Origin of the sequence: Kaistella yonginensis, from assembly GCF_030409525.1 — a bacterium.
Taxonomy (GTDB): domain Bacteria; phylum Bacteroidota; class Bacteroidia; order Flavobacteriales; family Weeksellaceae; genus Kaistella; species Kaistella yonginensis.
Window position 1 is genome coordinate 1 of record NZ_JAUFQB010000017.1, and the last position, 115,343, is coordinate 115,343.

A 115,343-nucleotide genomic window follows, 5' to 3' on the forward strand; every position below is an offset into this window, starting at 1 on the left:
CTAAAATCACTTCCTTTACAATGATACAGTATCTGAATTTTTTCGTTTTTAAAAGAAGTATAAATAAAACAAAAATTAATTTATGCTAAATGCACAACAGGTTAAAGCAACATATTTCGCAATAATCTGCTGTTTCTCTAATTTTTTGATCCGTTCAAAAACTGCGGTCACCGATAAATCCAATTCATTTGCTAATTGTTTGGTGGTTTTCTTGGCATCGTTTTGCAGGAGAATCAATAGTTTTTTATCTTTTGGATCCAACATATAATGAAATATTTTCGGTTAATTGTTTTATTATTCATCAAATATAAAATTAAAATCTAGCACTTAATCAAATAATAGATTTATTTACTGAATCTATAGCATAATCTTGTTATTTCGTTTGAAAACACTGACTTTTATCAAAACAAAATTACGATTATGGAAAACTTTGATGCAGCAAACAATATTCAAGATTTGCAATACTTTGGAGAATTCGGTGGTGTAAACCCATCAATTTCTGACAGTTCCACCTATACGTTCCTTTCAGCAAAAACCATGTTCGATACTTTCGAAGGAAACACAGAAGGATGCTATTTGTATTCCCGCCATTCTACCCCAAGCAATCTTTATTTAAGCGAAGCTTTGGCGCAGATGGAAGGAACTGAAAGTGCCAATGTAACGGCATCCGGAATGGGTGCAATTACTTCTACCCTGCTTCAGCTATGCAAAAGTGGTGATCATATTATTTCTAGCAGAACTATTTATGGTGGCACCTATGCCTTCATGAAAAACTTTCTGCCAGGCTATCAAATTAAAACTTCATTTATTGACATCACCGATCTAACCGCTGTTGAAAATGCCATTAATGAAAACACAAAAGTTTTATTCTGTGAGACCGTGAGTAATCCTCTTTTAGAAATTGCTAATTTAAACGAACTATCAAAAATCGCTAAAAAATACAATCTAAAACTCATTGTTGATAATACTTTTTCACCCTTGTCGGTAACGCCGCAAATGTTTGGCGCAGACATCACCATTCACAGTTTGACAAAATTTATTAACGGTAGCAGTGATGCGGTTGCGGGGGTTGTTTGTGCTTCATCTCAATTTATTAATGATTTAAAAGATGTAAATTCTGGGGCGTGTATGTTGCTCGGCCCCACTTTAGACAGTTTCCGTGCGGCAAATATTCTTAAAAACTTAAGAACGCTGCACATCAGAATGAAGAAACACAGCGAAAATGCCCAATATTTGGCTGAACAATTTGAAAAAGATGGCTTGACCGTAAAATATCCTGGCTTAAAAAGTCATAAGCAACACGACCTTTACAAAAGCATGATGAATCTGGACTACGGATTTGGTGGTTTGCTAACTCTGGATGTAAAAACGATGGAAAAAGCAAATGAATTAATGGAGTTGATGCAGAAAGAAAACTTGGGTTATTTAGCTGTAAGTTTAGGGTTCTACAAAACATTATTCTCCTGTTCTGGAAGTTCAACCTCTTCAGAAATCCCCGAAGAAGAGCAAAAAGAAATGGGCCTTTCGCAAGGCTTAATACGAATGTCGATTGGTTTAGACCATGATATTAAAAGAACCTATAACAAAATGAAATGGTGCATGCAACAGGTTCACATTTTATAAAAAATTCATCATAATAATTTGATTTAAAGACTTCATTGCGAAGTCTTTTTTTAATTTTACACTATGAAAAAATTAATCTCTCTTTTTGTTTTGTTTAGTTTCCAGATGAACTTCACACAGGAAAAACATTCTACTGCAGCGGACAATGTCCAAATAATTTCAGAAAAATTTGCCCTACCTCAATTAAATACCACACGAAGAGTTTGGATTTATCTGCCACCGGATTATGAACGTACTCAGAAAAAATACCCGGTTATCTATCTGCAAGATGGGCAAAATCTTTTTGATGACCGAACATCATATGCGGGAGAATGGCAAATTGATGAAACTTTAAACAGCCTCTTCAGCAAAGGAGATTCGGGATCAATTGTTGTTGGAATTGATAATGGTGGCGAAAAAAGAATAGCGGAATTAAGCCCCTTTAAAAATGATAAATATGGCGGTGGAAACGGTGATCTTTATTTAGATTTTATTGTAAACAATTTAAAACCGTATATCGACCATCACTATCGTACAAAATCTTGCAGGAAACACACTACCCTTGGCGGCAGCTCACTTGGCGCATTAATCTCTGTATACGGTGGGGTGAAATATCCGAAAATATTTGGTAAAATTTTGGCGTTTAGTCCCGCATTTTGGTTCAATTCAAAGGAGCTGAACAATTATATTGTTCATTCAAACACTCCACTTTCTAAGCAGAAATACTACTTTATTCAAGGACAAAAAGAAGACGAGGGAATGGATTTAGAAACCTTAAAAGTCATTGAAAATTTGAAATCAAAAAATGTGAAAGCCCAAAATATCTATTTTAAAGAAGATCAACAGGGAAAACACAACGAATTATTCTGGCAACGTGTTTTCCCGGTAGCTTATGAATGGCTACATCAATAATGTTTAGTGGTCATACTGATTCGGATGGCTTTTTTTAAGCTCCGTAACCGTTCCTAAAACTTTATCTTTCAACATGTTTTGATAGATTTCTAATTTTTTAGAAACTTCTGAATCTACTGTTCCAATAATTTTCGCTGCTAAAATCCCAGCATTCATTGCGCCATTAAGCGCAACCGTTGCAACGGGAATTCCGGAGGGCATCTGTAAAATAGAGAGTACAGAGTCCCAACCATCAATTGAATTGGAAGATAAAATAGGAACACCGATGACGGGCAGCGTGGTACAGCTTGCCACCATTCCCGGCAGATGAGCAGCACCGCCAGCACCGGCAATAATTACTTTTAGACCCCGATCTTTTGCCGACTTTGCGTATTCAAACATTCTTTCCGGCGTGCGGTGCGCAGAAACTACGGTGAGCTCGTATGGTATTTTCAACGATTTTAGAAAATCTGCTGCTTGTTCCATAATTGCCAAATCGCTCTGGCTTCCCATTATTATTCCGATCATTTTTAAAGTAAATTTTAAGGTTTAAAGGTATGAAAATTTTGATTTTAATGATGGTTTTCCGAACCTAAAGAACACGCAATTTGATCACCTACCCAGAAGCCCGTACTAAAACACGCCTGCAAAAGATAACCTCCCGTGGGAGCTTCCCAATCGATCATTTCACCAATACAATAAACGTTTGGAAACTTTTCTAATTCCAAATTCCTAGTTAATGCGGAAAAAGAAACACCTCCCGCGGTAGAAATCACCTCATCTATGGGTCGAAAGCTTAAAACTTTTATTGGAAAACTCTTAATCAATTTCGCCAAAACAGCAATGTTTGTGTAGGTTTCTTTATCTAATGTTTTTAGCAAATTAATGGCGGTGGTAGATAATTTTAAATTCTTTTTTAAGATTGGACTAATTTTTTCAGAACTTTTTAACTGTTCTAAAATTTCAATTTCAGAAAGATTTGGCTTAAGGTCAATATCGATGGTTAATGGGAAATCAAACTTTCTGGTAAATCGGTTCATAAAATAAACCGGGCTTCCTTCAATACCATATTTCGTAAAAACAACCTCGCCAATTTTACAATTTCCTAGAAAAGATACTTGAATGTTTTTTAAATATTGACCTTGCAAATGATGAAATTTCACATCCGAATTGTAACCAGAATTCGCTGCTTGCAAAGCACTGATTTCGATCTTTTTCTTTGTTAAAATCTCCACCCATTTCGCATCAGAACCCGTTTTTTTCCAGGAACCACCACCCAGCGCCAAAATTAATTTTGAATATTTTAAAGCAATCGTTTCGCCGGTCGTATTAAGCGTAACCAAAGAATCATCAAAATTAACAAAAGTATGGTCGAAGTGAATGGTTACCCCAAGGTTTTGTAAATGCTCCAACCAGACTTTTAATACCTGAATCGGTTTGAAATTTTTGGTGGGGAAAATCTTACCCGAACTTCCAACATAGGTGCTAATTCCCAAATCAGAAAGCCATTGAATCACTTTTTTATTATCGTAATTTCTTACAATTTCTTGGATCTCAACCGCATCATATTTTTCTAAAAAAGAATTGATAGTTTCATTGTGTGTCAGATTAAAACCGCCATTTCCAGCGACCAAAAATTTTCTTGCCGCGGCTTTATTCTGGTCATAAACGTGAACCTTAAAACCTTTTTCGGCTAAAGTCTGGGCAGCCATTAATCCAGCAGGACCTGCGCCAATGATGATCACTTGTTTTTCATTCATGCCTTGCAAAAGTACGGATTTTGGCACCGATTAAAAACTGCACTTTTTAATTAAGATTTCCAATATTTGTAGGGAAGAATCACCAGGTTTGAATTATAATATTTCTCATCAGCTGTTACTTCAACATCAATCCAATCAGGAATTGTGAAATATTCCTGCTCGCGGGAGAGTTCAATTTCCGCCACGATAAGTCCGCTGTTTGCACCCGAAAACTCATCCACTTCCCAAACATGTTGGTCAACAGGTATTTTGTATCTCTTTTTCGAAAGTTCGGCCACTGAAAAATGATCCAATAATTCTTTGGCTTCCTCGAACGGAATTTCATATTCAAATTCAGCTCGGGTGGCACCAACCGAAAGTCCTTTGATGGTTAAAAAACCTTGGGTAGAAGTTTGTCGTACCCGGATTGTTTTATTTGGATCGGTTAGCAGATAACCTTGTCTGAAAACCTCACCAATAGGCTTGCTGAGCTCTTTCCATTTGGGTATATTGACTAAAAATTTTCGTTCTATTTCGATTGGCATATCAATATTAATATAATTCTGAACATGGCTCTAATGAAAATCGAATGTACAAAAAATGGATGATTAAATCTTAAATTCAACCAAACATTCTCACCTGAAATAATTCTAAATTCCCATGAAAAATACTCCTATAAAATCTACCTTTGCACCATCGTAAAAATAATTTTTTCAACAATATTTTCATCCTCTAATTTTTCGATTTTTAAAATGTTCAAAGATCCCAAACTAGCATTAGCGATTCTCACCGTAGCCTTGGTTTGGGGTACCACATTTTTGGGAATCCGAATTGCCGTCGAAAGCATACCACCTTGGTTTGTAGCCGGAATTCGGCAGTTTATTGCGGGTCTCATTTTATTGATCTTACTTCTATTTTCAAAAAATTTAAAGTGGATTGGTTGGAAAAATTTCGCAAACCAAATCGTACTCGCTTCGCTGATGTTGATTATTGCAAACGGAATGACTACCTCTGCTCAAAAGCACTTAACCAGCAGTTTGGCCTCGCTCATCAGCGCTACTTCGCCGCTGGCGGTTTTTATTTTAAGCATCGCATTCAACTTACAAAAATTCACAATTCGTGGTGCAGTAGGGGTTTTACTAGGGTTTTTAGGAATTGTTTTAATCTTTAAAGATGGACTTCAAGATTTACTCAATCCAGAATACCGAATGGGCGTTTTATTTATTTTCATAGCGATTTTCGGATGGGCTTTCGGCACTATTTTTACAAAAAAAATCAACAATCTGCCGCAGAATATTTCTTTAAACCTCTTTTATCAGTTTAGTTTTGCGGGAATAATCCAGATTATTTTCGGCTTTATTTCTAGCGACCAATCCCCAATTTCTTCATGGAGTTTAAAGAGTATTTTAGCCACGGTTTATCTGGCGATTTTCGGTTCGGTGATCACGTTTTTTGCTTTCCATTATGCCCTGAAAAAAGTTACTCCCACACAGATTTCCCTTCTTTCATACATCAATACCGTTATTGCGATTTTCTTGGGATGGATGGTGTTAAACGAACCCATTTCGATCACTTTTCTTACCGCAACCGTGTTGATTATTTGCGGAGTTTTCATCACCAATTACAAACCGGGAATGTTTAGACGATCTTAATTTTTTTTATTTGGGCGCCTATTTCCATCTTCCACTCCCGCTTTTTTTACTCCACTGCGTTTCGCAAAAAAGAGCTCCGTTCAAGCTGGGGCGCATATTATGCAGCATTAAAAAGTGAATTTAAGATTGCAGAGACAGTGCTTTTAAATAGTGCTCAACCTTCATTAAATGGGATCCAAACCAAGAAAACGCTTCTCCATCAACCAGTCTGATCTCTTTCGCAGGAAATTCTTTTAGAACTTCATCGATATGTTTTTGCTGAAAAGGAAAAGGCTCCGTTGACAGAAAAATCACGTCGGCCATCTGAAGCTCGTCCATCGATATTTCTGGATAGCGTTTTCGATTTTTAAAAATATTCTCAAAACCCAGTTTCGTTAAAATTTCATTAATAAAAGTATCACCACCTATGGTCATATAAGGATTTTTCCAAATTAAATAAGCTGCTTTTTTTGGATTCAATATTTCAATCTCTGTAAAAATAGAATTAATTTTCTGATTAAAATCTAGGGCTAATTTTTCTTTATTTAAAAGCCTTCCGAGGGCAGAAATAAAATGTTGATTGTCTTCTAAAGTTTCAATATCAGTTACCCAAACTTTAAAATCTTTCATCAAGTCTTCCACTTGAAGTTTTTCATTTTCTTCTTTATTGGCGATAATCAGATCAGGTTTTAAACTTCTAATTTTTTCGATATTAAGATTTTTCGTACCACCAATCACTGCCACATTTTTTACCAAATCGGCCGGATGAATGCAGAATTTTGTTCGCGCAATAACCGTCGCACTCGTCAAGCCAAAATCAAATAATGTTTCGGTAATACTGGGAACGAGCGAAATAATTTTCATGAATATTAAAGAATCTTGCCGGCCAAGAACATTCCGGCGATTGTGAAATAAATGATCAAACCAGTAACATCTACGAGCGTTGCAACGAAAGGCGCAGAAGACGTTGCCGGGTCTAATTTAAATTTTTTCAAAACAAATGGAATCATGGAGCCAGAAAGTGTTCCCCAAAGAATGATTAACAAGAGAGAAACGGCGATACTTAAACCAATATAAACCCAATGTTCGCCATAATCGTATAGACCCATTTCTTGCCACATCATAATTCTGATGAACCCAATAATTCCCAAAATTCCACCCAGGAAAACTCCGGACACAATTTCTTTTCGCATGACGTACCACCAGTCTTTCAACCCTATTTCCTGTAGCGCCATGGCGCGAATAATTAAGGTTGCCGCTTGCGAACCCGAGTTACCACCACTAGAAATAATGAGTGGTACAAACAGCGCCAGCACGACAGCTTTTTCGATTTCATGCTCAAAAAATCCCATCGCCGAAGCCGTTAACATTTCTGAAAAGAAAAGAATCACCAACCAGGTTCCTCTTTTCTTAATCATTTCTGTCCACGAGGTTTGGGTATACGGCATATCGAGTGCATCAACACCACCGAATTTCTGAATATCTTCGGTATTTTGTGCCTCGATTTGATCCAAAATATCATCGATGGTTACGATGCCTACTAAAACACCAGCTTCTGTTACGATAGGCAAGGCAGAACGGTCGTATTTCTCAAAATAGGTTACCGCATCTTCTTTTGAAGTCGTAGTTGTAATGGCCACGAAATGATTATCGGTAATTTCTGAAATTAAGGTATCTTCTTCTGCCAGCAATAAAGATCCAATGGCGATATCATCTACAAGGCGGTTTTTTTCATCAACCACATAGAGGTGATTCATGGTTTCTACTTTCTTGCCAACTTTTTTAATTTGTTGAAAACACCTTTTGACCGTCCATTCTTTACGAATTTGAATATAATACGGGGTCATTAAACGGGCAATTGAATCGACGTGATAACCCAAAAGTTTCAGTGCAATTCTTCTTTCCTGCGGATTAAGATGATTGATAGAATAGCGAATCAGTTCATCTGGGAAATCCTCAAACAAGGCCGTTCTATCATCCGGACTCATGGCATTCAGAATTTCTGCAGCATCTTCACTGGCAATGCTGCGAATGGTTTCTTCCTGAAAATCGGGATCTAAATGCGAGAAAACATCTGCTTTATATTGCTTAGGAACCTTTAGAAATGCCAAAAGTCGCGCATCAGCTTTAAGTTGGCTGAGCGTTTCGGCAATATCCTGAGGATTAAAGATGAGTTCCTGAGTTTCCAAATAGCGTATTTTTAGAGAATTGCAAAAGTAACGAAAATAAAAAAGATGGAAAATTAAAAAAGTTGTAGTTTTGAGATTCAATGGGTGATTAAAACCTATTAACCACAAATTATGAAAAAATAAAATACAGTGTAATAATGAAAAATGCGTAATTTTTTTCTTTTAAGTGTATTCTCTTTATTTTTAATTCAACACTTATAAAATTTAAAATTGCAAATTTCTTTCATAAAAAAGTAAATGAGGAAAGACTTTAAAGCTACACTTTATTAAAGTTCAAGCCAGTAATTACAATCGTTATTAAAAAAGCACGACCATGAAAAAACTATTTTTGTTTCTTTTCGCAATGTTATTTCTTCTTTCCTGTACAAAAAGTAATGATGCAAATCAACTAAACGAACTAAAGGAAATCCCAATCGACTCCTTGAGTCAAAACGAAACTGTCTCTAAAGGACATGAAAAAAATGCATCAAAAGATCCGGCAAAAGACTGGTTGCAAAGTCTATTTCAATGTAAAAGTGGTAATAAATTTTGCTTCTATTTGGAAACTGAAGAACGGGCAACTTCTAAAAGGTTCTATGAATTTATGATTGATTCTGAGCAGATTTATGGCGCAACAAACTTAACCGATGAAGAAATGCCGCTCGCCAAAAGAAAGTATAAAGAAAAATGGTCAAAGATATATCCGTTGAGAAATGAAATGGAACCATGGCTTTTCGGGCGTGGGCAAGATGATACGGAACATATCAAAGCGGTGAAAATTGAGAAAATCGCAGCGTTGAAATACCGAGTTTTTGTAGATTATGGTGATTCTTATCAGACTATAAATCAGGCTACTTTAATTAAAAACAACAATTCCTATCTTATTGATTATTGCGAAACCGAATTTATTGAAGCTGCGGAAGCGTACTAAACCAGCTAAAATTTAACTTTCCTTTAAAACAGTTTCAGCGGTAATTTTCTTAAATTTACGTCATGAAAACCTTTGGCAGAGATTTACTCACAAAAATACAACAAGCAATACTCGAGGGCGAAGCCGCCCATGAAATTTACTCACCACCACATCGAACTTTATATTGTTATGATGAAATTTTAACAAAAAATCCGAAATTTGCCGCCGTTAATATTTTGCTTTATCTAAAAAACAATGAATGGTATTTGCCACTCATTGTTCGAAGCGAGAATGAACGCGACCGACATAGCGGGCAAATCTCTTTGCCAGGCGGTAAGAAAGAAGATTTCGATCCCAATTTTGCAGCAACTGCCAAACGCGAAACCTCAGAAGAAGTAGGAATTGATGAGCATTATATTAGAATTATCCGGGAGCTTTCGCCAATTTATATTCCACCGAGCAACTTTTATGTAAAAGCTTTTGTGTCTTACACCAAGAAAAACCCAACCTTCTTCTTGCAAGAAAGCGAAGCGGTAGAGTTGATCGAGTTTCCGATTTCATCTATCTTAAGTTTGGCTAATGAACCAGAAATGAGAATCTTACCAAGCTCTCGAGGGATCAGCGTTCCCGTCATTGATTTTAACGGCTACATCATTTGGGGTGCGACTTCTATGATTTTAAGCGAGTTTAGTCAATTACTGAAAAATTTGTAAATTCGCGGATTATGTAAATGTGATAATGGCCAAGAAAAATATTTTCACAGATGCCTTTGGTAATCTGTATTTCTTAAAAAGATTGATCATCTTCATCCTAGGAATTGTGTCTTATCGAAGATTCAACGGTTTCAATAAATTGAAGATTTCTGGCGCTGAAAACCTAGTCGATCTTCCCGATTGCAATGTGCTTTTCGTTTCCAATCATCAGACTTATTTTGCTGATGTAGCAGCGATGTATCAAGCTTTTTGCGCAGTGAATAATGGTTATTTGAATTCCATTAAAAATCCCATCTATCTTTTAAATCCAAAAGTAGACATTTACTATGTTGCAGCTGAAGAAACCATGAATAAAGGTTTTATGACCAAAATTTTTAAATTAGCGGGCGCCGTTACGGTGAAAAGAACCTGGCGAGCCGAAGGTCAAAATGTAAATAGAATCGTGGATTTATCAGAAGTTGAAAATATTATGAAAGCCCTGGACAATGGTTGGGTAATCACCTTTCCACAAGGGACCACCTCTGCATTCGCTCAAGGCAGAAAAGGAACTGCCAAATTGGTCAAAAACCAAAAACCAATCGTCATTCCCATAAAAATTAATGGCTTCCGGCGCGCTTTTGACAAAAAAGGTTTGCGGGTAAAAGTGACGGGCGTAAAACCGACGATGGAATTTAAACCTCCACTAGACATTGATTATGACAATGATAACGCGCAAACCATAATGCATAAAATTATGGTTGCGATAGAACAAACCGAAGATTTTAACGTTCTACATGATTATGATGAAGAACGTAAAGCACAAAAAACCGACCTTAAAAATTAAATATTGCGTTATGAAAAAACTGATTTTAGTATTTCTAATGATCATTTTAGCTGGATGCAACAGTCAAAAAAAATACGTCAATTTCGATTATAGTTTCGCTAGAAGCGGTGGCATTTCGCCCATTTATGAAAACTTACTCATCAAAGGAAATAAAGCGTACTACTCCTATGAAGGACAAGGGAAAATTATTAAAAAAGACTTTACCCTTTCCAATGAAGATTTGCTTCTTATCGAACAAACCCTCACCGAAAATAATTTTAGAAAAATCCAGGAAGATTATAAAAAGTTGTACGACAACAGTACGATTGAAATCACTGTTAAACGTGGAAATAACAGTGGCAACAAGAGCAATGCTTCTTTAATCATGAAGAAAAACCAGCAACAGTGGGATAATATTGTTACTGTTTTTCAGCAGATGATCGATCGAAATATTAATCCTGATTCTTAATTACAATTTGCGCGGTCTGATGGAAAATATGATGGAGCAATCAAAAAATAAAACCAGAGTTTTGGTGTTTAGCTCGCAACCTTCGGTAGCGAAACTTTTACTAGAAGTCTTGGGTTTTCATGGGAAAGCGTACGATTCTTATTTAGAAAACGGTAGCACAACGCATTCAAATAGTGATTTCGCGATTTTCGAAAGTTCTGATTTTGAAAAAGCAAGTGCTTTCGCCCCGAATATTGCCTTAATATCTTCAGAAATACTACCTGGGCAAATAGAAACTGTCTTAGAGTCAATCGTCGCTGGCGGAGTTTTAATTTATCATTCAAATGGAAGTGAAGTGGTAGAAAATTCAAAAAACTTCTTTAGAAAGTTAGAATATTCTGGAACCGATTTTGTGAAATCCGCTTCTACTTTTATTTTACAAACCAATATTGGAGAAATCCCTATTTCTTCTTCAGATGAAAATTTAATTAAGAATATCGACGGCATAAAATTATTAGCCCAGCAATTTGGCGTAATGGAAGAAGATTTCTACGAACCGGTCATGTACTTTGCGTAAAAGCACCGTATAAAATACAATTGACCTCTGCAAGAATGAGTGCAATAGCTAAATTAAAAAAGTCTAAAGAATCTGTGATCCTCTCAGCAAAAATAAATTCATTAAATTTATCGAACTAAAGTTGTAAAAAAATGAGTTACCAGCATTTCGGGAAAATTCCACAGAAAAGACATACCGTTTTCAAATCACCAGTAGATCAATTTTACTACGAACAATTATTTGGTACCGAGGGATTTCATGGTATTTCTTCACTCTTATACCACATTCACCGACCTACCCAAATAAAATCAATTAGCGAACCGAAAGATGTAAGTCCGAAAGTTGCTGTGGCCAAAAATGTGACGCCAAGAATGTTCAAAGGAATGAACATCTCGCCGGAAAACGATTTTTTGGACAGTCGCAAAGTTTTATTGTTTAATAACGACCTAAAATTAGGACTTGCAAAACCTAAAAAATCAACCGATTATTTTTATAAAAATGCAGAATGCGACGAACTTCTTTTTATTCATGAAGGAAGTGGAACCTTGAAAACTTTTCTGGGAAACCTCGATTTTTCTTATGGTGACTATCTTATTATTCCTAGAGGAACCATTTACTCCATCGAGTTTAAAAATGAAAACAATATTCTTTTATTCATCGAAAGCCATTCGCCAATCAACACCCCAAAACGGTATAGAAATGAATTTGGCCAAATGCTAGAACATGCTCCATTTTGCGAAAGAGATATGATTGCGCCAACTTTTGTAGCACCCATTGATGAAAAAGGAGATTTTTTAATTAAAGTAAAGAAAGAAGACCAAATCTGGGACTTCATTTACGCCACGCACCCTTTTGATGTTGTCGGCTGGGATGGTTATTTTTATCCTTATAAATTCAATATCAAAAACTTTGAGCCGATTACAGGTCGTGTACATTTGCCACCACCAATTCATCAAAATTTCGAAGCGCATAATTTTGTAGTGTGTTCGTTTGTTGCCAGAATGTACGACTACCATCCGCTAGCGATTCCGGCACCGTATAACCACTCTAACATCGATTCAGACGAAGTTCTGTTCTATACCGAAGGTGATTTTATGAGCCGCAATCATATTGACTTAATGGATTTCACCCTTCATCCGGGCGGGATTGTTCATGGTCCTCATCCAGGTGCGATGGAACGCAGCATCGGTAAAAAATCAACCGAAGAATTTGCGGTAATGGTCGATCCGTTCAAACCATTTAAAATTACCGACGAAGCAATGAAAGTGGAGGATCCTTCTTATAAGACTTCTTGGTTAGAAAATGAGGATAATTATTTGGAAGACCGCAGCCAGGAATAATTGTACATATGATTTTTATCAAAACTGATTTTGCTCATTTCAAATTTGGAATGAAAGAATTACTTTTGATACATCAACAATAGTAATAAAAAAAACAAATATATGATTCAGTATGTCAGTGCCGAAGAAGCAGTATCACTCATTAAAAGTGGCGACCGGATTTTTTCTCATGGAAGTGCTTGTACGCCTAATTTTTTGATCGATGAATTAGCGCGACAATCATCTCGATTAAGAGAGGTAGAATTCGTTTCAATCACCCAACAAGGAAATGTAGAAGTTGCAAAACCACAATACAAAGACAGTTTTTATATCAATTCACTGTTCGTCTCCACCCCCGTTCGCGAGGCTGTAAATTCTGACCGAGGTGATTTTGTGCCTGTTTTTTTAAGTGAAATTCCTATTCTCTTCAAGAGAGGAATGTTGCCGCTGGATGTGGCCCTCATTACCGTTTCCCCACCAGATGCTCATGGTTATTGTACTTTGGGAACCTCGGTGGATGTTGCAAGAAGTGCCGTAGATACTGCAAAAATTATTATTGCACAGGTGAATCCAAGAATGCCCAGAACCCATGGCGATGGAATGATTCATCACAGTAAAATCGATAAAATGGTTTGGCATGAAGAAGAATTATTAACCATCGACTATGGTGCAAAAGTAGGGGCCGATGAGTTGCTCATTGGAAGAAATGTTGCTGAACTAATTGATGACCGATCCACGTTGCAAATGGGTATCGGAACTATTCCAGACGCCGTTTTACAATGTCTTCATAATCATAAAGACTTAGGCATTCATACCGAAATGATCAGTGATGGTATTGTAGATTTAGTTGCAAAAGATGTAATCACCAATAAATTTAAAGGAACCCACCTCAACAGAACCATTACCAGTTTCGCTTTTGGAACCCGGAAATTATATGACTATATCGATGATAATCCGGCCTTTTCTTTCATGGATGTGGAACATGTGAATTATCCGATCAATATCATGAAAAATAAAAAAATGGTCGCGATTAATTCTGCCATAGAAATTGATTTAACCGGACAGGTCTGTGCAGATTCAATCGGAACTTACCAATTCAGCGGAATAGGAGGTCAGATGGATTTTATGCGAGGTGCCGCACTTTCAGACGATGGAAAACCCATCATCGCTATTTCTTCTCGTACCAAAAAAGGAATCCCAAGAATTGCACCTTTCCTTAAACAAGGAGCGGGCGTGGTCACCACCAGAGGGCATATTCACTACGTAGTGACCGAATATGGTGTAGCTTATTTGTATGGTAAAAACCTTCGCCAGCGTGCCAAATCTTTAATTGAAATTGCCCATCCAGACGATCGAGAAATGCTTGATGCAGCAGCGTTTGAACGATTCAAAGTACTGGTCTAAAAAATTAAACTCCTACAAATCCTCAATTTTCAGTGAGGATTTTTTTGTTCAAAGTACATTTTGACAATGCTAATAAAATTGTTTTACCCGAGGTTTAGACTTTAATTATTTACAAAAAATGCAACAAAAAAGACAGCAGTTCTAAAAGTAAATTTTAACACTCCTAAAATTTTTGTAATTTGCAATATCTAAAAAAAGAATAAAATGTCAACACTTACTTTTGCTGAAAAGATCGCGCAGGCGGAAAATTTCTTACCAATCAATGGAACTGATTATATCGAATTTTATGTCGGAAATGCGAAGCAGGCTGCCCATTTTTACAAAACAGCTTTCGGCTTCCAGTCTTTAGCATATGCCGGCCCAGAAACCGGAATACGCGACCGAGCTTCTTATGTCTTGCAACAGGGAAAAATTCGCCTCGTTCTAACCTCTGGTCTTAATTCTGATTCTCCCATTTGTGAACATCAAAAAAAACACGGCGACGGGGTGAAGGTTCTGGCGCTTTGGGTAGATGATGCTTATTCCGCGTTTGAAGAAACTATAAAACGTGGTGCAAAACCTTATCTAGAGCCAACCACCTTAACCGATGAAAGCGGCGAAGTAAGAATGTCGGGAATTTATACGTATGGTGAAACCGTGCATATGTTTGTAGAACGTAAAAATTACACTGGTGCATTTATGCCAGGCTTCCAAAAATGGGAAAGTGATTATAATCCATCTGAGGTAGGTCTTTTGTATGTGGATCATTGCGTAGGAAATGTCGGTTGGGATCGTATGATTCCCGTGGTAAAATGGTATGAAGAAGTAATGGGATTTGTAAATATCCTCAGTTTTGATGACAAGCAGATCAATACCGAATATTCTGCGCTGATGTCTAAAGTGATGAGCAACGGAAATGGTTTTGCAAAATTCCCTATTAATGAGCCAGCGGAAGGAAAGAAAAAATCTCAGGTCGAAGAATATCTGGATTTTTATGAGGAAGAAGGGGTACAACATATTGCAGTAGCAACCAAAGACATTATCAATACGGTGGTCGAATTAAAAGCAAGAGGCATTGAATTTCTTTCCGCGCCACCCGAAGCCTATTACGAAATGGTGCCCGAACGTGTGGGACATATCGATGAGGATTTGAAAAAACTTCAGGATTTAGGTATTTTGATTGACCATGACGAAGAAGGTTATCTTCTTCAAATTTTTACCAAACCGGTGGAAGACCGCCCTACTCTTTTCTTCGAAATTATTGAAAGACATGGCGCACAGAGTTTTGGTGCTGGAAATTTCAAAGCCTTATTTGAAGCCTTAGAAAGAGAGCAAGCCAAACGAGGAAATCTATAAAACACAATCCCATTCGATTCTAATCGAAGCAAAAAAAAACATTGATGAAAAAAATAATTGCGCTTCTACTTTTTATTTCAGCGCTCGGCTTGAAGGGTCAGTACGGATCAATTAATGCCATCCTGGACCGCCTGGAAGAAAAAAAAGGCTTGAATAAAAATTTAAAGAACGTCAGTATCGACGACGTAAAATTTGTATTAATTAAAGATTTCGGCGATCATACGGAAAGATATTTTTTTATTATTAAAGGAAATAAATCGACCTACGTCGAAGTTTTTGATGACAAACAAACCGGAGGAACATCTTCCAACGTATTTTCTGGTGATATTGTTCGCTCAAAGCATCAGATTATATCTTTAAGAGCCGATCAGCTGGAAGGAAAGAAAATCCCCATCCCGATTACCAAAACCTTTCTACTGACGGAACAAAAAAATATTCTTTACCTTATCGATATCAACTCCAGAGAACGATGGATCGAAGAGAGCGCCATTAACAAAAAATAAACATTCCACAGATCAAGGTTCAAAGTAGCAATGCAAATTCATTCTTTGAACCTTTTCTTTAATTACAATTATTATGAAATCATTTATCAAATATCCAGAAAATTCAGATTTTTCAATTCACAATATTCCCTTTGGTGTAGGAGTTTTTAATAAAGAGTATTTCGCCTGTTGTTCCCGAATCGGTGATATGGTGATTGACCTTGCTACTTTGTATGATTATGGTTTTTTTGACGAAATCGAAGGAATTGATGAAAATGTTTTTGAGGCATTTACTTTAAATGAATTTATCGCCTTAGAAAAACACGTTACCAAAGCTGTACGATTAAAAATTCAGGAAATTTTGGGTGAACATTCTAAACTTGCAGGAGATCAAAAAACCATTGACGAATGTTTTTATCATTTTGAGGAAGTTGAAATGATGATGCCTGTGCACGTCCCAAATTATACCGACTTTTATAGCAGTATTGAGCACGCCACGAACGTCGGCAAAATGTTCAGAGGTGCAGACAACGCCCTGCTTCCCAACTGGAAGCATCTTCCGGTCGGTTATCACGGTCGGGCTTCCTCAATTGTGATCTCTGGCACCGAATTTCACCGCCCAAAAGGGCAAATGAAACCTGTGGCAGATGAAAATCCTATTTTCGGAGCTTGCAAGCAACTGGATTTTGAATTAGAAATGGCATTTATAGTGAATAAAAACACAGAAATGGGCGATCGTATTACAACGGCTGAGGCTGAGGAGGCTATTTTCGGTATGGTCTTGTTCAATGATTGGTCGGCCAGAGATATTCAAAGCTGGGAATATGTTCCGTTGGGACCATTTTTAGGAAAAAATTTCTGCTCCACGATTTCACCTTGGATAGTTACTTTGGAAGCTTTAAAACCTTTCCGAACAGACTCGCCAAAGCAGGAACCCGAAGTGTTGGACTATCTAAAATTCCAGGGTCAACAAAATTTTGATATTAAGCTGCAGGTTTATATTCAACCTGAAAACGGGCAAGAAAATTTAATTTCAGAGAGCAATTATAAATTTATGTACTGGAACATGTTGCAGCAGTTGGCGCATCACACGGTGAACGGTTGTAATATAGAAGTTGGTGATCTGTACGCTTCTGGAACCATTTCTGGACGTGAAAAAAGTTCTTTTGGTTCGATGCTTGAACTCACTTGGCGTGGGACACAACCTCTACATTTATCCGACGGAACAGAGCGTAAATTCATTAATGATCATGATACGGTAATCATGAGAGGACACGCGGAAAAAGAAGGAATGCGGGTCGGTTTCGGTGAGGTAAGAGGGAAAGTGTTGGCTGCGAAAGAATAAGCCTTTGAAAATATAAACCACAACGAATCACAAAGTAGATTGGCTATTGTGTTATAATCCTAAAGTTCTAAAAAATATGAAAACAATCTCCCCAACAGCATTAAATAATTTTCAGTTACAAACTCTTTTACAGACAGCGATTGCACCACGTCCGATTGCATTGGCTTCTACGGTTGATAAAGATGGAAACGGTAATTTAAGCCCTTTTAGTTTTTTTAACATGTTCAGTTCTAATCCTCCGATTGTGATTTTTTCACCAGCGAGAAGAGTTCGGGATAATACCACCAAACATACTTTAGAAAATGTTTTAGCAGTTTCGGAAGTGGTCATCGGAATCGTTAACTACAATATTGTGCAGCAGATTTCGCTCTCTTCTACGGAATACGGGAAAGAAGTGAATGAGTTTATAAAATCAGGTTTAACAATGAAAGATGCAGAATTGGTAAAACCAAAACTGATTGAAGAATGTCCCGTTAATCTCGAATGCAAAGTATTGGAAGTTAAGCCTTTAGGAACAGAAGGTGGTGCTGGAAATTTGGTAATCTGTGAAGTCATTAAAATTCATATACGTGAAGAGTATTTGAATGAAGAAGGGAATTTGGATCAGAAAAAGCTTGATTTGGTCGCTAGATTAGGTGGGAATTGGTATTCTAGAAATAATGAAAATAATATGTTTGAAGTTCCGAAACCTTTAGCAACAAAGGGAATCGGCTTCGATAATTTGCCCGAGGAAATTAAAATGAGTAAAATCTTTACCGGAAATGATTTGGGAATGCTCGCAAATACTGAAGATTTGCCAGAAGGTAATTTTATTTCAGACGAGAAAATTCATCGTGAGGCACAGCAGCTTCTTGAATTACATCACATTGCGGAGGCTTGGGAGATTTTGAGGAAATAAGAGGGAAAATAATCATTCTATTTTTCATTCCTCAACACTATTAATTTTATTGATAGTTTTCTTAAAAAATATGGTATAATAATTATAAATAAAGCAATGCAATGCATTTAAAAGTTTTATCTTTATCACCTAATTTAAAAATACCATTCTATGAAATTTCTTAAAATTTTACTCCTTTTATTTTCTGCCATATTATATGGTCAAGAATTTACGTACATCGACTTCGGAAACGCGTCAACAGCAACTCCTGGGAACTGGAACAACGTAATAGCAACCTCCTTAAACCAAGAAGGTATCAGTGTAAATTTAATTACCAATTCTGGTGCGGCAACTGGGATAAATTTACTTATTGACGATTCTTTCGATTTGGTAAATACCGCCGGAACAACTTCCCCAAATGCGGCTTTGCCTTTCCCTGCATCTTCTACGAGAGATAGCTTTTTTGGCGAAGCTGTAGCTTTCAACGGAAATATCAACGCGACGGGTGGTTTCACCTTGTCTGGTCTTGATGTTAACAAATTTTACACGTTCAATATTTTCAGTTCAAGAACAGGGGTATCGGATAATCGCGAAACTCAATTTACGGTAACTGGTGTTAGTACTGAAGTAACGGCTTTAAATGCGTCAAACAATACTTCACTTACGACCTATGTAATGAATATGAAACCTGATGCTGCTGGGAAAATTACTTTCAAAGCAGAAAAAGGCCCCAATAATAACAACAGCAATGGCTTTTATTACCTAAATGCTTTAGAACTGATTAGCACGACTACTCCTTACGTTATCGGGGGAGGAACACCGGAGTTAAACTTGGTTTATCCTAATGGGGGTCATATTTGGGAAGTAGGTAAAACAGTGAAAGTTCAATGGGCAAGTGCCAACATCACCAATTTAGATGTCGCTCTTTCGACCGATGGTGGATCAACTTGGACTTCTGTTGCAACCGCACCGGCCAATCAACAAAGTTATAATTTGGTGGTCCCAAATTCAGTTACTTCAACTGCAAAAATTAAAATAACTGGAGAAACGCTGACTGATCAAAGTGATGCTAATTTCTCGATCATTCCGAATGATAATAAAATCTTTAAAATAGTCGTTTTAGGTTCTTCTACCGCCGCAGGAACTGGCCCTTCTTCACCTGAAAATGCTTGGGTAAATAAATACACCAAATATTTAACCGAGATGGATACACGATACAGCATTACCAATTTGGCTTTAGGCGGGTTTGCAACCTACAATATTTTACCAACGGGAACACCAATTCCTTCTGGAGTAACCAGAACGATTGATACCGAACGTAATATTACAAAAGCAATGGGTTTAAATCCTGGGGGAATTATCATTAATATGCCTTCCAACGATGCTGCTAGTGGCTACCCTGTCGCAGATCAACTACAAAATTACGATTTGATTACCGCTTCACCTGCCGCTCAAAATATTCCTGTTTGGGTTACAACGCCACAACCTAGAGGATTTGGAACGAATACGACCAATCTTACAATTCAATTAGATATGGTTACGGCGACAAATACTAAATTCGGTACAAAAGCGGTAGACTTCTGGACTGGTTTCGGAGTTGCAGATGGAAATGGAATCTTGCCACAATATAATGCCGGTGACAATATCCATATGAATGATGCGGCACATCAAATCTTATTTGACCGAATTATAGGAAAAGGAATTCACCTTATCGTTAAAGACAACGCGCTTTTGGCGACCAATGAAAGTGTGGTAAAAGAATCTAACGATTTTAGTGTTTATCCAAATCCCATTAACAACCAAGCCACGATTCAATTTAATTTAAAGAACAACAGCAATGTTTCAGTGGAATTGTACAATATGGAAGGTCAAAACCTTAAAACGATTTTTAGCAAATCAAACATATCTGGTAAACATCAAATTGATTGGAACGCGACTTCCTCAAAAGGACAAAAATTGCAACCTGGTGTGTATTTAATTGTTCTGAAAACGGACCAAAAATTGCAAACTAAAAAAGTGATTATCAAATAAAATCATCATTAGCCCAGCTATGATGGGTAAAAAAAATCAAAATCCCGACGGTGCGTCGGGATTTTGTTATTAAAGAAAGCTAAATTTTATTTTTTAATGAATTTAAAAGACTGTGACTTTCCGTTAGAATTCGTTTTCAGAATATACATTCCTGTTTTTAATTTGGAAATGTTAAGATCGGTCTTTTTTACGTTCAAATCTTGTGAGAGTACGTTCTTACCAGAAATATCATAAATTTCAATCACTGAGATTTCCGATGTATCAGAAATCGTCAATAGATCAGTTGCCGGATTTGGATAAAATGTTAAAACTTGAAGTTTTAACATTTTCTGTGGATAGGGCGGTTTCAAAAACTTTTACATTATCTAAGGTTAAATAAAACTGATCTGGATCAGAAAACACTCGGAAAGACAAATAGTAAACCCCATCTGCTGGGACTGTAAAATTCACGGTCGCTGTTTCATATGGATAATTTCCAATAGCCTCATCAATCCACAATTGTTGCGTTTGACCCGCAACCGTTGCAGCGGTTCCGATTTTAACTTCCAATTTTTCTGGGAATATCGCATCAATTCTTTGATAATCAAATTTTAAAGTCAAATTTTTTCCAGCCTGTAAATTTAGACCTTTGGAATAGAGATAAGAATTTGCCATATTAAAATCATGATATTCATACATCATATAATAAGTTCCTTCCGAAGGATCTGGCGTAGCACCAGAAGCTTGCGTTTTTTCCCATATATTTCCTGTTCCTTCATTGGTTACGAACCATTCATCGAGGTCTGCAGTTTCAAAACCATACGAATACGGTAAATCCACGCTCGCTGCATTTTGCGTTTTTTGTGTGGTTGAACCCGTATTTTGCTCCATCATTATCGAAGCGCAAAATACGGAAAGACCCAAAAATAGAGTGTTTTTCATAATTTTAATTTAAGATTAACTCAAATAGACCAAAACATATCAAATAAAGGTCTTTGAAGCAAGAATTAAAACAGCCATTTAATTTATTATCCTTATTATTGGGCAAAAATTTATTGATATGAAGAAACTTTATTTTATGGCATTGGGAGTTGCCTCCCTTTTATGTTCAGCGCAGCAGACGATTTCTTTCGAAGCATCGGAAGGTTTTAATTTAGGCAGCATTCACAACCAGAACGGCTGGGAAGTCACTTTAAACAGTGACAATCAACCCATTACGAATCAAACGATTTCTTCGGAATTCGCTTCAAACGGCAGTAATTCTATGAAGATTGCGGTAGATGAAGCAGAGGATTTTGGCTGGTTTCCCATTTTCGGAGCAGCAAAAGAATTAAGTCCTGCTTTTAACTACAAAAACTTAAATGTAGAATTTGATGTTTACATCGACGAAATTGATGGGTCGACCTTTGAATTTGGAACCTATGGAATTGTGGATGATGAATTTGTACCCGTTTTCGTGTATTCCTTTAATTACACCGGAAATTTAGAGCTAATCAGCAGTATAGATTACGATTATGAAGATGCAAGTTTTACCTGGCAAGCGAATAAATGGTATAAAATAAAAACGGAAATTACCGAAGATGCCATTAAATATTATATCGATGGAAACCTTGTTTTTACAGGCCTAAATTTTACGAAAGCCCATATCGAAGGATTAACTTTTCTACATGATAATTTTAGTGGTGCCGCTTATATCGACCAAATTAAAATTAATAATACCGCACTTGCAGTAGAATCATTCAAAAGTAAAAAATGGAGAACTTACCCTAATCCCGTTCAAGATATTTTGAAAATTGAATTACCACAAGGGGAAAAAACCAGAACGGTAGAAGTATACAACACCATCGGACAAAAAGTTGCGCAGGTTGCCGAAAAGAAAGAAATTTCTTTCAACTCCTTAAAACCTGGAATCTATATTGTAAAAGTAATCACTGAAAATGAAGCGGTGTACACCACCAAAATTATTAAAGAATAGTATCAACAACCATTCAACAAAAAATAAAATCCTGTCTCCAATGAAACAGGATTTTATTTTTAATAAGCTATACCGAAAATAAAGGTACCGGTTTAATCTTTGAGACTTAGATCGGGATTCAAGTCGGGATTTAATTTAAGCGCTTTTTTGTTTTGATTATTTCGCAATTTAATATTGAGAACTTCTACCATTAAACTAAACGCCAAACAAGAATAAATAATGTTTTTACTCACATGCTGATGAATTCCTTCGGCGACCAACATCACCCCAATTACCACTAAAAAGGAAAGTGCCAACATTTGTAAACTTGGATATTTGTTGATAATGGCAGAAATTGGTCCCGCAAATGCCATCATAATTCCGATTGAGATCACCACTGCGATAATCATCAACACGACATTATCGACCAAACCAATAGCGGTAAGAATTGAGTCTAGCGAGAAAACCATATCCACCAAAATAATTTGAACAATTACGATTGTCATTAAACTGGAGGCTGCCTTTTTTGGTCGGTGGGTATCATCAAAAACCTGCATTTTTCCGTGGATTTCAAAAGTGCTCTTCCCAATTAAAAATATACCTCCAAACAATAAGATGAGATCTTTCCAACTTAATGCTAATGGTAATTCTGTTCCTGGTTCATCGATAAAAGGTAAGGTCAGAATCGGTTCTTTCAGTCCGATAATCCAGTTAATCATCAACAATAAAATAACGCGGAAAATCATGGCAAACGCCAAACCCAAATTCCGAGCAAATTTCTGTCTTTCTTTCGGTAATTTATCCGAAATAATAGAGATGAAAATTATATTATCCACCCCGAGAATAATCTCTAAAAAAGTAAGGGTTAATAGACTGATCCAAATTTGCGGTTGGGCAAAATCAGGAAATTCGAATACCGACAAGAATATCATATATTTAATTTTGGTCGGTAAAAATAAAAAAACATTCGGTTAATTTAATATTAATTTTTATTTACATTGAAATCTAAAAGTGTCCTTTAATAAACTTAATCATTAATAATGTTGCTTTTTCTAAATCCTGTGGAAGTTCATTTTCAGTCCAAGGTTCTTTGGCTCCAAAAATATGGTTCGCGTTTTCTAAAAGAACCAACTCAGAAGTTTTACACCATTCATTCAAAAGCGTCGCTTCTTTGTCTCTTACTGCTTCATCATTTGTTCCCTGAACAATCAAAAAAGGTTTTTCTAAATGTTGTGCAGCATATTGAATATCGAAGCGGTTTTCATTTTTTTCAAAATCTTCATAGAATTGAAAGTAATGTGGCATTTGTTGATGTGTTCTTTTGTTTTCAGAATACATCACGCCTTGGTTTTTCCAGCTTTCAAACCGATCTTGGGTGGGGAAACGATATTTAAAATTACTCACGCCCGCTAAACTGATTAGTATTTTTACGCGTGCATCTTCGAAAGCTTTTATAACGGTAATTCCACCACCACGGCTGTGGCCAATAAGCGTTATTTTTTCTTCGTCAACTTTAGGATGATGATAAAAATGATTCAACACCTCATCATAATCAGACATTTCTTTTGAAAAATTATTGTTTCCAAACGCTTCCAAATCCGCAAAATCTTTTGGTTGCTCGACGGTTGTTCCATTGTGCGAAAAATTAAATTTAACAAAGAAAAATCCTGCTTCGGCAAATTTTTCCGCCATCAAATCCCAAGCGCCCCAATCTTTATAGCCTTTGTAACCATGGGCAAAAATAACGAGTGGTAATTGATGTTTCGTTTCCGGATAAAAAGCATCAGCTAAGAAATCACGGGTTTCAGCGCTTTTAATGATGATGTTTTTTTCGATATGGAGTTTCATGATTTTTTCTATTTATTGAAATGAGATCGGAATAATCTCAAATTTAAGAATTTCTATTTTGGCGAATAATTCTAAATTAAAAAAATAAAGCCCTACGATTATTAAATAAAAAACCCTTTCGGCCACTAAAAGGCTGAAAGGGTTTTTACGTTCACTATTTTAGTTTTACCAAATTTTTATTCTCTCACTTGGCGCTTTGTACAATTTATCAGTTGGTTTAAGGTCGAATGCTTTATAGAAGGAATCCTGATTTACCAAGGGACCAAAAGCTCGGAAATAACCTGGCGAGTGCGGATCTGTTTTCACTTGATTCACCATATATTTCTCGGTAGATTTGGTTCTCCATACGGTTGCCCAACTCATAAAGAATCTTTGATCCTGTGTAAAACCACTGATTAATCCTGGATTACCATGATCTTTCAAATACATTTGAAGTGCGGTGTACGCCACAGCAACACCACCCAAATCACCAATATTTTCTCCGCTCGTAAATTTTCCATTAACGAAACTTCCTTTTACTGGTTCATATTTATCGTATTGCGCTGCAAGTTGACCCACTTTTGCATCGAAGTTTTTACGGTCAACATCTGTCCACCAATTGTTTAGGTTTCCATCACCGTCAAATCGGGAACCAGAATCATCAAAACCGTGACCGATTTCGTGACCGATTACCGCTCCAATGCCACCAAAATTTACGGCAGGATCAGCTTTGAAGTTAAAAAATGGCGGTTGAAGAATTGCGGCTGGAAAAACGATTTCGTTGTTAGAACCACTATAATAGGCATTTACGGTTTGTGGTGACATGCCCCATTCTGTTTTATCAACGGGCTGTCCAACTTTTGCTAAATTTTTAGCATAAGACCATTCGGTGATATTCTGTAAGTTTTTGTAATACGTTCCACCATCGGCAGTACCCATTAGCTGCAGCTTAGAATAGTCTTTCCAAGTATCTGGGTATGCTATTTTCACAGAGAATTTCGATAATTTTTCTTGCGCTTTCACTTTTGTTTCTGGCGACATCCAATCGTTGTCAGCAATATGTTGTTTGAAAGACTTTTTCAAATAACCAATATAAATTTCCATTTGCTTTTTCGCTTCTGCCGGGAAATACTGATCGACATACAATTTACCAAAAGCTTCACCTAAAACGCTATTAATTACGCCTAAACCTCTTTTGTTCATGGGTCTTTGCTCCTGTTGCCCCTGTAAATATTTAGAATAGAAATTGAAATTTAAATCATCTAATTTTTTATCAAGATTACCTGCGTTCCCAGAAACCATTCTCGCTTTCATGTATTCTTTGATCAGCGGAAGTGTTCTTTCGTTCATCCAAGAATCCATATTCTGATAATATTTAATTTCGCTAACAATTACTTTATCCGTTTTTACGGTGGCATCACGAAGATATTTCGGCAAATCAATATGCGTAACCAATTTTGAAAGTTCGGGTAAGGTCTTTGGATTGTAGCGTAGATTTGCATCGCGGTTCTGCTCGTTGGTCAACATATCATTGGCGAGCTGTCTTTCAAACGCAACAACACGCTGCGCGGTTTGATCTGCATTTGCATAGCCGATAACCTCAAAAAGTTGGGCTAAATAATTTTTATATTCCCCTAAAGTTTTGGTGTTGGCTTCGTTTTCTTTTTGATAGTAGTCCCGTCCTAATCCTAACGAAGCTCCGCCCAAATACACTGCATTCATTACAGAGTTTTTCATATCCGGACCCACACGCCACGCGTAGAAAGGATTGTCGCCCGTTTTTGTTGCTTCTGTTAAATACGTTTGTAATTGCGCAACTGTTTTAATATTGTCAATTTTTTGTAAATCTCCTTTAATAGGATTAATTCCGTCGGCATTTCTTTTGTCCCAATCCATAAAAGTTCCGTACAAATTTTGGATTTTCTGACCTTCAGAACCTGGCGCAAACTTATCGGCCAAGATTATATCTAAAATTCCTAAAGAGGCATTATCAACATCTTCTCTCAAAGCGTTGAAACTTCCCCAGCTTGATTTGTCAGATGGGATCTCGGCAGTTTTCATCCAGTTTCCGTTGACATAGCTAAAGAAATCATCTTGTGGACGAACCGAAGTATCCATAAATGAAAGATTAAGTCCTTCATCTTTGGTCGATGCTGGATTAACCGCAGGTGTTTCCTCTGTTGGTGCAGTTGCAGCAGTGGTGGTGGAACACGAATTGAGTAAAACAACGCCCGCAAAAGCAAGTGCTGCGATGGTAATTCTTTTCATAAGACTTTATTGATTTTTATTAAGATTATTGTAAAGATAATGATTATTTATTATTAACAAACCACCAAATCGCGCAATTCTCTATTGCGTAAGGGATTGAAGTGGCATCCTTTTTTATTGGGGTAGCTTTTCGTGGTGGGATAAAAAAGATACAGCGGAAAGCCCGACCTGAACGAGGGAATGGAGCCTCGTTCGGAGACGAGGCGGAATTCCCGAGTGAAGGTTACGCCAAAAAAAACAGCGCAAATGCGTGATTTTTCCAGGGCAATTTCAAAATATGCTACCAGATCACGACTCTGTTTTCGGGTTTTACGTAGTGCTGATCTCCTTCTTTTACATCGAAAGCTTTGTAGAAGGCATCGGTGTTTAGAAGGGGTCCGAAGGCGCGGTACAAACCAGGTGAATGTTCATCGGTTTTGATTTGATTGATTAAGGCGGCCTCCTTCTGAAGGGTTCGCCACACGGTGGCCCAACTCATAAAAAAGCGCTGATCTTGCGTATATCCACTAATTTTTCCTGGATTTCCGTGGTCTTTCAGGTACATTTGTAAAGCATCATACGCAATATTTACGCCGCCTAAATCGGCAATATTTTCACCATTGGTAAAGGTTCCATTGACAAAAGTTCCTTTCACAGGCTCGTATTTATCATACTGTGCTGCCAGGGATTTGGTTGCTTTTTCGAAATTGGCTTTATCAGCAGGAGTCCACCAATCAACTAAGTTTCCATCGGCATCAAACTGGGCACCGGAGTCATCAAAACCATGCGTCATTTCGTGACCGATCACGGCACCGATTCCACCAAAATTAATAGCGGCATCTGCTTTTGGATTAAAGAATGGCGGTTGTAAAATTGCAGCTGGGAATACGATTTCGTTGTTCACCGGATTGTAGTAAGCGTTCACCGTTTGTGGCGTCATTCCCCACTCTGTGCGATCTACAGGCTTACCAACTTTCTCTAATTCACGGTCATATTGCCAAGCGGTAACGTTTTGAAGGTTTCCGTATAGAGTGCCACCGTTTTCTTTTGATTGTACTTTTAAAGTGGAATAATCCTTCCACTTGTCGGGATAAGCCACTTTTACGGTAAATTTATTCAGTTTATTTAAGGCTTTTTCTTTGGTTACGGATGACATCCAGGTCAAATTGTTGATGTGAGATTCAAAACTTTTTTTCAAATATCCGATCAGCTCAACCATTTGTGCTTTCGCTTCAGCGGGAAAGTATTTATCCACATATAATTTTCCGAACGCTTCACCCAAGCTGCCGTTAATTAATTCGAAACCTCTTTTATCTTGGGCTCGCTGAACATCCTGGCCTCTTAAATATTTACCATAAAACGCAAATTTTATATCATCTAAATCTTGGGAAAGATAGCTTGCGCTACCAGAAAGTAGATGAAATTTCATATAATCTTTAAGCAATGGAAGATTTTTTTTGTTAATGAACTGATCGAGGTTTTCGTAGTATTTCAGTTCACCAATAATGGCTCGATCGGTATTTACACCGACCGCGCTCAAATAAGTTGGCAGGTCGATATTCTTTACCAATTTCGAAAGCTCTGGCATCGTGCGAGGGTTGTATTGCAACGTCGCATCTCGACTTTGCTCATTGGTCAGTAAAGTCTGCGCCATACTTTTTTCGAAACTTACAATGTTTTTCGCCGTGGCAGCTGAGTTTTTATACCCTAAAACATTCAACATTTGAGCAACATAATCGGTATACTTTGCCACCGTTTCTGTGTTTTTAGGATTCTCTTTCTGGTAGTAGTCTCTACCCAAGCCTAGACTTGCGTCTCCTAAGTAAATGGCATTCATCTTCGAGTCTTTCAAATCAGAAAAAACACCCCAAGCATAGAAAGGGTTCTCGCCATTTTTAGTGGCCTGGATTAAATATTTTTGTAAATCGGTCAGCGATTTAATACCGTCTATTTTTGCTAAATCAGCTTTGATGGGAGAAATCCCATCGGCATTCCTTTTAGACATATCCATATAAGTGGCATATAAATCCTGAATTTTTTTGCCTTCGCTGCCCGGAGCGAATTGGTCATTTAATAAGGAACGAAGAATGGTCATCGAATTATTATCGGTGTCTTCTGCCAATTTATTAAACGAACCCCAGGTTGATTTATCTGCCGGAATGGTCGCGGTCTTCATCCAAGTTCCATTTACAAAATTATAGAAATCATCTTGTGGCCGTATTGATTGATCAAACGTTGAAAAATCCAAGCCGTTTTCTGGCAATTCTTTTACGGTTACTGTGGAAATTGCTGATTCTGGTGTACTTACCGCTTTTGATACGCAGGAGTTAAGAGTAATCAATCCGGCAAAAGCCAAAATACTTAGGTTACTATTTTTCATGGAGACAACTTTATTATTTAGTCTAAAAATAATTTTATTTGTTACAACAGTCTAAAAATAAAAAAGTCATTCGGCTTGAATGACTTTTCTATACTTATTTGAAATTGATTTTCCCACCGATTACATTTTTATACTTACGATCGTTGGGATCACCATAAACATCAATAGTACCGCCAGCTCTGGTTTTTGCATCGACCGATTCGGTCGCATAAACTTCGGCAATTCCGCCAGCATTTGCGGTAATCGTGGCATTTTTAGAATCTAAATTCTGACCGTAGAATTTACCTCCAGAATTCACGACTATATCTTGATAATCTGCTGTTCCGGTCACTACAATTTCACCCCCAGAATTGGTTTTCACAGTGAGCTTTCCCGTATCGACTCCTACATTTACTTTTGAACCTTCATTTGCGGTGAGGCTTACCATATTTGCCTTCCAAGTTTCAGACGAACTTACCGATGAACCCTGACTTGCCTGAATAGCATTTAAATTTCGATAATACACTTTGACCGACACCTGATTTCCCTGCAAAATTTTTGCCGGTGACATTCTGATTTTCAATTCCCCATTTTTATTGACAGTTTCTACGTTGGCATCATCGCTGGAGCTTTCAACCTTATTTTCATTAGATGGAATGATCACGACCGTAATTTTATCATAAACTTTCAAAGAGGAAAACTCTCCCACATCTCTACTTAACTGAGCAAAGGAAAATTGAAATCCCAATACCAATAAACTTCCTAATATCTTTTTCATAATTTTAAATTAAATTCAGTACCAATAACGGTTTTTACGTCTTTTTATTTCTTGTACTTTCAATTTTTATAACATCGAAAATAATTCTAATTATCATAATTTAGTACGATTTATTACCAAATTGAAAAAAGGTGTAATATTTGAATACCCTTACCGACTTATCACAACAAAATATTTCCGGGAATCCTATGAAATCAAAAACATTTATAAAACTCACCAACAAAGGAATCTACTGCATCCCAGGTAAATTTTATATTGATCCGTGGAAGCCGGTTGATTTTGCCGTAATTTCTCATGGACATGGCGACCATGCGCGCTGGGGCATGAAAAAATATTTATGTCACCATTTTACCAAACCTATTTTACAACATCGAATTGGGTCGGATATTGAGATTCAAACGCTTGGTTATGGCGAAGAAATTAGCATTAATGGTGTTAAAGTTTCGATGATCCCCGCTGGACATATTATCGGATCCGCTCAAATCAAAATGGAATACAAAGGCTATGTCATCGTATTTTCGGGAGATTACAAAACAGATGACGACGGATTATCAACACCATTTGAAGTAGTGCGATGTGATGAATTTATTACAGAAAGTACTTTTGGACTTCCTATTTATCACTGGTTACAACCGCAGGAATATGCAGAATTAATGAAATCCTGGGTTCAGAACAACAGAGAAAATGGAAAGACCTCTGTATTCATCGGCTATTCTCTCGGAAAAGCGCAGCGGGTAATGAAATCCATCGAAGACAGTGGAAAAATATACGTACACCGCTCGATTGGAAAATTAAATGAAGGAATGGAGTCCGTCGGGATCAAACTACCGGCTTATGAAACATTGGATTTTCAGGAAAGCGTGAAACACGTAGATGGCGAAATCGTGATTTTGCCTCCCGCCTTATTTGAGTCAAATATTATAAAAAAAATACCCAATCGTGCCACAGCTTTTTGTTCCGGCTGGATGCAAGTTCGGGGTTCCCGACGGTGGCGCTCAGCAGATGCAGGGTTCGCTATTTCTGATCATGCCGACTGGAATGGGTTAATCGATACGGTAAAAGCCACCGGCGCAGAAAAAGTGTATGTCACTCACGGACAAACCGCCGTATTTTCAAAATATTTAAATGAGATCGGAATTAATGCCGTAGAATTAAAAACCATTTTCGGCGATGAAGAAATCGCGGAAAAAGAAATGATTGAAAAAGAATGAAAGATTTTGCCAACCTCATCAATGCGCTCGACAGCACCAATAAAACCACCGCCAAAATAGAAGCGATGGTTACTTATTTGGAAACCGCAAACGCCAGTGACAAGTTGTGGTTCTTGGCTTTATTTACAGGCAAGCGTCCGAAAAGACCAGTCAATACCAACCTTTTAAAACAATGGGCTTTAGAAATAACGCAACTGCCGGAATGGCTTTTCATTGAATCCTACTCAGCGGTTGGCGATTTAGGCGAGACCTTATCGTTGATTCTGCCTCAGGCTGAAAATGAAATTGAGAAATCTTTGACCCAATGGATGACCGAATTAATTGCATTAAAAAATCAAACAGAAGATGAAAAGAAAAAATATGTGCAGCAGTCTTGGAATGGATTGAACCATGTAGAGCGGTTTATTTTCAACAAATTAATAGGTGGCAGTTTCCGAATTGGAGTTTCTAAAAAACTACTGATCAATGCACTTTCCAAATTCTCGGGAGTTGATGGAAACATCCTAATGCACTCCATAATGGGAAAATGGCAAATGGAAGATGAAACTTTTAGCGATTTAATTCAGGGCACCAACATTAATCCAGATGACTCCAAACCATATCCCTTCTGCTTGGCCTATCCTTTAGAAAAAGAAACTCAGGATTTGGGCGACCGAAATAATTGGCAGGCAGAATTCAAATGGGATGGTATTCGCGGACAGTTTATCAAAAGAAATGACGAGATTTTCATTTGGTCACGCGGCGAGGAATTGGTTACGGAGCAGTTTCCAGAAATCGTGACAGCTTTAAAACAAGTCGTCGGAAACTTTGTAATTGACGGCGAAATTCTCGTTGTTAAAGATAATCGTGTTCTAAATTTCAATGAATTACAGAAACGCTTAAACCGTAAAACGATTCCAAAGAAATTGCTGGAAGAACTTCCGGTTCATATTTTCGTGTATGACATTTTAGAACTGGAATTTGCGGATTTAAGAGAAAAACCTTTATCTGAAAGAAGATTACTTTTAGAAACTTTAATTCAAAACTCCCCAGTTGAAAGAATTAGAATTTCAGAAATTGTTCATGCTGAAACATGGGAAGGTTTAGCGGAAGTTCGGGAAAATTCTCGAGACAACAACTCAGAGGGTTTGATGCTGAAAGAAAATAATTCTCGTTATCATGCGGGTAGAAAAAAAGGCGATTGGTGGAAATGGAAAGTCAGTCCGCTGACGATTGATGCTGTTTTAATTTATGCTCAAAAAGGCTCGGGACGACGTAGCAGTTATTACACGGATTATACTTTTGCCGTTAAAAATGAAGATCAACTCGTCACCATTGCAAAGGCATATTCGGGCTTAACCGATAAAGAAATCATGGAAGTGAGCAAGTTTGTGAATAAAAATGCCCTTGAAAAATTTGGTCCGGTTCGAACCGTAAAACCTGAACTGGTTTTTGAAATTGCCTTTGAAGGAATTGGATTCAGCAGTCGGCATAAAAGTGGCGTGGCATTAAGATTTCCCAGAATTGTTCGTTGGCGGCGTGATAAAACCGTCGCAGAAATTGATGAATTGAAAGAAATTAAAAAATTGATTACTTAAATCACTAGATTTTAAACCGAAATGACCGAAAAATTTAAGAATTCGACCGGATTTCAAATCATCAAAAAATGGATGGATGAAAAAGACCGTGAACCTTTCGGTTTTCAGTCGGAAACGTGGTATAAGTTTTCGCAGAATTACTCGGGAATGGTCATCGCACCTACAGGTTTTGGGAAAACCTTTTCGGTATTTTTAGCAGTCATTATCGATTATATGAACCACCCGGAAAATTACAAACCCGGAATGAAACTGCTTTGGATTACGCCATTGCGAGCGTTAGCAAAAGATATTGCGAAAGCGATGACCGAAGCTTTGGAGGAAATTGGTTTGGACTGGGAAGTTTCCGTCCGCAATGGAGATACACCAACTGCCGTTCGCGCAAAACAAACCAGAAAAATGCCGGACATTTTAATAATTACTCCGGAAAGTCTGCATTTATTGCTCGCCCAAAAACAGCATCAAAAATTTTTCAATAATCTACACTGCATCGTGGTTGACGAGTGGCATGAATTGCTCAGTTCCAAACGGGGAGTCATGACAGAACTTGCAGTCTCGCGAATTTTCAGTTATCAGGAAAAATTAAAAATTTGGGGAATTACGGCAACCATCGGTAATCTAGATCAAGCCTTGCAAGTGCTGATTCCCTATCCTATTAAAAAAACAAAAATCGTCGCCAAAGAAAAAAAGAAGATTGAAATTCAATCGGTTTTTCCTGATGATGTTGAAGTTTTGCCTTGGGCCGGCCATTTAGGAACCAAACTCGCTGATAAAATCATCCCGATTATTCTGGAAAGTAAGACTACTTTGGTTTTTACCAATACGCGAAGTCAGGCCGAAATGTGGTATCAGGTTTTGTTAAATACGCATCCAGATTTTGCCGGACAAATCGCAATCCACCACAGTTCGGTTGATAAAGATATTCGAATTTGGATTGAGGAAAATCTATCTTCAGGGTATTTAAAAGCCGTGATTTCCACTTCATCTTTGGATTTAGGAGTTGATTTCAAACCCGTAGACACTGTTATTCAAATAGGCTCCAGCAAAGGGATTGCACGTTTTTTACAGCGCGCTGGACGAAGCGGACATTCACCGTTTGAAACCTCCAAAATTTATTTTGTTCCCACCCATTCTTTAGAACTTATTGAAGTGGCAGCCTTAAAAGAAGCCGTTAAACAAAATAAAATTGAACCTCGTGAACCCTTGGTTTTAAGTTATGATGTTCTGCTTCAATTCCTCTTGACCTTGGCTGTTGGAGAAGGTTTTAACGAAAAAGAAACCTTTCATCAAATTAAGCAGACCAATGCTTTTGAACAACTCTCTGCGGAAGAATGGAAGTGGATTCTCACGTTTATCACCATCGGTGGGAAATTAAAAAACTACGAAGAATATCATAAAGTCGTCATCGAAAACAATTTGTATAAAGTGATTTCCCGGCGAATCGCGATGCTGCACCGCATGAATATTGGTACGATTGTAAGTGACTCTATGTTGAAAGTCAAATTTTTCAGCGGTGGATATATTGGAATGATTGAAGAGTATTTCATTTCCAAATTAAAGAAAAATGATAAATTCATTTTGGCTGGACGAGTACTTGAAGTTTCACACGTCAAGGAAATGACAGTTTATGTTCGGAACTCCAGTGGTAAGGGAATTGTCCCCAGTTATCTGGGTGGACGATTGCCCCTGTCTTCTTATTTAAGTGTTTTTTTAAGACAGAAACTTTCAGAATCGTTGCATGCAAAAACATCGGAAAAAGAACTGCGGTTTTTACATCCGCTGTTGGTCAGTCAGCAAGAACATTCGCACATTCCGACTGAAAAAGAATTTTTGGTAGAGCGGATTAAAACGCGGGAGGGTCATCATCTGTTTATGTATCCGTTTGAAGGTAGATTAATTCATGAAGTCATGTCGGCTTTAATTGCGTATCGACTTTCACGAATTTCCCCTATTTCGTTCTCCATCGCCATGAATGATTATGGATTTGAATTGTTTTCAAAACTAGAAATCCCTTTGACCGAAGAAAATATTCACGAAATACTTTCCAAAGAGAATTTGCTGCGTGATGTAATGGCATCGGTAAATTCCACCGAAATGGCCCGACGAAAGTTTCGCGACATTGCCGTTATTTCTGGAATGGTAATTCGCAACTATCCGGGACAGCAGAAAAACAATAAAAATCTGCAGTCGTCGTCTGGACTAATATTTAATGTTTTAGAGGATTATGATCCCGAGAATTTGTTATTAAAACAGGCCTTTTCCGAAGTATTCTACCAGCAAATAGACGAAGCCAGATTGGTTAAATCCTTCGAACGGATTCATGAAAGTGAGATTATTATTAAAAATTCAAATACCTTTACCCCGTTGAGTTTTCCCATTAAAGTCGACAGTTTGCGCCAAAGCTTGAGCAGCGAAGATTTAAAAGCCCGAATTCTACGAATGAAAATGGACGCCATGAAAAAGAAAATGAAAAAATGACTTTGCACACCCTAGAAAAAACTGTACAAAACGAAAAATTGATCTTTACCAATCAGCGCGCCTTATTTTGGGAGAAAAACAACTCGCTTATTATTAGCGATTTACACTTAGGAAAAACCGCCTATTTTCGAAAAAACGGAATACCAGTGCCTTCGGATATTTTAGAAGATGATTTGGAGAGACTCGATGAATTAATTCAGCATTTTGAAGCCAAAGAATTGCTGGTGGTTGGCGATTTTTTACATGCAGGAAAAAATACAGATTTTGAGCTGTTTGAAATCTGGCGTAAGCATAAACTCGAATTAAAAATAACCGTAATCAAAGGAAATCATGATCTTCGTCATGCGAGTTTTTTAAGCAATTTAAATATTGTAATCATCGAAGATTTTTTATTTAAAAAACCTTTCACCTTTATTCATATACCCGAAAATACGGACACCCGCTTTTCTATTTCAGGACATCTTCATCCTGGGGTTATGGTAAAATTAGAAAAAAGAAAATCGGTACGACTCCCCTGTTTTCGCATAGCGGAAAATCAAATAATACTGCCCGCCTTCAGTAAATTTACAGGTTTAGACACGCAGTGTTGCCAGGATTTTGAATGTATTGCCTTTACGGAGGATTTGATTTTTGAACTTTAAGATTTCATAAATTAATAGTTTTCCCGAATTAAAATCTCTACCAAATCTTGCAAAACCCGCTGCGAAACGAAACTCACAAAATCAGTTCTTTCGAAATGGGGCAAATGAATACGGCTGGTCTTTTCAAATTCATTAATCCGAATTGAATAAAAAGCGGTGCCAATTTCATTATTAAACTCATCGGTATTTGGCCCAGCAACTCCCGTTGTAGAAAGAGAAATCGCCGTTCTGAATAATTTCTGAGCACCCAAACTCATTTCCTGAGCTACTTCTGCGGATACCACGGTTTTTTCACGAATCGTTTTTTCGGAAACACCCAATATTTCAATTTTTTTGTACGCATCATAAGCGACCATGCCACCGAGGAAATACTTGGAACTGCCAGGAATTGAAGTCAACAACTTCGATAATTCACCCCCTGTAAAACTTTCAGCTGTAGAAATGGTGAGTTTTTTTTTATTTAAAATTTCTTGTAAGATTTCCTGAATATCATCTCCATCCCAAGAAATAACATGGGATCCAATTAAAGGATTTAGTTTATCTACTTCATTACTAATCTTTTTTTCCAGCGTTTTCTTGTTTTTTCCTTGCGAAGTCAATCTCAATTTAATCCGATTTCCCACGGGAAGATAAGAGAGCGAGATTTCTTTTGGCAACGCCAATTCCCAGGATTCGATTTGTTCAGACAGTAAGCTTTCCGGAATACCGACCACAGAAACCGTGTGCGTAACGATATGATTTAACCCAAATTTTTCTGTGAGAAAGGGAATTATTTTATCTTTTATCAAGGGTTTCACTTCGAAAGGAACGCCAGGTAAGCTGAACACCATTTTACCATTTTCCTGAATTAGCTGACAAGGTGCACTGCCAAAGTCATTTTGAAAAACAATAGCTTTGCTTAAAACTTCTGCTTGTGACCTATTTAATTCTAAAAGATGAGCACGCCCTCTTTTTTCAAAATACCGACCAAGATGAGCAAAAGTTTCTGGATCTAAAATGATTTCATCATTAAAATATTCTTTGAAGGCGGTTTTAGTTTTGTCATCTTTTGTGGGGCCGAGACCGCCGGTCGTAATGACCATATCTGCGCGTTCAAAAGCAGATTTTAGACTTTGTTTTATACTTTCGACTTCATCTGAAATGGTAAAAATCTGCGCCACAGGAATCCCGATTTTCTTCAGTTCGGTGGCAATAAAATTAGAATTGGTATCAACGGTATTTCCCGATAAAATTTCGTCACCGATGGTGATAAGTACAGCTTTCATAAAAAAATTTAGAGTATAAAAATACTGAATTTTATTCCATCGATTGCAATATGATTCAGTCTTGTATAGGTAAGAGGTTTGCAGTACGATTGGAACAGTCTTGCTGCTAAGATGAGATTCATTGTCGTGAATTCATAATTATTGAGCGCATTGCTTCACTTTGTTTGCATTGACAACGAAAATTAAAATTTATTAATCATGTTCCACCCAAATCAATTCATCGGTATTGTAGCCGATACTTTTAGCCTTTGCTAAAAACCGCTCTTTGTATTCAGCTGGTATTTTTTTCTCTCGGGAAAGAATCCATAAGTAATCCAGATTATTGCCAGCAACCAAGGCGTAGTTGTAATCATCATCGATATCGATTACGTTGTAGCCCGACCAAATCGGTTTAAAAAAAGACACTTTCAAGCGCGCACTATTTTTACTTTCAACAAATTTGGCTTCACCGATGCTTTGCTTCCATTCATTTTTCACGTAATCATATCCTTTGTTGTCAACGTTGATATTGCCATTGTTTTTTGGGGAATAGGTAGCAGTTACATTATTTAAGTTTTTTTCAAAACGGAAATCAAAACGGGCGATCTCATACCATGTTCCCAAATATTTTTCAGAATCAAAATTTTGTACGGCAGTTGCGCCTTTGGGAATTCCGACCGAGCAAGAACTGAGAAAGGTGAGCGCAAAAATCCCTATTGCTAGAGGAATTGTTATTTTGTTTAGATTTTTCATACTGTAATTTTTTAACGACCAAATTTAAAATATTCCGTCAAGTGATGTTTTTTATTTTTGAGATAAGCGGCTGTCATTTCCATACCCGTTACGGAAAAAGTGATGCCATTTCCACCAAAACCGAGAACGAAATAAGAGTTTTTAAATTTTTTATGTTCGCCAATGTAGGGCAAACCATCTTTCGTTTCTCCAAAAGTTCCAGCCCAAACAAAATCGGTATAAAACGGTTGCGAAGGTAAAACTTTATTATAGGCTTTGATAATTTTCTTTTCTTTTTGATTTAAAAGCTGATCGCGTTTTTCGGGATCTTGAAAATCTTCATCACCACCACCCATCAAAATTCTGTTATCATCGGTACTGCGCAGATAGAGATACGGTTCATCTGTATTCCAGAAAAGGGTATTTGAAAAGTTTTTATGGGTAATTTGATCCTGTTCAGAAACCATCGCAAAAGTACTTTTCAGCTGAACGAAGTTTTCATTAATAAGATTTTTACTCTCGTAACCGATACAGTAAATAATTTTATCCGCCTTGATTGTAAAACCACTCGCCAACAGTACTTCATTAAAATCAGGATGATATTTCACTGATTTCATTTCCGTTTTATCGAAGATCTTTAAACCTTTCTTTGCATTGAATTCCAAGAGCTCATGCGCGAGATTAAAAGCATCGACACTCGCCCCTTGTTTAGACCATATTGCACCGTAGGTTTTTTGTAAGTGGTACTTTTTTTCAACGTGTTTTGGCTCCAACCATATCACCTCCAAGCCCGCTTTTTTTCTAGCAGCATATTCTTTTTTTAACCAAGAAACATCTTTTTTCTTGGAGGCGAAATAAAGGGAATCTTTCCGCTGAAAACCTGCTTTTGATTTTATTTTTTTTGAAATTTTTTCGAGTTGATCAATCGAATCAGAGCAAGCTCTATAACTGGCAATTGCCCCTTCTGCGCCAACTTGTTGTTTGAGTTTATAGAGTGGTACATCAATTTCATATTGCAACATGGATGTTGTGGCGGAAGTACTTCCGTTGCAGATTTCTCTTTTATCGATTAAAATGGTTTTGTAACCTTCTGCCAGCATTTGGTGCGCAATGAGACTTCCAGTAATTCCAGCACCGATGATAAGGACTTCACATTGTTCATTTTGTTTAAGAGATGGATAGGATGATAGCAAGCCATTCTTGACCAACCAAAAAGGTTCATTTGATTTTAAATCCATGGAATACAATTTTGAGCAATAAAAACAAAAACCACGCCGCAGTATTAAATCAGCAACATACACTGGGTTATTTTACCGAATATTATTATTTAAGAAAACTTTAACGTATTAAAATACGATTTTGGTAATTATGGTTTGTTTTATGAATTTAATTGAACATCTTAAAAAAATAGGTTTTCACTCGTTCTAAATGAATCTATTTAAAATCATTATTAAAAATAAAAATATGTCTACCGAAAATTTAACCCAAAAAGAAGCGATTGAAACTTTAAAAAAACTTTCTGAAAGTGCCAGAATCTGTATGTTTTGTACGGATTTAAATGAGCTTCCCAATTCTTCCCGACCGATGAGCCTCAAAGAAACCGATCAAGACGGAAATTTATGGTTCATCAGCAGTGATCAAAGCCACAAAAACTTTGACATTAAAGAAGACAACCGCGTTCAACTTTATTTTATGAACAACAGTGATTCAGAATATCTTTCGATTTTAGGAAGAGCATTCATTTATAAAGACAAAGCCACCATCGAAGAAAAATGGAGTATCATGGCCAATGCATGGTTTGATGGTAAAGACGATCCGAACGTATCTATCATTCGGGTTACTCCAGAAGAAACCTATTATTGGGAACCTAAAGTTGGCAAATTTGTGTCGATGCTTCATTTCGCTACCGCAGTAATTACGGGTTCAAAAACGGATAACGACGATGGAAGAGAAGGAAAATTACACGTATAATCATCATTAATATTAACTCATTAAAATTTAAATTATGAAACCAGACTTAGGAATTACACAAAAAAACTTAACTGCAGTACACAAAATTTTAAATAAAGTTTTGGCCGATGGAAATGTGCTTTATATTAAATTAAGAAAATTTCATTGGAATTTATCCGGTGACAATTTTATGGAATTGCACTTATTATTTGAAGACCAATATGATGCTGTGGCAGAGGCCGTAGATGAAGTTGCAGAACGAATTGCAACCTTAGGCGGAATTGCAATTGGGACCACTTCTGAATTTTCAAAAGAATCGCAGCTGAAAGAAACACCGGGGAAAGTTCCTGATACGCAAGGAATGCTCAAAGAATTGGTGGCTGACCACGAAACCATCGTGAAATCATTGCGGGATAATTTAGACAAGGTTGAAGAAGATCACAATGATGCTGGTACCGCTGATTTCTTAAATGGATTAATGCAGGAACACGAAAAAATGGCTTGGAAATTGAGAAAATATTTCAAAGAGTCTTAATTTTCATCTTGATTTGGAGATAAAAAAAGTACAGCTGAAAAACCAGCTGTACTTTTTTATAAAGGATTGATTTTTTTTCAGTTAACCATTAGTTCTTAATTATTTTTATTGTTTGAGCTCCTTTATTTGTTTGCACTTTTAGAATATAAAGACCTTTGCTCACTTGTGAAAGATCAATTTGGTTGTTTACAACGTGTTTTGATGCAAACACCAATTGACCGGTTGTACTGAACAATTCTGCAGATTCAACTTTCGCTAAAGTCTTAATCGTTACGATATCTTTTACTGGGTTTGGATACACGCTGAATTTGTCTGAAGCAACAACTTGCTGTGTAGCCAACTGCGCTCCAGGAAGCTTAATTAAAAAACCTTTCGCATCGCTTTCTGCATAATTAGCACCGATACCACCTATATATTTTCCATCTGGTGAAATACCTGTAGGAATAGCGAGTGTAATTCCTAAATCATCAAAACCTAAGGTGTCCACATAATCATTCAAATTAACTTTTCCACCTTCTTTTGTCCAAATAAAACCTTCGCCCATCAAAATACTTTGCGTAGGATCAAAAGATAATCCTAGAGCCACTTTACCATCATCAGAAATGGCAGACATGCTGGTAATAAAATCAGAATTATCGCTGCTTAAAAATATGGTTCCATCTGTTTCATTCCAGATATAACCTTCCCCTGTAGAATTTTTTATTCCAACAACGGTTTTTCCATCAGCACTTATCGCAGAGGCTGCTCCCAAGATGTTTCCATCATTATCTCTAAGAAGTTGCTGCACGCCATTTTTCCAAATCGCACCTTGGCGGACCCCATTGCTGGCATCCTGCCATCCTGCAATTACAGAACCGTCTGCGCTCACCGCATCAGCTCGTGAACTTCTGGTGGGAACGGTACTCCCCAAACCTGCAATTGGCAGACCTTCTTTCCAGTAAACCCCTTCACCTTTTGACGCAGTATTCCAAGAAAATCCAACGATGCTTTTTCCGTCAGAAGACATTCCCCAAGCCGAAGAAGTATCTGCTCCAGAAGAAACGCCCAGATGGCCTAGAAATTTAAAATTTCCGCTCGCGACGTCATATAAAACTGCTTCTTCTTTGTTATTATTAGTAGGATTAGGGATTGCCATAGAAATTACAGCACCGTCAGCTGAAATATTGGCATTTCCGGAAACGCCATTCTCTCCAGACTCTGCAATGATCATCCCACTATTCGCCTCAGACCACATAAAAAAAGCACTTCCGTATACATTACCAACAGCAACTCCATAATTAGACACATCGGTAACTTGAACATAACTGCCAAGATCTGTTACTTGAGCCTTCAACAAGGTCAACGTACAAACTCCAAGGGCAAGGGTGTAAAATTTCTTCATAATATTTATAATTTCATTTTTAATTAAATACAAACATCGTTTATCCTACCCTTTAAAAGAAGAAATAGGCTTGCAGAATTCATGAATATAGAAAATTATAAAAACGTAACAATCACTTAATTTGAAACTTACGAATAGTACAGTAGGTGTATTTAAAGAATTACGATTAAGAAAGCAGGCACTTAAGATTAGATTTACATTCTGATTGGAAGGCAAATATTTGAAATAAAGGTTAAAATGATGCGAATCCCCAGCATCAAATACCTGTGAAAAAACTTTAATTTTAAGAGTCTGTTTAAAATTTATCAAAATTTTCTATCCATTAGGAATTGGTTAAAAAAAACATTCTTCAACCAAATTTAATTAGCCACTAAGAATAAAAAGAATGCAGAATTACGTAGACTGAAATTTGAAAACTCTTGAATTAAAAATTCCCTTCCAAAAAATGAAAGGGAATTTTTAATATTTTATAAAATTTTATTTAAAAATTTTGGCTAAAAAAACCTTCATATCCTCCCAGGATTTCTCATCGGCTTCTTTATTATAGGCTACTTTCAAATTAAATTTTTTGCCAATTGCGGTTGCTTCGGGATTCGTAAATGAATGCAGGGCGTTGGGATAATCGATGAATTGGTAGTCTATTTTAGCAGAATCCATTTGCTTTTTGAAGGCAGCAATCTCGTCCGCAGGCACAAAACTGTCGGCTTGTCCGTTGCAGACCAGTATTTTCACCTTATTATTTCTAGGCTTAATTCCGGTCATTAAATTTCCGTGGAAAGACACTACGCCTTTTAAATCATCTTCCAAGCGCGCCATATTCAAAGCTTGCGCCCCACCGAAGCAAAATCCAATCGCTGCAATCTTACCAGAGTCTGCATCCTCATAATTAAAAACCTGTCTCTTGGCAAGGTCAAACGCCAATTTGGCATTCACTGGAATTTTATAAAATAGCGAGGAAACTTTAGCGGCTTCCTCTGGATTATCGATGGTTTTACCTTCTCCATAATAATCAACTGCCACCGCAAAATAGCCTAACTCTGCTAATTTTTCGGCCCGCTCTTTTACAAAATCGGTTACTCCCCACCATTCTGGTAAAACCATGACCACTGGTTTTGCAATGCCATTTTCCTGATAAGCGATAAAAGATTTATGTGTTCTTCCATCGATATTATAACTAATAATTTCTGTTTTAATCGGACCCGAACTTGTTGACTGAGTCCCAGACACTGTTTGTTCATTTTTTCCTTCCTGACAAGAGAAAGCAAAGAGTAACAGCAACGAAACAAATGCTATTTTAATAATTTTCATAAGAATTTAATTTTATATCCGTTTATATTCAAATTTCAAATGCAGCAGTCACAAAGATTGGGTACGATCCTGATGCAACTACTCTATTAGGGATTTCACTTCGAAAATTTCGCAATGAAATGACCATGATGGCTAATTACGGACATTCAAATAATTTTTAAAGATAAGAATTTCTCCTACGGGCTTATTAAAAAAAGCAATGAAATCCCCATGTTTTTTTGGTTATTTAAAATGTCTTTTGCTTTCAATGAATATGTTTCTCTGCATGATAAGAACTTCTTACCAGCGGTGAACTCTCTACATGGCGAAAGCCCAGGCTGCGTGCAAAATCACCGAATTCATTAAACTCTTCGGGCGTAACGAACTTTTTTACGGGCAGATGTTTCTTGGTGGGTTGTAAATATTGACCGATGGTGATCACATCCACATTGGCTTTTCTAATATCTTCAATCGTTTGGAAAACCTCTGCATTTTCTTCCCCTAAACCAAGCATTAAGCCCGTTTTCGTACGATTTTGTCCGGCTTCTTTTAGGTAACGGAGAACGTCTAAACTGCGCTCGTATTTTGCCTGGATTCTCACTTCTCTGGTTAATCTTTTAACAGTTTCCATATTATGGGAAATAACTTCTGGAGAAACTTCAATCAAGCGATCGATATGTTTGGTAATTCCCTGAAAATCTGGAATCAAAGTCTCCATGGTAGTTCCGGGAGAAATACGACGCACGGCATGTACGGTTTCTGCCCAAAGAATAGAGCCCATATCTTTTAAATCATCGCGGTCCACGGAGGTTAAAACGGCATGTTTAATTTTCATTAATTTTATGGAGCGTGCAACTTTCTCTGGTTCGTCCCAATTAACCTCTAAAGGTTTCCCGGTTTTCACCCCGCAGAATCCGCAACTTCGGGTGCATATATTCCCCAGAATCATAAAGGTGGCCGTTCCCTCGCCCCAGCATTCGCCCATGTTTGGGCAGCTGCCACTTTGGCAAATGGTGTTTAATTTATATTTATCAACCAAGGTTCGCAGTTCACGATAGTTTTTTCCGGTCGGAAGTTTTACGCGAATCCATTTTGGTTTTTGAGTAATGGTATCAATGGGAGTTTCGTTCATTTTTAAAAATAATAAGCAAATTTACAACTCTTTGGATGAAATTCCAATCCTGAATTAATTCTGGCAGAAATTTAAAGAAAGTGGAAATGTAGGTATTAATCCTCGAATTCTTTATTTTTCAATAATTCAGCCAGGAGTTTCTTTGCACGCATAATTCTGACTTTCGTATTGGCGATGGTGATATTCTGTTCTTCGGCAATTTCTTTAATACTCTTCTCTTCAAAAAAACGAAGTTGAATAATATCTTTATAATTCGCATCTAAACTTTCGATAATCGACAGGATCTGCTCTTCATCTTCTTCTGAAATAAGCAATTCTTCTGGAGAAAGTGCGAGGTGATTTTTAAAACCATCGAAGTTATCTGTAGAGTCTTCACTTTCTCGCGATTTCTTGCGCCAATAATCAATAATTGTATTTTGAGCAATGGTAAGAATCCAGGTTTTAAATTGAAAATTAGGATCGAACAAATCTAATTTTGATAGTACCTTTGAAAAAATCGATACGGTGAGTTCATCAGCTGCGTGCTCATCTTGAACTTTCTTCATCACAAAACTAAAAACATCTACCCAAAACAAATTGATTAATTGGGTCTGCGCTTTTTGATTTTTATTTTGTGCAAAACTAATAAGGGTTAAAAGATCTGTATTTTTCATAAAGAAACAAAGATAAGGATTTGTAAAATTACCTTGAACTGAAAACACCATAAAATTAGTTTGATAAATTTATTATAAAATCTTATCTTGCAAGACAAAGTTTAAAAGAACAGGTATTATGAAAACGAAAAAGAAATATAAAAAACAGGTTTTGAAATCATTAAAAAACTTAGCCAAAGTGGAATATGATTTATTAGAATCAATGACTAATCTAATGCTCTTGAAAGAATTTAAAGAAAATAAAATTGAGTTTAAAAAAGGAGATACGTTCTCTTTTGAAGACAATATTTTTGACTACAGCGAAGATGAAAACATTAGAAACATGGCTAAACTACGCAAGAGAATAATGAGCACCATGCAGAGTTTGGTAGAAAACAGCGATTTTAAAGACAAAGAAATTGAGTTTTTAGCATAAGCTTTTTTAAAGACAAAAAAAAACGGTTTCAATAAAATTGAGACCGTTTTTTAATTATTAGTTTATTCCATTCCCGAGAAATAGGTGATCCCATAATAGGCACCCCAACCCACAAACAGGATGATGATAATCCAGATCCAGACCGGAATTGTTTGTGGTGTTTCACTTCCTTCGATCACGAAACTTTTCTGGTTACCCTTGTCGTAGGCGTTAATCATTAAGGGCAAAACACCATCGACAATATCATGTTCTTCGAGTCCTTCAACGCTTATCGAAGGTCCATTTTTTACGGTAAAATTTATTTTTCTAATCCCTTCTCGCCCGGTGGGCGATTTGCTCACAATTCTCAACACATGTTCGCCGTCGGTTAATTTCGAAGTATCAAAATCAAACACAATTGGAGTTTCTAATACGGCCAATGGTTTTACATCGTCATCAATAAAAAGGAAAACAGAGCTTCTATCTTTAGTCATCTTTTAATTTTTTTCGGGATTAATTTAAAATAGAATTCTTAATATGATCTTGATTTTTTTCTCCTGGTTTCACCAAATATTTCAGGGAATATACAAAAGTAAAAATAGTAAGTACAGCAATTACAGCTACAATAATCCAGTCGAAATCCCCACGTGGTCCTACTCCATGCGTGAAATCTCTAGTGACTTTCGGTTGCTGAAGTTTACAGGCATCGCAGGCGAAGGCCAAATTAACCATTAGTAAAAAGAAGACAATTGCGGTATTTTTAAAAGTGTTCATCGCGATTATTTAAGATTATTCAATATTAAAAAGCATTATTTCATTTGCTCCATTACTGCTTTTACTTGGTCTAAAGTAACAGGTTTGGCATTATTTCCCCATGAAGAACGCTCATGATTCATAATTGCGGTAACCATCTCTGGGGTAAAGTTGGCGTTTTTCCCAACGGCAGGCATTGGTCCGTACCCAGGTCTTCCGGTATAGCCGGTCATGATGATGTTTACATAGACTGCAATATCGTCACCTGCAACAATAGGACTCCCTTTTAAAGGTGGGAAAGCCCCTTCTAATCCTTCACCAGAAGCTTGGTGGCAACTTGCACAATTGGCGGTATATAATTCTCCACCATCTGGTAACGCATCTGTACCGGCTGCACCCGCGGTTTTTTTAACTTCTTTTTTGTAAAGAAATTCCTGTGGCTTAACTCCTTCTGGTAGTTTCGTTTGTTTTAAACTAAGCAAGTACGCGACCAGTTGAAGTGCTTTCTTGGTCGGTACAATTTTTTTGAATTTGTGTTTAAGAAATTCCGCCGGAACTTTAACTTCGATATCACCTTTATCCAAATAATCTTTTTCTTCAAACAAAAACGAATAAGAAGGCATGATCGACTCTTTCACCACCGCTCGGGGTTGATATAAATGAAGCAACTGCCAATCGCTACTCGGTTGTCGTTCGCCAATGGTGGTTAAGTCCGGGCCTGTTCTTTCCGAACCCAATAAGTTTGCCGTATTTCTCCAGACATCAGTACGGTGGTTGCCTGCATAATCTGCGGGAATACTTGGTCTGCTGCCAAACACTTTATCCATTTCAACTTCTCTTACTTGCTGGGTATGGCATGCGATGCAACCATTTTCGACATAAACTGCCTTTCCGGCGAGCTCATCTTTGGTCAATGGTTTTGCATCGGGAAGCGGCTTATAAATTTGTTGCATCGTAAACGCAGGCAGAATCGCAATCTGTAAAGTAAGGAACAGAAATAAGATTAAGGCGGACCAAAACAAGGTTTTATGATTATTTAAAAATTCCATTATTCCAATTTATTTTGTAGGGATGTATTCTGTATTTTTGAGTTGTCTTTTGGCTTCCAAGATTTCGGCAGGTGTTCTTGGAATAATAATTTCTGCTTTTTTGTTGACCATTTTATAAAAATTGTAGGCAAATACAAAGTGAGAAATCCACATCATTGTTCCGCCAATCGCGCGCCATAACCAATACTGAGCCATAAGCACCACACTTTGAATGAAGGGTTTATTGTCCATCCACAGCAATCCTTTTTCGGTGGATCCTATCATTAATGGAACGGTGTAAAACATTAAACCAATTAAGGCAAGCCAAAAATGAATTCCTACCCAAGTTTTTGGTGGTTCTTTGCCGGTAATTCTTGGAACTAAGGTGTATATAAAAGCCCAAAGCATAAAAGTGATAATCCCGTACATTGTTAGATGCGAATGCGCCACGGTGAAATCTGTAAAATGCCAAATCAAATTGGTAAATCGAAATGCTTCGACCGTTCCCTGCATTGAACCCGTAAAATAAAAGATGATGCCGATGAGGTAAAACGGAAGCGTGTAGGAGTTTTTCAACTGATACCAAGCTCCATTGAAGGTCAGTAGGAAATTAGCGGTCCCGGCAACCACCGGAATGACCATCCCAACACTTGCCACAATGGCGACAGTTTGCATCCACCAAGGAATAGCGCTAAAGACAAAGTGGTGACTCCCGATGAGGGTATAAAATATAATCTGAGTCCAAAAGGCTAAAATCCCAAGGCTATAAGAGTAAATGGGTTTGTTGAGTTGTTGCGGGAGAAAATAATACATTAAACCCAAGCATAGAAACATGAACCACATTCCCACACCTTGGTGCATATAATATCCTTGTACAATGGTTTCTGCCAGGCCATCTTGCCACATCGGCATATAAGCAACGACCAAAATCACAACCACATACATCATGGCTGCTATAACGTACCAGTTAGAGACATAGATTTCATGAGTCTTACGTTTGGCAACCGTCATCAGGAAATTATAAAGTGACATTATAATTCCAGCGGCAAAAACTGCCATAATCGGCCAAATATATTCGCGATACTCACCACCACCATTATTGATGCCAGCCATCAATGAAACAGTTCCTGTGCCCACTGCAACATTCATTAGGATTAAGGTATACCAACCGATTTTAAGACTGTGAATCCCTATATTGCTAACTCGTGGAATTACATAATAGGCTAAACCAACCATGGCAAAAGAAGCCCAACCCCAGAACACCATATTGGTATGAACAGGGCGAAGGCGCCCAAAACTTAACCAACTCTGATGGTCTGCATCAGGAGCTACAAACTTAATTCCCAAATATTCGCCGACCGTGGTACCCAAGAGCAACCAAAAGATGCCAAATCCAAGAAAATATAAAATCAATTTTGCCAATTCCTGCGAGATATAGTTTTGAGGAACATAACTCTTTTTATGCGGAATCACCCGAAGTTCTTCAATTGCATTTATGTTATGGATAATTCCCTTTTCGTCTGCCGGCAGATGCTCACCAGAAAGTTCATTATCTAGAAGATGGTACTCTTCTTCGGTTTTCCTTTTTTCGTAAAATTTAAGCTCTTCGGGAGAAAGGCTTTCTATCTTTTTGTTGAATTCAAAAAGTTTCCGCCTATTCTTCATTTCTTTGTAGGTTCCATAGGTTTTGACCACGGCAATCAGTAATCCCACGAGTACTGGAATTAAAATAAGAAACACAGTAATCTGAATTCCTGACTCCCCAAATATTGAATTATTCATATAGAAATATTAAAAGATAAATTTGTCCTTTATTGTGGTAAAAAAACTTAGCGTTTCAAAAAGGTCACTCCGTCAGAAACCTGTTCTGCTAAAAACTTCAAAGTCGTAGCCTTTAAATCCGTTTTCATTTCATCCCTTATTTTACTGAATTTAAAATGCATTGGGCAGGGCTTCTGGCCATCACATTTTCTAAGTCCGAGTGTACAATCTTCAAAAAGCCCAGCGCCATCCATCGTTAACACGATGTCATAAAGTGATACCTTATCAATCATTTCCAAGGGTACAAAAAAGCCTCCCGTTGGACCTTTAAATGAAGACAGAATTTCAGTTCTCGTCAGTTTTTGTAAAATTTTCGCCATAAATGCAGGCGGGGCATCGGTATGTTCGGCTACTTCTTTCAAACTCACTTTTCGGTGTTTAAGTGAATGTTTGGCCACATAAATAGAAGCGCGAATCCCATATTCGCAAGACTTTGAAAACATATCTTTTTTACTAATGACAAATGTAAATAATAATTTAATAAAAGACAAGAAACTCTTTTATTATTTTTCTATCGATTGATAAAATTACGACAGGCCTTTTAATGATAAAAAATAACCACAGAAAATCCTGTGGTTATTCTAGAAAATAAGTGCTTTTACTTTAGGCTTCACAGCTCGAACAAGAGACAAAATTCACCATCATTTCTTTAGAAACAGAAGAGCTTCTTTGGTAATACAAAGATTTTACACCTTTTTTCCAAGCTTCGATATAGAGATAATTAACATCTTTAACCGGCATGGTTGATGGAATCTGAAGGTTCAGCGATTGCGCCTGATCGATATACTGTTGTCTTTGGGCGGCTTGAGAAATAATTTCCATGGGAGAAATTTCACGGAAGGTTTTGAAAACGGCTTTTTCTTCCTCTGTTAATTCTGGAATATTCTGTACAGAGCCATGATTCAGCATGATGGTTCTCCATGTGTCTTCGTTGTCGATTCCTTTTTCCTGTAGTAATTTTGCGAGGTATTTATTTTTGCGCATAAAGTTACCTTTCGCCAAACCTGCTTTATAATAATTGGAAGCAAAAGGCTCAATTCCCGGGGAAGTTTGACCTAAAATCGCAGAGCTAGAAGTCGTAGGTGCAATCGCCATGGTTGTGGTGTTTCTCAATCCATAGCCTTTCAATAATTCTGGTTCGCCATAAATATTTGCCAGTTCCTGCGAAGCGATTACAGATTGTTCTTTAATTTGTCTGAAGGCTTTTGCATTGAACTGCGTCGCCTCAAAGCTTTCAAATGGAATCCTATTTTTCTGCAGATAAGAATGGTAGCCTAAAACTCCTAAACCTAAGGCTCGGTGGCGCAAGGCGAAGTTTCTTGCACCGGTCAAATAATAATTACCTTCCGTTTTTTCAATGAATTCGGACAAAACAGCATCTAAGAAATAAATCGCCAATTTCACGGCATCGGTATCTTTCCACTCATCATATAATTCAAGGTTCATAGAAGAAAGACAGCATATAAATGATTCTTCCGCATTGGACGGCAACATAATTTCTGAACACAGATTACTTGCATTCACGGTCATTCCTAAATCTTTATAAACCTGTGGTTTGTTTCTGTTCACATTATCGGTAAAGAAAATATAGGGCAACCCTTTCTGCTGACGGCTCTCTAAAACGCGCGCCCAGATCTTACGTTTATCCATATCGCCATCGATCATGTCCTGCATCCAGTAATCGGGTACGCAAATTCCCGTAAATAGGTTCTGGATCGGGCTTCCAATATCTTTAATAGACAAAAACTCTTCAATATCACCGTGATCAACATCAAGATATGCTGCAAAAGCACCACGACGAACGCCGCCTTGCGAAACCACATCCATAGCGGTATCGTATAATTTCATAAATGAAACTGCACCCGAAGATTTTCCGTTATCGGTTACAGCGGTGCCACGATTTCTAAGTTCACCGAAATAGCCAGAAGTTCCACCACCAATTTTGGTCTGCATAATAACTTCACCTAATTTGTGCGTAATTCCTTCGATATTATCCGGCACATGAACATTGAAGCAGGAAATCGGTAAGCCGCGTTCAGTTCCCATATTTGCCCAAACCGGCGACGAAAAACTGATCCAACCTTTGGTAATCATTTCTTCAAAAGCAGGTTGCAATTCTGGTTTATATAATCTTTTGGCGGCAGCGGTGGTGATTCTTAAAATCGCACCTTCTACGGTTTCTCCTTTCAAGAGGTAGCCTCGGTTCAACATTTGCTCAGACTCTTCATTGAGCCACCAAATTTTCTTCTGTTCTTCCATATTTTTTCTGTAAAATGTAAAATGTATAATGTATAATGTACAAAGTACGATGTCTTTTCTTATTTGTTTAGAAGCAGAAAAGGTTTGCTTCTTATCAAGATCAGTCCCGCTTTCCACTGTATCCCGCCGAGGCGGGGATGCCGTTTCAATCGGGGCTAAAGGTTCTGTCGGTTGTCCATCAAAAGTTATCACAACTACTGATGTCGCGCTTACAGCGCTAGTCTGTCTCGATTTTCACTCGTTCCATCGGGCTGCGCCCGATGTTTTTGATTTCGCCACTTCGTGGCTCAACCTGCCCCAATTCGTTCAATGAAAAATTTCAGACCGATCAATGAACCAGGTTTTGGCAAAAGCCAATTGCTTTTATCTTCTTTTTAAACAGGCTAAAGCCCGTTGATATTGAATTTTATTATAAAACTTATCGGCGCTCGCTTCGCTCGCGCCTCTTAAATTTGATGCTCCCACTTGCGCCCCGACTTGAGTGGAACTCTTTTTTCTTTTTCTTAAAAAAGAAAAAAAGTGGGAACGGAAGGCGGAAATGTACGCCCAAATAATTCGTTAACCCCCATTAAATAAAGGGAATTAAAACAAATCGTTCTCGGTAATACTCTTATCATGCTTGGTATAATCCACCGGTCTTTTGGCGAAGAAATCATCCATTGAATTGGCAAAAACTTCTTCCTCAAACCAAACCATTGGTCGGTATTGCTCGGGTGAAATATTGTAGCGGGTTTTCATATTGATTTTCTTCAAACTATCATCCACGCGGAATTTCATAAAGTTTAAGAGATTTTCTTTGGTCATATTATCAATTTCGCCCTGCTCAAAAATCCAGTCTAGGATTTCTTCTTCTACGGTAATGGAGTGATCGACCAAGGTATAGATATCTTCGATGTCGGAATCGGTTAAAAGATCGGGCTGTTCCTCGCGAATTTTGTTGATTAAATAAATCCCAGCATTGGCGTGAATTTGCTCATCAACGGAAGTCCACGCGATAATATTGGAGACATTTTTCATGTACCCTTTGAACCGTGTAAATGACAAAATAATGGCAAATTGCGAGAATAAAGAAACGTTTTCTATTAAAATACTGAAGAGCAGTAATGAGGAAACATATTCTTTTTGCGAGGTTGAATTCGCGTGTTTTAGGACATTTGATAGGAAATCTATTCTTTTTTTGATGGCGGGTATTTCGATGACCTGGTTAAAAGCATCGTTGTAGCCTAAGACTTCGAGCAAACGGGAATAAGCCTCAGAATGGCGGAATTCACATTCTGCAAAAGTAGACCCCAAGCCATTAAGTTCTGGTTTTGGCATGTGGTTATAAAGATTGCCCCAAAAGGTTTTTACCGAAACTTCGATTTGTGCAATTGCCAAAAGTGCATTTTTAATCGCATTTTTTTCATGAGGTTCTAACTGCGAATGGAAATCCTGTACATCTGCCGTAAAATCTACCTCTGAATGGACCCAAAATGATTTGTTAATCGCCTCTACAAACTGTAAGATTTCTGGATACTCAAATGGTTTATATCCTATTCTTTTGTCAAAAATTCCCATAGTAAAACTTAATTTTTAGATCACCTTTCTTGGAAAAGTGAATTATACAACAATATGATTATTAGCTAATTATATAAAGAAGAAACGCAAAATAGACTTTATTTTCTACTGGTGTGTTCTGTACAAAAATAGGAAATGAAACCTTATGAGGAAAGTCATAATCATTAATTATCTGAGTATAAGCGGTAAAAGTTTTCCACAATCACACAGACGTTGCACTGCCGTTACATTTTATCGCTCGCTGATGGTTGGTTGCTAAGATAAGCGTGATTTTCATTAAACAAAACAATCTGAAGCACTATCATATAATCACTTACAACTAAACATCTACGATTAAAAAAAAGATAAAAACTCGTTTGTAACAAATAAAATAATTAACCTACTTATTAAGAAATAAATCCTCCACTTGATGTTAGTAATTAAGGACCTACACAAATCATATGATATCGGAAAGAGCAAACTTCATGTCCTGAAAGGCATTGACCTTTCTATTGGTGAAGGGGAATTTGTTTCGATTATGGGAAGTTCGGGTTCCGGAAAATCAACGCTACTTAATATCATTGGGATTTTAGATGAAAAGGATTCTGGGATTTATGAACTCGATGGGATTGCGATTGAGCATCTATCCGAAATAAAAGCCGCGGAATACCGAAGTAAGTTTCTAGGATTTATCTTCCAATCTTTTAATTTAATTGGCTATAAAACGGCCTTAGAAAATGTAGCACTCCCACTCTACTATCAAAATGTTTCACGTAAAGAAAGAAATCAGCGCGCCTTGGAATACCTCGCAAAAGTGGGTTTGGCAGATTGGGCAACGCATTTACCGAATGAACTTTCGGGTGGACAAAAACAAAGAGTTGCGATTGCTCGTGCGCTTATTACTGATCCAAAAGTAATTTTAGCCGATGAACCTACCGGAGCACTAGACTCCCAAACAACCTACGATATTATGAAGCTGCTGCAAGAAATTAACCGAGGGGGAAAAACGGTGATTGTGGTAACACATGAACCAGATGTAGCAGCAGAAACCAAAAGAAATGTTATTTTAAAAGATGGTATTATTGAGAGTGATCAATTTATCACGCAACGGGTTTTAGAATAAAAAAAGCCGAACGAAAAACCAATCAAGAAATTAAATTATGTTTGACCTCGACCGCTGGAGAGAAATATTTGAATCGATTCGCAGTAATATATTGCGGACGGTACTTTCCGGCTTTACGGTGGCCTTAGGTTTATACATTTTCATCGTTCTATTTGGGATTGGAAAAGGTTTACAAAACGCTTTTACCGAAGGTTTTGCACGGGATGCCACCAACTTAATTACCATCTTCACCAGAAAAACGACCATCGCATATGGTGGTTTACAATCAGATCGGCAAATCGTTTTAAAGAATGAAGACTTTGACCAAATTACGGAAAAAGACACCGATAAAATTGAAAGTGCAGCACCCCGATATTCTGCAAATATGGTGGTGAAATACGGAAAAGAAAGTGGTAATTACCAAATCAGTGGTAGCAATCCCGATGAAAAAATAATAGAAAACCGAAACTTAACCGAAGGCAGATACTTGAATCTTTTGGATATGAAACGCAAGCAAAATGTTGCTGTTATCGGCCGGATGGTCCAGCGGGATTTAATTAAAAATGGCAGTCCTATTGGAAAAGATTTAGATATTAATGGTACCATGTTTAAAGTAGTCGGTGTTTTTTCTGATGATGGTGGCGATTTTGATGAACGAATGATTACGATTCCCATCACCACTTTACAACAGCTCAAAAAAGGTTCCGACACGATCAGTACCATTTTTTTAACCTATAATACTGACCTTACGCCAGATCAAGCCATTAAATATGGCGAGAAAGTTGAAAAAGAATTAAAAGCAAAACACAAAGTTTCTCCAGATGACGAAAACGGCGTGGTCGTAAGAAATAATGCTAAAAACATGGGTCAAACATTTCAATTTTTATTCATTATCACGCTGATTGTTGGTTTTATTGGGATGGGAACTTTGCTGGCAGGTATTATTGGCATCAGTAATATTATGGTGTATATTGTTAAAGAAAGAACGCAGGAAATCGGTGTCAGAAAAGCAATTGGCGCAAAACCGCAAAGTATTGTCGCTTTAATTATGCAAGAAAGTATTGTAATAACCGTAGTTTCAGGTTTGATAGGGGTTGGATTAGGTATTCTTACCCTATATTTGATCGGAGACCGATTAGAAAAGTATTTTATTATGGATCCTTCCGTAGGTTGGGGCTTGGTATTGGTGGCTTTTATAAGCTTGGTTATTTCTGGTTTGGTAGCGGGATTTGTACCGGCGTACCGTGCCAGTAGAATTAAACCGATCGAAGCGCTACGTTCGGAATAATTAATAATTAATGATTAATACTGAATCAATCTCTTTATAATAAATTGGCGTTATTAAAATGTAAATTACATTCATGGCTATTAAACAGAGGTTAATTAAATAGTTTAAACAGGAGTTCAGAAAAAGGGCACATTAGTTTTGAAAATCAAAGATTTTCACCTTTGTGTACTTTCAAAAATAAAACAAGGGTAACGCAGGTATAAAATTTTAAAATTTAAACCTTAAGTAAGATAAAAATAAAATCATGGTACAAGACATTTTTTAACTCGTACCTAAAATACAAACAATGAACATCATTTTCAAAATAGATACGTGGCAAGAAATTTATTATTCCTTAAAGAATAATAAGCTTCGTACCTTACTAACTATGATTGGTGTGGGTTGGGGAATGTTTCTTTTTGTCGCGCTTTTGGGTGCTGCAAAAGGAATGGAAAATGGGTTTGATAAAGTATTTTCGGGTTTTGCAACCAACTCTATTTTCTTGTGGGCACAGAATACCTCGATTCCGTATGATGGTTTTCCGAAAGGAAGAAAAATGGATCTGCATTTAAGCGATTTAGATTTGCTGCCACAAAAAATTAAAGAAATCGACTATATTTCGCCCCAGAGTTCGCGCGGTAATTTCGGCACGCCGGGAGAGTCATTTTCTAGAAACGGTAAGAATGCGACTTATACGCTGACCGGAGATTTTCCGGTGGGAAACAAAATATCAGAAAAAAAACTCATCTTCGGTCGCTATTTAAATGACGCCGATATTACAGGAAATAAAAATGTAATCATCATCGGTGAAGAGATTTATAAAAATTTCTTTGATGCAAAAAAGAATGAAAATCCCATCGGACAATCGATAAATGTAAAAGGTATTTTCTTTAACGTCATCGGTGTTTTTCGCGTAAAAAAAGGCGGTGGATTTGAGAATGACCAATCAGCCTTTATTCCGTTTTCTACGTTTTCTAAAATGTACAATGAAGGGGACAAAGTAGGATTCTTCGCCATTGTAAGTAAACCAGATGCCGACCTGAATGTCGTAGAAGACCAAGTAAAAGCAGAACTCAAAAGCAAATATAATGTCTCACCAGAAGACACCAACGCTTTCGGAAGTTTTAACCTCGGAAAGGAATTTGGAAAACTTACGGGTTTCCTAACCGGAATGCAACTGCTGACCATCACCGTTGGTTCATTAACCATATTGGCTGGGGTAATTGCGATTTCTAATATCTTATTAATCACCGTAAAAGAAAGAACCAAGGAAATCGGAATTCGGCGTGCTTTGGGTGCAAAACCCGCAGAAGTAAGGAATCAAATTCTCTTAGAAAGTGTGGTTATCACTTTAACCTCGGGGATTCTAGGATTTATTTTAGGAATTTTTCTCTTAATGATTCTCAATATCGCCACAAAAGATCAAGATACTTTTCCTTTTTACAATCCCACGGTAAATTACGGACAGGTATTCGGTGCCATGGCGATTATGGTTATTCTTGGTTTGATTGTCGGTATGATCCCCGCACAGCGAGCGGTAAAGATTCGGCCGATTGAAGCGCTGCGCTCGGAGTAACCAATGGGTAAGGAATGATGGGTATTTGATTACTTGACTTTGTAGCTCAAACGAATTTGCGACCCGACCTGAATGGAGCTCTTTTTGCGAGGAGGCACGACGAACAAAAAAGCGGGAATGGAGGGCGGAAAAGTCGCCCCAAAAAAAATAAAAAAAATAAACGAAGTATATGAAAAAGAAGTTCACTTTAAAAAAAGCCCTTTACCTCCTTTTGGGATTGGTTTTCGCAGTGGCCCTGATCTCGGGAATTAGCTATCTGATTTCTTCAAATACCAAAGAAAGCGAAACGTTTTTGACCAAAAAACCTGTGGTTCAAAATATGGATGACAAAGTAATGGCGACCGGGAAAATTGTGCCTCGCGAGGAAATTGAAATCAAACCGAATATCTCTGGAATTATCGATAAAATTTTGGTTACAGAAGGTGATAAAGTTGTTGCCGGCCAATTGGTTGCGACCATTAGAATTGTACCCAGCATTCAAAATGTGAACGCCGCACAACAGGAAATTAATAATGCCAATTTACAAATCAGCAATGCGCAAATTAATGTGTCTCAGCAGCAAAAACAATTTGCCATGCAGGAAAAACTCTACTCGCAAGGCGTGATTTCTAAGCAGGAGTATATTTCGGCTCAGCAACAATTGCAGTCTACCCAGCAAACGCTCAGAAATGCACAACAGCAAAGACAAACGGCGCAAAAAAACCTGCAGATTGCAAAAACGGGAGCCACGCCGGAATTGGCTGGTTTGGCAACGACACAAATTCGGTCTAAAGCCAACGGAACTGTTTTAGAAGTGCCGGTAAAAGTCGGAAGCCAGGTGATTGAGGCCAACTCATTTAATGCAGGAAGTACGATTTGCTCGATTGCAGATTTGAATTCTCTTATTTTTGAAGGGACCATTGATGAGGCCCAGGCTGGAAAATTAAAAGAAGGTTTGCCCATGAATGTGGTAATTGGCGCCTTGCAAAACAAATCCTTTCCGGGGCGTGTGACGATGATTGCTCCCAAAGGAAAAGAAGAAAATGGAACGATTAAATTCCCGATTGAAGGTGATGTTTTTAATAAAACCAATGAATATATTCGCGCTGGATTTTCAGCCAATGGCGAGATTATTTTGAGTTCTCAGAAAAATGCCTTGCTCTTGGATGAATCTTTAATTCAATATGAAAAGATTAAAGATAAAGACAATTCATTTGTAGAAGTAAAACAGCCGGATGGAAAATTCAAAAAGGTCAATGTAAAACTCGGTGCCAGCGACGGAATTAATGTTCAGATTTTATCAGGAATCACTAAAGATTCTGAAGTAAAAGTCTGGAACCCCTCTGATAAAGACAAAGAAGCTTTGAAAGAAAAGAAAGGCAAATAAAATAGAACAATCCCGGAATTTAATTCGGGATTTTGTTTTTTCTGAACAATAAGGCGAGATTTAAAAAGAGTAGAATCAGGCCTAAAGTCATCCAAATTGCGGTTTTGATATTGCCGAATTTTAAAGCTTCAATTCGGGTTTTTGCAAGTTCAGACAGCCGTGCGCTTTGTACGATATAATTTTGAACTTCGATGATTTTATCTTCATTTTTGTTCGGCACAGAATGTTGGGAAAAATACACGAGATTCTTATTGCCCATATAAGCAGCGATCCAGAACTCATCAGAAGCCTCCATTTTTAAATAATCAATTCGGTAATGGTTATTTCTGATTTTACCCAGGTGCCGGGTTTCGTATCTTAAATCAGGATCGGCTTCATCATTAATTTTGATGAGATAAAAATCCAGAGGAAATGGCAATTTATTCACCACTTGTACGGTGAGCGAATTCGGCAAAAATTCATCTACACTTTTTTGAACGAATAAAACCGTGTAGGCGACCACTGAAGCAACAACGATTATGATGCGCAAACCTTTTGCCCATCCTTTAAATCTACCGGATTTAATCACCGACAAAAGCAAGCTGAGCGAAAGTAAACCCGTGAGCAGAAAAAACAAATAAAACATGCCGTAAAGATAAATAAAATTACCAAGTAGAATTTGAAAATTTAAGTGCGCAAACGCTTACTCTACATTCCATTCTTTATAGAATTGAGCTAAGAAATCCAACATCAGTTGATGGCGATTTTCGGCTAAATTTTTTCCGGTTTTGGTATTCATTAAATCTTTTAATAGCAACAATTTTTCATAAAAATGATTGATTGTTGTTCCTGTTGATTTTTTATATTCTTCTTTAGTTTGATTGAGTTTTGGCGGTAGATCGGGGTGATACATGAGATTATTCTTAAATCCACCAAAATTAAAGGTCCTGGCAATGCCAATCGCACCAATCGCATCGAGGCGGTCGGCATCTTGTACGATTTGTAATTCGATTGGTAAAACCTTAGGAACTTCTCCCCTATTTTTAAAGGAAATATTTTTGATAACGAATAAAACCTGCACTATTATTTCCTTGGGAACATTTTGATTTTGCAGAAATTCATTGGATATTTTCAGGGCTAATGTTTCATCGCCCTCATGAAATTTTGGATCAGCAATATCATGGAGCAAAGCAGAGAGTTCCACCACCGCAACATTACAAGTTTCTGTAGCGGCAATTTTCTTTGATAACTTCCAGACTCGTTCGATGTGGAACCAATCGTGACCGGCTTCGGCACCTTCTAGTTTTTCTTTAACGAAAGCTATCGTATTCTCTATTAAATTTTGGGGCATATTATTATTATAAGTTAATAAATTGAATAACGGATAAATTTCTTTTAAACCGCAAAAGAAGCAAAAGTTTTACTTTAAAATAAGCAAATCAAAAGTTTGAAAAAGTTCAGTAAAATAATGGCTTTACCATTTTGTATTCTTTAGAAAATCTTTTTAATTTATTTGTCTTTTGTGTCTTTTGTGGTTTATAAAATTATTTAGAGACTTCTACAAACTGAAAAACCTGCTGCGTTTTCGGATTATAAATAATCGTGCTGCTGTTTGGGAACCTTTTCAGTTTATAATACTCAATGCTTTTATCGTTTTTAATGTCTTCCAAAAAACTCATATCGATTGTATTTGCAGGCAGAAATTTTTCTACAAAACTCAATTTATCCATAAATACTTTACCATCAATTTTCTTAGCTACTTTATCAGACTTCTCTTCATCTAAAGTTTCCTGTTGCTCTAAATACGGGATCAACAAATCTTTATCTGCTTTATATTTAAAAACGTAAGCCGGCGAACCATTCGGAAAACTAAATTTCTTGCCTTTAAAATCAGAAATCATGGTTGGTTCTCCCTTGGGAAAAACCTCTTGAAACTGAGCATGTTCAGCGTTGGTTAAAGAATTAATGGAATTACTTATGGTGTCATCTAAAGTTTCTTTAACTGCATTCTGTGCTTGTTCTTTGACACTTGTAGTTGTTTTTTCAATTTGTTGATTGATGGTTTCCTCAATTTCAGAACAAGAAGTTAATGCTGCTAAAGGCAAAATAACTAAAATATATTTTTTCATTTTCAAGTTTTAAATTAAGAGCCTATTTAAATTTACAAATTACTAATTTACCTTATTTACCCCTTAAGGTTTTTAAGTAATTGCTGTTAAAAACCTTAGCAACAATCAATTGATAAAAACCCTTTAACTTAATTTCTAAAAGTCTAAAATTAAGGAAAAAACAAAGTTTATTCAAATTAAGAATAAGAATTAAACAGGCTTTACTATTCTTTGAAAGAAGCGAACAATTTATCCAGTTTTGCGTCAGATGTAAGCAACTATTTTTCAAAATTTTTCGAAGGAAAAAAAACCAACCACAATGTTGTCCCTTCACCAGAAGTTTTCTGGTAGAAACCTAAAAATTTACTTTTTAAGATTCGAAGGCGTAGGTTGTCAAATAATGTAATTCTGTTTTGCTGAGCGCTTTTGCATTCGACTCTGCTTCTGAAATAGAATAGGTGGTATTGATTTCCTGTTTTTGAAAAAGAAATGAATTATTGGAGTTTTTATCGACCACTTCATTAAAAATATGATCGATTTCAGAATTGGCTAAAGAGGCAAAACTGATGTCTTCAAATCCATGCATTAATCTCAGATTATCAATACGCTGAAAATTTTCATCTACAAAACTTTGGAATTGATTTTTGGAATCAAAATTACCGGCCCAAATATTATAGACAAATGCCCGTTTCTTTGGCTTGTTCAGAATATCTTGATAAACGAAATTCTCGCCGAGATAAGCATCCCGAACCTGCGGATCATTGGCCAAATCGTGCGGAAGTCCTTCTTTCAAAATTCTTCCCTCAAACATGATATAGGTCTTGTGGGTAATCGCTAAAGTCTGTTGAACATTGTGATCCGTAATTAAGATGCCAATATTTTTATCGACCAAGCTTCTCACAATTTTCTGAATATCTTCTACGGCGATTGGGTCAACTCCGGCAAAAGGCTCATCGAGTAAAATAAAATTCGGACTGGTTGCCAAACAACGTGCAATTTCAGTTCTTCTTCGTTCACCACCAGATAATAAATCACCCCGGTTTTTACGAACATGTTGTAAGGAAAACTCTTCGATGAGTTCATCACATTTGATGTGTTGTTCCCGCTTAGAAAGTTTGGTTAATTGCAAAACACCCAAGATATTATCTTCTACGGAGAGTTTTCTGAAAATCGATGCTTCCTGCGCGAGATAACCAATTCCTTTTTGAGCCCGGCGGTACATGGCGTCATTGGTAATCTCTTTATTGTCTAAGAAAATCTTACCCGAGGTGGGTTTTACCAAACCCACGATCATATAAAAACTGGTGGTTTTGCCGGCACCATTGGGACCGAGAAGTCCCACGATTTCGCCTTGTCGAACTTCGACTGAAACGCCTTTTACCACTTTTTTTGGACCGTATTCTTTAATTAAATTTTCTCCGCGTAGAATCATGGAGCAAATATAATAAAATTGAGGAAAGAATAAGTGGAAATCGGTAAGATGAAAACAAGAAAGCCAACGATTAAAACAGAATTTCTACCGTTTTCAATTAAAAAATTTTATCTTCGCTTTTCAGAAAAATTACCAAATTTGAGTGCCAAAGAAAAAGAATTCGCGAAACTAATTAAAGATAATCAAGGTTTGATTATTAAGGTTTCTAGACTTTACACCAATACTTTGGAAGATGAGCAAGATCTTTTTCAAGAAATTGTGTTACAACTTTGGCGTTCTTACGACTCATTCAAAGGACAATCTAAAATTTCTACCTGGATGTATCGCGTGGCTTTAAATACCGCAATTACCCTGTTCCGAAAAAAGATTAAATCACCGCAAACCGATGAACTCATGGATTATCATCATGGTGATTTTGTAGAAATTGACGATGAAAAACAGCAACATATTTCTACGCTTTACAAAGTTATTAAAATGTTGCCCAATGTTGAACGTGCGATTGTGACCATGTATTTGGATGATTTGCCGTACCGCGACATCGCTGAAAACTTAGGAATTACTGAAGTTAATGCAAGAGTGAAAATGAACCGACTCAAAAAAACTTTAAAACAACTAATGGAAAAACATGCCTGAATTTGATTTAGATAGTTTCAAAGAAACCTGGCAACAGCAACCAGTACAGCCTAAATATGACAGCAGCGATATTGAATCGATGCTGAATAAATCTTCACGGAATTATGTGAAATATATTCTCTGGATCAGTGTGGTAGAATTTATTCTGATTCTAATTGCCAATTTATACTATACTTTTTTAGGAGAAGACACCGCTGATTTGATGAGTGTTCTAGGGAAATTGGGTATTAATAATTCCTCTAACTTTGAAAGTACCATATCGCAACTGTACTTTGTGTTGAAAATGGTTAGTTTAGGTCTTACGGGTATTTTTGTATTTTTGTTTTACCAGAATTACCGTAAAATTAAAATTGAATCAAATCTTAAAAAATTAATTCTGCAAATTTTCACTTTCAAAAAGACCGTTCAATTATTTATCTTGGCAAATATTGGTCTGGTGATTTTGTTTACTTTGATTCTAGGACTATTTACCTTCTTGGTTTTGGCTGAACAAAATATCGCGTTGACGAACCCTACTTTAATTGGTTTCATTGCCGGATTAGCACTAACTATGGGAATTAGCGTGGTTTTAATCTGGATTTATTATCGCCTCGTTTACGGATTTATCTTAAGAAGATTGGGTAAAAATCTAGAACAACTTCAAAACATAGAAAAGGAGAACTAAATTCTTGTTCTCCTTTTCTCTTTATTTTTAACTTTCAATTTTACAGTTCCTTTCTCAACCGAGCTACGGGAATATTCAATTGTTCACGATATTTCGCAATGGTACGGCGGGCAATATTGTAGCCTTTCTCTTTCAGTAATCCAACCAATGCATCGTCGGTATAGGGTTTTCTTTTATTTTCACCATCGATAATATCCATCAAATGGGTTTTAATTTCCTTGGTAGAAACTTCTTCGCCATCATCGTTGGTCAAGGAATCAGAGAAGAGACTTTTTAGATAGACAATGCCATTTGGGGTATCCGCATATTTGCTTTTCACCACGCGTGAAATTGTAGAAATATCAAACCCAGTAATATCAGCAACATCCTTTAGAATCATCGGTTTTAATGATTTATCATCTGCGGTAATGAAATATTCTTTCTGCAATTGAACAATCGCAGAAATCGTTTGCAGTAGCGTATTTTGCCGTTGGTTAATCGCATCGATATACCATTTTGCTGCATCTAATTTTTGTTTGATAAAAAGAGCCGCCTGTTTGTGTTCCGCCGATTTTTTGTCGTGAGAATAAGTGGTTAAAATATCTTTATATTCATCTGAAACCCGCAATGAAGGAGCATTTTTACTGTTTAATGAAGGAATCACTTCAACCCCTTTGGCACCATTATCTTTTACGGTAATTAAAAAATCAGGGATAATTTCATTATTAATGGTAATGGTCTGTGTATCATAATTACCACCTACCCTAGGGGATAGTTTTGAAATCACTTCCAAAGCATCTTTTAAATCTTCTTCCTCGATATCATATTTCTGAATAATCTTATTGTAATGCTTATTGGTCAAAGCATCAAACTGATTTCTCAATATATTTGCTGCGAGACTTACGGCTTTATCAGCACTTACTTTTTTCTCGATTTGTAATAAAAGACACTCTTGTAAGCCCCGGGCACCAACGCCAGACGGATCTAATTTTTGCACATAATTTTCTAAGATTTCAGTCACCCGGTCTGGTGTAGTAATCAATCCTTGGGAAAAAGCCAAATCATCAACCAATTGCTTCACCTCTCGTCGAAGATAACCATCATTATCAAGGTTTCCGATAATATATTCTGCAATTTTCAAATCATCGCCCTCTATATTTGCCAAACGAATCTGCTCTAAAAGATAATCATACAAAGACTCACCTTCGGTCAAAAGCGCCTGATTATCATACTCCTCATCATCGGCAGAATAATTATTTGCAGAAGATTTGTATGCAGGTTCATCATCGAAAATATAATCATTTACATCAAAATCGGTGTCGATACTTTCATTGCCTTCGTCTTCAAATTTTTCGTCAAGAGCGGCGTAATCTTCCTCTTTATTGTCCTCTTGCACTTTTTCTAAAGCAGGATTTTCTTCGAGTTCGCGCTCTAATTCTTCTTCAAACTCTAGGGTATGAAGTTGAATCAATTTCATCAATTGAATTTGTTGCGGGGCCAATTTCTGGCCGAGTCTCATTTGAAGGTTTTGTTTTAACATATTATGATGTTATTTCTCTTTTTTTAGGTTTAAATTAGTTCACATTGAACCATAAACTTACTGATAATATTTTAGATTAGAACTCAGCGTTATGCGGTGTTCTTGGGAAAGGGATTACGTCTCTGATGTTCGTCATGCCTGTAACAAAAAGAATCAATCGCTCTAAGCCAAGTCCAAAACCGGCGTGCGGAACAGAACCGAATTTTCGCGTATCCAAATACCACCATAATTCTTCTTCATCAACATTCATGTCTTTCATTTTCGCTTTTAAAATGTCGAATTTATCCTCTCTTTGTGATCCACCGATGATTTCACCAATTCCTGGGAATAAAACATCCATGGCGGCAACGGTTTTTCCATCTTCATTCAGTTTCATGTAGAAGGCTTTTATTTCTTTTGGATAATCAAATAAAACCACCGGACATTCAAAATGCTTTTCTACCAGAAAACGTTCGTGCTCACTTTGCAAATCTGCACCCCATTCCTCAATCGGAAACTGAAATTTTCCTTTTTTATTTTCTTTAGAATTTTTCAAAATTTCTATCGCTTCGCTATAAGAAACTCTTTTGAATCGTTTTTGAATTACGTGTTGCAATTTCTCAATTAATCCTTCAGCAGCACGGTCTTTTTCGGGTTTTTGTTTTTGCTCGTCAGCAAATCTTTTGTCTAAAAAGTCCAAATCATCTTTGCAATTTTCTAACACGTAATTAATCACATATTTCAAGAAATCTTCGGCAAGATCGATATTGTCTTCTAAATTATTAAAAGCAACTTCCGGTTCTACCATCCAAAATTCTGCAAGGTGACGCGTGGTGTTAGAGTTCTCTGCACGGAAAGTTGGACCAAAAGTGTACACTCTTCCCAAGCCCATCATGGCGGTTTCTACGTTCAATTGACCGGAAACCGTAAGATTTGTTTTCTTACCAAAAAAATCTTGTGCATAATCGATTGCTCCGCTTTCATCCCGTGGAATGGCATTCAAATCGAAGTTGGTTACGCCAAACATTTCTCCCGCTCCTTCTGCATCAGCACCGGTAATAATCGGTGTGTTCATGTAGAAAAATTGGTTTTGATTAAAAAACTGGTGAATCGCAAAACTCACCGAACTTCTCACTCTAAAAACTGCAGAAAATAAATTCGTGCGGAAACGCAAATGTGCTTGCTCACGCAAAATTTCCAAGGAATGTTTTTTGGGTTGAAGGATCGTTTTATCTCTTTCTTCGGTAAAGTTATCGCCTAAAATAATAATCTTTTTCGCAATAATTTCGATATTTTGTCCCGCTCCCTGACTTTCCACCACTTCCCCTACAATTTTTAGCGAAGCAGCATTACTGATGTTTTTAAGAATATCTTCATCAAATTGTTCAAAGTCGACTACCACTTGTAAATTGTTGATGGTTGAACCATCATTCATAGCGATAAATCGGTTCGAGCGAAATGCTCTTACCCAAGCTTGTACGGTAATGTCATGATGAATTAGTTTTTTATAATCTTCTAATAATTCTTTAATGGTCGTTCTCATTCGTAAATATTCAATTTTTTGTTGGTTTCGGGAAAGTGTTACCGTCTTTGAAACAGATCTTCTAGTCATGCAAACTTACTAAAAAATTGGCGTAAAATTTGCTCTTCGGCAGAAATTATCATAAAAAAACGCATGATAAAAAGCATTTTTCCCTTTGAATAATTGAGTGGAATATAATTTAAATCTAGATTCTCAAAGCAACAGAATTTGAAATCCATTTAATAGTTAAAATTCCAGATATGCGATTTTTATCTGTACTAAAGTCACTATTTCAAAACCCTTTCCTTTAAAAAATTCTCTTAATTTTGTACTAAATAAAAAATCATGTTGCTCATCGACTCTCCTTCTCAAAATGCGTATTTCAATATTGCCTCCGAAGAATATTTACTGCACCGCTTTCCCACGGAAGATATTTTCTTGCTGTATGTGAATGCTCCCTCTATTATCGTAGGAAAATTTCAAAATACGTTGGCAGAAATCAATTTGGATTACGTCACTGAAAAAGACATCAAAGTCGTGCGCCGAATGTCTGGTGGAGGAACGGTTTATCACGATCTGGGAAATCTTAACTTCTCTTTTCACACCTTGTTGGGTCAGAATGATTTTGGGGATTTTTCTTTTTTTACGCAGCCGGTTCTCACGGTGCTGAACAATTTAGGGGTGCCCGCTGTTTTGCAGGGACGCAACGATTTGTTGGTCGATGGTAAAAAATTCTCTGGCAATGCTAAACTTGCGCGACACGGAAAAATGATTCAGCACGGCACCATTCTACTCGATTCAGAAATGGAAGTTTTAGGTGATGCCCTGAAAGTAAACCCGTTGAAATTCCTTGATAAAGCCATTAAATCGACCCGTTCACGCGTCACCAACCTCATCCACTATCTTCCAGAGGAAACCACGACCAGCGATTTGAAAAAACTACTCACGGAAGAGATTATAAAAAATAATCCCAACGCTCAGCGCTACGAGCTGACCGAGGAAGACCTCACTGGCATTCATAAACTGATGACTGAGAAATACGAAACCTGGGCCTGGAATTTCGGTTTTTCGCCCAACTATAATTTTAAAAAAGCCATAAAAGTTCCGGCCGGTTTTATCGAAGTTCATTTGGATGTCGTGCAGGGAATTATTGAAAAAGCGAAAATATTTGGTGACTTTTTCGCTGCAAAACCTATTGAAGAGTTGGAAGCGGAATTGATAGGACAAAAACACGAACTTTCCCAACTAACCTTCTTATTTTCTTCATTGAACTTGACCGATTACTTTGGTAAAGTAACGGCAGAAGAAGTGCTGGAAGGGTTTAAGTAATGTCGGGGTTAGACCTTGGAGACAAGAGACGATAGACTAGAGCGTAGAAGTTAAAAGTCTTGGATTCCTTTTAAAGTTTCGGTTACCGATTGATGAACCGTGTTTCCCTCGAGATGGCTTCAGCGGCAAAAAGGATTTTACTTATAAGATAAACAGGCAGCCGCTTCGCAATGACGGGTGATTTTATATTAACCCGTACTCGCACGATTCACCACTCCGCAATGACCGGTGCATATTGATTAATTTTTCATTGTTTCATTTGCAAGTAGATTTCCAAATAAATTTTTCTGAACTGAACACCACTCGTTGTTAATTATTAATTTTTAATTATTATTTATTAATTAACGCTACTTTTCTCTCTTATAAACCGCATTTTCATTATAAAATTGATAAGTTTACTCCCTATTCTATCCTTTTTATTCAAAAAAATTAAGCGTATTTGTTCACATTATCTTATATTTGTGTTCAATCAAATAACCTTATGAAAAGAATAATACTACTTGTTATTTCCTTGTCTTTTGTTGAGGCTTTCGCCCAGGAATCCAAAGAATTGATAAAGTTAAAACAACAAACCAATGCCAGTGTTACCCTGAGCAAAAGTACGGCGAACCCGAATTTTATAAGATTTGGAAATGCTTCGACCCTTCAATTGAGAGGAACATCATCGAGCGCTAAAGTAGCTGACTTTCTCGCTAGCAACTTTAAAGCTTTTAATCTGACTTCCGCCCAGGATATGGTTTTAGTGGAAGAATTTAAAGACAATTACGGTCTTCACAATGTTGTTTACCGACAATACTTTCAGGGGATTCCTGTTTACGATGGCCTGTTGAAGTTCCATTTTAATTCAAAAGGACATCTGTCTTCCCTCAACGGAAATACCATTTCTAAAATTAAAGTCAGTACCAAGGCAAGCATCTCTTCAGTTGAAGCAGCAGCAATTGCCAAAAAATTAGTGACCCAACAAGCACTCAATATTTCGGGCTCCCCCTTACAAATCGGAAAGAATAATTTATTAATTTTTCCAAAAAATCTGGTCCAAGGCGGTCAGGTCGTTCCGTATTTAGCCTATGAAGTTGAAATTACCAATAAAAATGATGTTCGGGAATTTATATTTATTGATGCCCACACGGGCGACTTGGTGGAGCAGTTTACCGGCATTCATCCGATCGACCGTAAATTATATGAAAAAAGCACCAGTGCAGCCAATTTAAAATGGAAGGAAGGCGACGCTTTTCCGGGAACTTTAGATCAATGGCAACAGAGTGAAGTCATCACTTCTGAACATGTTTATAATTTCTTCAAAAATGCTTTCAGCTATATCTCGTTCAATAATGCTGATGCTTCCATGATTACAGTGAATAATGATCCCAACATCTCTTGCCCGAATGCCAACTGGAATGGGGTGACGGCAAATTATTGTACCGGTACGGCCTCGGACGATGTGGTCGCACACGAATGGGGACACGCTTACACGGAATACACCAGCGGTTTAATTTACCAATACCAATCCGGCGCACTCAATGAATCTTATTCTGATGTTTGGGGCGAAACCATCGACATGCTGAACGGTTACGATGATGCAGGCGAAAACTTAGCTGTTCGTACAACCACCTCCTGCGCCAATACCCAACGGTGGAAAATGGGCGAGAAAGCGACCGCTTTTGGAAGTCCAATTCGTGATATGTGGAATCCGAACTGTAATAACAATCCAGGTAGTGTGCTCGACGCAAGCTATTACTATTGTGGCACCGGAGATTCCGGCGGTGTGCACCGCAATTCAGGAGTCACTAATCATCTATATGCTTTATTGGTAGATGGCGGCACGTATAATGGCTATACCATTTCGGGCATCGGTTTCGTGAAGGCCGCTCATTTGTGGTGGAGAGCCCAGAAAAACTATCTGACTCCTACCAGCAATTTTGCAATTTTCGCAGATGCTCTAGAAGCGTCCGCTAATGACCTCATCGGCATCAACTTAGAGGGATTATCTACCGACAATACTCCGGCAGGTCTTAGCGGACAGTCATGGCAAGTGGGCGATCTTCAAAATCTTCAAAATGCCATCTTAGCGGTACAATTACGATCTTCACCCAATACCCAATGTAATTATATACCTTTGTTAAAAGCAACACCAGACTTATGTGCCACGGCGGTCACCGGTGCGATTTTTACAGAAAACTGGGAAAATGGTTTAGGAGGCTGGACGGTTAATAATATCCCGACTAATCCTTCTTCCTGGGAGAATAGGAACTGGGTGGTCAAAGGTAATTTGCCTAAAGGGAGAACCGGAAGCGCAATTTTCGGAGCAGATCCCGTCAATGGCAACTGTACGACCAGCATGCAAAACGGAATCCTGCGGTTGGAAAGTCCCGTAATTACTTTCCCAGCTTTTACGGCGGGAAAATACGAAATGGCCTTTAATCATTATGTGTCCACAGAAGCAAGTTGGGATGGTGGCAATATCAAGTACAGCCTGAACGATGGCGCGTGGACTTTAGTTCCAAAATCTGCCTTCAGTCAAAATGGTTATAACCGAAATTTAGACAATACCTCAAACAATGACAATCCGATGAAAGGACAAGCTGTCTTTTCGGGAACCGATGGTGGCTCATTGGATGGTAGTTGGGGTCAAAGCGTTATCGACCTTTCAAAAGTCGGAGTGGTATCGGGTGCCAAAATTAAATTCAGATTTGAAATGGGAACCGATGGTTGCAATGGTAATGACGGTTGGTATGTAGACGAAATTTATGTGTATAATTGCGACAGTCCTTTGCTAGCCGTGGATCAAAACTCCCTAAAAAGCGGTTTGCAGGTTTTCCCCAATCCAACCTCGGGATTGCTGACCATTCAGCACCACAAGCAAATGAAACTGAACAGTGCACAGGTCTACTCTACTACTGGTCAATTAATTAAAAGTTTTAAACTGGATCAAAATGGCAAGAGTTCGATCATCGACTTAAGCGCATTTGCGAAAGGGACTTATATTGTGAAAATAAATTCAGACACCGAGAGCAGCAGTGTCAAAGTAATTAAAAAATAGGTTAGATCATGTTTCATGAAGATCCGGGAGAGTTTAACTTTTCCGGATTTTTTTGTGCGGCGTGCGGGGTTGGGAATTGGGAAAATACCAATTGACCATTATTCAAAGGGGTCACTTTAGACTTGCACGCTACGCATTCACTTTAAAAAACTCAATTATTGGAAGTGGGGTTTGCTCGGCTTACTGCAGAGGATTTATTAAGAACGGCGGTATATTCTAACAGCAACTCGTCCCACAGGTGCTGATGCGAATACAATTCTTTGATTCTTTGGCGACTGGATTGTTGTAGGTTTTTGGTAAAGTCGCAGTCATTAAGCAATTGTAACATCGCATTTTTTAATGCTTCTTCGGATTTTGCTGGGATTATGAGGCCATTAATCCCGTTCGTAATGATCTCATTACACCCATTGATATCGGAAACTATACTTGGCAAACCCATGGCTCCTGCCTGTAAAACAGCATTCGGAAAACCTTCTCGGTAACTTGGCAAAACAAGGCAATCTCCTAAAGCCAAATAAGGACGAACGTCTGTTACAAAACCCGTGCTGATAATATGCGGGTTATTATCAATTTCTGCTCGGGTAAGTCCCAAGATTGGATTGAGCGCTTCGTCCAAAGCGCCTACCATTAATAACTTTACGTTTGGATATAATTTGTGAATCTGCTGAACACCTTGAAGGCCATCATCTCCAGTTGGGTTGATTCCTGATTTTGTCGTTTGATACCGGTAGATTATTTTACCCAATCGGTTTCTTAGATTAAGCCCCGTAACCGAGGTGGAATGTTGAAAATAACTTTCTGAAAGTGTAAGCATTTCCTCTTCAGATGAGGTGATCGCGGTTAGCATCGGCTGTCTCACAAATTTTTCATTTTGACTTGCGCGCTCCGAAGTAATCGTTATTTCTTGAACGTTCGATAATTCTGAAATTGATTTGAAAGCTGAAATCAGTTCATTGACTCCTTTGTCTTTAACAATTCGTCCTAAAAAAATAAAGACAAAATCGTCCAAGTTGATTGCTAACCTTTCTCTGAGCAAATCGATGTCTTCTACGGAAACCGCAGCACGATCGAAATGGTGCAGATCAATCCCATTGACATTACCATTTGCAATAATTTTTAAATTTTTAGAGGTAATATTGTACCGCTCCAAATCTTCTTTCACCCCTTTCCCTTCGGGATAAATATGGGTAGCACAAGCACACAAAAGCCTATCCATCAGAATGAGTATATATTTCAAGATGCCAGTTTTATAAGGAAATATCAGTCCCGTAAAGGTATGCATTCGTACCGGAACCCCTGCCAAGCGAGCTGCCATCATGGCAAGCAGACCGGCTTTGGGTGTAATAGAATGAACGATATCTGGTTTTTCTTTTTGAAAATATCGGTACAAATTCCAGAGCGAAACCAAATCGCGGAGTGGTGAAATGGCGCGCTGCATATCAATTTCATAGGACTTTACACCTTCTCTTTGTACCAACTGGTCTAACTCTGCGCCCGGACTTGAAATGGCTGTTACCTTGTAAAACTGATTCAAATAGCGCAACTGCCCTCGCAATAAAATATCAAGAGATTCGGGTACGGTGGCGATTCGGAAGAGTTTTTTCACGGTTTTTATAAAGAGCACCAATTTATAAAAATAAATCTTTAAAGGGTTGTTATATTTAAAAAAGTCGCAAAAATATTTTAAAAACAAATAGATTTCTGCTAAAGATTATTTTACTACTTAATAAAAAAACAGCCATAAATACAGACTATTGCGCACGAAGTCAACGTTGAATAAAAAATTAAATGATTCGATTTTGCTGATCAACATTTTTTCGAGATTCCACTCAATTGTTCTTCATAGGGTGAAAATTAAGGAACAAACGAACTGCAATAAAATGTTAAAAAAAAATTCCAAAGCCTGAAGGTAATGCACATCAAACCTCTTTATAATTTGTATTTTTGAAAAAATATATTTTAATGAAAATCATCTCTTATAATGTAAATGGAATACGTGCAGCTTTTACCAAAGATTTTTTAGGCTGGCTAAAAGTTGCGGATCCCGATGTAATCTGTATTCAAGAAAGCAAAGCAGGCAATGACCAAATCGATATTGAAAGTTTGGAGAAAAATGGCTATTTCAGTTATTGGCACTCTGCGCAGAAAAAAGGTTATTCAGGAGTGGGAATTGCATCTAAAGTTGAACCCAAACATATTGAATACGGTTGTGGTGTGGAACATTATGATTCTGAAGGCAGAATTATCCGTGCTGACTTTGAAGATTTTTCAGTGATTTCAGTTTATGTTCCGTCGGCTTCGAATATTGAGCGATTGGATTTTAAGATGAAATTTTGTTACGATTTCCTAGCTTATATTAAAGGGTTAAAAAAAACAATTCCTAACCTTATTATCTGCGGTGATTTTAATATTTGCCACAAAGCGATCGACATTCATAATCCAGAAGGCTTAAAAAACACTTCAGGCTTTCTACCAATAGAAAGAGAATGGATGACGCAATTTATCGAAGAATGTGAATTGATCGACAGTTTTAGATTTTTCAATGATCAACCAGATAATTATTCCTGGTGGAGTTACCGGCAAAATTCCCGAGCCCGAAACAAAGGTTGGCGCTTGGATTATAATTTTGTTTCGCATTCGCTGAAGCAGAAACTAGCTCGTGCGGCCATCTTGAGTGAGGCCGTACATTCGGATCATTGTCCGGTTATGGTAGAACTTTACTAACTTGTTGATCCATATTGATAAGTGATAGGGTTCAACGATTAGGATAAGGACTTAGGCCAAAGTGAAAATTCTGGATGTTTAGAAAGTTATTTCACCAGTAAAAAATTAAGGTAATAAAAATTATAAAATTTAAAAAACCACCCATTTCACAATCTTCGAAAACTGCAGAAAACAAAATTTTGTATCGTATCAAAAGGTGTTGGATGATCGACGTACTTACAATTTATTTTTTCAAAATATTGTGCAAATCGATTTGTTAATGATGATTTAGAATATTGTTTGATCGTTAATCCGCTGCATTTTTTAGGTCCATTTTCAGAAAAAGTTCCGATGATTAAAATGCCATTTTCTTTAATATTATTTTGAACGGTTTCAATATAATCGCTTATTTCTTCTTCTTTCGTTAAGAAATGAAAAGCCGCTCTATCATGCCAAAAATCGTATTTTTCAGCTGGTTGAAAGGTGGAAATATCGGCAACAATCCATTTTACTTTTTGGGCTTTTTCGCCTAATCGAAGTTGTGCTCTTTCCAAAGCGGAAGCAGAAATATCCACGACGGAAATATTGTTATAACCCAAATCTAAAAGATGATCCACCAAAAAACTATCTCCACCACCAACGTCTATAATTTTTGCGGACGTGGGAATATTAAATTCTTTTAAAAACTCGAGAGAAGTTTTAGGAGTAGGTTGATACCAACTTACGTCTTTCAGATCTTTGGTTTGGTAGATGTTTTCCCAATGGGATTTTCTTTCTGTTTGATTCATTTTATTTTTTTTCAATAAAAAAATATCCCAATAGCGCGGACTTTACTTTTTTTTAGTCATGGAATGCATTTGCGAGGGGAAACCCATCCTAATAATCGGTAGTTAAAAATAAGTTAGTTGTACCTGTTACTTCTGGCTTTGGTTTTTAATTTACGACGTAACGAAACAATTCGGCAGCTGTGATACAGTCATCTTTTAGGTTTCAAACCGGGCATAGATCGGTTGCTATTGTTGCGACCCGAGCCGAATGGAGCTCTTTTTGGGTCTCCCGACATTTCGGGAGACCCAAAAAAGCGGGAATGGAGCGAGGAAATAGTCGCCCAAATAAAAAAGCTGACTCTAGTGAATCAGCTTTGGTTGTTTTAAACGGATTTATTACCCGTTGTCGATAATTTCGTATTCTACAGGCATGGTACCTCTTGCGGTATTTCCTATGGCCTGAAACGCTGCTTTTGAAAGGTCGAGTGCTCTGGCAGAATGAAAAGGACCGCGGTCATTTATTTCTACTACGACACTTTTCCCTGATCTCAGGTTGGTTACTTTAACCATCGTCCCGAAAGGAAGCGTTCTGTTTGCTGCGGTCATTTTCGAATTGCTGAAAATATCACCGCTTGCTGTTTTTCTACCGTTGAACTTATCGTGGTAGTACGATGCAAAACTTGTTTTTTTAGCATCTTCGGTATTATTCTTGAATGAATATGTTCCGAGTGTTGAAATCATCATTATGATTAGGAGTGTTCCTCTTTTCATCATTTTGAATTTATTTTTATGGGTTTTGACTCTGCAAATTTATCCCGAAATTGATTTATACAACACTCTATAGGTTAAAGTCTCCTAATGAATTGTTAAATTTTTGTTAACAACCCCCGCATTCTCTCTAATAGCAGTATCTCGCAAAGGTTGTTAATTTGTGTTAAAAACAATAGGCAAATGTTAACGTTATTAACTAACCATTGCATAGCACCGAAAGATTTAGTATCTTATATCGCTGATTATCAACTGCCTAGATAAAAAATACTCCCGGAATTTCCAGAAGTATTTTTCTCTTTAATTTCATTACATATTTGACAATAAATCGCATTATAATTGCAAAATCCTAAACTAATTCACCATACAAATCGAACTCTTCTGCAGCAGTAATTTTAATTTCGGCAAATTCTCCGATTGACAAATAGATATTTTCGGCCGGAACTAAAACGGTATTGTCTACATCTGGTGAATCGAACTCTGTTCTGCCGATGAAATAATTACCTTCTTTGCGATCGAAAATACAACGGTAGGTTTTTCCGATGCGCTCTTGGTTTTTTTCCCAAGAGATTTGCGACTGCAGTTCCATGATTTCTTCTACTCGTGCTTCTTTTACTTCTTGTGGCACATCATCTTCTAAAACATAAGCGGTCGTATTTTCTTCGTGTGAATAGGTAAAACAGCCTAAGCGATCGAATCTTTGTTCGCGCACCCAATCTTTCATTTCCTGAAATTTCTCATCTGTCTCGCCCGGAAAGCCAACAATTAGGGTTGTTCTAATGGCCATGTTTGGAACCATTTGTCTGAACTTCGCTAAAAGGGCATTGGTTTTTTCATGAGAAGTTCCTCGCTTCATGGCTTTCAACAAATCGGAGTTGATGTGTTGTAATGGAATATCAATATAATTACAAACCTTAGGTTCGTTTTTAATAATTTCTAAAACATCTTCCGGAAAACCAGTTGGGAAGGCGTAATGCAAGCGAATCCACTCAATGCCTTCCACTTTAACCAAGCGTAAAAGCAAATCACCCAAAGCTCTTTTTTTATAGAGGTCTAGACCATAATACGTTAGATCTTGGGCGATCAAAATTAATTCCTTCACTCCTTTTTTGGCTAATTTTTCGGCTTCAATCACCAAATTTTCCATAGGAGTTGAAATATTTTTACCTCTCATTAAGGGAATTGCGCAGAAAGAACACGGCCGGTCACATCCCTCAGAAATTTTCAAATAGGCGTAATGTCTTGGCGTGGTTACCATTCTTTCGCCCACCAATTCATGCTTATAATCAGCACCAAGATGTTTTAGTAAAAGCGGTAAATCTCGCGTTCCGAAATACTGATCAACATCTGGGATTTCTCTAAGTAAATCTGGCTTATATCTTTCTGACAAACATCCTGTTACGAATACCTGCTCTACTTCACCACGATTTTTCGCTTCTACAAATTCAAGAATGGTATTGATGCTTTCTTCTTTTGCATTATCGATAAAACCGCACGTATTAATAACAACGATATCGCCTTTATCTTCATGTACGACTTCTTTTCCGTTGGCTTGCAACTGCCCCATCAACACCTCCGAATCGTAGACGTTTTTAGAGCATCCAAGTGTTACGATATTGATTTTCTTTTTCCCGACTGATTTTGTGCGCATTATAAAATTTATTGGGCGCAAAGGTAAGCATATTATCGTAAAAATTTATTCTTCCTGTTGTTAGTCTTTCGGTAAGCTTTCAGGTTGAACCAATTCCTTTTGGGATTTTTTTTCAAAAAGCAGTCCGATCATCATTACAAAAGTGGTGAGCAAAATAACCTGAATGACCACCGATTCATTCAATAATGAAAATCTTTGTTCTGGCGTAATACTTAAAAAAAGTAAAATGGTAATTAACCCGCGCGGTGCGATATAGAATAAAGGTTGCAGATCCATTTTCCCTAATTTAAGAAAGATAGCGCGCAATACATAAATGGAGGTAACGATGGAAACCGACCACACCAGGGAATCTTTGTTAATGATATCTTCGGTCTTTAAAACAAAACCAAAAACGATAAAAAATAAGGTGCGCACGATAAAAGTGGCTTCTATAACCACATCTTTAAAATGCTTGACTTCTTTGTTAAATTTTGTAAATCGAAAATTTCGCAGCAATTTCACATTTTTTAATTCATCAATATTACCCAAGACCAAACCGAAAAACAAGATAAAAATAAGGGCTGGAAGATGGTAGATTTTCGAAATTTGATAAATTAAAATATTAAGAATAATTATGGGCCCATATTTAATGTGATGATCAATTTTTGCAAGTAGAAAGGCTAAAACAAGCGAGGCCACCACCGAAATTAAGAGCATTAGAAAAAACTGACCTGCAAAATGGAAAGCTCCGGTTAAGGTAATTGCAGTACCAAAAGTGGCGAAATTAAAGAAAATTACTCCTATAATATCAGATAAACTGCTTTCATAGGTGATAAATTGTCGCTTTTCTTTGGTTAAGTTAATGGCACTGGGAATTGCAATAGAACTGCTGATGATGCAAAACGGAATAATATTAATTAAACTCTGTTTGAAAGAAATCCCCCACTCTACATTTAAAAAAATCGAAAAACCGATTGCGATAATAACCAACGGAAATAAGGCAATGAGCATGGATTTTTTGACCAACTCCTTTTTTGATCTGTTTAATTCTAATTCAAGCGAGCCTTCCAGCACGATTAAAATAAGCCCGACCGTTCCTAAAATAGGTAGAATCACATTGAGGTTCGGCACGATAATATTAAATAATCCACCAATTTGATTCAAGAACCAACCCGTGGCCAATAAAAAAATAACTGAGGGAACCTTAGTAAATTTTGTCGTGACATCAAAAAGATAGGATATTAAAAGTACGACGCAAATTCCGATAATAAATAATTCAGCCATGAAGTAAATGTATAAAAAAAGTGCGGAACATGGCAGGTTTCTCGTGATTTATTGAAAAAACATCATCATTAAATTGCATAGAAAACCTATTTTAGCAGCGAAAAAATCAAAACGCTTTTCCTATTTACGGATAAACAAAAAGAGAATCCACTCGGATTCTCTTTTCTATTTCTCTAAAAAAACAGGTGTTTAAACCAAGTTTTTCAAATAATCTCCATATCCACTTTTGCCATATTTTTCGGCAGATTGCAGTAATTGTTCTTTATCAATAAACCCTTTTTTATACGCAATTTCTTCGATACAAGAGATTTTGAATCCTTGTCTTTTTTCTAAAACCTTTACAAATTCTGAGGCTTCATGCAAAGAATCGAAAGTCCCAGTATCTAACCACGCTGTACCGCGCGACATTACGCCGACTTCCAGCTGGCCTTTTTCAAGATAAATTCGGTTAATATCGGTGATTTCGAGTTCTCCACGAACGGAGGGTTTTAAATTCTTTGCATACTCGACCACCGAATTGTCATAGAAATACAAGCCAGGCACGGCAAAATTAGATTTTGGTTCTTCTGGTTTTTCCTCAATCGAAACTGCTTTGAAGTTATCATCAAATTCGACCACGCCATATCTTTGGGGATCAGAAACCTGATACGCGAAAACGCAACCTCCTTTAACCTTGGTTTTGCTGGATAGTAATTCCGGCAAACCTGCTCCGTAAAAAATATTATCGCCCAATACCAAAGCCACAGAGTCGTCTCCAATGAATTCTTCGCCCAAAATAAATGCCTGCGCCAAACCATCTGGAGAAGGCTGAATTTTATACTGAATCGTACAGCCAATCGCAGACCCATCGCCTAAGAGCTTGATGAAGCCTTCCTGGTCATGTGGTGTTGTAATAATTAAAATATCTTTAATTCCGGCTAACAATAAAGTCGAAAGCGGATAATAAATCATGGGTTTGTCGTAAACAGGCATTAACTGTTTGCTCACTGCGATGGTCAGTGGATAAAGTCTTGTTCCGGAACCGCCGGCTAAAATTATTCCCTTCATTTTTAAATGCGAATTTCGCGAATTTTTCGAATTACTCGAATTTCGCTGTGTTATAGATTTATTATTCTTTTATATTTTAAAGATTTCTCGCCAAAATTGATCAGAATTCCTAATTTTTTATTGATTGCTTTTAGATAATTTTGCAACTGTCTGGAAAAAATTTCCAACTTCTTTTCTTTTTCAAACGCGATAGTATTTTTCTTAAATTCTTTCTCCAAAACTTCGCTGTAAACCGCTTCCAAAAAACCACCGCCTAATGTAGAATGAATGTTCTTACAAATTCCAATAATCTGATAACTTTCTTCTTTAAATAGAATTTTTTCTTCCATTACAGCACCATTCATGAAATTCGTCTAATTCGTATCATTTGTATATTGCGAAGCATAATATTTCTGATAGTCTCCTGAATTAACATTCTCCAACCAATCTTGATTTGTGAGAAACCAATCAATCGTTTTTCCCAAACCTTCCTCAAAAGTTACACTTGGTTTCCATCCTAGATCATCGCTTAATTTTGTGGCATCAATGGCGTACCGTAAATCATGACCTGGCCTGTCTTTAACGTAAGTAATTAATTTTTCTGAATGACCAGCAGGATTTCCTAGTTTTTCATCCATTTGCTTAATGAGTTCTTTTACCAAATCGATATTTTTCCATTCGTTAAACCCGCCAATATTATAGGTTTCACCGGTTTTAGCTTCAAAGAATATTTGATGAATTGCTTTCGCATGATCGATGACGTACAACCAATCTCTTGTATATTTTCCGTTGCCATAAATTGGGAGTGGTTTTCCGGTCAAAATATTAGAAATACAAAGCGGAATCAACTTTTCTGGGAAATGATTGGGGCCATAATTATTAGAACAATTTGAAATAATAAACGGCATTCCGTACGTATTTCCATAAGCGCGAACCAAATGGTCAGAAGCCGCTTTACTCGCTGAATACGGAGATTTTGGATCGTAAGCTGTGGTTTCTAAAAAGAACCCAGTGTCGCCTAAACTGCCATAAACCTCATCGGTAGAAACATGATAGAAAAGATTTTTTCTGGTTTCCTCAGGGAAATTTCCATGTTGATGATCTGGGTTTAAAGTCCAGAATTCTCTGGCCAAATTGAGCAGGTTTGCAGTTCCGTTGACGTTGGTATTAATGAAGGCATTTGGATCGGTGATGCTTCGGTCAACATGACTTTCTGCCGCCAAGTGAACGATTGCATCTGGATGGTGTTTTTCAAAAACTTTTCTTAATTCCCCAACATTGGTAATATCGGCTTTTTCGAAAACATAGTTGGGTTCGTTTTCTATATCTTTTAAGTTCGCTAGATTTCCAGCGTAGGTTAAAGCATCGAGGTTGATGATTTTAGCATCCGGATGATTTTTTACAAATTCGCGTACGACGTGCGAACCGATAAATCCGGCTCCACCCGTGATTAATATTGAGTTCATATTTTGAGTTATTGCGTATTTAAATTATTGCGTATTTAAAAATTAATATAGAAAAGAAATTTTCTAAAAATTTTTCTCTACAAAGGTAGGTTGAATTTTATCTTTATCCGAAAGAAGCACCTCTTGCAACGGCAATTTCCAGTCGATTTGTAAATCTTGGTCGTTCCACAAAACACCTCCTTCCGATTCTCTATTATAAAAATTATCGCATTTATAAGCAAAAATTGCTGTTTCCGACAAGACAGAAAATCCATGTCCAAATCCTCTTGGCACGTAGAATTGTAATTTATTATCGGCAGAAAGCTCCACCCCAAACCATTTCCCAAAGGTCGGAGAATCTTTTCTTAAGTCCACCGCAACATCCCAAACTTTTCCTTCTAAACAAGAAACCAATTTTGCTTGGGCATGTTCTCCCTTTTGCAAATGCAGTCCGCGAAGAACGCCATAAGAAGATTTTGAAATATTATCTTGCACGAAATGACCGTTCATTCCGGTGAGTTCTTCAAATTTTTTTTCGTTGAATTTTTCGTAGAAATAGCCACGTTCATCTTCAAAAATGGTGGGTTCGATGATGTAACAGTCTGTAAGGGGTGTTTTTTTAATGGTCACTTTTATTGCTTTAATTTTACGATAACGTCTTTAATTCTGATTCGATCGGCATCGGTGAGACTTGAGCCAGAGGGTAAACATAAACCATTATTAAATAATTCTTCTGCGACCTTAGTGCCATAGTAAGGGGTGTTTGCAAAAATAGGTTGCAGGTGCATAGGCTTCCACAAAGGTCGTGATTCTATATTTTGGTCCAAAAATTTCAATCTTAACTCTTCGCAGGAAAAGGCAGCTTTCTGTGGGTCTATAGTAATTGCAGATAACCAGTGGTTGGATTTGTAATCTTGATTGGGTTCCACAAAAACGGCAATCCCCTCAAAATCTTTAAAAAGATCTTGGTAAAATTGATTATTTTTTCTTCTTGCTGCAACTCTTTGATCTAAAACTTCCATTTGCCCTCTACCAATACCGGCTGAAATATTACTCATGCGATAGTTATAGCCAATTTCGGAATGCTGATAATGAGGAGCATCGTCTCTGGCTTGGGTAGAAAGAAAAACAGCTTTTTCTTTTCCTTCTTTCGTTTTACACACGAGCGCGCCACCTCCGGAAGTGGTAATGATTTTGTTTCCGTTAAAGCTCAATATCGACATTTCACCGAAGGTACCACAGTTTTGACCGCTATAGGTTGAACCCAAAGCTTCCGCAGCATCTTCAATTAATGGTATTTGGTATTTATTTGAAATTTCAAGAATCTCTTTCATCTTAGCTGGCATTCCGTAAAGGTGTACAACGATGATGGCTTTTGGTTTTTTCCCTTTGGCGATTCGATCTACTATTGCTTCTTCGAGTGCAATGGGACACATGTTCCAGGTTTCTTTTTCGCTATCGATAAAAACAGGCGTTGCCCCTTGATACGCAATGGGATTTGCTGAAGCAGAGAACGTAAAGGTTTGACATATAACCTCATCATCACGTTTTACCCCTAAGATTATTAAAGCCAAATGCAATGCAGCAGTTCCGGCACTTAAGGCAGCAACTTCAACATCATGATTTAAGTATTTTTTTAAATCGTCTTCGAAATTATTAACATTTGGACCTAAAGGAGCTACCCAATTTTGTTCAAATGCTTCATGTATATAATTCAATTCTGTTCCACCCATATGTGGTGAAGAAAGCCATATTTTAGAATTCATTTTGATAATTTAATTGTGAAATTTAATTGGTTTAGCTGGAATACCAACCGCAGTACAATGTGATGGAAGTGATTTTGCAACTACAGCGCCAGCTCCTATAATCGTGTATTGACCAATTTCTAATAAATTTATAATTTTAGCTCCAGTTCCCACATAAACACCCTCTTGTAATACGACCTCCCCAGATATGTTTACACCAGGCATGAATGAAGAATAGCTGCCAACAGTTGTGTCATGACCGACCGTACATGAAAGATTAAGAATCACAAAATCTTCAATTTTTATATTTACAGTAATAACGACACCTGCACAAATAATGTTTCCTTTTCCTAGAACAACTTCATCAGTGCCAATAAACACGTTGGGATGTATTAAATTAGGAAAATCGATATGATTGTTTTTTATAAGTTGCACGATACTTTTTTTGGTGTGCGGATCAGCAATGCTGATTGCAATAGAAAGATTTTCTCTAACACGATTTATATCATCTACTTTTCCTAAATAAGGCAGCCCATTTATTTCGGCATCAAAAAATTTATCATCATAGAAACCTACAATTTCAAATTGGGGGTCGACTTTATTAATTTGTTCAATTAACATCTTAACTTCCCGCCCAAATCCACCTGCACCAATAATTGCAATTTTTTTCATTATATATTTCCTTTAAATTCTTCAGAGGTCACATGTCCCTCTTGTGTTATACCTTCTGATACAAATACTTTCTTCACGGTCATCAGCAGAATTTTCACATCCAATAAAAAACTCAGATGATCAACATACCAAACATCGTACTCAAATTTTTGCTCCCAACTGATGGTGTTTCTCCCATTCACTTGTGCCCAACCTGTGATTCCTGGTTTTACTTCATTTCTTCTTCTTTGCACATCGTTATAAAGTTTCAGATATTCCGGAAGCAACGGGCGTGGCCCAATTAATGACATTTCCCCTTTCAAAACATTAATGAGCTGCGGAATTTCATCTAAAGAGGTTTTCCGTACGAAAGCACCAATTTCTGTTAACCTTTCGGAATCTGGCAACAAATCACCATTACTATTTTTCCGGTCATTCATTGTTTTGAACTTAATAATCTTGAAAATCTTTCCATTTTTCCCTGGTCTATTTTGAAAAAAGAAAGGTTTCCCCTGATTTGAAAAGAAAAGGCCGATGGTAACGATCACAAACACGGGACTTAAGAGCAATAAACCTAAAAAAGAAGCGATAAAATCAAAAAAAGTCTTGAGAGCGGTTTTGTACATTATTGTTTACTTTAAACGAATTTTATTTGCAAATTTATCGAAATTTTATGATTCTATTTTGCAAAATATTGATGAGTTAGTTTCGATTTGATTATAAAAACTAGGCCTTATTTTAGCTTATTGATGATTTTCTCATACGACTGTGAAACCAAAAAATTTTCTTCTAAATAGGTGCTACAATTTTCACCCAATGTTAGAAATTCTCCTGCAGTTAAATCACAGAAATAGTCAAGTGCTTTTTTCATCTGCGCGGCATCTTCCGCAAGAACATACTTCCCGCACTGGTTTTTTTCTACTTCTGTTCCAACATCAGTATTTCCATCTGCTGCAACTAAAACAGGCAATTTCGCTTCTAAATAAGACAACAATCGCGAGGGGAAATTGGGGATGGTAAAGTCTTTGTGAAGAAAGATCATTCCTATATCGCAAGATTTTACAAGACGATCATATTCGATCTTGGGCACCCCGAAAAGCAATTGGGCATTCTGCGGTTTGTTTTCTTTAAACCAATTTTGAATGCGCGTAAACTCTGTTCCTGAGCCTACGATGAGAAAATAGATTCGAGGGTCATTTTTGGTTGCTTCGATGGTTTGTAATAAAAAATCTAACCCTTGTGGAATTCCCAGGTTGCCACCATAAATAAAAATTTTTCTGTTTAAGGGCAATTTGTATTTTTCTTTAATTAAAGTTTTTTCCTCCTCGCTTAAACTTACATATGGGATTGGTGCGATAGAGTTGGGATTAACCTCGACCTTTAGTGGATTAACAGTGGGATTGTGAGCCAATACATACTGTCGATTAGCTTCTGACATGCATCCAATAAAGTCAGAAACTTCATATAGTTTTTTTTCTTTCGCTCGGAAAACCTTATAGATTAAACCATTCTTCGACATCAGTTTCATATCCACCGCATTTTGAGGGAAAATGTCTTTCAGCAGTAGATAGGATTTTGCACCATCTCGCAACTTTACATATTGAATTACTTTTGAAAACGTAATGGGCGGCGTAGAATACAAGACCAAATCAAACTTTACGTTTTTGAAATATTTTTTTAAGGCGTAAAGATAGAGATATTCAATGCTGAGCGTAGCCAAGCCTTTTTCAACACTGTTCGTTTTCTGGATATTCAAAGTTTTTACATTCAGAAAGTGTGCATTCTGTTCTGAGCTTAGGCTCGAGGCATTTTTTTCTCTTCTTTCAGTTGGGCTTATAATATAAATATTATGCTGGTGTGCAACAAATTCACGCATCAGGTCATGATAAATCCCCCTTGCTTGCAAGGTATCAATTTTCAGTAACGTAAGGAATAATATATTCATCCCTTCTTTTAAAATTTACTCCAAACAACCCTGTTTACATAATCCGTGTAGCTCAAAATAATTCGAACCACTTTCTGGGAAACATTGGGCATCGAATAATCAGAAACACAACGATAATTTCTTTCTGAACCAGTTTTTTGTTGTTGCAGTTGTGTTAAACCCTGCATAATTCTTTCCGATGAAAGCCCTACCATCATTACACTTGCCTCCTCCATTGCTTCGGGTCTTTCATGTGCGTCTCTAATGTTTAAAGCACGAAAATTTAGAATAGATGATTCTTCTGAAATGGTTCCCGAGTCTGATAAAACGGCATAACTGCGCATTTGTAAAGCATTGTAATCATGAAAACCCAAGGGTTTTAAAAACTGAACTTCTGGACGTACTTTTACTTGTTTTTTATCGATCATATTTCGTGTTCTCGGATGAGTTGAAACAATAATCGGAAACCCAAATTTCTCTGCAATGGCATTTAAGCTTTCGATCAAACCCTCAAAATTCTTTTCAGAATTAATATTTTCTTCACGGTGTGAACTGACCACAAAATATTTTCCTTCCTCCAAATGAAGTTTCGACAAAATGGTTGATTTTTCAATTTCAGGGAGGTAATGATTTAAAACTTCAAACATGGGGGATCCAGTTTTAATGATTCGATCAGCAGGAAGCCCTTCTCTTAGTAGATATTCACGAGCGATATCGCTGTAGGTTAAATTCACATCAGAAGTATGATCTACAATTTTACGATTGGTTTCTTCGGGTACTCTTTGATCGAAACATCTATTTCCGGCTTCCATATGGAAAATCGGAATTTGTCTTTTCTTCGCAGGAATTGCGCACAAACAAGAGTTGGTGTCGCCCAGGACCAAAAAAGCTTCTGGCTGTAATTCTTCTAAAAGTGGATCTATTTTAATGAGGATATTCCCAACGGTTTCGGTCGCTGTTTTGCCAGCAGCTTCTAAAAAGTAGTCAGGTTTTCTTAAGCCTAAGTCTTCAAAAAATATTTGATTAAGTTCGTAATCGTAGTTTTGACCGGTATGAACGATGGTGTGTTCGATGGCTTCTGACTCATCTAGTGCGATCAGAACGCGTGACAGTCTAATTATTTCCGGACGGGTTCCTACGACCGTCATTACTTTCATTTTCTTCATTGTGATTGTTTAAACTAATACCTATTATGATGCTGCTAAAATACAAAAATTCTGGTACGGAATATAGTGCAAAAGAAGTGGATGAAAGTACGAAATATTGCAAAAATAAAGTAAAAAATAAAAGATGATAGCAATTGTTGATTTTAAAAGAAAAGAGACTGAAATTCTGAAAGACTGGCAAGAATTTAAGTACATAAATAACAAGTCCTACTACTCCAGTCGCCATTAACAATTCTAAAAAAAGATTATGCGGATACATCCCATCTTCATAATGCGTTCTGCCACCAAATAATTGGCTGGCTTTAAAAATATCCAATGCTCGTTCAAAAAGTGGTGTTCTTAAACTATTGTCCCCTTCAAAAAGCCACTTGTAAGTTCGATCTACAAACATAATTTCATATTGATCACTTTTTCCGAAGTAATAAATCCCTACTATTGCTAGGCAAAGCAAAAGTAAAAACATTCCAATGAATTTAAAATTTCTCTTCACAATTAAAAGGTATGGAACAACCACCATGATCGCCAAAAACGGACTTCGAGCACCTGCTATGAAAATAGTATACAAACCGAGTAACAAACCGTATCCCGTTATATATAAAGACAACCCTTTAGCATCGAAAAATATAAAAAATAGAGAAATCAGGGCTAATGATGCACCTAAGTGACCATAAGAAATATAGTAAATACTAAAGATAAATAAACGACTGGAGCCATGTGGCATTACCAAAGCATACATCAAATTGATAGTAAGCATCGCCAATAAAGTATAAAAAAAGCCCTTACTTACTAAGGCTAAATCAACCTTTTTATAATCGATAAAGAGTAAGGCAACGGAGGGAATCCAGGCTATCAATAGAATTCTTATATAAATTTCTAAAAATCTTTCTCCAAACAATTCGGTGTAGAAATCTTGAGTAAAACTTAGGTAACTTTTTGTGAGATAAAGCAACCAAAAGAGGGTCAGCGAAATAACTGCAACATTTCTTAACTTTTTAAAACTGAAGTTTTTATAAATGATATATAAGGAAAAGAAAAACACCAACAATCGGTAAGGAACCGAAAATATTTTAGAATCCTCCACACCCAATGGTGTAGCAAATGCACTAAAAACGGTGTATCCTGTAACGATAAGTAGTAAATACCAGACTTCTGACGTATACTTTTTAAAAATATCCATTCTAAACCTTTTCAAAATAAGTATCTGGATCTACCGCATTATAGGGTTCGTTGATCCAAAAAATGGTTAAAAGTTCCTCGTTCCCAATATTTTTTATATTATGGGTGTACCAAATCGGCATATCTACGTAGGCAGGCTCGCTTCCATCCAAATAAAAATCAAATACTTCGGTGGTATTGATCTTCCTTAGTTGAATTAAGGCCTTCCCTTTAATTACAGTAAATCGTTCAATTTTCCGGGTATGATAATGATCTCCGCGGGTAATGCCAGGAACGGTGGTAGAAAAAGAACATTGTCCGCCAATACCAAGCCGGATTACTTCTACAAAAGCTCCACGCGGATCAGTATGCTGCGTTAATTTTACGGGATAATGGGTGGCCATATCAAAATAACAGCGGTAGGTGTTGAAAAGCTGATAATCAAAACTGGTAGTAAGCTCTGGAATTTCGCCACCTTCAAAATAAAGTTTTTTGAAGTTTTGTAATTTTCCTAAAACTTCAGATACTTTAATTGAAGTTGTAAAAGGCACTACGTATTGTTCAATGGTACTGCTCCCCTGAATTTGGTTAAGCATTTCCTGAACCAGCTCACCTGCATAAATTAATTTCACCTCGCCATCCATATCGATCGTTGGCGTTTCACCATGACTTAATTGATGACAAAAAGTGGCAATGAAAGAGTTATAGTACGGCTGGCCAAAAGGACCAAAAACATTAGGTATAATCATTCCGGTAAAAATACCACCGGCGTTTTTCGCCCACTGAGCAAGGAGTGCACGTCCTTCTTTTTTAGACTTTCCGTAGAGGTTATCTCTTTCTTCCTGCGAAGAAGAAGAAAATAAAACATGGGGTTTGGAGCCAGTCCGTTCTAATGATTCAACCAAGGTAGTGACCAATCCTACATTTTGCTTATAAATTACCTCTGGATCGGGATGCCGATTCATGGCCGCCAGATGCACAATTACATCGCACTGTTTCACAAATTCATCCAGCATATCTGGGTTTTCAAAATATTCTTTTTGAAAATCTATTCGTTCATATTCCTCGGGATTTAAACCCAACGTATTGTATAAATGGGATCCTACAAAACCGTTTTGACCGGTAATTCCTATTCTTTTCATTTCTTCTTAATCTTTGTTGTCATTAAAATAGTCACTCGGAAATCTAAATTCATCTTGGATTTCACCCAGTTGATAATCTGCCAAAAGCAACAGCTTGGATTTCTCTTCCAAGGCTTGAATGGATGATGCAAATCCAGCAGGAACGTGCAGTACATCAAAATTTTCCGTAGTTAAGACAAATTCGAAGATTGGTAAATCTTTACTGGGGTTTTCCCAATTGTCAATGGGTACTAATTTGATTCTAAAAGATCCCACAACTGCTACAAACCAACGCTGCTCTATTTGATGACCTTGCCAAGCACGTACAAAATCCAAACTTTCATTTTCGATGGTGTACACTCTTTTTACCCCAAATGAATTAAAATCATTATTGAAGGACAAAGTTCCTCGGTGGTCGGTATGATGATTCCCCTTAATTATTTTTGGTTGCACTTTATTTCATTTATTTTTAAATCTTCTCATTTCTAAAGCAATAAAGTTCATTTGCCTAAAAGTACATCCTATTTTACTGTTTTAAAAAATACTGATTTTTCGGTTTTTTACTTACAAAAAAAATATCGTGAGACGGTTTGTTGATAGTAGTTTTAATACGGATATTGCATCACCTCTTCGCCGAAAATTTCTTTCCTTATCAAAGGCAAAGTTGAAATTAGTTTCTTAAGACCTTCCACATCTTGTTGTTCAGCGTTATGAGAATGGTAATCTTCTCTCATAGAAATATCTTGTTCTCCTTCTGAGAAATATTTAGCATAATTCAGATCTCTGTTATCTGCGGGAACCCGGTAGAAGTCGCCCATATCTTCAGCATTCAGCATTTCTTCTCTGGTGCAAAGTGTTTCGTACAATTTTTCGCCATGCCGCGTACCAATAATTTTTATCGGGGTTTCTTTGCCAGAAAGCTCCATTAACGCTTGCGCTAAATCGCCTATTTTACCTGCTGGCGCTTTGTTTACAAAAAGGTCGCCTGCATTTCCGTTTTCGAAGGCAAATAAAACCAAATCAACAGCATCTTCCAAAGACATGAAAAAGCGTGACATATTCGGGTCGGTAATGGTGATTTGTTCTCCTTTCTGAATTTGATTCAAAAACAATGGAATTACAGAACCGCGCGAGGCCATTACATTCCCGTAACGGGTTAAGCATACGGTGGTATCTGTTAAGTTTCTTGCTTCTGCAACGGCTACTTTTTCCATCATCGCTTTAGAAATACCCATGGCATTGATGGGATAGGCTGCTTTATCGGTGCTGAGGCAGATTACCTTTTGTACTTTATTTGAAGCCGCAGCACGAATCACATTTTGGGTTCCTTCTACATTTGTTTTTACTGCTTGCATTGGGAAAAACTCACAAGATGGCACTTGTTTTAAGGCGGCCGCATGAAAGACATAATCCACGCCACGTGTTGCAGGTTCTACACTGTTAAAATCGCGCACATCTCCGATGTAGTATTTTATTTTATCATTTTTGTAGAGGTTCCTCATATCGTCTTGTTTTTTCTCGTCGCGGGAAAAAATTCGGATTTCTTTGAAATGATCAGTCGCTAAAAAACGGTTGAGGACTGCTGTACCGAAGGAGCCTGTTCCACCGGTGATGAGTAGGACTTTATCTTTGATTTTCATAATTTTTTTTAATATAAGTTTTCTTTTTCCGCTTTGGTCGGATAATTAATTAAAACTGCTTTATATACTCCTTTAAAAACAAATAAACTACCTGCTGCAACCCCGATAATTTTATGTTTTTCAATGACTTTCTCAATATCCGCAAGTGATCCTGCGCCACCCAATACCGTGAGGGGAAGGGTTATTTTTTCGCGAATTTTGTCGATTAAGTGATGATCATATCCTTTCATCACCCCATCTTGATCAATAGAATTGATTAGGATTTCACCCGCACCCAACTGCTGTGCTTTCACAACAAAATCAAACGGATTAATACCCGTTCCTTTTTTACCGTTATGCGTAAAAACTTCATAACCACCAAAAATTTTTTTCTTCACATCCAAAACTACAATAACGCTTTGGGATCCTACGCGATCGGCGATTTGGGTGATCAATTCGGGGTTCTCTATTACGGCAGAACTTAGGGCTATTTTTTCGATTCCCAATCCGAATATTTTCTGGGCTTGTTCTATGGTTTTTACGCCGCCGCCGTAGCAAAGAGGCATTCTGGATTGGTTGGCAATTCTTTCAATTAAACTATAATTCGGCTCTAATCCTTTTGCGGTGGCATCAATATCAAAAACTGCAAGTTCATCTACTTCTTTTTCATTAAAAATTTTTACTGCATTAATCGGATCTCCTACATATTTAGGGTTCTTAAAATTAACAGTTTTAACCAAGCCATTTTCTTGTAACAATAAACTTGGAATTATTCTTGGTCTCAGCATTTCTAAAGTTTTGCAAAATTATGTAGTAAAATCTCACCATAATGATGACTTTTTTCCGGATGAAACTGTATTCCGTATTTATTTTGGTGATGTGCTGCCGAGGCAAACTCCACCCCATAGTCGGAAACTGCGAGCACCTCTTCGGGATGTTTGCATTCAAAATAATAGCTGTGTAAAAAATAAAAAATAGCATCGTTCTCTAAACCTTGAAAAAGGGGGTTGTTACCTGTTGGCTTTACATCATTCCAACCCATGTGCGGTAACCGGGTGATTTGGTGAATCTTGGTTTCATCGAATTTTTTCACCGAAGCATCGATCCATTTCAATCCTTCATATTTTCCTTCTTCACTATAATTTGCCATCATTTGCATGCCTACACAAATGCCAATTACAGGGATGTTTTGGTGTAGAACCAGATGATCTAACTCTTCTCTCATCCCAGAATCATTTAATTTTTTCATGGCATAATCAAAATGCCCGACTCCTGGTAAAATCAGTTTTTCTGCACCGCTTAAATCTTCTTTTGAGCGTGCGATTTTCACTGGCACATCTACTCTTTTATAGACATTCACAAAAGCGTTTATATTGCCGACTCCATAATCTATTATTGTGATCATTTACCTAAAAAGTCTTTTTTCTAATCCTAATTTTTGCATCACTTTTGCGCCAAGCCGGATAAAGCTTAGTTTATTTTTATAATTTTTATAGGTTTTATTTTCCCCTTCAAAATAGTGTTGCAGTTCTGCGGTGGTCAGGTCTAATTTGTTCGCAACATATTCAAATTCTCGCTGCAAAAATTCTTCAGAAAGTTCTGGTTTGGAGACTCTTTCTAAGGCTTCCTCACGGGTCATCTGCCCTGTTAAAATTAGACTAGAGAAATGTGCTTTTCTTTTTTGATAGCCGAATTTTCTTGGCATCCAGAAGTCTTCAAAAAATCTAGTGAAGCGAGATTCATGATGTTTATGAAGGAAAGGCTCCCACCCAAATTTTTCGTTGAGTAATTTTTCCGCATCTTTTTTCACGTAAGGAACAAGGTTAAGTGGCCGAAACACTTCCATGCCGAAGATGTATTTATAAATAATTTTATACGATATAATATCTACGATTGGAAAAGTTTTAAGTCGTTTTTTTCCGAATTTCTTATGAATATCTAAAATTAATGTTTTATCAATACCGGGATATGCGCCCCATTCTTCAGGTTCTCTACAGCATTCGGTAGAGAAATTACCCCCGGTTAAAATATACTTTATCTTATGTTTTTTTGCGAACCGGTAGAGGCCTGAGAAAAATGCAATATCTTGTGGCATATCTTGATCTGCAATTTGGGATTTTAGAAAAGCGGTTTGCAGATCTTTCATCTCTTCCCAATTGATGACCTCTGTATATAAATCTAAATTTAATCCATTGACTAATTTTTCAATATTTCCTACGGCTCGATCTGTATTCCAACCGGCATCAACATGAAAAAGAAGCGGGCGAATTCCCATTATTTCTTTTGCGATATAGGCGACATACGAACTGTCTAAACCACCGCTAAGCCCAATAATACAATCAAAGTCTTTGTTGGTTGATGTTTTTTTAATACGCTCGGCTATTTTCATTAGCTCAGCGAAACCTCTTTCATCGGTATGCCAAGAAGGCTCTATATTTTCTTTGAAATTGGTATAATAGTCACTTTCTCCCCGTTCGTTGAAAACGATGGTGGGATCAGTAGTATCCATAATTGTTTTGGTACAAATCTGAAAAGGTCTTTCTGTTGCGGTGCTCATCATTATTTTTTTTCTAGCATTATAGAAATAAATTCTATTAAATATTGATCATAAAATTGTTCAAAATTTTGCTTCGATTTTTTTAATTCTTGTGTAAGTTTGGGTTCTTGAATATGGTTTGAATACCCATCTGCATTCCAAAGCATGATTCCGTCTACCGACTTGCCATTATACGTTGTGTTTTTAAGGGTAGCAATATAAGCCCTAAAATCAGTTTCAGCAATAGTCTCATTGCCAATACTTGCATTGGAAGGGTGATATCTGGTCATGACTAAAGGGTATACTTTCTTATTATATTTCTGTGCAATCCTAATAACTTGCTCGGTATTTTCTTTGAGATAGGATTTATTTTCAAGACTAAAATTCACTTTATTATAAAAGATATAGATGGACGGAAAAAGGACATCGCTGTTTTGAATAATTTCGGTAATCCTTTGATCTTTATCATAAAAGGCTTTTGTTCTACTCCAATAGGTAGTGAAGGGAACGTAGTAATACCCCCACTTTACATTAGGTCTTGCTTTTTTGGCATAGGCCAAAACCTCTAAAAAAAGTTTTTTAGAACGTTTAAATTCCGATGAATTGATATTAGCATTCATTAAATATTCAAGATAAGGAGCTTCTAAATCAATATAGGCAATGCCCGATTCTTGGGTGTTTGGAAATGCACGCGTGAGCTCACGATCCAACAATAGAGGACTGAAAGTGAATGGTTTGTTTGGGTCTAAAAATTGAACATCATTAATAAAACCAACTTTTTGAATATTATTTTTTTGAAGAAATTGATTAATCACTTCGCTATTATTATCCGTGGTCACCAATAATTTAGGAGGAGTTACCGATTGGATGCCAAATTTATAATGTACAATATTGCTCGTGATTTCTTCTTTTTCAACTTTACTTGTACAGCTAAGAATGAAAAGAGGAAGTACAACGCAATAATTAAGAAAAAGTTTTAACATGTGATAATGTTTTATTTATTAATTGATTCCAATCCAAATACTTAGCCGCAGTTTTCGCCGAGCGCTCTTTTCTTTCTGCAAGGTAATCGTCGTCCAGTAATTTTTTTATTGCTTTTTTAATATGTAGACTATCAATTTTATCAACAGTGAGTTCGGTTACGGCGTTGAATTCATTAAGGTAATCTAAGGACTGATCACCAAAATCGCCAATGATAAGAGGCAAATGCGAAGCTAATGCCTGTTGCCAAATAATTGATTGGCTTGCCGGAAAAACCGCAATATCAGATGCTACAAGATGTTGATAAACTCCATGATTATTTTGCCACCCTACAAAATGAATATTCTTATTTTCTGCTGCAAGCGCCAATAATCTATTTTTATAATCTTGCATATTTTCATCTGCATCACCTACAACAATTAGGTGTAAATTAGGATCATTAATTTGATTAAAAGCTTCTAAGACAAGTTCTGTTCTTTTAAGAGGAGCAAATTTGCCGCCAGTGAATAATACTTTTTGATCTTTTTCAATATGCAAGCACTTTCTTATTTTGTTTCGCGCATCACTTTGTCTAATCTCTGCTGCCAAATCTACATCAGCTCCCAGCGGCAGTACTTCCATTTGAGATTCTGGGATTTTATAGACTTCTTTTAAAAATTTAGTACTCCCAGGAATAATCGGATAGAATTTTGAGATGTGTTTCCGTATAGGATTCATGTAAATATATTTGCGTATTATTTTGTGCAAAATATTTAGAGAAAGCCAATTATTGGCAGAGTTGCTGTAATCTGCATGATAATCCATGATCATCTTAACATGCGGGTTTCTTTTTTTATAGGGCAACATTTCAAACATGTTGGGCATAATATCATGAATATAGAGCAGGTCTGGTTGAAATTCTTCTACGATTTTAGAAATATTCGTATATTTTTTAATCTTCCCTTTAAAGTTAAATTTAAAAGGGAGTTTAATAATTGTAGCACCATGATCCTGGAAGGTATGGCCTGGTTTGGAATTATCATGTTGGTTATTATAATAATCAAAAACATTATCATAAGTAGAAGTAATAACAGTAACCTCGTGACCATGTTTTCTGTAATATTTTACCAATAAATTTTCCTGATACTCTAAATTTTCTATATAAAGCTCACAAAGCATTAAAATTTTCATATTTGTATTTTATCTTTAGCACGGTACTCTATAACGAATAGTGCTATCCACATGAGAGAGATTCTCCACGAATCAAAAGAACCACTTTTCATGTCTTGAAAAAACAAATATAATGAAATCAGTCCTAAAATTAATAAAGTTGTCGACTGGGTATTTTTAAATGTTTTAAAGAAGATACAAAAGTACAACAGCAAATACAATAAACCACCAACAAAACCAACCTCCATCAAACTTTCTAAAAATAAATTATGAGGATATAGGGAGACATCCGTTCCGCTCAGGATGATTCCTGAACTGCCAATTCCAAGGCCCATAAATAAATGGTTTGCAACCGATTTATATCCTTCCTCAATAAAAAAGATTCTTTCCAGTGCACTTTCATCTTCACTGAAATTTCCTAAAATATTAAAACGTTCGAAATTCACCGCTGAAAAATCAAAATACTGTAACAGCAAAATGCCACCTAAAAACAAGATCACTACATTTTTTATTGAAAACTTTTTAATCTCAAGCGTTAAGAAATAGTGAAGTATAAAAATGAAAAATAGAAAAAGCAACGGACCTCGACCACCCAAAACGAATAAAATAAAAATACTATAGGCCATGATGATTTTATTAAAAACCGATTTATTGCCTATTTGAAAAATTAAACTCACCGAAATAAATGTACCTAAAGACAAGTAATTGGGAATCCCAAAGCCAAGCACAGATTCTATTGTTTTCTCGCTCATTTGAAAGTAGATAAACTGGTCGGTAAAATAAAGAAAACTAAGAATAGTTAGAATAATTACGTTTCCAGCCGTCATTACTTTTTTAAAATAAGGGAGATCTGACTCGTCAAAAAGTAGCAAGGGATAAATAAAACAAAACATATTTAAAACAGTCGCTATAGACTTGCTCATCGCATAGTCTGTAGAAATTGTATACACGTTGGTTAATAAGAATAAAATAGAGAGCGATAGGACTGAGAATATCACAACTTTAGCAAAGGAAGACACGGATAAGAACTGGTGCTTAAACAAAAACGGAAATAGCACTAATAAAATAGCGGTAAATACGATTGTTAGATCTACTGGTAAACCTGGAATCCATTTCACCAATCCAGAATAGACCAGTAATATGTAGATGATAATTGCTATTTTTCTAAGGTATGCCATGCGTATTAACTAAATTCTTTTTTTACTATTTTAAAATATGATGCAAAATTACTGTCTTTTTATTTTATAATTTGTTGGTAGCAATCTTATATGAAAAAAATAACATGATTAGGTTAAAAGAAAGGGTGGTTGCTGAATAAAATACGAGGGAAACTCTTGCATTATCAAATATCATTGCGCCTAAGTAAATTGCCAAAGCACCAAATACCGCATTTAAAAACTGCAGGCGCATGAGTAATTTTTGTTTTTCTCTTATATAAAACATTGTATTAAGCGGGGTTGCTACAAACTCTACACATAGAAATAATGCGATAATTCTCGCATAATAACCAGCTTCTAGCCACTCTTCTCCAAAAGCGACTTGAAACAAAGTAGGTGCCAGTACAAAAACTATAAAATAAATTGGTATCGACAGTAAAAGCAATTTTTTGAAGGTTGATACATAAAGTTGCTTGCAATGCCCAGAAATTCTAATTTCGTCTATGGCATCATTTCTAAATACATTGGCGATCGAACTGGTAATTACAATGTTAGGCAACCGCAACATTCTATTTGCCATAGCGTAAAGCCCAACTACAGTCGTACTGAACAGAAAAGAAAATAAAATTGGGATAAATTGCTGGCTTGTGGTAAGAGACAGGTCGGAAATAATCATGTGTTTCGGGAAGGCAATATATGCGCTACCCTGAGACTTTATTTCTGAAAAAGTAAACAGTTGATTGTCTTTTAAATAACTGTATAATAAATAGCACGTTGCAATAATGATGGAAAAAATAAGCGCTAATACAAGCCCAGACTCTATTCGTAAAAGCCCAAATGCAATACCGAATATCGCGGTGAGTATAACCTGTAAGGCATTTGCAAAGGTAATCTTCTTGTAATTTTTTTTCCTTTGCAGCCAATAAATTAACCCAGAAAAAAGCGCAATGAAAAATATATAAAGTGGGGCAAGATAGATCCACCAGTATTTTAAAATTTCAAAATTCTCTTGCAAATGAAGAATTTCTTTGCAAATAAAAATGATAAATAAATACAATAATGAAACCGTTGCACCTAAAAAAACAATAAGCTGAAATAATTTTCTTGCATCGGTGTCTTTGCTTGGTAAACCCATTGCTAATTCATACCTGCCAGTAGAAATAACCGCAGATATAACCATGTAACTGGTGAAAAGCTGCAATATTCCAAAAGATTCTACGGGAAATAGGCGCGTAAGAAAAGGGGATGCAGCAATTACAATAATCTGGCTAATAATGGTACCGCTAGATAATATGGCTACATTCCTTAAAAATGAATTCCTTTTAGCTCTTGCTATATAATTTTTTAAATTCAAAATTAATTAAACAATTTTTCATTCATCACCTTCTTTTTTCCGAGTGCTACTGAAATTTCTTCTGCTGGACTCCCAATGACTGTTTCGCCATCTTTTACGTCTTTCACTACAACTGCAGATAGTCCGATGGTTACATTGTTGCCAATTTTTTTCTGGTTTAGAATAGAAGAGGATGGTGCAACCCAAGAATTTTCGCCAATTACTACACTTCCAGCAACCATCGCATTAGCAATTACAAGACTGTTTCTGCCGATTTGTACCCCATGTGCAATGTGAACAAGATTATCTATTTTAACATTGTCACACAACTTTGTACTTCCAAGAACTGCTCGATCGATACAAGTATTATTGCCTATTTCTACATCGTCACCAATTACAACATTTCCAATATGTGGAATAAAAACAAATTGCCCTGTTTCATCTTTTTCATAGCCAAAACCTACTCCACCGATCGTAGTATTAGCTCCAATAGAAACATTTTTCCCTATGATGGTGTCGCATTTTATAACGGTGTGATGGTCTATAAAGCTACCATCTCCTATTTCACAATGATCTTCAATGATCACATGTTCTCCTAAAAAGATTTGATTTCCAAGTTTCACATTTTCACCAATAATTGCAGTTTTAGAAATTCCTACTTTTTTCTTCGGCATGAAAAAATCGGTAAGCACTTTTTGAAATGCAAGTCTAGGATTATCTGTAATAAGGTAAGTACAGTTTTCACTGATAAATTCTTCTGGCAATGCTCCACAGATTATTACGCCATGCGTAATATTTTTTAAATGATCTTTAAATTTTGCAGAAACCCACATTAGTACATCTTCCCTTTCGTTCTGTGTGTCTAGCTGTATTGCATTCACTACAATTGAATCGGTATTTCCTACTATTTTTTTAGGATTTACAACTTTAATAATATCATTAACGGTAGCCATTTTTGTAATTTAATTAATTGAAAGTCTCACAACCTCAAAAGTTTCTGCATACTTTACCCCAAATTGAACACCTCTTGCAACAGCGAGTGAGCGTATAAATTCTTCGCTTAAATAATCTCTAAATCCTTGGGATTTATATTCTTTTAATGCATTTACTTTTTTATCAATATGTTTTTCTTCTAAAGAAATATATGCTTGGGTATCAAAAGAAAGATTATTCCAAATCAATTCATAACTGAAAATTGACTTCGTTTTGAACGCTCGAATTCCTTCCATCGCAATAGTAGAATGATCTTGATGAATATCTTTTATACTAGGGATTAGCAACAAATCGATATCCTTGTGCAGCCTTTTGAACCGAATCAGTTCTTCTAAAATTTCTTGTCTTGCGTAGTTGAGCTTTCGAACTTGATAATTAAAAATAATCACATTCTCTTCTTTCACTCCCAAAACTTTGGTTGCAGCGACCACTTCAGTTTTCAAAATATCTTTTGGGAAACCTTCTGGTACAGATTCCTCTGCGGTAGAAAAAGCCATGTAAAAAACCTCTGCTCCTTCATCCACCAATTTTGAGATATAACCTCCTGCTCCTAATTCTCCATCATCGGTATGTGGTGCTAGTACTAATACTTTTTTAAAATTCATTATTTTATTTTTTCTTCATTTCATAAATCCTTTCAATAATATCAACCACTTTCAAACCTTCCAAAGCATTGGTGGTAATACTACTTCTGCCTTTCAGAACATCAACCACGTTTTCAATGATGTAGTGGTGATTGGCTGCACTTCCTTTGTAGGCACCGTAGTCGTTCCCCGGATTGGTTGGAGCCAATTCTGGCATCTCATAATCTTTGATGTGGCAATACTCCACTTCATTCATGTATTGTCCGCCCACTTTTACCGAGCCATTTTCGCCAATAACGGTGATGCTGCTTTCTAAATTTTTGTCCCAAATGGAAGTAGAATAATTGATACTTCCCATTCCGCCAGTTACAAAATCAAAACTCACGAAACCAGAATCTTCAAAATCGGTAAGTTCTGCGTGGTTGAAATCTGCAAACTTCGCCTGTATATTTTTTATATCTCCGAAGTACCAGTACATCAAATCGATAAAGTGACTGAACTGCGTGAATAATGTGCCACCATCCAAATCTGCTTTTCCATGCCAAGATTCAGGCTTGTAGTACCGCTCATCTCTATTCCAGTAGCAATTGATTTGCACCATAAATACTTTTCCTAAAGTTCCCGCATCCAGCAAATCCTTCAACCAAACACTTGGCGGAGAATATCTATTTTGCATGACGCAAAATACCTGCTTATGCTTTTGCAATCCTTTAAAAATTAATTTTTCCGAATCGGTTTTTGATAAAGACATTGGTTTTTCAATCACCAAATGTCTTCCCGATTCCAGAACTTTCATTCCGTGTTCCGCATGAAAACCGTTCGGTGTGGCAACGTTGATTACATCAATCTGCAGGTCAGATTGCAGCAGTTCCTCAAGACTTGAATAAAAAGGAACCTTAAATTGATCAATCCCTACAACAGAAGGCGATTTTACATCAACCAATCCTACAAGTTCACATTCTTCGTTTCTGGCAATCATTTCTGCATGCCTTTTGCCGATATGGCCGCAACCTACTACGGCAAATTTAATCTTTTGTGTCATTTCTTAATTATAATTTGGAGACCCTCCCGTTTAACAGGTTATATTTCGCTCCACTCTCATCGCAGATTGCGAATCCGTTTTCATCAAAGTTTAAGCGCTCTCCATATTCGCTCATCCAACCGATCTGTCGTGCTGGGTTTCCTACTACCAACGCAAAATCCCGCACTTCTTTGGTGACTACAGCGCCGGCTCCGATAAATGCAAACTGGCCGATATTATGGCCACAGACAATTGTTGCATTTGCACCAATAGAAGCCCCTTTCCCGACATGTGTTTTTAAATACTCATTTTTGCGGTTCACTGCACTTCTCGGATTGATGACATTGGTAAAAACCATTGATGGTCCTAAGAAAACATCATCATCACAGCTTACCCCTTCATAAATAGATACATTGTTTTGTACTTTAACATTGTTGCCCAAAATTACATTGGGAGAAATCACAACATTCTGCCCGATATTACAATCTGTTCCCAAAATTGCTTTTGGCATAATATGAGAAAAATGCCAAATTTTTGTTCCTGCTCCAATCGTACAACCTTCATCAATAACCGCTGTTTCATGCGCAAAATATGCTATCATAGTAAAAAATTTAGAGGGTGAAAAAGCTTTTTATGGTCTCCATAATTTGACCCATAGACTTCTTATTAAACTCTTTATGGATAGGCAAAGATAAAACTTCTTTGCATAACTGCTCCGTGTTTAGCAAGCTAAAATCTTTATGGGTACAGGGTACAAATACTTCCTGGTGATAAAGCGGTGACCGATTATAATTCATACTCTGGATATTTTTTTCCAATCGAAACTTTTGAAAAGTATCCAAACAATTTTGAATGTGTGCGGAGATTTCATTCCTTATTTCTTCATACTGATTCTGATGGTTAACCATGGGTATGTTCATATGCTTTTCTTAATTATAAGGTTATTAATCGATCAACTCACTCACTTTTTTTCCTATTGACAAACAAGAAGTTGCTGCCGGAGAAGGTGCATTTCGAACATGAATAATATTTCCTTTTTTTAGGAGGTCGAAATCATCGATTAACTGTCCGTTTTTGCTCAATGCTTGAGCACGTACGCCAGCTCCACCAGGGACAAGATCATCTTCCTGAATTTCGGGCATCAACTTTTGTAATGCTTTTGTAAATGCTTTTTTTGATAGGGAGCGGTATATTTCGCCCAAACCAGTTTTACCATATTTGGCCGCTATTTTCCAAAAGCCAGGATAGGTAAAAGTTTCTAACGTTTCGGAAAAATTAAAATCTGAGAATTGATACCCCTCTCTTTTAAAGGCTAAAACTGCATTTGGTCCAGCTTCAACATTTCCATCGATCATTCTGGTAAAATGTACTCCGAGAAAGGGAAAATTAGGATCGGGAACTGGGTAAATTAGATTTTTAACTAGATTTTTCTTTTCTTGTTTTAATTTAAAATATTCGCCACGAAAAGGCACGATGATGAAATCGTTTTCAGGATTGGTTAATTTTGATAGTTTATCCGCATATAATCCAGCACACGAAATAACTTTTAGGGCTTTAAATTCAGCATTTTTAGTTTGAATAATAATGCCTTCAGAATGCTCAATGATTTTAATTACTTCTTCATTAAAGAAGATATTCCCGCCCATTTCCAGGAATAGATTTTTTAACTTTTCGGCAACTGCGGGATAATCAATAATTCCTGTCTGGGGCACCTTGATGGCACGAACTCCTTCGCAATAAGGTTCTATTTCACGAAACGCTTCTCTGGAAAGATACTGCAGATTTTGGAGACCGTTTTCTAACCCTCGGTTATAGATGGTATCCAATAAGGGAAGTTCTTTTTCATTGGTCGCGACGATGATTTTTCCGCATAGATCGTATTGAATCCCATATTTCTCAGCAAATTCGATAATCGAAGTATAGCCTTCAATACAATTTTTTGCTTTTAAACTCCCGGGTTTATAATAAATACCGCTATGAATAACACCACTGTTATGTCCGGATTGATGTTGTGCGACCGTAGTTTCTTTTTCCAAAACCAAAACTTTGGCTTGGGGATTTTTCAATTGGTAATGGTATGCTGTTGAAAGACCAACCAAACCACCTCCTACAATAATCGCGTCATATTTCATTATAATCTAGAATCTACGATATCCCTATTAAGAATTGCTTTCGCATCGAAAATAACCGTATTTTCTTTTTTTATTTTATTAAAGTCAAGCGTGATAAATTCATGGTGAGCGACCGCTAGCAAAATAACATCATACTTTTTACTTTCAGCAATTTCTGAAACGATATCGATGTTATATTCCTGTTTAACTTCGGTTGCATTTGCCCAGGGATCCCACAGATCTACATCCAAACCAAATTGCTTAAGTTCTGCATAAATTTCTACAACTTTAGTATTTCTTACGTCGGGGCAATTTTCTTTAAAGGTTACTCCCAAAATCAGAGCATTGGCTCCTTTAATAGATTGTCCTTTTTGGATCATCAACTTCACGACCTTCCCTGCAATAAATTGCGCCATCATGTCATTCACCCGGCGTCCGCTAAGTATCACTTGTGGGTGATAGCCCAACTGTGTTGCTTTGTGCGCTAAATAATAGGGATCTACTGAAATGCAGTGACCGCCAACCAAACCAGGTTTATATTTTAAGAAATTAAATTTTGTTCCTGCTGCATCTAAGACATCATTGGTGTCGATTCCTACTCTATCAAAAATTAAGGCCAATTCATTAACAAAAGATATATTTACATCTCGCTGCGCATTTTCTATGGCTTTTGAAGCTTCAGCTACTTTAATGCTCGGTGCTTTGTGGGTGCCTGCGGTTACAATTATTTTATATAATTGGTCTACCATTTCGGCAATTTCTGGTGTTGAGCCCGATGTTACCTTAACAATGGTGGTCAGGGTATTTACTTTATCCCCCGGCACAATTCTCTCGGGCGAATATCCGGCGAAAAAATCTGAATTAAATTGTAGTCCTGAGACTTTTTCTAACACAGGTATACATTCTTCCTCGGTACAACCTGGATAAACTGTAGACTCGTAAATTACGACATCTCCTACTTTTAATACTTTCCCTAGCATTTCACTAGCGTTGATCAATGGTCGTAAATCTGGTGAATTAAACCGGTCGATTGGGGTAGGAACGGTCACGATAAAAATAGTAGCATCTTTTATTTCCTCTAAAGATGCTGTGGCTTTGTATCCGGTTGCAAAAGCGGTTTCTTTGGTAGATTTCAAAGCATTCTGCAATAAATCTAAGTCTGCTTCTAACGTATGATCTTCACCTTTATTCAGCTCATTTACCCGATCAACATTAATATCAAAACCATATACGGGAAAGTGTTTGGAAAATTCAAGAGCTAAGGGCAATCCCACATAACCTTGTCCAATTATTGCAATTTTATACATTAAAAAGTATCTTTTAATTTTTGAAAAAATGTTCTGTTATCAACACCGTAACCATAGCCGTACTTATTTCCATAACCGTAATGTTCACGGCTGACATCATTGAGCACAAATGCTGCGTTAATAATCTTTTTGCTATCCATTTGTCTTTTCGCAAAATCAACCAATCCTTTTTCCGTATGTCCAGAACGCATTACATAGATTGTAGCATCTGCCATACCAGCGATTAGTAAGGTATCGGTTACTAACATTAATGGTGCGGTATCCAGAATAATATAGTCGTACTCCTTTTTTAATGCATCGATTAAAATTTGGTATTTTCCATTACTTAACAAGTCGGTAGGATTAGGAGGTATGCTGCCCGAGTAGATAAAATCACATTGTTTGTTGAAGGGTGATGGTTGAATAATATCTTTTTTCTTTATGGTTTCATCATGCAGGAATTCTGTTAATCCTACTACTCCTCTAGAAATATCACTAAATCTTTGGAGTTGCGGATTTCTAATATCTGACCCAATAATTACAACTTTCTTTGTAGGGGTCGCTAATGTTAATGCTAAATTCACCGAAACAAACGTTTTCCCCTCCCCTTTAATGGTTGAAGTTACAAATATCACCCGGCCTTCTTCTTTCTTCGGCAACATGAAACTCATGTTGGTAATCAATATTCTAAATGCTTCTGCCAACGGAGTAAGATCGTTCTGAAGTACGACTTCGCTTTGACCTCTTTCCAATGATGGGATTTCGCCAAGAACAGTTTTGCCTTTGGCCAATCTTTCGATATCATGCTTATTTTTCACTTTGTCATCAAACATAAGCATCAAATAAATTAAAAGAAAAGGCACAATAAGTCCCGCCAATAAGCCCATCATCATTACGATGGAGCTTTTGGGAGCTACAGGGATTGGTGTAACATATGCTTCATCCACGACCCGCGCTTTTGGAGCGGTAACCGCCAGTGAAACTGCAGTTTCTTCCCTTTTCTGCAAGAGCAACAAATACAAACTTTCTTTAATTTGTTGTTGTCTCTCAATTTCTCTAAATATTTTTTCTTGAGCGGGCATTTTCGAGATTTTACCCGATAAACTGTTTTGTTCTACCTGATAATTGCTTTTAGCAATTTGTAAAGCACTTCTACTCTTCACCAAGCCTTCAACCACAGAAGTTCTCATATTGTTGATCTGTTTGGTTAAATCAACAACAAGAGGATTTTGCGGTGTGGCATTTTCTAAGAGACGATTTTTCTCTAAAACCAATTGGTTGTATGTTGCAATATTCGAGATTGTGGCAGGATTATCTAAGCCAACATTTCCCGGTAGAATTTGACTGGGCCCCTGTTTATTTACATAGCCCAATAAAGCGTTGGTAATTTCTAACTGCGAATCTATTTCAAGTTGCTTTGCACGTGCCTCCGCAGAAGATTGCAAACCCAATTTCGCTTCTGTTGCTAAATCAGTAATACGGTTCGCCTCTTTGAATCTTTCTTTTCTGTTTTCAACTTCGCCCAATTCATTTCCAATGATGCGAATTCTTTCCTCTATAAATTCCGCAGTTTTATTTGACTCCGAGTTTTTATCCTCAATGGCGTCTTTATTATAAACGAGAACCAAATTATTAAGAATAGCTTTGGCTTTTTCCCGTTCCGGATAATTCATCACCATTCTAATTACGGTCACGTCTTTATTTACAAGTCCTACCTTTAAGTTCGATTGGAATGAATCCGTCATTTGTCGCTCACTTCTAATGACTACTAAAACTGAATTTACCGGTTCTTTCGGCACAAGATAGTTGGTATTCTTGGTGATTATTATATTGGCAAAAGGAAGGCTAATGGTTTTACCAAAGGTTGTTTTTAGAGGAGCTAATTCTTCCGAGCTTAGTTCTATTTCGTTTCCTGAAATTTTTAAATCAATTGGATTTTCAAAATATTTGGCATTGGCTTTCTCATTGATGACTTGAATAATGACTGGCGATGTTTGGCCATAAAGTTCGGTATTCTGTAAACTACCTTTTTTATAAATAGCTGTTTGAAGTCGTAATTTTTGTACAACTTTTTGCATGAGCTTTTTAGATTTAAAAATCTCCATTTCATTTTCTACGCCGTTGCTTCCGATTTTTCCAAAACCAGATATATCTCGTAGGGCAGCGAAATCTTGTGAACCCGGATTACTCTTTGCATCTTTAATCAACACAGAGGTTGTGACCTCGAAAACGGGATTTTTTGTTTTAAGATAAAGATAAGAGAGCGCCATAAACAAAATAGCACTTATAATGAACCAATAAAACCTTCTGGAATAAGGCTTTATAATTTCTCTAATATTTATTTCGGCCGCGTTGTCGCCGCTCTTTGGGGTTTCTTTAGATGAAGAACTGTTATCCATTATTTATAAGGAAGAAGTTATTTTTTAAAAACTACGGCTAAAATTGTCACTATAATACCAGCCACAGAGATGTAAATCGGCATGTTGGGATCTAAGCGAGACGCTTTTTCTTTGGTATTGTTGGGCGTAACGTATATTACATCACCTTGCTGAAGATGATAATAAGGTGAATTGATAAAATCTGCCTGAAGCATATTAATTCGTTCTTTCGCGATGATACCGTTTTCATTTCTTACCACCAAGATATCTTCTCGTTTGCCATACATGGTAAGATCTCCTGCTAGGCCTAAAGCACTAAGCAAAGTTGTTTGCCCGTCAGCAATAATGTACTGCCCAGGCCTTGCTACTTCACCAAGAACTGTTATTTTATAGTTGGAAATTCTAATATTAACCGTTGGATTTTTAATATACATGGTGAGCTTTGATCGCAATTCATCTTGAAACTGAACCAATGTTTTTCCCGTAGTCTGCAACCTGCCCAACACTGGGAAATCAATAATCCCATTGGAGTCGATTCCATAGGTAGGTCCCGCAAGTGTCGTTTGACCCTGCGTAGGAGCATTGCTACTGGCAATACTGGTTTGGGTTATTTCACCGGAAGAATAATTTTGATTAAAGGGCCGCACCACATCCATATCCTTGGCTGTTACGAGAATTACCAATTGATCTGCAGGCTGCAAAGTTGAATAAGCACTATTAATCGTAGCTTGCGTCGCAATTTCTTCAATATTCTGCATGTAACTGAGCTGACTCGCTTTCTCTTTTGTCTTGCAGGAAGTGAAGATAAAAAGGAGGCTAACAAATCCTATAAATAAGTGTTTGTTCATTATTAACGATTAAATAAAGTGTTCTTGCAAATATACAATTCTAAATTACTTGTCCAAAATTTCGTAGATCGAATTATTGCTTTTAAATTCAGGTACGATTTCTTTTAATATTTGCACAACTTCAATTTTTTCTCTTCTCAAAGCTGCCTTTACAATTTGGTTACAATACCTCATGATGACATCATATTCTAAGGTAGGGTCTTTGGAAATCAGTATTTTTTCGTGATGGGTAGGCATGGTTGTAGCATCATCACTTAAGAGTTCCTCATACAATTTCTCGCCAGGTCTTAAGCCGGTATAAATCACTTTAATATCCACCTCGGGCTCTAAGCCAGAAAGTTTAATCATTCGGTAGGCGAGATCGACTATTTTCACAGGTTTTCCCATATCAAATACGTATATCTCACCACCTTTCCCCATTGCTCCGGCTTGCAAGACCAAATCGCAAGCTTCGGGAATCGTCATGAAATATCGGGTAATATCAGGATGGGTGATGGTGATCGGCCCGCCTTTTTCAATTTGCTTTTTAAAATGTGGGATTACAGAACCATTTGACCCCAATACATTTCCAAAACGGGTTGTAATGAATTTAGTTGCATTATTTTCTGTTTTTTGTAAGGCTTGCACGAAAAGTTCTGCTGCCCTTTTGGATGCCCCCATGACATTGGTAGGTTTTACCGCCTTGTCTGTAGAAACCATTACAAAACGGTTCACGCTATATTGTGATGCGAGCGTTGCTACATTTTTAGTTCCCAATATATTCACTAAAATCGCTTCGTGTGGATTTTCTTCTATTAAAGGAACATGTTTATAAGCAGCAGCATGGTAAACCATTGAAAACTGATATTTCTGAAATAACGGTTCGATACGGTGCCTGTTTGAAATATCTGCCAAAACAAATTTAAAAGAAAGCATCGGATAAGCAGCCCGAATTTCCATTTCGATTTCGTACAAAGGAGTTTCAGCTTGATCCAAAACCACGATTAAGGCAGGCTCAAATAAGGCAACTTGTCTTACAATCTCACTCCCAATAGAACCGGCACCACCCGTAATTAGAATGGTTTTACCGAAATGTCTGCTTCGAACATCTTCATTATCAATTTTAATAGGTTTGCGGTTGAGTAAATCCTCAATTTGTAATGTTTTTAAAGAAGCTTCCTGATCAACCTGCTGTAATTCTTGTACGGTTGGTGATTTAAATATCTGAAGGTCTTTCTCTAGAAATAAATTCACCCAACTGTTCATTTCGTCTTTGTTCATCATGTCTTTTTTCAACAGAATCCCTTCAACCAGCAAATCTTCTTTTTTAGTTTTTTCAATCCATTCTCTACTGAAAATAGGTTTCCCCAAGAGGCTGGCTCTTTTTGAATCATGACGTTGCGTTAAAAACCCTACTATATGATACGGAATATTGGGGTTATCTAAAACCGCACGGGCAATCGCAACAGATTCTTCATCAATACCCAAAACCAAAATTCTTTTTCTCTTTGTACTGCGACGTACTTCTCTAATGAAGTGAAAAAACTCTTTTACAAACAGCCTAAATAAAAACAATAGGATGAAGGAAGTCGCAAAAAATAGAATAAGAAAAGGAACCGACATATAAATCATTCGTTCGCCAGTAGCCAAATGATAGAAAAAACTAATTAATCCAACACTCACTGTGGTACAGAACGTTGCCAAAAACAGTTTAAAAAGATCAATAAAAGTAGAGTGTCTGATAATACCTGCGTAAGTGCGAAAGGCAAACATGAAAATCACGCTAATGCCAATGATCATCAAAAATATGATGTTTCCATGTTTGAAAACAGGCGTAGAGCTAAAGCTTAATTTTTCAATCAGATAACAAGAAAAATAGATGGCAAAGCCGATAAAGCAAATGTCAATAATTAAAATAACCCATCTTGGTAAATATCGAAAATCAGAAAGAATCATTAAATTATCACCTCCATAAATTCTTTTCTTCAAATTTTTACTGTAATTCATTTTTTTAAAAAATATAAAAAAAATAGCGGTTTGTAATCAGCATCACCAAATCCCTTACTTTAAATTTTGGCAAATTTACAATTTAAATACGAATGAAAACTGATTATTGCTCATTTCAGTTTTTTATTTTAAAGGGATTCACCATTATAATTACGTTCAAAGAAAACGTAAATTTCCATTAAATGTAGCCAATTTTTTCAAGTAAAGTGTTGGATTAGAGGGTCTGATTAAAAGAAGCTTGTTTCAAAAAAACTTCCAAGGAGACCATCTTTACTTTTCTAGTAATTAAAGTCACTCCTCTCAAAGCCAATTAGGAGCCGAATAGCGCTTTATAACAAAATCGATTGCATCATCTGAACCAAAGTATTCCCAATCATTTCCGATCGTTTTAGTGATGTTTTGATTCTGTACGTAATCGGATCTATTTCTAATGATTTGTTATGCTTGACTTTTTTTCTTTTGGCGCGCGGCGTAAATGGCAATACCAACAGCGGTGCTTACCAGAAGAGGCATGTAGTCATCGATTGGTAGGGGGTCTCCCGGATTACCACCACCAGAATCCAAAGTGCCTGAGTGGGGTTCACTCTCGACGACCGGTTTTGATTCAAGGGTGCTATTTTCATTTTCAGCATCTTCAAACGGATTAGCAGCACCTTGCCCAAAATGAAGCGTGCTTGCTAATAAAAAGAAAATATAAAGTACTTTTTTCATCACATTGTTTGCGCAAATATATTAATTCAATACCAAAGATACCTATTTTTAATAATAATTTTTATAATTTCCCGCAAGATTTTTTTATCATATCGATTCATACCGAGCGTATTATTTAAATATATGGGGTCTGGAACAAGCAAAAACAGTGTATAATTCCTCTAAATAGAATAAACCCTATACAGAATTTCTTTTAGTTTTATTTTAGTAATCAGCTTCTGTACTGCTCAACTAAATGTAGGTAATGATTTTTAACCATACTAGGAAGCGCCCACGCCTTATTTTGCTAATACCCATATTTTGAGGCCAGACAGATATTGAATTTTCAACTTCATTCACCAAAAAGATTCCTACCTAATTAAAAAAATCCCCCGAAGAGGATTTTAATCAAATGTTAAGACGAAGGATTTTGCACAAAGCCATTAACAAAATAATTGCTATTATTTCATTATTTTTTTATTGGCAATTTCTCCATCAGCCGTGGCGATTCTCAACACATAAATTCCTTTTGCGAGGAACGATGCCTCTAAAGTAACGGTTTTACCATTCGCCTGTACCTTTTTCACCATTTTACCAGAAAGATCATAAAGCTCTACTTTGGCAATCTCTTTTGGTGCTCGAACGACAAAATTAGTTCCGTCTCTATAAACCTCAATACTGCTTTTCACATTGCTTTCCGTTACCAACACCGTGTCGGGTTGATAGATGATCTCAAATCTTCCCGTATTTTTACCTTCATTGGTTGCGAAGGTATAACTGCCTTCCGATAGGTTAATGACCGTGCCGGTGTGCTTGTCTTTTAGGTAAATGCTTTGCCCATTGGCGAAGACCCCCTCGGATTTATCAATTGTGATGGTATAATTACCCTGCACAAAATGTTGTGTTCCTAGTGGAATAACCGCCGAATTGCTAAAACTACTTCTACCGTCAATGGCGATTTCTTCTCCTTCTACTAAAGTGTAAATAGCGTCGGATGCGCCTATGCTTCTGGAGTCTTCTGAACCATAACCCTCATTTCCACCATCGTAATGCACCACTGCAATGGTTGAAGTAATTCCCGAAGGAGCAGTCATTTCAAGCCAATACCGATCGCTTTGAGCCGCCGTATTTCCTTTTCCTAAAAAGTCATTCGTCGTGGTTGACTTTGTTCTGATGCTGTTATTAAATATGAAATTATAACTGCTCTTCAAAGATCGGGTCATAAATCCTTGACCCACTTTCAGGATATTGGTTGGCACTTTGCCGCCAAGTGATGATTTGGTTCCAGTTCCGTTCGGACCAGTCAGTACGTTAAAAATCGCATAAGCTTGGCCGGAATAACCCGTTCCTTGCTGGCTTATTTGGGTATTCCCATTATTGTCCCAGAAATAAAAAGTAGGACTGATATTCGGGGAAATGACTTGGGTTGCCTCTGCCCCAGCCTTACCTCCATTTGCCGCATACAATTCTAAAAGATCGAGATTAGAGGCATATGGATTTCCGAGTAAATTATACCCAAAGGTATTCACCGAAGTATCTTTGTTGGCAATCGCTATGGTGATTGTTCCATTTTGTGGCACGCCTTTATATCGTGCGGTGGTTCTTGATGCTGTTGCAGGAATACTTGCAGAAATGGTAGGTTCTTTCACCGCCGAACCTCGCCCTGGTACATTCGCACCAGATGATGTTCCGAAAAAGTTATTGGTCTGGTTGTGATAAAGTACAGTTGTTGCAGACCCCGGGAACATGGTTTTGTACGTTTCCCCAGATTGAAAGGCAACCGGAGATCCTAAATAGTTGTATTGATTTCTGGCTGCTCCTAAACGAACTTCACGTTTTACGGTAATATTACCGGTATTTACAATGCCATCATTCACCTGGATCAAATTTCCATCAGACTCTATGGTAAAGTTTCCATCGATTACATGTAGCCCATTCTGTAGTTTCAAAAAATCTCCTGATTGAATCGTTACCGCAGCACCATTCGTAATGGACATGGAACAGACATTTAAATTCCCCAAATCAGAACTATAATCAGACTGTATGATTGCTGAAAGATTCGGTGCCGGTGGAATGGACCAAGAGCCCGAGTTGTACACGGTGGTCTGGGTCGCCATGGTAATGGTATTCGACACCGCTACGGAACTCGTCAAACATGGATTTACATTAGAAGTCAGCACCACGCTTACCTGATCACCCACTGTTAAAGTCGAGCTGGTAAAGGTTGGACTGTTGGTTCCAACATTTACACCATTGATTTTCCACTGATACATCGGGCTGGTTCCGCCATTGGTTGGGGTCGCCGTAAAAGTTTGAGCAGCACCAACGCCAACACAGATAATGTTGGTCGGTGTAGCAATGCTAACACTTACTGGTACGTTGGGATTCACGGTGACCGCTGTTGCCGTAACTGCACTCCCATGAGTGGTCGTAACCCGCACGACACCTGTGGTTCCCGCACCAGCCGTAACGGTAATTTGTGTTTTACTGTTAACCGTGAAAGCACTAACTGAAGTCCCTCCTATGGTGACTCCTGTTGTGGTATTAAAATTCGTACCAGTGATTGTAAATGATTCTCCTGGACACAGCACCGATTTGCTCACTGAACTAATGGTCGGATAATAATACGTAATCCGAATTTGTCCGTTTGCACCAGAACCACCGGTATGAGTCAATGAACTAAAAACGCTTGCAGCGCTATACGCACCACTACCACCACCTCCAATGGCACTTCCGTTTTGACCATCATCAGATGAAGTCAGTCTATTTCCTCCGTTGCCACCTGCACCACCTGCATCACCTGTCCCTCCGGTTGGCGTTGCTCCTGCGCCAGTACTTCCGGCACCACCGCCACCAGTACCACTGGCAGAAGTGGAACTGTTGGAACCGTCACCTCCTTTAAAAATACCTGATCCACCTGCGCCACCTCTACCATTACTACTGTCTCCTGATTTGCCACCTGCGCCACCGAAGCCTCTAACGGTGCCCCAATAGGAATCTGTTCCATTGGTGCCGTCGGTATTTCTGTTTCCACCTGTGCCGCCGTTTCCTACCACATAATTGTAATTTCCTGGGCTGAGCGTTACATTTGATGCCGTATAGCCACCGCCACCGCCACCGCCACCGCGGCCTGTAGAACTGCCAAATATAAAATAATTATAGGAATAGGCGCCACCGCCACCGCCGCCGCCGCCCCAAGCTTCCACTTTAGTTGGGGTTATAATCGTTGTACCAGGGGGCACAGTCCAAGTTCCATTGGTATTAAAGGTTTGTGTGGTTTGCGTGAAAGACCAAGCAAAAACCAAAACCAGCAAAAGCATATAGCCTTTTCTTAGGGTATGATCTGTTTTTTTCATGGAGTTTGTGTTTCTAAAATGATAAATAATTTTCATTTGCATTGTGGTTTGAACGCATTCAAACGCTTGAAGCGGGGAAATAAATGACTGTTCTACCTCACGTATTTTTCCCCTAAAAAGCACCGCTATCGTGCTTTTGAATGAACTTTTTCGGCGGTGTACAAGCTTTTCATTAGTAATGAAGTCGCAAAACCGTTGAAGTTCTTAAAGCGATTGAATTAAAAAAGAAGACTATTTCTTAACATGGAATCATGTTGGTGAAAGAAGCGCTTTTTTTCATTGTTTTGTGTTATCAATTCTGTTTTTATACTAAATTTCCCCCCGATACCGCTGTCAGTATTGGGGGAGGCAAAAGTACGAATTATATATTAAATGGAGAAAACACCACGATTACAGTGGCGATGGGCAAAGGTTTCCATTTCTATTCAAATGGATTTTACCGAAAATGCTGTTATTTCCGATTCCTGGTACAAATTTGAAGTCCTCGCCTGAACGTCTTACGAATTCTTGCCCCACTGAAATGGAAAAGCACAGAACCTCATACGCGAAGAATTACGTTTTAAGACCTAAAAAAATCCTCCGAAGAGGATTTTTATGAATGGATTATTTGATTATTTTCTTATTGGTGACCGCGCCATCGGCAGTGGTTATTTTCAACACATACATTCCGGTCAGCATAGTCGTAGCGTCTAGGATCCCGTGTTTGCTGGTGGGTTTCACCTCGGCAATCAGTTTCCCAGAAAGCTCATAGACTTGTATTGCTGAAATGATCTTGGGTGACTTGATCACGAAATCATTTCCGTCTCGGTAGACCACTACGCCTTCTTTCACCTTGTTATCGGTGAGTAAAACAATTTCTGGTCGATAGATAATTTCAAATCGGCCTGCACTTTCGCCCGCATTGGCAGTAAAGCTATAATCGCCCTGACTTAAGTTGGTCAGCGTACCTGCCTCATAATCCTTTAGATAAATTGCTTGCGCACCGGCAAAAACGCCTTCTTGCGTACCCAGACTAAAGGTGTAGGTGCCACTCGTAAACATTCTGGCGCCCACGGCAACTTGATCTGTAGGGGCAAATGTCCCTTTCCCATTGATGATTACTTTTTGGTTTTCTGCAAAGGTATACACCACATCAGATGGTGTACCGAACATTTGAGAATCATCTTTTGCAAAAGCATCATTTCCGGCTGGGAAATAAACCACCACGGTTTGGGTGGTTACATTGCTTGGTGCTGCAAGCTTCAGGTAAAAACGATCATCGGCGACTGCGCCACTCATCCCTTTTCCGTAGAAACCGATCCCAGCTGCTGCAAGCCGAATGGAATTATCAAAGTCCAGGGACTTATCGGTTGTAGAAATGGATTTCACCATAAAACCTTGTCCTGTTTTTACAATACCATTTGGCACTTTGGTGCCTGTTACCGTTCCGCCATTAAGGGAACCTGCGCCCAAGCCCGTTCCGGTACTACCGGCCGCGGCATTGAAAACCGCATAGGCTGCACCGTTATATCCAGTACCTCCTTGGGCTGTGACCCCATTTACGGCGTTGTCCCAGAAATAGAAGGTCGTACTGATTTTATCCTCATTGGTTCCTAAATTATAGAGCAGATTCAAATCGATATTCGATGGGTAAGGGTTCCCCAGCAGGTTATAACCTAAAGTGGTACCCGTTCCCACATTAGAATTCGCCAACGTAAAACTGAAGGCTTCATTCATGGGTACACCTTTGAAAATGGCATTAATGATCCCAGTCCCGGTGGCTGGTTCTTTCACCGCCAAGCCGCGACCTTTCACATAGGCACCGCTGGAATTCCCGAAACTGTTGTTGCTTTCATTATGATACAAAGCAAAAGGAGCAGAATTACCGGTTCCATAAATATTGGTTTTCAGTTCAGACCCGGTTGGTGAGCTCAGGTAATTGTATTGCTGGTTGTCTTTGATGGTGATTGCACGTTTCACGGTGATCGCACCGACATTGACCGCCGCTGGATTCGTTTGCCAGAAATTACCATCAGACTCTACCACAAATTCATCGGCTGTACGGGTATTGATGAGTTCATTTTCTACTTTAAGATGATGACCGGCGGTAATTTGCACCGATCCTCCTGTCGCGAGGGTTAATTTTTTTGCGGTGAAATCATTTTGCGGTGCAGCCCCGGTAACAAATGGCCCCGCCACAATCGCTTCTAAATCGGCGGTTGGTCCGGTTACATTGCTCCAAGCTGTTCCGTTCCAAACGACTCTGTTGGTTACCTCATTTGAAGTTGAAGAAGTACAAGAACCATTCACTGCGCGTACTTTGTAGAAATAAGCTGTTGCAGCATCTAGACCTGTTACATCATAAGAAGTAGTCGGTGCGGTTATTGTAAATGGTGACCCAGCAACTGGCGTTTCAACCGGGCTAGTTGCTTTTAATCGTACACTTATATCGTCAAGATATAATCGCACTCCATTATATAATCTAAAATTAAGTTCCAAAGAAGTCGCCGAAGCAGTAAAATCTTGTTCTACATATTGCCATGAACCTGTTGTCTCAAAAAAAGTAGAACTTGATGGTAACTTAATATCTGCACCTACTGTTGTCCAAACTCTAAAGCCATTTCCTGTTGATGCAGGATCAATATAATACCAAAACCCTAAAGTATAAGTTTCTCCTGAAACAACCGTAATCGTTTGTTTTAGGTTTTTAGTAGCAACAACTGTAGAATACAAAGCATAAGTACCCGTGTGTTTTTGCGTAGTACTAGCAACTTGATTCATTGCAGACTCAAATGTCCAACTTGAAACATTACCTGTTTCAAAACCGCCATTAACAACTAATTCTGGTGATATTCCTAATTGCATAGAATACACCTCCAACTCATAACTGGTCGCATCGGTCACTGCATTCCAATTTGCGGTGAAAGAAGTATCGGCAATATTGGTTGCAGCTGTTGCTACAGGAGTTCCTAAGGCGTTTACCGTTAATACGCCACTGTCATTATTCCATACACCACCGGTTCCTCCGTAAACATATTGGCTTTTTCCATTTTTAATAAAACGAGAAGCGTAATAATACGTTCCCGGCGCTAAACCTGCACCCAGGGTTGCTTTATACTCGTCATTATTTCCAGCTTGTACATTGAATGTTGTAGCTACCCATGTCCAATCTGCAACCGTATTTGGGTTAGAATTGAGGGAACTGTACCCAATCTCCGCAGAAATTCCTGAGCCTTGCCCAGCCGCTTCTGTAATTCCGGGTTCATAAACCTGAGCAAAAATATCTACGCCATTACAAGCCGTTATGGTTGCCGTCGCAGGAAACTGAATATTGGCGTAATTTACCACGTCTGCTTCCACATTGAGTTCTACACTGTCGTTGTTCCAATTACCAGCCGATCCACCATAAACATAAGGACCAGCACCAATTTGAAAACGGCCAGCGTAATAATATTTTCCTGGTGCTAAGCCAGACAAAGTAGCTCTATATTCATCATCGTTTAAAACTTCTACATTAAAAGTCGCAGGAACCCAAGTCCATCCTGCATTTGCTGGGTTATCATTGGTGGAGCTATAACCTACCCAACCGTGAAGATTTGCTTTTTCGCCTGGGGTATCGGTTAATCCCGGTTCATAGGCCTTGATATAAACATCTAAACCGGTTCCTTCCAAAATATTTTGCGTGGTCTTTGGCGCTTGAATGATATTAAAATCTACCAAGGCAGGAGTCAGCGTGGTTTCAGAAGCATCAGCACCAAAAACCGTTTCTACGTTATCACCATTTCTGGCTTTTGCTCTAAAAGTATAATTTGTACTACTGGTTAAACCTGTTACTGTTTGATAACCCCAAGTTGCCGCCGTTTGCCATACTGCTGTAGCTCCTAAAGAGCCATTTGCTTGTACATATTGCGTTCCGGTTTGAATTGCATATTGGGTATAGGCTGGGTTGCCATTTTGCGTAATATTATCAATTTCCACACTCAACGTGGTGAGTTGTGGATTATCTACCGCAACGGTGCCCGGCGTAGCTGCCAAGGTGTAAAACGTCATATCACTACCATTAGTAGGCACAGCACTTACAGTACCAACCGCTCTATAGTGATATTGTGTGTTTATAGATAATGAACCAACATAGGCATCGATATCCGTAGTGGTAGTACCAGTAATTGTTGAAGGTGTTGCCGTAGCAGTACTTCCATAAGCAACCGTAGTACCATAATCAAAACTCGAAGCAACTGTTTTACTATTGGCATTGATGGTTCCTGTTAAAAAAGCCTCGGTGGTATCTACCAATCCGGCATTGGAAGTGGTGGTTACCGTTGGACCATCGCCCAAAACAATATTATCAAAAAACATTCTTCTTGAAGTGCTCGGATTAGCAAAAACACTATAAATACCAAAATAAGAAGAAGTAGTTACGCTAGTATCT

101 protein-coding genes and 2 pseudogenes (1 of these 103 running past the window's edge) are annotated in these 115,343 nt (G+C 37.4%); 32 read left to right on the top strand and 71 right to left on the bottom strand.

Annotated elements, in window-relative coordinates:
• Positions 1-102 precede the first annotated feature (102 nt).
• Positions 103-264: pseudogene (locus tag QWY78_RS05925) on the bottom strand (Lrp/AsnC family transcriptional regulator); the annotation flags it as partial.
• 156 nt (positions 265-420) lie between these two features.
• On the opposite strand from QWY78_RS05925, the gene QWY78_RS05930 reads away from it, so the two are divergent.
• Both QWY78_RS05930 and QWY78_RS05935 read left to right on the top strand, forming a co-directional pair.
• Positions 421-1,623, top strand: coding sequence for an aminotransferase class I/II-fold pyridoxal phosphate-dependent enzyme (locus tag QWY78_RS05930; RefSeq protein ID WP_290217520.1), 1,203 nt, complete (start codon positions 421-423; stop codon positions 1,621-1,623).
• Positions 1,624-1,686: 63 nt separating this feature from the next.
• Positions 1,687-2,514: an alpha/beta hydrolase gene (locus QWY78_RS05935; RefSeq protein ID WP_290217522.1), complete on the top strand. Its 828-nt coding sequence runs from the start codon at positions 1,687-1,689 to the stop codon at positions 2,512-2,514.
• 3 nt (positions 2,515-2,517) lie between these two features.
• Here the strand turns inward: QWY78_RS05935 and purE are convergent, their stop codons facing one another.
• The 3 genes from purE to QWY78_RS05950 are packed head-to-tail and all read right to left on the bottom strand — an operon-like array spanning position 2,518 to position 4,777.
• Positions 2,518-3,021, bottom strand: a complete 504-nt coding sequence (purE, locus tag QWY78_RS05940; RefSeq protein ID WP_290217524.1) for a 5-(carboxyamino)imidazole ribonucleotide mutase — start codon at positions 3,019-3,021, stop codon at positions 2,518-2,520.
• 44 nt (positions 3,022-3,065) lie between these two features.
• On the bottom strand, positions 3,066-4,280 hold the full coding sequence (locus QWY78_RS05945; RefSeq protein WP_290217526.1) for a BaiN/RdsA family NAD(P)/FAD-dependent oxidoreductase: 1,215 nt from the start codon (positions 4,278-4,280) through the stop codon (positions 3,066-3,068).
• Between the two features lie 23 nt (positions 4,281-4,303).
• A complete protein-coding gene (locus QWY78_RS05950; protein ID WP_290217528.1) occupies positions 4,304-4,777 on the bottom strand; it encodes a CYTH domain-containing protein in 474 nt (157 codons plus the stop codon).
• Positions 4,778-4,984: 207 nt separating this feature from the next.
• On the opposite strand from QWY78_RS05950, the gene QWY78_RS05955 reads away from it, so the two are divergent.
• Positions 4,985-5,884, top strand: a complete 900-nt coding sequence (locus QWY78_RS05955) for a DMT family transporter (protein ID WP_290217530.1) — start codon at positions 4,985-4,987, stop codon at positions 5,882-5,884.
• Between the two features lie 120 nt (positions 5,885-6,004).
• On the opposite strand, the gene QWY78_RS05960 is transcribed toward QWY78_RS05955, so the two are convergent.
• Positions 6,005-6,727 carry an ABC transporter substrate-binding protein gene (locus QWY78_RS05960; protein WP_290217532.1) on the bottom strand — a complete coding sequence of 241 codons (723 nt, stop codon included), beginning with the start codon at positions 6,725-6,727 and terminating at the stop codon, positions 6,005-6,007.
• A 5-nt stretch (positions 6,728-6,732) separates the two neighbouring features.
• A complete protein-coding gene (gene mgtE / locus QWY78_RS05965) occupies positions 6,733-8,052 on the bottom strand; it encodes a magnesium transporter (protein WP_435389055.1) in 1,320 nt (439 codons plus the stop codon).
• 313 nt (positions 8,053-8,365) lie between these two features.
• On the opposite strand from mgtE, the gene QWY78_RS05970 reads away from it, so the two are divergent.
• From QWY78_RS05970 to QWY78_RS06025, 12 genes are all read left to right on the top strand, one after another.
• Positions 8,366-8,962: a hypothetical protein gene (locus QWY78_RS05970; RefSeq protein WP_290217534.1), complete on the top strand. Its 597-nt coding sequence runs from the start codon at positions 8,366-8,368 to the stop codon at positions 8,960-8,962.
• A 62-nt stretch (positions 8,963-9,024) separates the two neighbouring features.
• Entirely contained in the window at positions 9,025-9,654 is a 630-nt protein-coding gene (locus QWY78_RS05975; protein WP_290217537.1) for an NUDIX hydrolase, read from the top strand.
• Positions 9,655-9,679: 25 nt separating this feature from the next.
• Positions 9,680-10,477, top strand: coding sequence for a lysophospholipid acyltransferase family protein (locus QWY78_RS05980; RefSeq protein ID WP_290217539.1), 798 nt, complete (start codon positions 9,680-9,682; stop codon positions 10,475-10,477).
• 10 nt (positions 10,478-10,487) lie between these two features.
• A complete protein-coding gene (locus tag QWY78_RS05985; RefSeq protein WP_290217541.1) occupies positions 10,488-10,925 on the top strand; it encodes a hypothetical protein in 438 nt (145 codons plus the stop codon).
• A 28-nt stretch (positions 10,926-10,953) separates the two neighbouring features.
• Complete coding sequence (locus QWY78_RS05990) at positions 10,954-11,481, top strand: hypothetical protein (RefSeq protein ID WP_290217544.1); 528 nt, start codon at positions 10,954-10,956, stop codon at positions 11,479-11,481.
• 131 nt (positions 11,482-11,612) lie between these two features.
• Positions 11,613-12,800 carry a homogentisate 1,2-dioxygenase gene (locus QWY78_RS05995; RefSeq protein ID WP_290217545.1) on the top strand — a complete coding sequence of 396 codons (1,188 nt, stop codon included), beginning with the start codon at positions 11,613-11,615 and terminating at the stop codon, positions 12,798-12,800.
• Positions 12,801-12,872: 72 nt separating this feature from the next.
• The gene (locus QWY78_RS06000) at positions 12,873-14,183 is read left to right on the top strand and encodes an acetyl-CoA hydrolase/transferase family protein (protein ID WP_494337414.1); all 1,311 of its coding nucleotides are present in this window, start codon (positions 12,873-12,875) and stop codon (positions 14,181-14,183) included.
• 204 nt (positions 14,184-14,387) lie between these two features.
• Positions 14,388-15,518 carry a 4-hydroxyphenylpyruvate dioxygenase gene (gene hppD, locus QWY78_RS06005; RefSeq protein ID WP_290217549.1) on the top strand — a complete coding sequence of 377 codons (1,131 nt, stop codon included), beginning with the start codon at positions 14,388-14,390 and terminating at the stop codon, positions 15,516-15,518.
• A 44-nt stretch (positions 15,519-15,562) separates the two neighbouring features.
• A complete protein-coding gene (locus QWY78_RS06010) occupies positions 15,563-16,021 on the top strand; it encodes a hypothetical protein (RefSeq protein WP_290217551.1) in 459 nt (152 codons plus the stop codon).
• Positions 16,022-16,094: 73 nt separating this feature from the next.
• Entirely contained in the window at positions 16,095-17,345 is a 1,251-nt protein-coding gene (gene fahA, locus QWY78_RS06015) for a fumarylacetoacetase (protein WP_290217553.1), read from the top strand.
• Positions 17,346-17,421: 76 nt separating this feature from the next.
• Positions 17,422-18,243 (top strand): flavin reductase family protein, encoded by an 822-nt coding sequence (locus QWY78_RS06020; protein WP_290217555.1) that lies wholly within the window; start codon positions 17,422-17,424, stop codon positions 18,241-18,243.
• 150 nt (positions 18,244-18,393) lie between these two features.
• Positions 18,394-20,253, top strand: coding sequence for an SGNH/GDSL hydrolase family protein (locus QWY78_RS06025; protein WP_290217557.1), 1,860 nt, complete (start codon positions 18,394-18,396; stop codon positions 20,251-20,253).
• 86 nt (positions 20,254-20,339) lie between these two features.
• On the opposite strand, the gene QWY78_RS06030 is transcribed toward QWY78_RS06025, so the two are convergent.
• Together QWY78_RS06030 and QWY78_RS06035 are read right to left on the bottom strand one after the other, a co-directional pair.
• A complete protein-coding gene (locus QWY78_RS06030; protein ID WP_290217558.1) occupies positions 20,340-20,579 on the bottom strand; it encodes a T9SS type A sorting domain-containing protein in 240 nt (79 codons plus the stop codon).
• Positions 20,533-21,174, bottom strand: coding sequence for a hypothetical protein (locus tag QWY78_RS06035; protein ID WP_290217561.1), 642 nt, complete (start codon positions 21,172-21,174; stop codon positions 20,533-20,535). Before QWY78_RS06035 ends, QWY78_RS06030 begins: the two co-directional genes overlap by 47 nt.
• A 118-nt stretch (positions 21,175-21,292) precedes the next feature.
• On the opposite strand from QWY78_RS06035, the gene QWY78_RS06040 reads away from it, so the two are divergent.
• Positions 21,293-22,207 carry a T9SS type A sorting domain-containing protein gene (locus tag QWY78_RS06040; RefSeq protein ID WP_290217563.1) on the top strand — a complete coding sequence of 305 codons (915 nt, stop codon included), beginning with the start codon at positions 21,293-21,295 and terminating at the stop codon, positions 22,205-22,207.
• 92 nt (positions 22,208-22,299) lie between these two features.
• Here the strand turns inward: QWY78_RS06040 and QWY78_RS06045 are convergent, their stop codons facing one another.
• From QWY78_RS06045 to QWY78_RS06065, 5 genes are all read right to left on the bottom strand, one after another.
• Positions 22,300-23,118 carry a TerC family protein gene (locus QWY78_RS06045; RefSeq protein WP_290217565.1) on the bottom strand — a complete coding sequence of 273 codons (819 nt, stop codon included), beginning with the start codon at positions 23,116-23,118 and terminating at the stop codon, positions 22,300-22,302.
• Between the two features lie 73 nt (positions 23,119-23,191).
• Positions 23,192-24,034: an alpha/beta hydrolase family protein gene (locus QWY78_RS06050; protein ID WP_290217567.1), complete on the bottom strand. Its 843-nt coding sequence runs from the start codon at positions 24,032-24,034 to the stop codon at positions 23,192-23,194.
• Between the two features lie 165 nt (positions 24,035-24,199).
• Positions 24,200-26,281: a M13 family metallopeptidase gene (locus tag QWY78_RS06055; protein ID WP_290217569.1), complete on the bottom strand. Its 2,082-nt coding sequence runs from the start codon at positions 26,279-26,281 to the stop codon at positions 24,200-24,202.
• A 280-nt stretch (positions 26,282-26,561) separates the two neighbouring features.
• Complete coding sequence (locus QWY78_RS06060; protein ID WP_290217571.1) at positions 26,562-28,640, bottom strand: M13 family metallopeptidase; 2,079 nt, start codon at positions 28,638-28,640, stop codon at positions 26,562-26,564.
• Between the two features lie 94 nt (positions 28,641-28,734).
• A complete protein-coding gene (locus tag QWY78_RS06065) occupies positions 28,735-29,397 on the bottom strand; it encodes a head GIN domain-containing protein (protein ID WP_290217572.1) in 663 nt (220 codons plus the stop codon).
• A gap of 188 nt (positions 29,398-29,585) precedes the next feature.
• Between QWY78_RS06065 and QWY78_RS06070 the strand changes: the two genes are divergently transcribed.
• Genes QWY78_RS06070 through pdeM form a run of 4 tightly spaced genes read left to right on the top strand, consistent with a single transcriptional unit; the run spans position 29,586 to position 35,301 of the window.
• Entirely contained in the window at positions 29,586-30,608 is a 1,023-nt protein-coding gene (locus QWY78_RS06070) for a ligase-associated DNA damage response exonuclease (RefSeq protein ID WP_290218071.1), read from the top strand.
• Positions 30,605-32,185 (top strand): ATP-dependent DNA ligase, encoded by a 1,581-nt coding sequence (locus QWY78_RS06075; protein WP_290217574.1) that lies wholly within the window; start codon positions 30,605-30,607, stop codon positions 32,183-32,185. Before QWY78_RS06070 ends, QWY78_RS06075 begins: the two co-directional genes overlap by 4 nt.
• A gap of 21 nt (positions 32,186-32,206) precedes the next feature.
• On the top strand, positions 32,207-34,660 hold the full coding sequence (locus tag QWY78_RS06080; RefSeq protein WP_290217576.1) for a ligase-associated DNA damage response DEXH box helicase: 2,454 nt from the start codon (positions 32,207-32,209) through the stop codon (positions 34,658-34,660).
• Positions 34,657-35,301: a ligase-associated DNA damage response endonuclease PdeM gene (gene pdeM / locus QWY78_RS06085; RefSeq protein ID WP_290217579.1), complete on the top strand. Its 645-nt coding sequence runs from the start codon at positions 34,657-34,659 to the stop codon at positions 35,299-35,301. Before QWY78_RS06080 ends, pdeM begins: the two co-directional genes overlap by 4 nt.
• Before the next feature lie 11 nt (positions 35,302-35,312).
• Here the strand turns inward: pdeM and QWY78_RS06090 are convergent, their stop codons facing one another.
• From QWY78_RS06090 to QWY78_RS06100, 3 genes are all read right to left on the bottom strand, one after another.
• Positions 35,313-36,566, bottom strand: a complete 1,254-nt coding sequence (locus QWY78_RS06090) for a CinA family nicotinamide mononucleotide deamidase-related protein (RefSeq protein WP_290217581.1) — start codon at positions 36,564-36,566, stop codon at positions 35,313-35,315.
• A 192-nt stretch (positions 36,567-36,758) separates the two neighbouring features.
• Entirely contained in the window at positions 36,759-37,298 is a 540-nt protein-coding gene (locus QWY78_RS06095; protein WP_290217583.1) for a lipocalin family protein, read from the bottom strand.
• Positions 37,299-37,309: 11 nt separating this feature from the next.
• On the bottom strand, positions 37,310-38,515 hold the full coding sequence (locus QWY78_RS06100; RefSeq protein WP_290217585.1) for an NAD(P)/FAD-dependent oxidoreductase: 1,206 nt from the start codon (positions 38,513-38,515) through the stop codon (positions 37,310-37,312).
• 226 nt (positions 38,516-38,741) lie between these two features.
• Here QWY78_RS06100 and QWY78_RS06105 point away from each other — a divergent pair, with 226 nt between their 5' ends.
• Both QWY78_RS06105 and QWY78_RS06110 read left to right on the top strand, forming a co-directional pair.
• The gene (locus tag QWY78_RS06105; RefSeq protein WP_290217587.1) at positions 38,742-39,248 is read left to right on the top strand and encodes a pyridoxamine 5'-phosphate oxidase family protein; all 507 of its coding nucleotides are present in this window, start codon (positions 38,742-38,744) and stop codon (positions 39,246-39,248) included.
• A gap of 34 nt (positions 39,249-39,282) precedes the next feature.
• Positions 39,283-39,762 (top strand): Dps family protein, encoded by a 480-nt coding sequence (locus QWY78_RS06110; RefSeq protein ID WP_290217589.1) that lies wholly within the window; start codon positions 39,283-39,285, stop codon positions 39,760-39,762.
• Positions 39,763-39,850: 88 nt separating this feature from the next.
• Here the strand turns inward: QWY78_RS06110 and QWY78_RS06115 are convergent, their stop codons facing one another.
• From QWY78_RS06115 to QWY78_RS06130, 4 genes are all read right to left on the bottom strand, one after another.
• A complete protein-coding gene (locus QWY78_RS06115) occupies positions 39,851-41,143 on the bottom strand; it encodes a T9SS type A sorting domain-containing protein (RefSeq protein ID WP_290217591.1) in 1,293 nt (430 codons plus the stop codon).
• 477 nt (positions 41,144-41,620) lie between these two features.
• Complete coding sequence (locus QWY78_RS06120; protein WP_290217593.1) at positions 41,621-42,451, bottom strand: dienelactone hydrolase family protein; 831 nt, start codon at positions 42,449-42,451, stop codon at positions 41,621-41,623.
• Between the two features lie 244 nt (positions 42,452-42,695).
• The gene (gene lipA / locus QWY78_RS06125; protein ID WP_290217595.1) at positions 42,696-43,562 is read right to left on the bottom strand and encodes a lipoyl synthase; all 867 of its coding nucleotides are present in this window, start codon (positions 43,560-43,562) and stop codon (positions 42,696-42,698) included.
• Between the two features lie 95 nt (positions 43,563-43,657).
• Complete coding sequence (locus QWY78_RS06130; protein WP_290217597.1) at positions 43,658-44,215, bottom strand: RNA polymerase sigma factor; 558 nt, start codon at positions 44,213-44,215, stop codon at positions 43,658-43,660.
• Between the two features lie 118 nt (positions 44,216-44,333).
• On the opposite strand from QWY78_RS06130, the gene QWY78_RS06135 reads away from it, so the two are divergent.
• Positions 44,334-44,630, top strand: a complete 297-nt coding sequence (locus tag QWY78_RS06135; RefSeq protein ID WP_290217599.1) for a hypothetical protein — start codon at positions 44,334-44,336, stop codon at positions 44,628-44,630.
• A 62-nt stretch (positions 44,631-44,692) separates the two neighbouring features.
• Here QWY78_RS06135 and QWY78_RS06140 read toward each other — a convergent pair whose 3' ends face one another.
• From QWY78_RS06140 to QWY78_RS06170, 7 genes are all read right to left on the bottom strand, one after another.
• Complete coding sequence (locus tag QWY78_RS06140) at positions 44,693-45,103, bottom strand: cytochrome C (protein WP_290217601.1); 411 nt, start codon at positions 45,101-45,103, stop codon at positions 44,693-44,695.
• 19 nt (positions 45,104-45,122) lie between these two features.
• Positions 45,123-45,383 carry a hypothetical protein gene (locus QWY78_RS06145; protein ID WP_290217604.1) on the bottom strand — a complete coding sequence of 87 codons (261 nt, stop codon included), beginning with the start codon at positions 45,381-45,383 and terminating at the stop codon, positions 45,123-45,125.
• A 35-nt stretch (positions 45,384-45,418) separates the two neighbouring features.
• Positions 45,419-46,411, bottom strand: a complete 993-nt coding sequence (locus QWY78_RS06150; RefSeq protein WP_290217605.1) for a cytochrome c — start codon at positions 46,409-46,411, stop codon at positions 45,419-45,421.
• 9 nt (positions 46,412-46,420) lie between these two features.
• Complete coding sequence (locus QWY78_RS06155; RefSeq protein ID WP_290217607.1) at positions 46,421-48,172, bottom strand: cbb3-type cytochrome c oxidase subunit I; 1,752 nt, start codon at positions 48,170-48,172, stop codon at positions 46,421-46,423.
• 47 nt (positions 48,173-48,219) lie between these two features.
• Positions 48,220-48,654, bottom strand: a complete 435-nt coding sequence (locus QWY78_RS06160; RefSeq protein ID WP_290217609.1) for an RrF2 family transcriptional regulator — start codon at positions 48,652-48,654, stop codon at positions 48,220-48,222.
• Between the two features lie 160 nt (positions 48,655-48,814).
• Complete coding sequence (locus QWY78_RS06165; RefSeq protein ID WP_290218075.1) at positions 48,815-50,470, bottom strand: ribonucleoside-diphosphate reductase subunit alpha; 1,656 nt, start codon at positions 50,468-50,470, stop codon at positions 48,815-48,817.
• A gap of 582 nt (positions 50,471-51,052) precedes the next feature.
• Positions 51,053-52,027, bottom strand: coding sequence for a ribonucleotide-diphosphate reductase subunit beta (locus QWY78_RS06170; RefSeq protein ID WP_290217611.1), 975 nt, complete (start codon positions 52,025-52,027; stop codon positions 51,053-51,055).
• Between the two features lie 409 nt (positions 52,028-52,436).
• On the opposite strand from QWY78_RS06170, the gene QWY78_RS06175 reads away from it, so the two are divergent.
• From QWY78_RS06175 to QWY78_RS06190, 4 genes are all read left to right on the top strand, one after another.
• Positions 52,437-53,129, top strand: a complete 693-nt coding sequence (locus tag QWY78_RS06175) for an ABC transporter ATP-binding protein (protein ID WP_290217613.1) — start codon at positions 52,437-52,439, stop codon at positions 53,127-53,129.
• Between the two features lie 37 nt (positions 53,130-53,166).
• Positions 53,167-54,396 (top strand): ABC transporter permease, encoded by a 1,230-nt coding sequence (locus QWY78_RS06180; protein WP_290217616.1) that lies wholly within the window; start codon positions 53,167-53,169, stop codon positions 54,394-54,396.
• Positions 54,397-54,682: 286 nt separating this feature from the next.
• A complete protein-coding gene (locus tag QWY78_RS06185; protein WP_290217618.1) occupies positions 54,683-55,951 on the top strand; it encodes an ABC transporter permease in 1,269 nt (422 codons plus the stop codon).
• A gap of 169 nt (positions 55,952-56,120) precedes the next feature.
• A complete protein-coding gene (locus QWY78_RS06190) occupies positions 56,121-57,317 on the top strand; it encodes an efflux RND transporter periplasmic adaptor subunit (protein ID WP_290217620.1) in 1,197 nt (398 codons plus the stop codon).
• Positions 57,318-57,336: 19 nt separating this feature from the next.
• Here QWY78_RS06190 and QWY78_RS06195 read toward each other — a convergent pair whose 3' ends face one another.
• From QWY78_RS06195 to lptB, 4 genes and pseudogenes are all read right to left on the bottom strand, one after another.
• Positions 57,337-57,942, bottom strand: coding sequence for a hypothetical protein (locus QWY78_RS06195; protein WP_290217622.1), 606 nt, complete (start codon positions 57,940-57,942; stop codon positions 57,337-57,339).
• 57 nt (positions 57,943-57,999) lie between these two features.
• On the bottom strand, positions 58,000-58,647 hold the full coding sequence (locus tag QWY78_RS06200) for an HD domain-containing protein (RefSeq protein ID WP_290217624.1): 648 nt from the start codon (positions 58,645-58,647) through the stop codon (positions 58,000-58,002).
• A gap of 193 nt (positions 58,648-58,840) precedes the next feature.
• Positions 58,841-59,425 carry a lipoprotein gene (locus tag QWY78_RS06205; protein WP_290217626.1) on the bottom strand — a complete coding sequence of 195 codons (585 nt, stop codon included), beginning with the start codon at positions 59,423-59,425 and terminating at the stop codon, positions 58,841-58,843.
• 685 nt (positions 59,426-60,110) lie between these two features.
• A pseudogene (lptB, locus tag QWY78_RS06210) lies at positions 60,111-60,836 on the bottom strand (LPS export ABC transporter ATP-binding protein); the annotation flags it as partial.
• 138 nt (positions 60,837-60,974) lie between these two features.
• Here lptB and QWY78_RS06215 point away from each other — a divergent pair.
• Together QWY78_RS06215 and QWY78_RS06220 are read left to right on the top strand one after the other, a co-directional pair.
• On the top strand, positions 60,975-61,469 hold the full coding sequence (locus tag QWY78_RS06215; protein WP_290218077.1) for an RNA polymerase sigma factor: 495 nt from the start codon (positions 60,975-60,977) through the stop codon (positions 61,467-61,469).
• Positions 61,462-62,133, top strand: coding sequence for a DUF8845 family protein (locus tag QWY78_RS06220; protein ID WP_290217630.1), 672 nt, complete (start codon positions 61,462-61,464; stop codon positions 62,131-62,133). Before QWY78_RS06215 ends, QWY78_RS06220 begins: the two co-directional genes overlap by 8 nt.
• Before the next feature lie 40 nt (positions 62,134-62,173).
• Here the strand turns inward: QWY78_RS06220 and rpoN are convergent, their stop codons facing one another.
• A complete protein-coding gene (gene rpoN / locus QWY78_RS06225; protein ID WP_290217632.1) occupies positions 62,174-63,652 on the bottom strand; it encodes an RNA polymerase factor sigma-54 in 1,479 nt (492 codons plus the stop codon).
• 76 nt (positions 63,653-63,728) lie between these two features.
• The gene (gene asnS / locus QWY78_RS06230) at positions 63,729-65,174 is read right to left on the bottom strand and encodes an asparagine--tRNA ligase (RefSeq protein WP_290218079.1); all 1,446 of its coding nucleotides are present in this window, start codon (positions 65,172-65,174) and stop codon (positions 63,729-63,731) included.
• 324 nt (positions 65,175-65,498) lie between these two features.
• On the opposite strand from asnS, the gene lplA reads away from it, so the two are divergent.
• The gene (lplA, locus tag QWY78_RS06235; RefSeq protein ID WP_290217634.1) at positions 65,499-66,482 is read left to right on the top strand and encodes a lipoate--protein ligase; all 984 of its coding nucleotides are present in this window, start codon (positions 65,499-65,501) and stop codon (positions 66,480-66,482) included.
• A 481-nt stretch (positions 66,483-66,963) separates the two neighbouring features.
• Entirely contained in the window at positions 66,964-69,522 is a 2,559-nt protein-coding gene (locus QWY78_RS06240) for a M4 family metallopeptidase (RefSeq protein ID WP_290217636.1), read from the top strand.
• A gap of 151 nt (positions 69,523-69,673) precedes the next feature.
• Here QWY78_RS06240 and QWY78_RS06245 read toward each other — a convergent pair whose 3' ends face one another.
• The gene (locus QWY78_RS06245; protein WP_290217638.1) at positions 69,674-71,128 is read right to left on the bottom strand and encodes a glycosyltransferase family 4 protein; all 1,455 of its coding nucleotides are present in this window, start codon (positions 71,126-71,128) and stop codon (positions 69,674-69,676) included.
• 356 nt (positions 71,129-71,484) lie between these two features.
• Here QWY78_RS06245 and QWY78_RS06250 point away from each other — a divergent pair, with 356 nt between their 5' ends.
• Positions 71,485-72,246 (top strand): exodeoxyribonuclease III, encoded by a 762-nt coding sequence (locus QWY78_RS06250; RefSeq protein WP_290217640.1) that lies wholly within the window; start codon positions 71,485-71,487, stop codon positions 72,244-72,246.
• Between the two features lie 146 nt (positions 72,247-72,392).
• Here the strand turns inward: QWY78_RS06250 and QWY78_RS06255 are convergent, their stop codons facing one another.
• The 37 genes from QWY78_RS06255 to QWY78_RS06430 form a co-directional block, all read right to left on the bottom strand.
• Positions 72,393-73,013, bottom strand: coding sequence for a class I SAM-dependent methyltransferase (locus tag QWY78_RS06255; RefSeq protein ID WP_290217642.1), 621 nt, complete (start codon positions 73,011-73,013; stop codon positions 72,393-72,395).
• Between the two features lie 375 nt (positions 73,014-73,388).
• Positions 73,389-73,766, bottom strand: a complete 378-nt coding sequence (locus QWY78_RS06260; protein WP_290217644.1) for a septal ring lytic transglycosylase RlpA family protein — start codon at positions 73,764-73,766, stop codon at positions 73,389-73,391.
• A 343-nt stretch (positions 73,767-74,109) separates the two neighbouring features.
• Entirely contained in the window at positions 74,110-75,411 is a 1,302-nt protein-coding gene (gene rimO, locus QWY78_RS06265) for a 30S ribosomal protein S12 methylthiotransferase RimO (protein ID WP_290217646.1), read from the bottom strand.
• Between the two features lie 60 nt (positions 75,412-75,471).
• A complete protein-coding gene (locus QWY78_RS06270) occupies positions 75,472-76,674 on the bottom strand; it encodes a cation:proton antiporter (RefSeq protein WP_290217648.1) in 1,203 nt (400 codons plus the stop codon).
• Between the two features lie 189 nt (positions 76,675-76,863).
• Positions 76,864-77,721, bottom strand: coding sequence for a glucose-1-phosphate thymidylyltransferase RfbA (gene rfbA / locus QWY78_RS06275; protein WP_290217651.1), 858 nt, complete (start codon positions 77,719-77,721; stop codon positions 76,864-76,866).
• A gap of 50 nt (positions 77,722-77,771) precedes the next feature.
• Positions 77,772-78,050 carry a GxxExxY protein gene (locus QWY78_RS06280; RefSeq protein WP_290217653.1) on the bottom strand — a complete coding sequence of 93 codons (279 nt, stop codon included), beginning with the start codon at positions 78,048-78,050 and terminating at the stop codon, positions 77,772-77,774.
• A 24-nt stretch (positions 78,051-78,074) separates the two neighbouring features.
• Entirely contained in the window at positions 78,075-79,166 is a 1,092-nt protein-coding gene (rfbB, locus tag QWY78_RS06285; protein ID WP_290217655.1) for a dTDP-glucose 4,6-dehydratase, read from the bottom strand.
• 63 nt (positions 79,167-79,229) lie between these two features.
• On the bottom strand, positions 79,230-79,775 hold the full coding sequence (gene rfbC / locus QWY78_RS06290) for a dTDP-4-dehydrorhamnose 3,5-epimerase (protein ID WP_290217657.1): 546 nt from the start codon (positions 79,773-79,775) through the stop codon (positions 79,230-79,232).
• Positions 79,776-79,777: 2 nt separating this feature from the next.
• Positions 79,778-80,911 (bottom strand): aminotransferase class I/II-fold pyridoxal phosphate-dependent enzyme, encoded by a 1,134-nt coding sequence (locus QWY78_RS06295; protein WP_290217659.1) that lies wholly within the window; start codon positions 80,909-80,911, stop codon positions 79,778-79,780.
• Between the two features lie 9 nt (positions 80,912-80,920).
• Positions 80,921-81,562, bottom strand: coding sequence for an acetyltransferase (locus QWY78_RS06300; protein ID WP_290217662.1), 642 nt, complete (start codon positions 81,560-81,562; stop codon positions 80,921-80,923).
• Positions 81,562-82,167 (bottom strand): sugar transferase, encoded by a 606-nt coding sequence (locus QWY78_RS06305; RefSeq protein ID WP_290217664.1) that lies wholly within the window; start codon positions 82,165-82,167, stop codon positions 81,562-81,564. Before QWY78_RS06305 ends, QWY78_RS06300 begins: the two co-directional genes overlap by 1 nt.
• 107 nt (positions 82,168-82,274) lie before the next feature.
• Positions 82,275-83,486 (bottom strand): glycosyltransferase family 4 protein, encoded by a 1,212-nt coding sequence (locus tag QWY78_RS06310; protein ID WP_290217666.1) that lies wholly within the window; start codon positions 83,484-83,486, stop codon positions 82,275-82,277.
• Positions 83,487-83,494: 8 nt separating this feature from the next.
• The gene (gene wecB / locus QWY78_RS06315; RefSeq protein WP_290217668.1) at positions 83,495-84,631 is read right to left on the bottom strand and encodes a non-hydrolyzing UDP-N-acetylglucosamine 2-epimerase; all 1,137 of its coding nucleotides are present in this window, start codon (positions 84,629-84,631) and stop codon (positions 83,495-83,497) included.
• On the bottom strand, positions 84,579-85,808 hold the full coding sequence (locus QWY78_RS06320) for an O-antigen ligase family protein (RefSeq protein WP_290217670.1): 1,230 nt from the start codon (positions 85,806-85,808) through the stop codon (positions 84,579-84,581). The genes wecB and QWY78_RS06320 overlap by 53 nt, the downstream gene beginning before the upstream one ends.
• A gap of 1 nt (position 85,809) precedes the next feature.
• A complete protein-coding gene (locus QWY78_RS06325; RefSeq protein ID WP_290217672.1) occupies positions 85,810-86,928 on the bottom strand; it encodes a polysaccharide biosynthesis C-terminal domain-containing protein in 1,119 nt (372 codons plus the stop codon).
• A 6-nt stretch (positions 86,929-86,934) separates the two neighbouring features.
• Positions 86,935-87,360 carry a WxcM-like domain-containing protein gene (locus tag QWY78_RS06330; protein WP_290217674.1) on the bottom strand — a complete coding sequence of 142 codons (426 nt, stop codon included), beginning with the start codon at positions 87,358-87,360 and terminating at the stop codon, positions 86,935-86,937.
• Positions 87,361-87,512: 152 nt separating this feature from the next.
• Positions 87,513-88,547 carry a polysaccharide biosynthesis protein gene (locus QWY78_RS06335; RefSeq protein ID WP_290217676.1) on the bottom strand — a complete coding sequence of 345 codons (1,035 nt, stop codon included), beginning with the start codon at positions 88,545-88,547 and terminating at the stop codon, positions 87,513-87,515.
• An 8-nt stretch (positions 88,548-88,555) separates the two neighbouring features.
• Positions 88,556-89,314: an AglZ/HisF2 family acetamidino modification protein gene (locus QWY78_RS06340; RefSeq protein WP_290217677.1), complete on the bottom strand. Its 759-nt coding sequence runs from the start codon at positions 89,312-89,314 to the stop codon at positions 88,556-88,558.
• Between the two features lie 2 nt (positions 89,315-89,316).
• A complete protein-coding gene (gene hisH / locus QWY78_RS06345) occupies positions 89,317-89,931 on the bottom strand; it encodes an imidazole glycerol phosphate synthase subunit HisH (protein ID WP_290217679.1) in 615 nt (204 codons plus the stop codon).
• Positions 89,932-91,086 (bottom strand): N-acetyl sugar amidotransferase, encoded by a 1,155-nt coding sequence (locus QWY78_RS06350; RefSeq protein ID WP_290217681.1) that lies wholly within the window; start codon positions 91,084-91,086, stop codon positions 89,932-89,934.
• Positions 91,086-92,045 carry a hypothetical protein gene (locus QWY78_RS06355; protein ID WP_290217683.1) on the bottom strand — a complete coding sequence of 320 codons (960 nt, stop codon included), beginning with the start codon at positions 92,043-92,045 and terminating at the stop codon, positions 91,086-91,088. The genes QWY78_RS06350 and QWY78_RS06355 overlap by 1 nt, the downstream gene beginning before the upstream one ends.
• On the bottom strand, positions 92,026-93,213 hold the full coding sequence (locus QWY78_RS06360) for a glycosyltransferase family 4 protein (RefSeq protein ID WP_290217685.1): 1,188 nt from the start codon (positions 93,211-93,213) through the stop codon (positions 92,026-92,028). The genes QWY78_RS06355 and QWY78_RS06360 overlap by 20 nt, the downstream gene beginning before the upstream one ends.
• On the bottom strand, positions 93,210-94,370 hold the full coding sequence (locus QWY78_RS06365; RefSeq protein ID WP_290217687.1) for an O-antigen ligase family protein: 1,161 nt from the start codon (positions 94,368-94,370) through the stop codon (positions 93,210-93,212). Before QWY78_RS06365 ends, QWY78_RS06360 begins: the two co-directional genes overlap by 4 nt.
• 64 nt (positions 94,371-94,434) lie before the next feature.
• Entirely contained in the window at positions 94,435-95,703 is a 1,269-nt protein-coding gene (locus QWY78_RS06370; protein WP_290217689.1) for a lipopolysaccharide biosynthesis protein, read from the bottom strand.
• A gap of 2 nt (positions 95,704-95,705) precedes the next feature.
• Positions 95,706-96,635: a DapH/DapD/GlmU-related protein gene (locus QWY78_RS06375; protein ID WP_290217692.1), complete on the bottom strand. Its 930-nt coding sequence runs from the start codon at positions 96,633-96,635 to the stop codon at positions 95,706-95,708.
• A gap of 9 nt (positions 96,636-96,644) precedes the next feature.
• Entirely contained in the window at positions 96,645-97,280 is a 636-nt protein-coding gene (locus tag QWY78_RS06380) for a PIG-L deacetylase family protein (protein ID WP_290217694.1), read from the bottom strand.
• Between the two features lie 4 nt (positions 97,281-97,284).
• Positions 97,285-98,301, bottom strand: coding sequence for a Gfo/Idh/MocA family protein (locus tag QWY78_RS06385; protein ID WP_290217696.1), 1,017 nt, complete (start codon positions 98,299-98,301; stop codon positions 97,285-97,287).
• Between the two features lie 7 nt (positions 98,302-98,308).
• Complete coding sequence (locus QWY78_RS06390; protein ID WP_290217697.1) at positions 98,309-98,881, bottom strand: acyltransferase; 573 nt, start codon at positions 98,879-98,881, stop codon at positions 98,309-98,311.
• Positions 98,882-98,891: 10 nt separating this feature from the next.
• Positions 98,892-99,200 carry a DegT/DnrJ/EryC1/StrS family aminotransferase gene (locus tag QWY78_RS14850; RefSeq protein WP_353960522.1) on the bottom strand — a complete coding sequence of 103 codons (309 nt, stop codon included), beginning with the start codon at positions 99,198-99,200 and terminating at the stop codon, positions 98,892-98,894.
• A gap of 24 nt (positions 99,201-99,224) precedes the next feature.
• Positions 99,225-100,412 carry an L-2-hydroxyglutarate oxidase gene (lhgO, locus tag QWY78_RS06395; protein WP_290217698.1) on the bottom strand — a complete coding sequence of 396 codons (1,188 nt, stop codon included), beginning with the start codon at positions 100,410-100,412 and terminating at the stop codon, positions 99,225-99,227.
• A complete protein-coding gene (locus QWY78_RS06400; RefSeq protein WP_290217699.1) occupies positions 100,412-101,698 on the bottom strand; it encodes a nucleotide sugar dehydrogenase in 1,287 nt (428 codons plus the stop codon). Before QWY78_RS06400 ends, lhgO begins: the two co-directional genes overlap by 1 nt.
• Positions 101,698-104,076 (bottom strand): GumC family protein, encoded by a 2,379-nt coding sequence (locus QWY78_RS06405; protein WP_290217700.1) that lies wholly within the window; start codon positions 104,074-104,076, stop codon positions 101,698-101,700. Before QWY78_RS06405 ends, QWY78_RS06400 begins: the two co-directional genes overlap by 1 nt.
• Positions 104,077-104,093: 17 nt before the next feature.
• On the bottom strand, positions 104,094-104,903 hold the full coding sequence (locus QWY78_RS06410) for a polysaccharide biosynthesis/export family protein (protein WP_290217703.1): 810 nt from the start codon (positions 104,901-104,903) through the stop codon (positions 104,094-104,096).
• 45 nt (positions 104,904-104,948) lie between these two features.
• The gene (locus QWY78_RS06415; RefSeq protein ID WP_290217704.1) at positions 104,949-106,889 is read right to left on the bottom strand and encodes a polysaccharide biosynthesis protein; all 1,941 of its coding nucleotides are present in this window, start codon (positions 106,887-106,889) and stop codon (positions 104,949-104,951) included.
• A 438-nt stretch (positions 106,890-107,327) separates the two neighbouring features.
• Positions 107,328-107,600, bottom strand: coding sequence for a hypothetical protein (locus QWY78_RS06420; protein ID WP_290217706.1), 273 nt, complete (start codon positions 107,598-107,600; stop codon positions 107,328-107,330).
• Between the two features lie 440 nt (positions 107,601-108,040).
• The gene (locus tag QWY78_RS06425) at positions 108,041-110,935 is read right to left on the bottom strand and encodes a T9SS type A sorting domain-containing protein (RefSeq protein ID WP_290217708.1); all 2,895 of its coding nucleotides are present in this window, start codon (positions 110,933-110,935) and stop codon (positions 108,041-108,043) included.
• A gap of 603 nt (positions 110,936-111,538) precedes the next feature.
• Positions 111,539-115,343, bottom strand: the 3' portion of a protein-coding gene (locus QWY78_RS06430; RefSeq protein WP_290217710.1) for a DUF8693 domain-containing protein. The gene runs 620 nt beyond the window's last position; only the last 3,805 of its 4,425 coding nucleotides appear in the window; the start codon falls outside the window, past its right edge; its stop codon occupies positions 111,539-111,541.

Excerpts from the sequence above, each read along its gene's own strand:
- wecB (WP_290217668.1), bottom strand. The coding sequence starts at position 84,631 with ATGAAGAAAATGAAAGTAATGACGGTCGTAGGAACCCGTCCGGAAATA.
- QWY78_RS06070 (WP_290218071.1), top strand. The coding sequence starts at position 29,586 with ATGAAATCAAAAACATTTATAAAACTCACCAACAAAGGAATCTACTGC.
- QWY78_RS06300 (WP_290217662.1), bottom strand. The coding sequence starts at position 81,562 with ATGAAAAAAATTGCAATTATTGGTGCAGGTGGATTTGGGCGGGAAGTT.
- QWY78_RS06150 (WP_290217605.1), bottom strand. The coding sequence starts at position 46,411 with ATGGAATTTTTAAATAATCATAAAACCTTGTTTTGGTCCGCCTTAATC.
- QWY78_RS06420 (WP_290217706.1), bottom strand. The coding sequence starts at position 107,600 with ATGAAAAAAGTACTTTATATTTTCTTTTTATTAGCAAGCACGCTTCAT.
- QWY78_RS14850 (WP_353960522.1), bottom strand. The coding sequence starts at position 99,200 with ATGAACATACCCATGGTTAACCATCAGAATCAGTATGAAGAAATAAGG.
- QWY78_RS06065 (WP_290217572.1), bottom strand. The coding sequence starts at position 29,397 with ATGAAAAAGATATTAGGAAGTTTATTGGTATTGGGATTTCAATTTTCC.
- QWY78_RS05975 (WP_290217537.1), top strand. The coding sequence starts at position 9,025 with ATGAAAACCTTTGGCAGAGATTTACTCACAAAAATACAACAAGCAATA.
- QWY78_RS06195 (WP_290217622.1), bottom strand. The coding sequence starts at position 57,942 with ATGTTTTATTTGTTTTTTCTGCTCACGGGTTTACTTTCGCTCAGCTTG.
- QWY78_RS06010 (WP_290217551.1), top strand. The coding sequence starts at position 15,563 with ATGAAAAAAATAATTGCGCTTCTACTTTTTATTTCAGCGCTCGGCTTG.
- QWY78_RS06045 (WP_290217565.1), bottom strand. The coding sequence starts at position 23,118 with ATGATATTCTTGTCGGTATTCGAATTTCCTGATTTTGCCCAACCGCAA.
- QWY78_RS06115 (WP_290217591.1), bottom strand. The coding sequence starts at position 41,143 with ATGAAGAAATTTTACACCCTTGCCCTTGGAGTTTGTACGTTGACCTTG.
- QWY78_RS06375 (WP_290217692.1), bottom strand. The coding sequence starts at position 96,635 with ATGGCTACCGTTAATGATATTATTAAAGTTGTAAATCCTAAAAAAATA.
- QWY78_RS06080 (WP_290217576.1), top strand. The coding sequence starts at position 32,207 with ATGACCGAAAAATTTAAGAATTCGACCGGATTTCAAATCATCAAAAAA.
- QWY78_RS06320 (WP_290217670.1), bottom strand. The coding sequence starts at position 85,808 with ATGGATATTTTTAAAAAGTATACGTCAGAAGTCTGGTATTTACTACTT.
- QWY78_RS06160 (WP_290217609.1), bottom strand. The coding sequence starts at position 48,654 with ATGTTTTCAAAGTCTTGCGAATATGGGATTCGCGCTTCTATTTATGTG.
- asnS (WP_290218079.1), bottom strand. The coding sequence starts at position 65,174 with ATGAGAACGACCATTAAAGAATTATTAGAAGATTATAAAAAACTAATT.
- QWY78_RS06180 (WP_290217616.1), top strand. The coding sequence starts at position 53,167 with ATGTTTGACCTCGACCGCTGGAGAGAAATATTTGAATCGATTCGCAGT.
- QWY78_RS06165 (WP_290218075.1), bottom strand. The coding sequence starts at position 50,470 with ATGGAAGAACAGAAGAAAATTTGGTGGCTCAATGAAGAGTCTGAGCAA.
- QWY78_RS06335 (WP_290217676.1), bottom strand. The coding sequence starts at position 88,547 with ATGAAAATCAAAGATAAAGTCCTACTCATCACCGGTGGAACAGGCTCC.
- QWY78_RS06155 (WP_290217607.1), bottom strand. The coding sequence starts at position 48,172 with ATGAATAATTCAATATTTGGGGAGTCAGGAATTCAGATTACTGTGTTT.
- rfbB (WP_290217655.1), bottom strand. The coding sequence starts at position 79,166 with ATGAACTCAATATTAATCACGGGTGGAGCCGGATTTATCGGTTCGCAC.
- fahA (WP_290217553.1), top strand. The coding sequence starts at position 16,095 with ATGAAATCATTTATCAAATATCCAGAAAATTCAGATTTTTCAATTCAC.
- QWY78_RS05970 (WP_290217534.1), top strand. The coding sequence starts at position 8,366 with ATGAAAAAACTATTTTTGTTTCTTTTCGCAATGTTATTTCTTCTTTCC.
- QWY78_RS06185 (WP_290217618.1), top strand. The coding sequence starts at position 54,683 with ATGAACATCATTTTCAAAATAGATACGTGGCAAGAAATTTATTATTCC.
- hppD (WP_290217549.1), top strand. The coding sequence starts at position 14,388 with ATGTCAACACTTACTTTTGCTGAAAAGATCGCGCAGGCGGAAAATTTC.
- QWY78_RS06250 (WP_290217640.1), top strand. The coding sequence starts at position 71,485 with ATGAAAATCATCTCTTATAATGTAAATGGAATACGTGCAGCTTTTACC.
- QWY78_RS06220 (WP_290217630.1), top strand. The coding sequence starts at position 61,462 with ATGCCTGAATTTGATTTAGATAGTTTCAAAGAAACCTGGCAACAGCAA.
- QWY78_RS06380 (WP_290217694.1), bottom strand. The coding sequence starts at position 97,280 with ATGAATTTTAAAAAAGTATTAGTACTAGCACCACATACCGATGATGGA.
- QWY78_RS06325 (WP_290217672.1), bottom strand. The coding sequence starts at position 86,928 with ATGAAAAGAATAGGAATTACCGGTCAAAACGGTTTTGTAGGATCCCAT.
- QWY78_RS06075 (WP_290217574.1), top strand. The coding sequence starts at position 30,605 with ATGAAAGATTTTGCCAACCTCATCAATGCGCTCGACAGCACCAATAAA.
- QWY78_RS06280 (WP_290217653.1), bottom strand. The coding sequence starts at position 78,050 with ATGGAAGAAAAAATTCTATTTAAAGAAGAAAGTTATCAGATTATTGGA.
- QWY78_RS06400 (WP_290217699.1), bottom strand. The coding sequence starts at position 101,698 with ATGTATAAAATTGCAATAATTGGACAAGGTTATGTGGGATTGCCCTTA.
- QWY78_RS06405 (WP_290217700.1), bottom strand. The coding sequence starts at position 104,076 with ATGGATAACAGTTCTTCATCTAAAGAAACCCCAAAGAGCGGCGACAAC.
- lipA (WP_290217595.1), bottom strand. The coding sequence starts at position 43,562 with ATGAACGAAACTCCCATTGATACCATTACTCAAAAACCAAAATGGATT.
- QWY78_RS06390 (WP_290217697.1), bottom strand. The coding sequence starts at position 98,881 with ATGATAGCATATTTTGCGCATGAAACAGCGGTTATTGATGAAGGTTGT.
- QWY78_RS06035 (WP_290217561.1), bottom strand. The coding sequence starts at position 21,174 with ATGAAAAACACTCTATTTTTGGGTCTTTCCGTATTTTGCGCTTCGATA.
- QWY78_RS06385 (WP_290217696.1), bottom strand. The coding sequence starts at position 98,301 with ATGACACAAAAGATTAAATTTGCCGTAGTAGGTTGCGGCCATATCGGC.
- QWY78_RS06095 (WP_290217583.1), bottom strand. The coding sequence starts at position 37,298 with ATGAAAAATCTAAACAAAATAACAATTCCTCTAGCAATAGGGATTTTT.
- QWY78_RS05980 (WP_290217539.1), top strand. The coding sequence starts at position 9,680 with ATGGCCAAGAAAAATATTTTCACAGATGCCTTTGGTAATCTGTATTTC.
- QWY78_RS06135 (WP_290217599.1), top strand. The coding sequence starts at position 44,334 with ATGAAAACGAAAAAGAAATATAAAAAACAGGTTTTGAAATCATTAAAA.
- hisH (WP_290217679.1), bottom strand. The coding sequence starts at position 89,931 with ATGATCACAATAATAGATTATGGAGTCGGCAATATAAACGCTTTTGTG.
- QWY78_RS06145 (WP_290217604.1), bottom strand. The coding sequence starts at position 45,383 with ATGAACACTTTTAAAAATACCGCAATTGTCTTCTTTTTACTAATGGTT.
- QWY78_RS06355 (WP_290217683.1), bottom strand. The coding sequence starts at position 92,045 with ATGTTAAAACTTTTTCTTAATTATTGCGTTGTACTTCCTCTTTTCATT.
- QWY78_RS05930 (WP_290217520.1), top strand. The coding sequence starts at position 421 with ATGGAAAACTTTGATGCAGCAAACAATATTCAAGATTTGCAATACTTT.
- QWY78_RS06050 (WP_290217567.1), bottom strand. The coding sequence starts at position 24,034 with ATGAAACTCCATATCGAAAAAAACATCATCATTAAAAGCGCTGAAACC.
- QWY78_RS06090 (WP_290217581.1), bottom strand. The coding sequence starts at position 36,566 with ATGAAAGCTGTACTTATCACCATCGGTGACGAAATTTTATCGGGAAAT.
- QWY78_RS05950 (WP_290217528.1), bottom strand. The coding sequence starts at position 4,777 with ATGCCAATCGAAATAGAACGAAAATTTTTAGTCAATATACCCAAATGG.
- lhgO (WP_290217698.1), bottom strand. The coding sequence starts at position 100,412 with ATGAAATATGACGCGATTATTGTAGGAGGTGGTTTGGTTGGTCTTTCA.
- QWY78_RS06105 (WP_290217587.1), top strand. The coding sequence starts at position 38,742 with ATGTCTACCGAAAATTTAACCCAAAAAGAAGCGATTGAAACTTTAAAA.
- QWY78_RS06140 (WP_290217601.1), bottom strand. The coding sequence starts at position 45,103 with ATGACTAAAGATAGAAGCTCTGTTTTCCTTTTTATTGATGACGATGTA.
- QWY78_RS06170 (WP_290217611.1), bottom strand. The coding sequence starts at position 52,027 with ATGGGAATTTTTGACAAAAGAATAGGATATAAACCATTTGAGTATCCA.
- QWY78_RS05955 (WP_290217530.1), top strand. The coding sequence starts at position 4,985 with ATGTTCAAAGATCCCAAACTAGCATTAGCGATTCTCACCGTAGCCTTG.
- QWY78_RS05995 (WP_290217545.1), top strand. The coding sequence starts at position 11,613 with ATGAGTTACCAGCATTTCGGGAAAATTCCACAGAAAAGACATACCGTT.
- QWY78_RS06255 (WP_290217642.1), bottom strand. The coding sequence starts at position 73,013 with ATGAATCAAACAGAAAGAAAATCCCATTGGGAAAACATCTACCAAACC.
- rfbA (WP_290217651.1), bottom strand. The coding sequence starts at position 77,721 with ATGAAGGGAATAATTTTAGCCGGCGGTTCCGGAACAAGACTTTATCCA.
- QWY78_RS06350 (WP_290217681.1), bottom strand. The coding sequence starts at position 91,086 with ATGATGAGCACCGCAACAGAAAGACCTTTTCAGATTTGTACCAAAACA.
- QWY78_RS06040 (WP_290217563.1), top strand. The coding sequence starts at position 21,293 with ATGAAGAAACTTTATTTTATGGCATTGGGAGTTGCCTCCCTTTTATGT.
- QWY78_RS06190 (WP_290217620.1), top strand. The coding sequence starts at position 56,121 with ATGAAAAAGAAGTTCACTTTAAAAAAAGCCCTTTACCTCCTTTTGGGA.
- QWY78_RS05985 (WP_290217541.1), top strand. The coding sequence starts at position 10,488 with ATGAAAAAACTGATTTTAGTATTTCTAATGATCATTTTAGCTGGATGC.
- QWY78_RS06295 (WP_290217659.1), bottom strand. The coding sequence starts at position 80,911 with ATGAATTCTAAAATATGGCTTTCTTCACCACATATGGGTGGAACAGAA.
- QWY78_RS06410 (WP_290217703.1), bottom strand. The coding sequence starts at position 104,903 with ATGAACAAACACTTATTTATAGGATTTGTTAGCCTCCTTTTTATCTTC.
- rpoN (WP_290217632.1), bottom strand. The coding sequence starts at position 63,652 with ATGTTAAAACAAAACCTTCAAATGAGACTCGGCCAGAAATTGGCCCCG.
- QWY78_RS06240 (WP_290217636.1), top strand. The coding sequence starts at position 66,964 with ATGAAAAGAATAATACTACTTGTTATTTCCTTGTCTTTTGTTGAGGCT.
- QWY78_RS06120 (WP_290217593.1), bottom strand. The coding sequence starts at position 42,451 with ATGAAAATTATTAAAATAGCATTTGTTTCGTTGCTGTTACTCTTTGCT.
- QWY78_RS06175 (WP_290217613.1), top strand. The coding sequence starts at position 52,437 with ATGTTAGTAATTAAGGACCTACACAAATCATATGATATCGGAAAGAGC.
- QWY78_RS06425 (WP_290217708.1), bottom strand. The coding sequence starts at position 110,935 with ATGAAAAAAACAGATCATACCCTAAGAAAAGGCTATATGCTTTTGCTG.
- QWY78_RS06055 (WP_290217569.1), bottom strand. The coding sequence starts at position 26,281 with ATGAAAAGAATTACCATCGCAGCACTTGCTTTTGCGGGCGTTGTTTTA.
- QWY78_RS05990 (WP_290217544.1), top strand. The coding sequence starts at position 10,954 with ATGATGGAGCAATCAAAAAATAAAACCAGAGTTTTGGTGTTTAGCTCG.
- QWY78_RS06100 (WP_290217585.1), bottom strand. The coding sequence starts at position 38,515 with ATGGATTTAAAATCAAATGAACCTTTTTGGTTGGTCAAGAATGGCTTG.
- QWY78_RS06270 (WP_290217648.1), bottom strand. The coding sequence starts at position 76,674 with ATGGCTGAATTATTTATTATCGGAATTTGCGTCGTACTTTTAATATCC.
- QWY78_RS06305 (WP_290217664.1), bottom strand. The coding sequence starts at position 82,167 with ATGTACAAAACCGCTCTCAAGACTTTTTTTGATTTTATCGCTTCTTTT.
- QWY78_RS06020 (WP_290217555.1), top strand. The coding sequence starts at position 17,422 with ATGAAAACAATCTCCCCAACAGCATTAAATAATTTTCAGTTACAAACT.
- QWY78_RS06415 (WP_290217704.1), bottom strand. The coding sequence starts at position 106,889 with ATGAATTACAGTAAAAATTTGAAGAAAAGAATTTATGGAGGTGATAAT.
- QWY78_RS06365 (WP_290217687.1), bottom strand. The coding sequence starts at position 94,370 with ATGGCATACCTTAGAAAAATAGCAATTATCATCTACATATTACTGGTC.
- QWY78_RS05935 (WP_290217522.1), top strand. The coding sequence starts at position 1,687 with ATGAAAAAATTAATCTCTCTTTTTGTTTTGTTTAGTTTCCAGATGAAC.
- purE (WP_290217524.1), bottom strand. The coding sequence starts at position 3,021 with ATGATCGGAATAATAATGGGAAGCCAGAGCGATTTGGCAATTATGGAA.
- QWY78_RS06200 (WP_290217624.1), bottom strand. The coding sequence starts at position 58,647 with ATGCCCCAAAATTTAATAGAGAATACGATAGCTTTCGTTAAAGAAAAA.
- QWY78_RS06030 (WP_290217558.1), bottom strand. The coding sequence starts at position 20,579 with ATGTTAAAACTTCAAGTTTTAACATTTTATCCAAATCCGGCAACTGAT.
- QWY78_RS06310 (WP_290217666.1), bottom strand. The coding sequence starts at position 83,486 with ATGAATATATTATTCCTTACGTTACTGAAAATTGATACCTTGCAAGCA.
- pdeM (WP_290217579.1), top strand. The coding sequence starts at position 34,657 with ATGACTTTGCACACCCTAGAAAAAACTGTACAAAACGAAAAATTGATC.
- QWY78_RS06060 (WP_290217571.1), bottom strand. The coding sequence starts at position 28,640 with ATGAAAAATAGTAACCTAAGTATTTTGGCTTTTGCCGGATTGATTACT.
- QWY78_RS06205 (WP_290217626.1), bottom strand. The coding sequence starts at position 59,425 with ATGAAAAAATATATTTTAGTTATTTTGCCTTTAGCAGCATTAACTTCT.
- QWY78_RS06260 (WP_290217644.1), bottom strand. The coding sequence starts at position 73,766 with ATGATGAAAAGAGGAACACTCCTAATCATAATGATGATTTCAACACTC.
- QWY78_RS06110 (WP_290217589.1), top strand. The coding sequence starts at position 39,283 with ATGAAACCAGACTTAGGAATTACACAAAAAAACTTAACTGCAGTACAC.
- QWY78_RS06360 (WP_290217685.1), bottom strand. The coding sequence starts at position 93,213 with ATGAAAATTTTAATGCTTTGTGAGCTTTATATAGAAAATTTAGAGTAT.
- rimO (WP_290217646.1), bottom strand. The coding sequence starts at position 75,411 with ATGCGCACAAAATCAGTCGGGAAAAAGAAAATCAATATCGTAACACTT.
- QWY78_RS05960 (WP_290217532.1), bottom strand. The coding sequence starts at position 6,727 with ATGAAAATTATTTCGCTCGTTCCCAGTATTACCGAAACATTATTTGAT.
- QWY78_RS06340 (WP_290217677.1), bottom strand. The coding sequence starts at position 89,314 with ATGCTGAGACCAAGAATAATTCCAAGTTTATTGTTACAAGAAAATGGC.
- QWY78_RS06025 (WP_290217557.1), top strand. The coding sequence starts at position 18,394 with ATGAAATTTCTTAAAATTTTACTCCTTTTATTTTCTGCCATATTATAT.
- QWY78_RS06130 (WP_290217597.1), bottom strand. The coding sequence starts at position 44,215 with ATGAAAAATACAGATCTTTTAACCCTTATTAGTTTTGCACAAAATAAA.
- lplA (WP_290217634.1), top strand. The coding sequence starts at position 65,499 with ATGTTGCTCATCGACTCTCCTTCTCAAAATGCGTATTTCAATATTGCC.